The organism is Bradyrhizobium sp. 35 (genome assembly GCF_023073215.1).
GTDB classification, from domain to species: Bacteria; Pseudomonadota; Alphaproteobacteria; order Rhizobiales; family Xanthobacteraceae; genus Bradyrhizobium; species Bradyrhizobium canariense_D.
Window position 1 is genome coordinate 394626 of record NZ_JADPJC010000080.1, and the last position, 109892, is coordinate 504517.

Genomic DNA, 109892 nt, shown 5'->3' on the forward strand with positions numbered 1-109892 from the left:
ACGAAATTGTCGCGCGCGATTGCGAGCGTGAACGATTGCGGCAATGTGACGAGGGCATCGAGGTCGATTGCGGCGCCGTCCGCCGACATGTTTCGCACCGTGCACGTGATGCGGCTGTTTTCAAAGGTGATCTTTCCACCCTTGAAAACACGGTAACGCTGCGCTGCACGCTTCTCGATCATCCGCGTCAATCCATAATGATCTTTGTGAAGTAGTGCATAGAAATTACGTTGAACTAAACTCAATACTGGCGCTACTTGCACAGCGCTTCAGATTTCGTTTACGACGTCGAAGCGGAAGTCACTCCGCGGATTTTTCCCCAAGCCGTTCCTTTGTGGCGCTACGCGCCGATGGAGATATTGATGAAGACCACGTTTTCGCTTCTGTTCGCCGCAGCGCTCTCGCTCTCATCCATGCCCGCCCACGCCGCCAAGCTCGATCTCGCGACCATGAGCTGCAAGCAGTTCCTGGAGAGCGGCGACGACACCATCAAGATGGTGCTGACCTGGATGGACGGCTGGTACAAGGGCGACGAAGAGAACGCGATCATCGAAACCGACGTATTCGTCGAGAACGCCAAGCAGTTCGGCAGCTATTGCGGAAAAAATCCCAACGTCAGCATTGTCACCGCGGCTGACGAAGTGCTCGGCAAGTAATTTCTGCCGCGTGTCGGCACGACGCGCGATCACAACCGCGCTACCCGTCTCGACATGACGCCATTGAGAGCCGCGGTGCGCTTTGCGCTCACGCGGCTTTCTTCTTTCGGATGATGCTCACCCCGGCAGCATCGCGAACGCACTCGACACCATTGCCACCGGCTTGTTGTCGGTGGCCGAGAGCAGCGTGACCCGGCCAAAGCTCATGGTGCGTCCGAGTCGCACCACGCGGGCGTCGGCCAGCACGTCCGACGAGGAGACGGAGCGCATGAAATGCGTGGTCTGGTCGACCGTCGTCATCGGACGATAGCCGCGGTTGGCGGCGAGGTTCGCGATCACCATCGCGGTGTCGGCGAGCGCCATCAGCGCCTGACCGCAGACCACACCACCGTTGCGGCACAGCCGCTCCGAGAACGGCATGCGCAGGAGCGCTGCCGGCTGCCAGTCCGGCGCGTCCGGCGGCGGCAGGTGCTCGATGCGCTCGACCGACAGGTTGAGATCCTGGACCCAGGGCGCAAAGACTTCGCCGAGGATGCGTCGGGCCTCACTGATGCCGAACTCGGCTTCTGGCTGCGATGGCATTGCTGTCGTTCCCTCCTGTATTGCCGGATGTTCGGCATTTCGAGCGGACCGGCGCGGCAAAGTCGCCGGTCTGCCGCGGGTCCCGTCGGCTTGAAAATGCCTGACTTCGCCCGGTATGATGCCATGGAGTGGGTATGGGTGGGTGATGTTGCGTCGGTATGTCCTCGTGTTTTGTCTGGCCGGGCTCGGCCTGTTGCTGAACGGGTGCACCAAGTGCGGCCCGATCTGGGACGACTGGCTCCACGCGCCGAAATCGTGCAGATCGGACCGGCTCTAGCGGGCCGAGCGGCCCCTGCGGTTGTGGCAGGGGTGACAAGGCGCGGGCGACCCGCGCCGCCATGGATGATCAAGGAGTCAATGATGAAGATTTTCCGTATGGCCGCGGTGCTGGCTGTTCTGGCGGGACCGACCGTGCTGGCGGGACCGGCTTATGCGCAAATGCCCAATCTCAATTTGCTGCAGGAGGGGCCTGGCAAGACCCCCGAGGAGAAGGCCGCTGAGGCCGAGCGTGACAGGGCTTACAAGGAAACGCTGAAGAAGATTCCGGACTCCAAGGCGTCCAACGATCCCTGGGGTGGCATGCGCTCCGACCCGCCGAAGCCGTCGGCGGCGCCAAAGGCGTCGGCCGCAACCGGTGCGCCGAAGAAGAAGTCCGGCACGACTGCCAATTGACCTTCCGCCCGAGCGGCGGCAGTTGATGCCTCCGGCCGGGACTCCTCTTTGATCGGCCTGCTTCCTACATTGCGCGGGAGTGTATCGCGTCGAGGAGAGCAGAACATGGCCGATCGTCCGCGGGATCTCGCCGAGCGGATGGCGCGCCGGCGCAAGATGGGCGGCAAGCCCGGCCCGACGGCCGGCGACGGCTATCTGCGCGAGACTTTCACGCTGCCGCGCGCGGCGGCACGGGAGAGGGCACAGGCTTTCTTCGCCCGCTACCCCAAGGCCGGCTATATGAGCGCGGTCGAGACCTGGCGCGAGCTGCCCGGCGGCGACATCGAATTCACGATGCGGCGGCTGCCCAGCGCGGATTAGGGCCGGCCCTATTCGAAGGTTTCGGATGTGATGCGGATCCGGAATACGGGCTCCTTGGCCTCGTCCAGCAGCTCCATATTCCATTCGGAATTTTCCTGGAGCTTGCGGGCGATGCCGGCGGCCATGTCGGCGCAGACGCTTGTCATCTCCTTCCAGGCCAAATCGCGATCGGCAAATTCCGACGCCTGGTCGGCACAGCCGGAATAGCGGCCGTTCCGGATTCGAAAGAAGTAGAGCGGCATGGTTCGCACCGATCGCGCCTGATGGCTCCGTCCCCACGGCCATAATCCCGGCAGTCCAATCCCAAACCGTCGGCAGATCAATTCCGGTCGGCTACGGAATAGCCCCATGGACGCCAGCCCACCGATCTCGGTCCGACGGCTCAGGCCGTGTCGCGTCCGATCGCCTTCAGCTCCCGATCGATGCGCCGCTGCACCCGTCGGATCGCCAAGAGATCGATCTTGGTCTCAGTCTTGCCGGTCTTGATCTGCTCGCCGATCCGGAACTGCCACTGCCAAATGCCGGGAATTGCCGTCTTGGCGACGGTGAACTCGATGCCCCTGTGATTCATGGCCATCTCCCACGATTCACTTCCATCACTGAGAACATGCTGGGCGGCATAATATTCCAAGAAAGCCAAACCTGTCGGTAAGCCCCGGATCGCTCACGGCTATCGCGCAAACGCACGCGCGCCGCCCAGCGGCGGCGCGACCTCATGCCCGTGGTTCTCCGGCCAAGAACAGAGTTCCTGGGATGGGTAAGGGCACCTTCCGGAACGCGGCGGCATGTGCCTTGCTTGGCCCGATGCGGCTAAGCAACATGGACGCGTCATGCCGGGCATTCCCCGCCGCTATTCTCATTTCGTGTTCGGAATCATCCAGTCCGGACTGACCTCGCTGATCGCCGCGGGCATCGCCAGCTTTCCCGCAGGGAACGCGCTGGACTTCCTGGCGCACTGGATGGTGTCGTGGCTGATCGCATGGGCGGCGATGCTGCCGATAGTGCTGCTCGCAGCGCCGGCGATCCGCGCCTTCTCGCTGCGGCTGACGCAGGAGGAGGGCGGTTCGCAAACCGGTCGGCCGGCATGAAAATCGGAATGAAAAAACCCCGCTTGGGAGAACCAAGCGGGGAGAAGGTTATTGGAGGCTGAGGTGCTGGGCTGCAACACCATAGCCGGGCGACCCTAGCCGGTTCAGCTTACGACAGCCTGACAAGGCCCAATGATGGCAGCAAAAGCCGGAGCGCGGGGGCCGCAGACTGGCCCCGCACCGGTCCCAATTTCGACATCCGTTCGCACAACTCAGGACACAACCGCAGGCGAGATTTCGCGGCGACGGTGCTGCCATGGGGGAAAACGTGGCGTGCCGGCAACGGGGTGGCATCATGGACAACGTAGAGCGGTCATTCGCCGCCGCGACGGCGGCTGGCTTCGTCGTGCTGGTAATCGGCATCGGGTTGCTGGTTCTGCTGTAGGCGCTGTTGGGTGCGGGAGATGGCTCCGAGGGTGGAAAGGCCCGTGCGCGCCTTTCAAAAACGCGAAAACAACCCCATGCACAGTAGCGTGCCTACAAATTTCCCCGCCCAGTCAATGGCTTACTGGTAGTATTTAGTACCATATCGGCTCGGATTCGCCTTTCACGGCCATCCGAATCCCGATTCCCGTGCCGATTCCCTGAGATCAACGGGCGGCCGCTCCGGCACCGTCGCCAGCGCGGTCCCAGCGGCCTAATGAACCTTGATCGCGTCCAGCGGCAAACGGAGTTCGGCGGCACGCTCTTCGCGGTCTTTCTTGCGGAACTCGTTTTCCTTACGCTCGAACTTGCTCAGCTCCTCCCGCGCCGCCTCCAGCAGCGGAGTGCGCCGGGCCGTATCGTGATGCGTGTTGTTCGTCATGACTGAAGTCCCCAGAGTTGCGGTCTCGTCCAAGAGGCTATCCAGGAGAAGGCCGCAGACCACGAAAGGTTCGGTGCCGCAGGATGACGGAATTCTGACGGTGTGCGGGTCATCCGTCTTTGATGCGCGTCAGCCAGAGCGTGCAAATTCCCAAAAGAACATATTGCGAACCTAGAACAAATAGGGTACATTGTTTTTATCGCCGCGCCGCCTCGCCAATCGTTTGTCCCTCACGCGAATCCTCGTCATAAGGAGCACGACCCGATGTCCACCACTGCCCTGCGTATCGTCGAAGGATCCTCCATGGACAAGAGTAAAGCTCTCGCCGCCGCGCTCTCCCAGATCGAGCGTCAGTTCGGCAAGGGCTCGGTGATGAAGCTCGGCAAGAACGACCGTTCGATGGATGTCGAGGCGGTCTCTTCGGGCTCGTTGGGGCTCGATATCGCGCTCGGGATCGGCGGCCTGCCGAAGGGGCGCGTCGTGGAGATCTACGGGCCGGAATCCTCGGGCAAGACCACGCTGGCGCTGCACACGGTGGCGGAAGGGCAGAAGAAGGGCGGCATCTGCGCCTTCATCGACGCCGAGCACGCGCTCGACCCGGTCTATGCGCGCAAGCTGGGCGTCAATATCGACGAGCTCCTGATCTCCCAGCCGGACACCGGCGAGCAGGCGCTGGAAATCTGCGACACGCTGGTGCGCTCCGGCGCGGTCGACGTGCTGGTGATCGATTCGGTCGCGGCGCTGGTGCCGAAGGCCGAGCTCGAGGGCGAGATGGGCGATGCGCTGCCGGGTCTGCAGGCGCGTCTGATGAGCCAGGCGCTGCGCAAGCTGACGGCGTCCATCAACAAGTCCAATACCATGGTGATCTTCATCAACCAGATCCGCATGAAGATCGGCGTGATGTACGGCTCGCCGGAGACCACCACCGGCGGCAACGCGCTGAAATTCTATGCTTCCGTCCGCCTCGACATCCGCCGCATCGGCGCGATCAAGGAGCGTGACGAAGTGGTCGGCAACACCACGCGCGTCAAGGTCGTCAAGAACAAGCTGGCGCCGCCGTTCAAGCAGGTCGAGTTCGACATCATGTACGGCGAGGGCGTCTCCAAGATGGGCGAGATCCTCGATCTCGGCGTCAAGGCCGGCATCGTCGAAAAATCCGGCGCATGGTTCTCCTACGACAGCCAGCGTCTTGGCCAGGGCCGCGAGAATTCGAAAGCGTTCCTGAAGGCCAACCCCGACATCACCGCCAAGATCGAGACCTCGATCCGCCAGAACTCCGGCCTGATCGCCGAGCAGATTCTCGCCGGCAGCCCCGAGCGTGACGCCGACGGCGAGGAGCCGGCGGACGAGTAAGCTTCAGCAGTAAAGTTTTTCGCGAGGAGCGGGCGCTGAGGACGTTGAGTTGCCGACGTCTTCGGCGCCTGTTTCGTTTGGCGTGGGGGCACCGGGTGGTGCGATGAAGCGTCTGATCTTGACCAGTTCGTCCGGAGGCCAGCTCGCACGATCCGGGTTGGCGGAGCTTGTCATCTCATCCTCGTTTCACTTTGAGTGGGGACCGCTGCCCTCACCCGAGAAGCTCGCAGCCTATTTCGCGGCGCGTTCGGCGAATCTCGGGCCGGGTGATCATTGGTCCGATTGGGGCATCCGCTGGCCCAAGGGTATCAAGGACCGCAAAGACTTGTCCCTGGCAGACTTCTGCGAGCGATATGACGTGGTTGAACTTTGGTTCGACCCAGCTCCCCGGGATCAATTGCAGCTCGTCTGCCTGCTGGACCACCTCAGCTCCTGCTCCTCGCTGGTGCCAAAGCTTCGACTTCGACTTGTGTCATCCGAGCTGACGACAGCACACGGCGAGGATCTCGCTGCGTCCGAGCCGCACATCCATGTCGTGCCTGTTAGGGCCCAGGAGTTCGAGACTGCCCGGTTGGCGTGGTCGGCCTACCGTGCGATGACCCCTGAGGCGTGCGTCGATCTCCTTCACCAGGATCTCAGTGCATTGCTGATGCTGCGCCCGGCCTTGCTCGATCTCTTGGCAGAACTGCCGTCGCCTTTCACGGGTCTCGGTGCGACCGAGATGCGATTTCTGGAGCTCCTTGCCAGAGGGTTTGCAAACACGAATGCGTTGTTTCACCTGCGCTCGCAACGGCGCACATATGGGTTCGGAGAATTTGAGTTGGGTTCGTTGCTCGAGGGGCTCGCGCTCGGCCCCAAGCCCGTAGTGGCCGGGTTGGGCGACGAACTGCGCACGATCGATCGCGAAAATTTAAGAGCTCGGCACGAGGTCTATCTCCGCAGCCGGTTGTCGTTGACCGAGTTCGGCAGGGCCGTCCTGGCCCATCAGGAAGATTTCAGTCGCCACAATCCGATCGACCGCTGGTGGGGCGGCACGCACCTGACCAATGATCGGCTGTGGCGTTACGGTAATGTTTTGACGAAGCCTTGAGGCCACGGCATGACGCGGCTCATTGTCACGACCGACTCGTCCATCGCCGGCGCTATTCAACAGGCGGGCCTTGCCGACCTCGTGATTGCCATCGAGCGCCGGCTGGTCTGGGGACCGTTGCCAGCCGATGCAGAGCTGGACGCATTCTTTGCGCCGCGTACGACACAGCCCCGCGGGCTTCACTGGCTCGACGATACGCCGTCCTGGCGTCTCGAGGAATCAGGCGTGAAGGATCGAGGACTGATTGAACTGCTCGCGGAATATGACACGGTCGAGTTTTGGCGAGGGCCGGAGCCAAATGCGCAATTGATTCTGCTCTGGCTGCTCGATCATTGGGGCCGCCAACACGATGCAAATCCCGACTTTGTCGTGCGCTCCCTGTTCTTGGGTGTCAGGGATGTCGACCCACCGCGAAGCGAACTCTACCCGCCGGCTGTTGCGATCACACCTCGTCAACTCAAATCGGCCAAGCGTGCATGGCGGGCCTATCGCGCGCCGACCCCGCAAAGTTGGAGGGATCTCTTCAAGACCAATTTGAGCTGGTTGCGACAACTCGCCCCTCACGTGAGGGCTCTGCTCAACGAACTTCCGCGTCCCGCCTCAGGCCTTGGAGCCACGGAAGCGCGGATACTCCAGCTCATCGCGCGAGGCGGCATGCAGCCTTTCGATGTCTTTCCGGGCCATCAGAAGTGCAACGGGCTGGATGTGTATGGTTATTGGGAAGTTGGAGCGCTGCTTGACGGCCTTGCGCGGTGCGAGAGGCCGGCCGTGTCGGGACTGGATCAAGGTCCGTTTTCGCTAGAGATGCACGACGATTCAAGTCAGTTCGATCGGTACGAGCGGTCGCAATTGACGCTGACCGAGTTCGGAAAGGCGGTGTTGGGAGGCGACCAGGATTTTCGCCGGCACAACCGGATTGATCGCTGGTGGGGCGGCACTCACCTGACCAACGAGCGACTCTGGCGGTGGGACCCCGAGACCCGCTCGTTGGTTGCGCCCTAAATGCGTGTTCCGTGCCGGAGGGTGGGTTAGCGAAGTGTAGCCCACCTCTTCCATTTCGCCAGAGACAGAAGTGGTGGGTTACGCCAGCGACTGCGCTTCGCGCAGCCGGTGGCTAACCCACCCTACAAAACGGTTACTCCGCCGCCTCCGCGTAATCGCTCACCGGCGGGCAGGAGCACACCAGGTTGCGGTCGCCATAGACGTTGTCGACGCGCCCGACCGGGCTCCAGTATTTGTCGGTGCGCGAGGTGCCCGCGGGGAAGCAGCCCTCGGCGCGGGTGTAGGCGCGCTTCCAGTCGTCATCCGCGATGTCGTGCACGGTGTGCGGGGCGTGGCGGAGCGGCGACGCCTCGATCTTGAAGCGGCCGGCCTCGACCTCGGCGATTTCCTTCCGGATCGCGATCATGGCATCGCAGAAACGATCGAGCTCCGCCCTGGATTCCGATTCGGTCGGCTCGATCATCAGCGTGCCCGGCACCGGAAAGCTCATGGTGGGCGCGTGGAAGCCGTAATCGATCAGGCGCTTGGCGATGTCGTCGACGGTGACGCCTGAGGTCGTCTTCAACGCGCGGGGATCGACGATGCACTCATGCGCGACGCGGCCTTTCTCGTTCTTGTAGAGCACTGGGAAATGCGCATCGAGCCTTGCAGCCACGTAGTTGGCGTTGAGGATCGCGATCTCGGTGGCGCGCTTGAGGCCTTCGCCGCCCATCATCAGGATGTAGATGTAGGAGATGGTGAGGATCGAAGCCGAGCCGAACGGCGCGGCCGAGACCGGCCCCACAGGCGCTTTCCCATCCGTCGCGGGATGACCGGGCAGGAACGGCTTGAGGTGCGCCTTGACGCCGATCGGGCCCATGCCCGGGCCGCCGCCGCCATGCGGGATGCAGAAGGTCTTGTGCAGGTTGAGATGGCTGACATCGGCGCCGTAATCGCCGGGCCTGCTAAGGCCGACCTGCGCGTTGAGGTTGGCGCCGTCGAGATAGACCTGCCCGCCATGGCCATGCACGATCTCGCAGATCTCGCGGATGTGCTCCTCGAACACGCCATGGGTCGAGGGATAGGTGATCATGACCGCGGCGAGGTCGTTCGAATGCTTCTCGGCCTTGGCGCGGAGATCATTGACGTCGACGTCGCCGTTCTTCTCGCAGGCGACCACCACCACGTCCATGCCGACCATCGCGGCCGAGGCCGGGTTGGTGCCGTGCGCGGAGGAGGGGATCAGGCAGATCTTGCGATGCGTCTCGCCACGCGCCGCGTGATAGCCGCGGATCGCGAGCAGCCCGGCATATTCTCCTTGCGCGCCCGAGTTCGGCTGCAGCGAGATCGCGTCATAGCCGGTGATGTCGCACAGCCATTTTTCCAGCCGCGCGAACAGCGCGTAGTAGCCCTTCGCCTGCTCAGGCGGAGCGAACGGATGCAGGCTGCCGAATTCCGGCCAGGTCAGCGGCATCATCTCGGTGGTCGCGTTCAGCTTCATGGTGCACGAGCCGAGCGGGATCATCGCGCGGTCGAGCGCGAGGTCGCGATCGCTGAGCTTGCGCATGTAGCGCAGCATCTCGGTTTCCGAGCGATGCGCGTGGAACACGGGGTGAGTGAGGAAAGAGGTCGCGCGCTTGAGCGTCTCCGGCAGCGCCTCGCGCGTGGTGGCGTCGATCTCGGCATAGGCAAGCTGGCCGCCGAAGGCGCGCCAGACCGCTTCGACCGTCGCGGGCGTGGTGGTCTCGTCGAGCGCGATGCGCAGAGCGCTCTCACCAATACCGAGATTGATCTTCTCGGCAGAGGCGCGGGCGACGATCTCGGCGCGTTTGCCACCTGCATCCACGCTGAGCGTGTCGAAGAAACTGTCGGACTGCAGCGCAAAGCCGAGCTTGCGCAGGCCGGCAGCCAGCACCGCCGTGCGGCGATGCACATTGCGCGCGATCTGCGAAAGGCCTTCGGGGCCGTGATAGACCGCATACATCGAGGCGATCACGGCGAGCAGCACCTGCGCGGTGCAGATGTTGGAGGTCGCCTTCTCGCGGCGGATGTGCTGCTCGCGGGTCTGCAGCGCGAGGCGATAGGCCGGCATTCCGCGCGAATCCACGGAGAGGCCGACGATGCGGCCGGGCAGCGAACGCTTCAGCGCATCGCGCACCGCCATATAGGCTGCGTGCGGCCCGCCATACCCCATCGGCACGCCAAAACGTTGCGCCGAGCCGATGGCGATGTCCGCGCCGAGCTCGCCGGGCGAGGCGAGCAGTGTCAGCGCCAGCAGATCGGCGGCAATGATCGCGAGTGCGCCCTTGGCCTTCAGGCTGGCGATCGCGGGCCTGAGGTCGCGCACAGCGCCTGACGAGCCCGGGTATTGCAGCAGCGCGCCAAGCACGTCCGTCTTGTCGAGATCGGTGAGGGGGTCGCCGACGACCAGGGTCCAGCCCAGCGGCTCCGCGCGGGTGCGCATCACGGCGAGCGTCTGCGGATGCACGTCCTTGTCGACGAAGAAGGCCTTTGCTTCGACCCGCGAGTGCCGCTCGGCGAGTGCCATCGCTTCGGCGGCCGCGGTGGCTTCGTCGAGCAGCGAGGCGTTGGCGACGTCGAGCCCGGTGAGGTCACAGATCATGGTCTGGAAGTTGAGCAGCGCCTCCAGCCGGCCCTGGCTGATCTCGGGCTGGTAGGGCGTGTAGGCCGTGTACCAGGCCGGGCTCTCCAAGATGTTGCGCTGGATCACCGCGGGCAGGATCGTGCCAGAATAGCCCTGGCCAATCAACGAGGTGAAGACCTGGTTCTGGGCGGCGAGTTCGGCCATATGCGCGATCGCCTCGGTCTCGCTCAAGGGCTTGCCGAGATCGAGTGGAGCAGTCTGCCGGATCGAAGCCGGCAGCGTCTGCGCCATCAGCGCGTCGACGCTGTTTGCGCCGACGGCCTCGAGCATCGCGGTGACGTCGCGCGTGGAGGGGCCGATGTGGCGGCGAACGAAGCTCCTGGTATCGCCGTTGGATTTGCGGTGCGCGGTCATCATGGGTCCTCGCTAGGAGTTGCTGTCATCGCCCGCGAAGGCGGGCGATCCAGTACGCCGCGGCCTCTCGGCTCTAGCCGAAGCGGCTGCGTTTACTCGATGCCCCGCCTTCGCGGGGCATGACAGTGAGTATGGGGAGACGGCTCGGCTCATATCTTCACGCCGTGTGGGCCTTGTACGCCGCTTCATCCATGAGGCCGCCGAGCTCGCTCTTGTCGGCCATCTTGATCTTGAAGAACCACGCATTGCCCTGCGCGTCCGAGTTCACCAGCGCCGGCTCGCTCGCGAGCTCGGGGTTGGTCTCGAGCACCTCACCGCTAACAGGCGCGTAGACGTCCGATGCGGCCTTGACCGATTCCACGACAGCGGCGGCTTCCGCCTTCTTCAGCACGCGGCCGAGCTTGGGCAATTCGACGAACACGACGTCGCCGAGCTGCGATTGCGCGTAGTCGGTGATCCCGACGGTGGCGACATCGCCGTCGATCGCGAGCCATTCGTGGTCGGAGGTGTAGAGCGTCGTGGTCATTTTCTCGGTCCTCAGCGTTTGTAGGTGTTTTTCACGAAGGGCATGGCGGCGATTTGCACGGCCAGCCGTTGGCCGCGCACCTCGGCGAAGAGTTTTGTGTCGATCGCGCTCGATGCGGTGGGCACATAGCCCATCGCGACCGGCGCATTCAGGCTCGGGCCGAAACCGCCCGAGGTGACCTTTCCGATCGGCTCGGCGGAGGTCGCATCCGCAAACAGCAGCGCGCCTTCGCGCACCGGCGCGCGGCCCTCGGTGCGCAGGCCGACGCGGCGGCGGGATGCGCCATGGTCGAAATGGGCGAGAATCTTTGCCGCGCCGGGGAAGCCCCCGCCACGCGCGCCGCCGGTGCGGCGGCTCTTCTGCACCGACCATTCCAGTGCCGCCTCGACCGGCGTGGTCGCGGTGTCGATGTCGTGGCCGTAAAGACAAAGCCCGGCCTCGAGCCGCAGGCTGTCACGGGCGCCGAGCCCGATCGGCATGACGTCGGGATTGTCCAGCAGGGCCTTGGCGAGCCGTTCGGCATCGCCGGCAGGAACCGAAATCTCGAAGCCGTCCTCGCCGGTATAGCCGGAGCGCGAGACGAAGCAGTCGAGGCCGGCAACCTTGTGCGGGCCGGAATCCATGAATTTCATGGCGGGCGCCTCTGCACATAATTTCGCCAGCGCCGATTCCCCCTTCGGCCCCTGCAGCGCGATCAGCGCGCGGTCAGCCAGCTGCTCGATGACGCAATCGTCCGAGAGATTCGCGCGCAGATGCGCCTCGTCCTCGGCCTTGCAGGCGGCGTTGACGACCAGGAAGAGGTGATCGCCGAAACTGGCGACCATCAGATCATCCAGAATCCCGCCCTCGGCATTGGTGAACTGGGCGTAGCGCTGCCGGCCAGGCGCGATCGCCATGATATCCTGCGGCACCAGCCGTTCCAGCGCGCGGGCGGCGTCCTCGACCTTGCCGGATTTCGGCCGGAGCGCGATCTGGCCCATGTGGGAGACGTCGAACAGGCCGGCTGCGTTGCGGGTATGAAGGTGCTCCTTCAGGACTCCGGCCGGATATTGCACGGGCATGTCATAGCCCGCGAACGGCACCATCTTGCCGCCGAGCGAGACATGCAGGTTGTAAAGGGGGGTGCGTTTCAGGGAGTCTTTGTCGTCACGCGCAAGCATCGGGGGGCCCTCGGCGGTTCCCCGGGAACGATTTCCCGTGGACACCAGTCGAAGCCCCATCTGTCGCTGTGCCTGAGAGTATTATCCCGTCGGCGGACGCTGTCCGAACCTACCCTTTAAAAGGTCTTGGCCCGTCGGCGCCTCTTTCCAGATGCTGTCAAAGCCACGCGGTCCTTTTGCCTGAGAGTTTCCGGGGCGGTTGCTCCTTCGGCGCCGGCTACCAGTGCCGGTCTCTCCCGACGTGGCCGTACGATACAGATAGGTAAAGACCACAGGCCGGCCAAGCCTGTCAACGCGGCATCGGCGGCTTTCCAACGGATTACGCGACTGCGGCAACGCCTTGATCTGGCTGCACAGTTTCTGGACAGCGAAGCTGGCCTTGTCTAAAAGCGCATTGGCCCGCAGATATCAGCCCAAACTTGCGGTTTGGATGGCTGGAAGGCGGGTGCAAGCACACCCGATTGGATGAACATGAGCGGCGTCAACGAGATCAGGTCGACCTTTCTGAATTTCTTTGCCGAGAACGGCCACGAGATCGTGTCGTCCTCGCCATTGGTGCCGCGCAACGATCCGACGTTGATGTTCACCAATGCCGGCATGGTGCAGTTCAAGAACGTCTTCACCGGCGTCGAGAAGCGGCCCTATCAGCGCGCCACCACCTCGCAGAAATGCGTGCGCGCCGGCGGCAAGCACAATGACCTCGACAATGTCGGCTACACCGCGCGCCATCTCACCTTCTTCGAGATGCTCGGCAACTTCTCCTTCGGCGACTATTTCAAGGAGCGCGCGATCGAGCTGGCCTGGACGCTGATCACGAAGGAGTTCGGGCTCAAGAAAGACAAGCTGCTCGTCACGGTCTACCACACCGACGACGAGGCGGCCGGGCTGTGGAAGAAGATCGCGGGCTTCTCCGAGGACCGCATCATCCGCATCCCGACCTCGGACAATTTCTGGGCGATGGGCGACACCGGCCCGTGCGGGCCGTGCTCGGAGATCTTCATCGATCGCGGCGAGCACATCTGGGGCGGGCCTCCGGGCTCCCCGGAGGAGGATGGCGATCGCTTCCTCGAATTCTGGAATCTCGTCTTCATGCAGTACGAGCAGGTGACGAAGGAGGAACGCGTGGCGCTGCCGCGTCCCTCGATCGACACCGGCATGGGGCTGGAGCGCATGGCCTGCATCATGCAGGGCGTCGACAGCGTGTTCGAGACCGACCTGTTCCGTCATTTGATCGACGCGACGGCGTCTGCGCTCGGAAGCGGACCGGACGAGAAGACCGTGGCCTCGTTCCGCGTCATCGCCGACCATCTGCGTTCGTCGGCCTTCCTCGTCGCCGACGGCGTGCTGCCCTCGAACGAGGGCCGCGGCTATGTGCTGCGCCGGATCATGCGCCGCGCGATGCGCCATGCGCAGCTGCTCGGTGCGCAAGAACCGCTGATGCATCGCCTGGTCTGGGCGCTGGTGCGCGAGATGGGCCAAGCCTATCCGGATCTGATGCGCGCGGAAAATTTGATCGAGGAAACGCTGCGGCTGGAAGAAACCCGCTTCCGCAAGACGCTGACGCGCGGCCTCGCCATTCTCGACGAGAAGAGCGCGTCCTTGAAGAAGGGCGACATGTTCGACGGCGACGTCGCCTTCACGCTGTACGACACTTACGGCTTCCCGCTCGATTTGACGCAGGACGCGCTGAAGTCGCGCGGCATCAGCGTCGACCAGGCTTCCTTCACCGACGCGATGGAGCGTCAGAAGGCCAAGGCGCGCGAGTCCTGGAAGGGGTCGGGCGAAGCGGCTTCCGAGGCGATCTGGTTCCCGCTGCGTGAGAAGCTGGGCGCAACCGAATTCCTGGGTTACGAGACCGAGAGCGCTGAAGGCGTGGTGACTGCGCTGGTCAAGGACGGCAAGGAAGCCACGAGCCTCAAGGCCGGCGAGACGGGCGCGATCGTGCTGAACCAGACGCCGTTCTACGCGGAGTCCGGCGGCCAGGTCGGCGACACCGGCGTATTGACCGGCGAGGGCGGCATCAAATTCCGCGTCACCGACACCCAGAAGAAGCTCGGTGATTTCTTCGTTCACGTCGGCACATTGGAGAGCGGCGAGCTGAAGCTCGGCACCGCGCTGCAGCTCGAAGTGAATCACGGCAGGCGCTTTTCGATCCGCGCGCATCATTCGGCGACCCATCTCATCCACGAGGCGCTGCGCCAGGTGCTCGGCGACCACATCGCCCAGCGCGGCTCGATGGTCGCGCCGGATCGTTTACGTTTTGACTTCGTGCATCCGAAGCCGATCACGGCGGAAGAGCTCGCGCGCGTCGAGGACATCGCCAACGAGGTGGTGCTGGAGAATGACGAAGTCTCGACCCGCGTCATGGGCGTGGACGAGGCCCGTGAGGCCGGCGCACGCGCCCTGTTCGGCGAGAAATATGGCGACGAGGTTCGCGTCGTCTCGATGGGCCGGACCGCGCGCGAGCGCGGCGCCAACGCACTCGGCTGGTCGGTCGAACTTTGCGGCGGCACGCATGTCAGGCGGACCGGCGACATCGGGCTGATCACGCTGACGGGCGAGAGCGCGGTCGCCTCCGGCGTGCGCCGCATCGAGGCGCTGACCGGCAACTACGCGCGAAAACACGCCAACGACACCATGGCGCTGGCGAAGACCGCGGCCCACGAGCTCCGCACCTCGATCGACGACGTCCCGGCGCGCATTGCCGCTCTGATGGAGGAGCGCAAGAAGCTCGAGCGCGAACTCTCCGACGCCCGCAAGAAGCTGGCGATGGGCGGCGGTGCAGCTTCGAGCAACGGCGCGGCCTCAGGTGTGCGCGAAGTCGGCGACGTCAAGCTGATGGCGCGCGCGGTCGAGGGCATCGAGATGAAGGATCTCAAGAGCCTTGCCGACGACGGCAAGAAGCAGATCGGCTCCGGCGTCGTCGCTATCGTCGGCGTCACCGAGGATGGCAAGGCCGGCGTCGTGGTCGGCGTCACCGCGGACCTCACTTCGCGTTTCAATGCGGTCAATCTGGTGAAGGTCGCCTCCGAAGCGCTCGGCGGCAAGGGCGGCGGCGGGCGGCCCGACATGGCGCAGGCCGGCGGCCCTGATGGCGCGAATGCGGCCGCGGCGCTCACGGCGATCGAAAAAGCCATGGCTGAACAAAAATCGGCCGGCGCGTAGGCAGGTGCGCCCCGTTCCGCGAGGAATTGGGCTTCGCGATCCCAATCTGAGGGATCGCCTCTACGAATTGCTGGAGCATGATCCGCTGGCCTACTCGGTCGGGTCGCGCTTCATCCAGCTGATCATCGGCGTCATCGTGCTCGATGTCGCCGCGATGATCCTTGCCTCGGTGCCGGAGCTGGACGCGCAATTCGGCGCGCTGTTTTCGGCGATCACCATCCTGTCCGTGATCGTGTTCGCGCTGGAATATGCGGCGCGGCTGTGGACGGTGGCGGGCCATACCCAGCGCCCGGCGTCCGCGCTGTCCGACCGGCTCAGCTATGTCTTCTCCGCACTCGGCATCATCGATCTGCTCGCGTTCCTGCCGGCTGCGGTCGTGCTCGCTACGGGCCGGCATGCGACGCTGGCAGCGCTCGGCGTGCTGCCGTTCTTCAAGCTGGTGCGCTACTCGCCGGCGATGCGCTCGCTGCTCGCGGCCGTGCACGCGGAGCGGCGGGCGCTGATCGGCTGCATCGTCATCCTGATCGGCGCGGTGCTGACCTTTGCCTCGCTGCTCTATGCCATCGAGCGCGACGTGCAGCCGGACAAGCTCGGCACCATTCCGCAGGCGATGTGGTGGGCGATCGTGACGCTCGGCACCGTCGGTTACGGCGACGTCGTGCCGGTGACGGCGCTCGGAAAGTTCATCTCCGTCTTCACCATCATCAGTGGATTTGCCATGATCGCGCTGCCGGTCGCGATCATCTCGACGGCCTTTGCGGAAGAGGTGAAGCGGCGGGACTTTGTCGTCACCTGGGGCATGCTGGCGCGGGTGCCGCTGTTCTCGCATCTCAGCGCATCCGAGATCGCCGACATCATGCGGCTGCTGCGGGCGCGCACGATCGAGCAGGGCGAGATCCTGGTGCGGCGGGGCGATGCGGCTTCGTCGATGTATTTCATCACCGCCGGCGAGGTCGAGATCGCGCTGCCGAACCAGCAGGTGCGGCTCGCGGATGGCACCTTCTTCGGCGAGATCGCGCTGCTGCACAAGACAAAACGCAGCGGCACGGTGACGGCGACACGCAAGACCCGGCTGCTGGTGCTCGACGCCCAGGATTTTCACGCCTTGATCGAACGCATGCCGACGCTCGCCGCGCACGTCCACAAGACGGCGAAGGCGCGACTGGAGGGCAGCGGCGACCTTGCAGTAGCGGAGCTGGCGCAGGCGGAGCGCGAAGACACCGACCGCTGAGGGCTCAGCCCTTCTTCAGGAAGACGTAGTCGGCTGAATAGGGCGCGCTCTTGAAGTCGCCGGCCTTGTCGCACGCGCCGTCGAGCTTGCCGCGATGGGTGTTGATGCGCTGAACCGTGGTAACGGGCGTGAGGACGCCGCTGCCGCGGTGGGCGGTCACTTCCAGCTTCAGCCAGGGAATGTCGGCGGCAGTGGTACCCGGCGCATTGCCGGCGGCCTTGGCGGCCACGGCGCTGCCGTCGGCATGCTCCCAGTTCGGTCCGGCATAGTGCCGGCCGATCGTCTTGCCCTCGGCGAGAAGGGTGGCGATCGGTTCACGAAAAGCCCAGGCGAGCTTGCCGTCGGTGCCGGCCTTGCATTCATAGACCTGCGCGCCCTCGGCGTGGACGCTGAGCACGATGCTCTCGCCGGGCGCGGCGATGGCGTCGGGAAGCGGGTCGGCGGCCACAGCCGGTCCAGCGAGCAGCAACAGGCAGGGGACGGCAAGCTTGATCGACATGGTCGCATCTCCGCGCAAAGGTCCAAATAAGCGAACGGGCCGCGTTTGCGACGCGGCCCGTGATGATGTCCGGCCCAGTCGGGCGAAATTGCGGACGGCTTACGCCGCCAGCGCCTTGCCGAGGTTCTCGGCGACCTTGTCGAGGAAGCCGGTTGTCGAGAGCCAGCGCTGGTCGGCGCCGACCAGGAGCGCGAGGTCCTTGGTCATGTAGCCTTCCTCGACAGTGTCGACGCAGACCTTCTCCAGGGTGTTGGCGAACTTGGCGAGCTCGGCATTGTTGTCGAGCTTGGCGCGGTGCGACAGGCCACGGGTCCAGGCGAAGATCGATGCGATCGAGTTGGTCGAGGTCTCCTTGCCCTTCTGATGCTCGCGGTAGTGGCGGGTCACCGTGCCGTGGGCGGCTTCGGCTTCTACCGTCTTGCCGTCGGGGGTGAGGAGAACCGAGGTCATCAGGCCGAGCGAGCCGTAGCCCTGCGCCACCGTGTCGGACTGCACGTCGCCGTCGTAGTTCTTGCAGGCCCAGACATAACCGCCGGACCATTTCAGCGCCGAAGCGACCATGTCATCGATCAGGCGGTGCTCGTAGGTCAAGCCCTTGGCGTCGAACTCCTTCTTGAACTCGCGCTCGTAGATGTCCTGGAAGATGTCCTTGAACCGACCGTCATAGACCTTCATGATCGTGTTCTTGGTCGAGAGATAGACCGGGTAGTTACGCAGCAGGCCGTAATTCAACGATGCGCGGGCGAAGTCGATGATGGAATCGTCGAGATTGTACATCTGCATCGCGACGCCGGCGCCCGGGGTCTTGAACACTTCCTTCTCGATGACGGTGCCGTCCTCGCCGACGAACTTCATCGTCAGCGTACCCTTGCCCGGGAACTTGATGTCGGTGGCGCGATACTGGTCGCCATAGGCGTGGCGGCCGATGATGATCGGCTTGGTCCAGCCGGGAACCAGGCGCGGCACGTTCTTGCAGATGATCGGCTCGCGGAAGATCACGCCGCCGAGGATGTTGCGGATGGTGCCGTTCGGCGACTTCCACATCTGCTTGAGGTTGAACTCCTTCACCCGGGCTTCGTCCGGGGTGATCGTGGCGCACTTGACGCCGACGCCGACCTTCTTGATCGCCTCGGCGGCGTCGATCGTGACCTGATCGTTGGTGTGGTCGCGGTACTCCATTCCCAGGTCGAAATATTGCAGCTCGACATCCAGGAACGGGTTGATCAGCTTGTCCTTGATGTACTGCCAGATGATCCGGGTCATCTCGTCGCCATCGAGTTCGACGACGGGGTTGGACACCTTGATTTTTGCCATGATCGGGGAAGCCTCTTGGGAACGGCGCTTGTGGCGCGCCACGGGAATATCCGCCGCCTCTTAGCACCGGGACGCGGCCGGCGAAAGCCAAGGGATTATGCACTTTTAGCTCATCCAGCCTCCGCAGATGGGGGGCGGGAGCAGCCCTGCCGCGGGGACCGGGCTGAGGTTTCAGGCGAGATTCAAAAGTCGAATCCAACCCGTTATTTCCCTTGAGAATTTCGTCAGGACAGGCAAACGACAGGCGAACGGGCGCCGGCCCAAGACCGAGGTCAGACCAGGTCAGGACCGGCCTTGAATCAATTCATGAAGAGCGCCTGTCCAAGACCTTGAGAACCAGTGTGAAAGCGAAGCGAGATGTCCGGGACTGACAAGAGCAAAGCGGGCCTTTCTCTCGACGGTCCCATCGTGATCCTGGTCGAGCCGCAGCTGGGCGAAAACATCGGCATGGCCGCGCGCGCCATGGGCAATTTCGCGCTGAGCCGATTGCGCATCGTCAACCCTCGCGACGGCTGGCCCAACATCGCCGCCCAGCGCGCCGCCGCCGGGGCCGACTATATTCTGGACAAGGTCGAATTGTTTGACACGGTCGGTGAGGCCGTCGCCGACCTCGACCTGCTGTTCGCCACCACCGCGCGTCCCCACGACCAGGCCAAGCCGGTGGTGGGACCGGAAGCCGCAGCTAGCGAGATTTCCGGGCACGCCGCCGCCGGCGGCAAGGCCGGTATCCTGTTCGGCCGGGAGCGCTGGGGCCTGACCAATGAGGAGGTCGGGCTCGCCAACCGCATCATTACGTTCCCGGTCAATCCGGGCTTTGCCTCGCTCAACCTCGCCCAAGCGGTGCTGCTGGTCGGCTACGAATGGTTCAAGCGGGCGACCTCCGGCGAGCTGCCGCACGCCATGCCGGAGCGCTCCGAGCGCGCCTCGCAGCACCAGATGCAGGCCTTCTTCGACAATCTCATCCGCGAACTCGACCGGGTCGAATTTCTGCGCCCGGCCGAGAAGCGCGACACCATGCTGGTGAACCTGCGCAACATCTTCACCCGGATGGAGCCGACCAAACAGGACATGCACACCCTGCACGGCGTGGTGATGGCGATCGCGGAGGGACGGAAAGGACCGGCCAAGGGCGGCGTGCTCGACGGCGAGCAGGCAACGCGCCTGCGCGCGCTGTTGGCCGAGCACGGGCAGGGTGGCGGCGTGCCCGACAGCGGCTCCACCGTGCGCGGCCTCGCCCGTCTGCTCCGCCGCAACCCAACCGATGCCGAGCGGCTGCTTTGGCAGGCCCTTACACGCGACCGCCGCTTCGCAGGCCAGTTCAAGCGCCAGACTCCTGTGGGGCGGCATATCCCGGACTTCGTCTCGTTCCCGCACCGGATCGCGATCGAACTGGTGAACACGGGCGAGAATGAGACGATCGTCGCGGATCGCGCGTCGCGGCGGGCGTGGCTCGAGGCGCGCGATTATCGCGTGATCGAGATGCGGGCTGCGGACGTGGAGCGGGATCTCGAGGCGGAGCTGGTACGGTTGCAGGGGATGATCGAGCAGAGCGTGTAGATTTCGTCGGGAAGCAGAGCGAATGGTCGCTGTCGCTCACCTTGGCCGATCAGGGCCGGTTCAGCGCTGGAAGACCACCTTGCCGCCGACCAGGGTTAGGTCCACCTTGATGTCCTTGATCTGCTCCTCCGGCACGGCCGCGTAGTCAGCAGAGAGCACCACGATGTCCGCCAGCTTTCCGGGCTCAATGGTCCCTTTGCGCGCTTCATCGAACGTATAACGCGAAGCCGCGCTGCTGTAGAGCCGGAGGGCCTGCTCGCGCGTGATGGTTTCTGCCGAGCCGTAGACGTTTCCGTTGGGGTCCTTCCTGGTGACCATGATGTACATGTTGAGGAAGGGGTTGATCGGGTTGACCGGAAAATCCGTCCCGGCGCCGAGGCTGTTGAGCCCCATTTTTTCGATCAACGTCCTAGTCGGCACGGCGCGGTCGGCGGTTGCTTTCCCGAGAAATCGTTCGACGGTCGCTGCCTTATCCCACATGAAAACGTTCTGGAAATCTATGCGGACTCCCAGTCTTTGCGCACGCTCCATCTGTTCTGGCCGGATCAGGCTGGCGTGGATGAGGACGAAGCGACGGTCGCGGATCGATTTTTCTTTATCCGCTGCCTCGAAGGCATCGAGCACCTGGTCAATACCCAGATCGCCCACCACGTGGACACCGACACGCCAGTCATAACGGTTGCAGACGGAGATGAGTTGCTTCAGCCGTTCGGGAGTCTGCTGCGTGATGCCGTGATAGTTGTCGTGTGAATCGGGATACACGTCACGCATGAGCGCTGTCTTCAGCGTCATGCCGCCGTCGTAAAAGATCTTGATGCCCGCGAACTTGAGCCAATCGTCGCCGAAGCCTGATGAGGCCCCATTGCCTGACATGATCGCTTCCCATGCCGTCACATCGGCTGGGGGCTCCGGTCGAAACATCACGCCGGTGCGCAAAGTGGCTTTCCCGGCTGCGACAAGCTTCTGCAGCGTGCGGACATCGCGCGGCTCTGTTGCGCCTTCGATCACACTGGTGATGCCGAAGCTGTTCAGCACACCTTCGGCGATGGTGAATTGCCGCATTTCGTCGTCTTCTGTCCAGGGTGGTACGGCCTTCTCGACCCGATCGATCGCCGTCTCCACGAGCACGCCGGTCAATTCACCGGCTGCGTCGCGTTCAAACTTTCCACCACTCGGATCCGAGGTGGTCTTGTCGACACCGACCACTTGTAGAGCCATGGTGTTCGCCATCGAGAAATGCCCGACGGTGCGAAGATAGACCGGGTTGTTCGGAGCAACGCTATCGATCTCCTGCCTCGTGAGATAGCGCTTCTCGGCCAATTGCGAGGGCGGGTGCCACGCGCCACCTACAATCCACTCACCCGGCTTCTTCTTGGTGACGAACGATTTGATGGCCTCGAGCGCGTCCGCAACGGTCTTGGCTCGGCCCAGGGTTACGACATAGTCGCCCAGACCAGCGGCCTTGAAGTGAGCGTGTGTATCGATCAATCCGGGGATGACGGTCTTGCCAGACACATCGAGCACGCGGGTCCGGGCGCCTGCAAGCGCCTTGATCGAAGCACTGGTTCCGGTCGCGATGATCTTTCCATCCGCGACGGCGACTGCCTCCGTGACGGTCGATCGGTCGTCTAAGGTCAGAACCTTGCCATTAACGAGGACCAGGTCAGGCGCATTAAGCTCCGGCTGCTGTGCCTCGGCATTTGCGACGCCAGCGATGAACATGCCCGTAGCAAGGATTGCAAATGCCTTTAACTTGCGGACCATCGCGTACTCTCTTGGATCTTTTTTGCTTGGCGACAACTGCAAGAATATCTTTGATTAAACGTGGGTTCAACGCTTCTCGAGGCTTGGCAGCGTCGCACGGTGGCCAAAGTGGAGTGCTCCCGTGGTTAGCTGGAAAGCTGGCCCTCCTGGTACCGGGCACCCATGTCCCCTCTACGAAGGACGTCCGAGCTGCACTTCGCGCTGGACCGCAATCCATGTCGCTCGCGCCACCGCCAGCAATCTCCCGGCTTCATCGTGAAGCGCAGCTTCGGCCGCGCGTTTGCGGCCGTCGCGGCCGATGGGCCAGGCCGTGATGATGCAGCGTTCTCCCGGGCGCGGGCGGGCTTCGATCCGTGCTGACATTCGCCCCAGCAGCAGCGGTGCCTTGTCGAAGCCGCCGCTCTGTGGATCGCAATTGCAGGCAAAACCGGTGGGGCAGTCGAGCGCCGACCAGAGGAATTCCGGCGCGACGAGGCCGTCGTCGGCGGCGAGATTCTGATCCGGCGTCCAGCTCGCCGCGAGAACGGCGTTGTGACCACGGAGCGCGCCGGCAAAAATGCGCAAGCCGTCGCCTTTCGCCCTTGCCGGACCGCACACGAAACATGTCGGCAATGGATGCTCGTGCGGCTTGACCGGCGTCAGCAATTCGGCGGCGCAGGCGTCCTCGAAGCTGGCTGTCTCCAGTCGCGAAAGCTCCACGCTTGCCGGCTGCCCGGTCGCGACGATCTTGTTGCCGTCGCGAAGCTCCCATGTGCCGTCGTCGGTTGCGACCGCATCGAGCGGAGTGTCCAGCGGCGGCGGCGCGCGCAGCGTTATCTCCGCGGCGCCGGGAATGTGGCGGGCGAGCCGGCCGCAGACATAGCCGCCGTTGCCGGAGTTCGGAGGACCGCAAAAGCGTTTGTCGATGATGATCTGTGTCATCGGTTTTGTTCTCTCTTTCCGGCTCACCTTACCTGATCTTGAGGACAATTCGCCCCTGAACCGTTCGGTTGGCCACGGCGCGCATGGCTTCTCCGGCCTCCTCCAAACGAAGGACGCGATCGATGTGCGGACGGATTTTTCCCTCGGCCAGCAATTGCATCAGCGTGGCGTTCATACGCGCGGCATCAGCTGAGAATTTTTCCGCCCAGGCGCCGACGAAGACGCCGAGGATGGAATAGTTCTTGAGCAGCGGCAGGTTCATCGGGAGCTGGGGAATTTCGCCGCTGGTGAAGCCGATCGGCATCAGCCGTCCGCCCCATTTCATCGACCGCGCCATCTGCTCGAAAATCGCGCCGCCGATCGTGTCGAAGCCGATGTCGATGCCTTCTCCTGACGTGATCGACTTGATGCGGTCGCGCAGATCCTCGCTACTATAGTTGACGATTTCGCCAGCCCCATAATTGCGGACGAGGGCACCCTTGTCATCGGAGCCGATACCGGCGACGACGCGCAGGCCCAGGTGGCGGCCAAGGTCGACCGCGGCAAGGCCGACTCCGCCGGCGGCACCGGTGACGAACAGCGTTTCGCCGCGCTGCGCCCTGGCCCGCTCGACCAGCGCATAATAGGCCGTGCCGTAATTGTGCAGGACCGTCGCCGCTGCCTCGAACGCGACGCCTTCCGGCAGAAGCACGCACTTTGAGTCCTTCGCTATCATCCGTTCGGCGTAGCCGCCGGTCCAGGCGCTGCACGCCACGCGGTCACCAGGCGCGAATCCCGTGACCTTGTCGCCGACCGCGACGACGACACCGGATGCTTCCGTGCCGGGCACGAAGGGCGTCGGCGGCCGCATCTGATAGAGACCCGAGACCACCAACTGGTCCATGAAACTGACGGAGGCCGCATGGACGTCGATCAGGATCTCGTCGCCGGAGGGCTTCGGCTCGTCGATTTCACTAAGGCGCAAATCGGCGGGGCCAGTGAATGAGCTGCATAGAATTGCTCTCATCGTGTCGCTCCAACGGATTGTCTGCATTCGGCAGGTTTGCGTAACGGCGTCGCATATCCCGCGACAAGCTTGACGAAATCTGCCTGTCGCGCTGCACCGGTCTTTTCAAACAGGCGCCGGACATGCGTCTTGATCGTCGTATTGGCGACGCCGAGTGCCGCCGCCACTTCGGGAACGCCGCCGAGTTCGACGATCGCGAGCATCACACGCAACTCGGTCGGCGTCAGTTTGAATGCCTTGCCGATCACTTCGGAACGAGACGGTAGCATCAGCGCCGCCCTGCGGACGAACAGCGCGGCGACGGCGCTGTAGGCGACACCCCCACGTCGGCGCGCGCCGGAAGTTAACGGCAGAGCATGGGCGACGTGGCGCTTCCCATCCCGCCCGATCATCGGCAGCGCGATCCCGTCGGCGCCGAGGAACGCGTTTTCCTGCCCGGCGGCGGCGAAAAAATGCTGCAGGGTCCGGTTGACCGTCGGATCGCAAGCCGCGAGGTGCCCGCGGATTTCGTGCAGGATGTCGCGCGCTTCGATCATGTCCTGCCCGGCAGTATTGGCGTGAATGAGACGCGCCTCCGCGTCAACGAGGCAAAGACCGACGTCAAGCCCATCCAGCGTATCGGCAAACGTGGCGGCCTCCGCCGACATCCGGGGAATAGCTGATATTGTATTCATTGCGACGCTCCAGCAGGCCGAGGCGGCTGGCGATCTTCCGTCCGACGACCGAAAAGACGCGGCAGCAGCATGGGAACGCGCCGGCGATAGTCATGGTAGGTCGCGCCGAACTCGGCGATCAGGTCGCGCTCCTCGAACTGAAGCGCGGTCAGGATGTAGGCGGTGTTTGCGAGCGCAAACAGAAGGTGGCCAACAGTCATCTCGGGCGTGGCCCAGAACGCGAGCAGAAAGCCGAGCATGACGGGATGGCGCACGATCTTGTAGAGCAGCGGCGTCCTGAACGATTGACCTGGTATCTCGCTCCCGCGGAACGCGACGAAGGCCTGGCGGAGGCCGAACAGATCGAAATGATCGATCATGTGGGTCGAGGCGAACGCGATGAGCCAGCCCAGCCAATGCACGCCGATCAGCAACCAGGCCACCGTTCCGCTCGCCTCCCAGATCGGCGTCGGGATCGGACGCCACTGCCAGAACAGCAGCAACAAGATCAGGCTGGAGAGCAGCACATAGGTGCTGCGCTGGCAGGCGAGGGGAAGGAATTTGGCCGACCATCGTTTGAAGGCCGGGCGCGCCATGACGCTGTGCTGGATCGCAAACAGGCTCATCAGCAGCAGGTTGACGACGATGGTGAAGCTCAGGTCCGTGGGGTTGCCGACATCGATCGACTTATCGATCGACATATCGATCGACTTGGGCACGACATAATTGCCGACGAAACCGAGCGCATAGAGAAATGAGACCGTGAAGATCACGTAGCTCACGATGGCGTAGAGCAGGATCAGGAGGCGCGAGATCATGTTTTTTCCTATTGTGCCTGATGCAGCCGTGCCGCATTCAGGAGCCTGAATTGCTCGCCCGCGAGCAGGCTCGATCTGCCCCGACTGCTATTGCTGGACCGTCCCCTGTGCGTCCCCCGGGGGCGCCGCAAGGGGAGGGAGGACTTTCATGACGGCTTTCTCGCTGGGGACATTCGGGTTCCCTGAGGTCCACGCCGACGGCCGCCCGATCAAGTTGGCCTTGCGCAAGGGCCTGGCGCTGCTGGTCTATCTCGCGGAGGCCAAGGGCGCTGTGGCCCGCGAAATCGTGGCGACGCTGCTGTGGCCTGAAACTGACCGCGAGACCGGCCTTGCGCGGTTGCGGCGGCTGCTTCACCGAATCGAGCTGACGCTCGGTCAGCAGGTGTTCGAGACCGACCGCACCAGTCTGCGATGGTCTCCGGCAGTCGCGCTGCAGGTCGATGCACATATTTTCGAGAGCGCCTGCGATCGCGGTGACTTTGACGAAGCCTGCCAGACTTATCGGGGAGATTTCCTCGCAGGCTTCTCGCCGGAGGGCTGTCTGGAATTCGACGACTGGGCGTTCTTCCGCCGCGAGGCGCTGCGGGGACGGCTGATGCACGCGCTGGAGCGTCTGGTGCAGGACAAGACCGCTGCCGGAGACTACTTCGCCGCGACCGCGCATGCGACCCGTCTGGCCGAGCTCGATCCTTTGAGCGAGGTCTATGGCCGGCATCTGATCCGCAGCCTGCTGCTGGCGGGCGACCGCAGCGCGGCAGAGCGGCACCATGCGGCACTGACGCGGCGGCTGCGTGACGAGCTTGGTGTTACGCCGGAAGCCGAGACCGCGGCGTTGATGAGTCCTGCGGCGGCACACTCCGTACCAGCGACGCGCTACGTCAAGGGCGCCGGTGTGCATCTGGCGTATCAGACCTATGGCAGCGGTCCGCTCGACATCCTGGTCATGCCCGGCTTCGTGTCGCATGTGGAGCGCGCCTGGGAGCACCCCGCGAGCCGGGCGTTTCTGGCCTCGCTGATGAAGCTTGGGCGGCTGATCGTGTTCGATCGCCGCGGCATCGGGTTGTCCGACCGGGTTGGATCTGCGCCGGGCATTGACGTCACCGCGGAGGATATCGGCACCGTGCTGCGCGCCGCGGATGCGCGCCGCGTCGTGCTGTTCGGCGCATCCGAGTGCGGGCCGGCCTGCATCAAATTCGCCGTCGACGAGCCGCGTCTTGTGGCCGGACTCATCCTGTTCGGTGCATTGGCCAAGGGCTGCTGGTCGCAGGACTATCCGCACGCGTTGCGCGCCAGCCAGTACGACGCCTGGAGCAAGCACCTCATCGCGCAATGGGGAGGTCCGGTGGGGATTGAGACCTTCGCACCCAGCCTTGCCGGCGATCCCCAGGCCCGCGCCTGGTGGGCGGGGCTATTGCGCGCGGCCTCCAGTCCCGGCGGCATCTCGGCCGTGCTCGAGGCGTTTCGCGACGCCGACGTGCGGCAGCTTTTGCCGCAAATTGCCATGCCGACACTGGTGTTGCATCGTCGGGACGACAAGGCCGTACGGATCGCGGCCGGCCGCGATGTGGCGAGCCGGATCAAAGGTGCGCAATTCGTCGAGCTCGACGGCAACGATCACTGGTTCTTCGCGGGCGATCAGAGGCCGGTGCTCGATGCGATCAGGGGATTTACGGAAGCATTTCCGAGGCGATGAGGCGAGGCACGTAAATCCGTAGCCTCGGTCATTGGCACGTTTCGTGCCTGCCAAAGTGGCACAAAAAAGCGTCGCGTCTATCCGCTGCCTCGAGGAAATGAGCCGGCGCGACATAGTCTTAGCCAAGGAGACCCTGACATGAAACGCGAAGACCTCACCGAGAAGCTGCTCGACATCAAGCGCGAGAAGGGCTGGAGCTGGAAATATATCTGCGAGAAGATCGGCGGCTATTCCGAGGTGCTGATAACAGGCGCGATCCTCGGCCAGATGAAACTGACGAAGCCGCAGGCGGCCAACGCCGGCGAACTGTTCGGCCTGTCGAAGGCGGAGACTGCCATGCTGAACGAGGTGCCGATGCGCGGCACCGGCACGCCGATGCCGCCGACCGACCCGCTGATCTACCGCTTCTACGAGATGGTGATGGTCAACGGCCCGGCCTGGAAGGCGCTGATCGAGGAGGAGTTCGGCGACGGCATCATGTCGGCGATCGACTTCGACATGGCGATCGAGCGCGTGGCGAATCCGAAGGGCGACCGCGTCAAGTTCACGATGAGCGGCAAATTCCTGCCGTACAAATATTACGGCGCCAGCGGCAACGTGCCGGAATATGGGTTCAAGGAGGGATAGCTGGTTGGCATTCCGGGGGCGCGTCGCAGACGTGGCCCCGGAATGATGCTTCGCCTTATTTCCCGGCCTTCACCTCGGCCGCCGCCACCGCGATCAGCTCGTTCATCTTGGCCCGAATCGCCTGTTCGGTGATGGCGACGTTCTTGGCGGCGAAGTCGGCCATGACCTTGCGCAGGACGTCGGCGTCACCGGCTTCCTCGAAATCGGCCGCGACCACCTCCTTGGCATAGGCCGTGGCGGCATCGCCGGTAATGCCGAGCTTTTCGGCCGCCCACAGACCGAGCAGCCGGTTGCGGCGGGCTTCCGCCTTGAATTTCTGCTCCTCGTCGAGGGCAAACTTCTTCTCGAAGCCTTCCTCGCGCTTGTCCAACGTGCTCATGCCTTTTCCAATTCCCTGCTGACTGGACCCGGCTGGCCCTCGTTGCGAGAGCCCCGGTGCATGCCTAGATAGGGGGCAGGAATCGGCAAAACAACGAGCCGTTAAGCCGCAGGCAAGGCGGTATAAGTTTGATGCCGGACGGCCGGATCGATTGTGCTGGGACAGCCAATCGGATAGGTTGCCTCAGGCTGGGTTCCCGTTCTGTTTTCCAGGGGTTCCGGGCCGTTCACGGCAGCTCCGCTGTGGGTCGTAGTCTCGTCAACCGGAGCACACCAAATACATGGATTTCAACAAAACACGGTACATCCCCATGAGCCGTCGGCGTCGCATTTATGAAGGCAAGGCAAAGGTTCTTTACGAAGGCCCGGAGCCCGGTACCCTGATCCAGCACTTCAAGGATGACGCCACCGCGTTCAATGCGAAAAAGCATCAGGTGATCGAGGGCAAGGGTGTCCTCAACAACCGGATCTCGGAGTACCTGTTTCAGCACCTCAACGACATCGGGGTGCCGACCCATTTCATCCGCCGCCTCAACATGCGCGAGCAATTGATCCGCGAAGTCGAGATCGTGCCGCTGGAAGTGGTGGTGCGGAACGTTGCCGCCGGCTCGCTGTCGCAGCGCCTCGGCATCGAGGAGGGCACGCAGCTGCCCCGCTCGATCATCGAGTTCTACTACAAGAACGACCAGCTCAACGATCCCATGGTGTCCGAAGAGCACATCACCGCTTTCGGGTGGGCGACACCGCAGGAGATCGACGACATCATGGCACTTGCCATCCGTGTCAACGACTTCCTCACCGGTCTCTTCCTCGGCATCGGCATCCGCCTCGTCGACTTCAAGATGGAGTGCGGCCGGCTGTTCGAGAACGAGATGATGCGGATCATCGTCGCCGACGAGATCTCGCCGGATAGCTGCCGCCTGTGGGACATCAAGTCGAACGAGAAGCTCGACAAGGACCGTTTCCGCAGGGATCTCGGTGGGCTGCTCGAGGCCTATACCGAAGTCGCCAAGCGTCTCGGCATTCTCATGGAGAACGAGCGTCCGGCGGGCTCAGGCCCGGTGCTGGTGAAGAGCTAAGAGGGATCTGACGTGAAGGCACGTGTCACCGTTACGTTGAAAACGGGCATCCTCGATCCGCAGGGTAAGGCGATCGAGGGTGCGTTGAAGTCGCTCGGCGTCGACGGCATCGCCAGCGTTCGCCAAGGCAAGGTGTTCGACATCGAGCTCGCCGGCGCGGACAAGGCCAAGGCGGAGGCGGCGTTGAAGGACGCCGCCGACAAGCTGCTGGCGAACACCGTGATCGAGAATTATCGGGTCGAGCTGATCGGGTGAACGGGATGGCTCACAGCCATCCGACCCGACGAAAACGCCAATACAGCGCGCCGCAAGCCGTCAGCATCACGCCGAGCAGCGTGTAATAGCCGTACTCCCAGTCCAGCTCCGGCATGTGCTTGAAGTTCATGCCGTAGATGCCGGCAAGCGCGGTCGGGATCGCGATGATCGCGAGCCAGGAGGCAAGTTTCTTGGAGACCGCCGTCTCCTGGGCCTGGCCGACCAGCAGGCTTGCTTCGAAGGCGAAGGCCAGCACCTCGCGCATTGAATCGATTCGCTCCTGGATGTTCCTGACGTGGTCGGTGACGTCGCGGAACAGCGGCTGCATCGTCGCGCGCACCATCGCCAGCTCGTCATGCTCAAGCCGGCGGCAGACCTCCACCAGCGGTCCGATTGCAGTCCTGAGCCGCAAGAGGTCGCGGCGCAGCATGTAGAGCCGCTCGATCTGCGCCTTGCTGATCGCCTTGGAGAGCACGTCGTCCTCGATGCTCTCGACCTCTTCGTGAATGCTCTCGAGCACGGGCGAGTAGTTGTCGACGATGAAATCGAGGATGGCGTAGAGGATGTAGTCCTCGCCGCGCGCGAGCGCGCGCGGGCAGCTTTCGCAACGTTCGCGCACCGGCGTGTAGGACGTCGACGCGCCGTGGCGCACCGAGACCAGATAGCCTTCGCCGACGAAGATGTGCGTCTCGCCGAAGGCGATCCGGCCCTCGATCAGTTGCGCGGTTCGCGCCACGATGAACAGGGCCTCGCCATATTGCTCGATCTTCGGTCGCTGATGGGCGTGGTTGGCGTCCTCGATGGCGAGCTCGTGCAGGTCGAACTGCTTCTGCACCGCGCTGAGCAGCGCCATGTCGGGCTCGTGCAGCCCGATCCAGACCACGTGGCCGGGCTTCGCCCGCCAGCTCGAGGCCTCGCTGATGGCGATATTGGCGACGCGCCGGCCGTCGACATAGGCACCGGCAGCGATGACGCCCTCAGTGGACACCGGCTCGGAGAGGGATGCAGGCAGCGAGGGGACATTCATGGCTTTAATCCCGGGCGAATCGATCGGCCGAATGGCGGGCTATGGCCTGTGCACAACGCTCACGGGCAAGGCTAGCACTGGTAAAATCCCCGTCAAATGGATATGTCTGCTCACGATTTGGCAGCCGTGCCAGCCCCATTCAATCTTCGTTCGGAACCTCTGCCATGAAAGCCGCCATCCTCGTCTTTCCCGGAATCAACCGCGAGCGCGACATGGCGCGTGCCTTGAGGCTGATCTCGGGCAGCGAGCCCGCGATGGTGTGGCATGCCGAGACGTCGCTGCCTGATGGCACCGACCTCGTGGTGGTGCCCGGCGGGTTCTCCTATGGCGATTATCTGCGCTGCGGCGCGATTGCGGCGCGGGCGCCGGTGATGGACGCGGTGCGCGACTATGCGGCCAAGGGCGGCCTCGTGCTCGGCGTCTGCAACGGTTTTCAGATCCTCTGCGAGTCCGGCCTCTTGCCTGGCGTCCTGATGCGCAATGCGCGGCTGAAATTCATCTGCCACGACGTGCATCTGCGCGTGGAGCGCTCCGACACGCCATTCACGCGCGGCTACAATGCCGGGCAGGTGATCCGCGTGCCCATCGCGCATGGCGAGGGCAATTATGCGGCGGACGCGGAGACCATCAAGCGGCTCGAAGGCGAGGGTCGCGTCCTTTACCGCTATTGCTCGGCTGACGGCGCGATCGACGATATCAGCAACATCAACGGCGCCGCGCAATCCATCGCCGGCATCGTCAACGACAAGGGCAACGTGCTCGGCATGATGCCGCATCCGGAAAACCACGTCGAAGACATCATGGGCTGCACCGACGGTCGCGGCCTGTTCGCCGGCCTCACCGCGCATCTGGAAAAAGCCGCGTGATTGCGTTCGTGCTGAAGCGGCTGCCGGCCGCTGTCGCCGTCGTTGCGTTCGCGACGGCCGCGTTCGCACAGGATTTCCCCAAGCGTCCCGTCACCATGATCGTGCCGTTCGCGGCCGGCGGCACGTCCGACGTGATCGCGCGCACGGTTGCCGAGCAGATGGGCATCGCGCTCGGCCAGACCATCGTGATCGAGAACGTCGCCGGCGCCGGCGGATCGACCGCACTGGCGCGCGCCTCCCGTGCCGAGCCTGACGGCTACACCATTGCCATCGGCAATGCCGGCACCAACGCTGCGACCTATACGATCTATCCAAAGCTGCCGTTCACGCCGGACTCCTTCGTGCCGATCGCCATGGTGGCGAAGACGTTCGGCATCATCGCCGTGCGCAAGGATTTTCCGGCAAAGGACCTGAAAGAGTTCATCGCCTACGCCAAGGCCAATCCGGGCAAGGTCAATCTCGGCCATGCCGGCGTCGGGTCCTCGAACTACCTGATCTGCAAGAGCTTCGTCACAGCCGCTGGGATCGACGCGACGCTGGTCGGCTATCGCGGCGCCGCCCCCGCGCTCACGGATGCGATCGGCGGCCAGATCGACGGCGTCTGCGATGCGGCAGCCTCCGTCTCGCAGTCGATCAACGAGAAGCTGGCGCGCGGGCTCGTGGTCGGCTCGACAGTGCGGCTCGCGACCCTGCCGGATCTGCCGACGTCGGCCGAAGCCGGCCTGCCCGAATTCGAGGCGCAGGGCTGGAACGGCCTGTTCGCGCCCAAGGGCACTCCGCCGGCGGTCATTGCCAAGTTGAATGCCGCCGCGCGTACGGCCGTGGAAACCGACGCGGTGAAGAAACGGTTCGCCGACCTCTCGACCGTGGCCCCCGATGCCGACGAGCACACGCCCGAGGTGCTGCAGAAGCTCGTGACGCGCGACGTCGAGAAGTATCGCAAGATGCTGGCGGACGACGCCAAGCAATAACGCGAGACTCCTGAGCGTTGGCATCATCGCCACCGAGAACGCTTTACCCCGCAGCAGGAATGCGGGCGACCACCTTGATCTCGAAGTCAAATCCGGCAAGCCAATTCACTCCGACTGCCGTCCAGTTCGGATAGGGTGCCTCCCCGATCTCCGCAGCGCGAATTGCCATCACCTTTTCGATTTGCGTGGCAGGATCGGTATGGAACGTGGTGACGTCGACCACATCGTCCAGCGTGCATCCGGCCGCTGCGAGAACGGCACGCAGATTGGCAAACGCGCGTCGGACCTGGTCCTCAAACACCGGTTCGGGCGAGCCGTCCTCGCGACTTCCAACCTGCCCGGAGACGAAGAGCAGGTCGCCGGACCGGATCGCGGCAGAATAGCGGTGCGCTTCATACAGAGCGTGGCGGCCGGCCGGGAAGATTGCGTCGCGCTTGGGCATGTCTGGATCCTTCATCGATGGAATGGCGGTCGCAGCTGTGGTGGGCAGGGCCTGCCACTGGATTTCCACGAGTTGTTCATATACGTAACGTATGTGGAATATGACTCACATACGGACCGTATGTCAATAGGGTCAGCAAATGGAGTTGGGGAGCATGGCGAAGGGCAAGCGCGCCGAGGCGATGGCGGAAAGTCGGGCCAAGCTCATCCGCGCGGCGCGCAGGGCGTTTGCCACCCAGGGCTATGCAGCCGCGTCGATGGACGAGCTGACTGCTTCCGTCGGACTGACGCGGGGCGCGCTGTATCACAACTTCGAAGACAAGAAGGGGCTGCTCTGGGCCGTCGTTGAGCAGATCGACAGCGAAATGGCGGAACGGCTCCGCACGGCCCGCGAGCAAGCGCCGAGCTTGTGGCAAGGACTGCTTGCAGAGGGGACCGCCTATATCGAGATGGCGCTCGATCCTGAAATTCAGCGCGTCATGCTTCTGGATGGACCGGCCGTGCTCGGTGATCCATCCAAGTGGCCCGGCGAGAATGCCTGTCTTGAGATTACCATGCGAACCATTCGGTCGCTGATCGAACAGGGGATTGTGAAGCCCGTCGATGTCGAAGCGGCGGGACGCTTGCTGAACGGGGCTGCGCTGAGCGCAGCGCTGTGGGTCGCCGCAGCCGACGATCCGCCAGGCGTCCTGACCAAGGCCGTTGACGCCTTCCAAGCGTTGGCGAGCGGATTGTTGCGCAAGCCGCATTGAGCGCCTCGTGCCGAACGGCGGAAGCAGCGGGTCACCGCAGCTTCAACCGCTCCGTCGGCACCGTCATCGCGGCGACGCCCGCCATGACCAGCACCAGTCCCAGCGCCAGGTTCGAGGGCACGCTCTCGCCGAGCAGCAGCACGGAGAGGCCGACGCCGATCGGGATGCGCAAATAGCCTTGCGCGTTCGTCGTCAGCGTGCCGAGCCGTCCCAGGCAGATGTAGAACAGCATCAGCCCCAACGCGCTGGAGACTATGCCCATGACAATGGTGGCTGTGATCGCGGTCGGCGTCGGGTGCAGCGTCCAGGGCTGGTCGACGATCAGCGAAGGCGGCAGCAGCACGAGGCCGCCGAACAGCAGCGAGCCGGCTGCCACCACCATCGGATCGTATTCGGACAGCCGCAGGCCGAAGATCGTGGCGCAGGCGAACGAGATGGTGGCGAGCAGGATGGCGATCTCGGCCACGATCTCGCTGCCGAAGCCGCGCAGCGCATCCAGGCCCACGATGACGATGGTGCCGGCGAGGCCGAGGAGCGCGCCCAAGAGCTTCAACAGCGTTGCCGGCTCGTGACGCGTGATCAGGGAGGTGATCAGGAAGGCGAAGATCGGCGTGGTCGAGGCCAGCACCACCGTGTTCGACGCCGGCACATATTGCTGAGACCAGGTGATGATCAGGAACGGAAAGGTCGAGTTGATCAATTGCTGGGTCGCGAACAACTTGCACGCCTTGGCGTCGGTCGGGATCCTGACGCCGCGCATCCACAGGATCGCGAACAGGAAGGCGGCCGCGATCAGCGAGCGCGCCGAGATGAAGGTCACGGGCGGGATCGTATCCAGCGCGAGCTTCGCCAGCGGATAGGTTGAACTCCAGCAGCAGGCCAGCGCGAACAGCAGCGCATAGTCGCGCCAGTTGCGCGCGCCTGTGGCGGGCATGGACGGCAATTGCGAGACTGTGGCCCGCCCCGTCGGCGATGTGCTCTGCGGCACCTTGATGTTGCTCCCCGGCGCGACAGCGCTGGACACAAGTCTGGGCGAGGGGGCGCCAAAAGGGAAGGCGGCGAGCTATGCGTTTGGCTGCGGTGCCGGCTTCCGCTTCACCCGCTTGATTGTGCCGGAGAAGGTGAAGAGAGGCCGCCCGCCTGATGTCAGCTTGCCGCGCAGGAAGATCAGCGAGCCGCCGGCGCGGGAGACCTCGCCGACGCATTCGATCAGCTCGCCTTCGCGCGCCGCGTCGAGGAAGTCGCAAGCGAAATTGGTGGTCACGGCCGGCCCATCCAGCTCGTGGGTGGCGATCGCGAACAGGCAATAGTCGGCAAACGCCATGAAGCAGCCGCCATGGACGTTTCCGGAGCCGTTGAGGTGCTTCTTCTCGACCCGGAACGCCGAGCGGACGCTGCCGTCGTCCTCGATCTTGTGCCAGAACGGGCCGATATGGCTCTCAAAACTGTCACGAATCCAGGTTCGCCAGCCCTGGAATTCCCCATCGGTGGCGACGTGGAGGTCGGGGCGGCGAGGCGGGGGCGCTTTGGTCAATTCATGCAAGGAAATGGGCCTTCAATTGCGGGTCTTTTGTCCTTAAATCCGATCTGTCCGCGCTGTGCAATTCCTGTTCCCGCAGCCCCCGGCCGCAAAACGTGGGACAGCGGGAAAATGCGCCATAAAGGGCTTTTCCAAGCCCTCCGATGTTCCTAAGAACGGCCAACCGCCGTCGAAAGCCCAAATTCCATGAAGAACGAACCCAAGATCACCCCCGAGCTGATTGCCGCCCACGGGCTCAAGCCCGACGAGTATGAGCGCATTCTCAAGCTGATCGGGCGGGAGCCGACCTTCACCGAGCTCGGCATCTTCTCGGCGATGTGGAACGAGCACTGCTCGTACAAATCCTCGCGCCTCCATCTCAAGGGCTTGCCGACCAAGGCGCCCTGGGTGATCCAGGGCCCGGGCGAGAATGCCGGCGTGATCGACATCGGCGACGGCCAGGCCGTGGTCTTCAAGATGGAGAGCCACAACCACCCGAGCTACATCGAGCCTTACCAGGGCGCGACCACCGGTGTCGGTGGCATCTTGCGCGACGTTTTCACCATGGGCGCGCGGCCGATCGCCTGCCTCAACGCGCTGAGCTTTGGCGCACCGGAGCATGCCAGGACGCGGCATCTCGTCTCCGGTGTCGTCGCTGGCGTCGGCGGCTACGGCAACTCGTTCGGCGTGCCGACGGTCGGCGGCCAGGTCCGTTTCCACACCCGCTATGACGGTAACATTCTCGTCAACGCGATGGCGGTCGGCCTCGCCGATACCGACAAGATCTTCTATGCCGCCGCCTCCGGCGTGAACATGCCGATCGTCTATCTCGGCTCCAAGACCGGCCGCGACGGCATCCACGGCGCCTCGATGGCCTCGGCCGAGTTCGACGACAAGTCCGAAGAGAAGCGTCCGACCGTGCAGGTCGGCGATCCCTTTGCCGAAAAGCTGCTGTTAGAGGCTTGTCTCGAGATCATGGAGAAGGGCTGCGTCATCGCGATCCAGGACATGGGCGCGGCGGGCCTGACCTGTTCGGCGGTGGAGATGGGCGCCAAGGGCGACCTCGGCGTCGATCTCGATCTCGACGCGGTGCCGACGCGCGAGATCGGCATGAGCGCCTACGAGATGATGCTCTCGGAGAGCCAGGAGCGCATGCTCATGGTGCTCAAGCCCGAGAAGGAGAAAGAGGCCGAGGCGATCTTCAAGAAGTGGGGCCTCGATTTCGCCGTGGTCGGCTACACCACGCCGAGCAAGCGCTTCGTGGTCAAGCATGGCGGTGACGTCATGGCCGATTTGCCGATCAAGGAGCTCGGCGACGAGGCGCCGCTCTATGATCGCCCGCATGTCCCCTCCGCCGCGCTGCCGGTCGTGCATGCGCGCGAGGTGGCGGCGCCGATGGGTCTCGGTGCCGCGCTCGAAAAGCTGATCGGCACGCCCGATATGTGCAGCAAGCGCTGGGTCTGGGAGCAGTACGACCACGTCATTCTCGGCAACACCATGCAGCGTCCCGGCGGCGATGCCGCGGTGGTGCGCGTGCAGGACGGCCCGAAGGGCTTGGCGCTGACCGTCGACGTGACGCCGCGCTATTGCGAGGCCGATCCGTTTGAAGGCGGCAAGCAGGCGGTGGCGGAAGCCTGGCGCAACATCACCGCGGTTGGCGGCAAGCCGCTTGCGATCACCGACAATCTCAATTTCGGCAATCCTGAGCGGCCCGAGATCATGGGCCAGTTCGTCGGCTGCCTGAAGGGCATCTCGGAAGCCTGCCGTACGCTCGACTTCCCGGTCGTGTCCGGCAACGTCTCGCTCTACAACGAGACCAACGGCCGCGCGATCTTGCCGACGCCCTCGATCGGCGGCGTCGGCCTGCTCGATGATTTCACCAAGTCCGCGTCGCTCGCCTTCAAGGCCGAAGGCGAGGCGATCCTCTTGATCGGCGAGACCCATGGCTGGCTCGGCCAGTCCGTTTACCTGCGCGACATCTGCGGTCGCGAGGAGGGCGCGCCGCCGCCGGTCGACCTCGCCGCCGAGAGGCGCAACGGCGACTGCGTGCGCGGCATGATCCATGCGGGCACCGCGACCGCCGTGCACGACCTCTCCGACGGTGGCCTGCTGATCGCGCTGGCCGAGATGGCGATGGCGAGCGGCATCGGCGCCAAACTGCTCGCGGCGCCGACCTCGTTGGTGCCTCAGGCCTATTGGTTCGGCGAGGACCAGGCGCGCTATCTCGTCACCGTGCCTGAGACCGAGGCCGGCCGCGTGCTCGCCAAGATGCGCGGCTGCGAGGTGCCCTGCGTGCGGATCGGCACCACCGGCGGCGACGCGATCGCGATCGCGGGCGAGGCGCCTGTAACGATCGAGGCGCTGCGGACCTCGTTCGAGCGCTGGCTGCCAGAGTATATGGGCGGCAAGGCGGCCTGAGGGGCTGAACCGGTAGCCCGGATGAGCGAAGCGACATCCGGGTCTTTGTCGTGAGGTTTCCCGGATATCGCTACGCTCATCCGGGCTACGGGTATCGCGCCTCACAACACGTGCGACGCCCCCGGAATCTTCCGTAAGGCCGCCGTCAGACCCCAGCTCAGGATTACCGTAAGCACGAAGCCGATCGCAGCCTTCACGATCGCCGGCAGGCCGTAGTCGAACAGCGCGTACTGGATCCACAACGCGATCGGGTAGTGCACCAGGAAGATGCCGTAGGCATCCGCTTGCATGCGGTCGAGCAGGTTCGGGCCCGGCGACTTCTGGTGCAGGAAGAACGCGAGAATCGCGAGCAGGATCGAGCCTGAGAACAGCACGAAGAACGTGCCGTAGATCGCCTGATACCAGTGCGGCTGCGGGTCGGGATTACCGAGGATCTCGCGCTTAATGTAGATCATGCCCCACATCAGGCAGTAGGAGATCAGCGTGGCGATCACCCACAGCCAGCGCTGTTTCGGCAACTGGCCGCCGGCGCTGAGGATGCCGCGATCGAAGTTCGCCGCTCCAACGCTGACGCCGATAAAGAAATAGGCGAAGTAGAGCAGGATGCGGCTCGCCTGCACCGAGAACGGCCCGAGCTCGAACCATTTGCTGCCGCCGAAATAGAGCAGCGCCGGCACGTAGGCGATTGCCGTGACGACGACGAGCAGCAGCCAGAATACGACCGGCTGGTCGAATCCGCGCAGCGACACCCGGTTGCCCGGGTCGACCAGATGCGCGGAGACCCGGTAGAGCAGGCTCGCGGTCAGGTCGAATGCCAGCAGCACCCACACGAACCAGATCGGGCCGCTCGGCCACGGGCCAACCGTGATCGTATTCCACCAGAACGCCGTGAAGCTCAGCCCGGGATCGTGCCGCAGCGCGATCGCGTAATAGGCGAGCGGGATGACGGTGAACGCCGCGATCGCGAACGGGAGCCCGAGCCGCAACAGGCGGTCGCGGAGAAAAACTGACGGCGCCTTGCGCGCGATACCCGGCCAGGTGAACAGTCCCGACAGGAAGAAGAACATTGCCATGAAGAAGCTGTCGGTGGCCAGCACGACCACGTCGAAACCGGCCCAGGACGCCGGATCGGTGTGCCCGAAATAGGTGTAGGGAATCACGGCGTGGTGCAGCAGCACCACCAGCGTCAGGAAGGTGCGGGCGCGATCGAGCGACAGATTGCGCGCCTTGGCCCTCGGCGCCGCGTGCGCCTCTGCCCCGATCGTCGCTGAATGTGACATCGTCATCGTGGCCGCCCCGGTCGCGCTTCGGTCCCGCCCGGACTTTGCCGCCGGGAACCGGATTCAGCAAGGGTCGTTTGGGACGCCCGCAGGTCCCTGAGACCGCCAGGAACCAGTTCCCTGCGACGAAGTTAGCGTTCGCCAAAAGGGCTTGAGGACCGCGGCAGGCGGTACAATTTCGGAGCTGGCGATGACGATCCTGAAATGGGCACTGATCTTCTTACTTGTCTCGATCGTAGCCGGCGTGCTCGGCTTCACCGGCATCTCGGCCGCCTCCGCCGACATCGCCCGCTTCCTGTTCTACGTGTTCGTCGCGATCTTCCTGGTGCTGCTGATCCTGGGGCTGACGATATTCAGGGCGTAGCGGGGCGCTGCCCACGCGCACAGTCGTCATGCCCGGGCTTGCCGTCTTCGCTGAAGTTTCGCCGGCCCAACACCTATAGCCCGGCGGAGCCGGGTGCCGGGCATCCACGTTGTTCTGTATCCGCGATTGCCCAAAAACGTGGATGGCCGGGACGAGCCCGGCCATGACGGAAGCAACTACCCCACTTCCTCGATCTTCACCTTGTCCGGATAGAAGGCGAGATGGCCCGAAATCTCGGTCATCGCGGGAAAGGGTGCCTCATAGGTCCAGATCGCGTTGTCCAGTGTCTTGCCGTCCGCCTTGACGCTGTAATAGCTCGCATCCCCCTTGTAGGGGCAGTGGGTGACGCGGTCGGTGCGCTCCAGCAGCGCCATGTTGGCGTCCTGTCGCGGCACATATTGCACCGCCGGATATTTCGCCTCTTTCAGCGTCAGCGCCTTTGTGGTCTCGGCGATCACGATATCGCCGGCCGTGACGCGGACGCGCCGGGGATTTGGGGTGATGGTGATGGGGTGGTCGGGCCCTGGAAGCTTCATGATTTCACGCCTTTTTCGATCACTCTGCCGCGCGCGGCACTTTGTCGTGGCTTTATCCAGATCGGATCACCGATATAGTGCCGGAAGGCGTGACGTAGAAGGCCGTTCACGCTAAGTTTGGCCGCGCCGGAAGGTTGGCTTTGTAGAACCGGACCCCGGCAGCGATTCGACGACAAGACTGATTGCAGCCGAGACAGGAGCACGATTCGAATGCCAATGGACGCCCACGATATCGAGGCGATGATCAAGGCAGCGATCCCCGATGCCGAGGTGACCATCCGTGACCTCGCCGGGGACGGCGATCACTATGCCGCGACCGTGATCTCGGAGACCTTCCGCGGCAAGTCCCGCGTCCAGCAGCACCAGATCGTCTATCAGTCCCTCCGCGGCCAGATGGGCGGCGTGCTGCATGCGCTGGCGCTGCAAACCGGGGTGCCGGGCGCTTGATCTGATCGTGACGGGGTGATGACGATGGCTGCGGACAATCCGCGCGGCGCGATGTTTCGCGTCATCCTGCCAAACCAGCACAGCCGCGTCACTAATGCCGAGCTGTTCTTCGACCTGGTCTTCGTTTTCGCGATCACGCAGGTCTCGCACACACTGCTGCACCATTTCACGCCACTCGGTGCGGTGCACGTCGCGGTGCTGTTTCTCGCGGTATGGTGGGTGTGGGTCTACACCGCCTGGGTCACCAACTGGCTCGATCCCGAGCTGACGCCGGTCCGCATCCTGATCTTCCTGATGATGCTGGGCGGCCTCGTGCTGTCGACGACGATCCCGACCGCCTTCGAGGGGCGGGGTCTGTGGTTTGCGATCGCCTACGCGACGATGCAGGTCGGGCGCACCGCCTTCTGGATGTTTGCAACGCCGCGGCATCGAACTGCGGTCCGGCACAATGCGATCCGCATCCTGACCTGGCTCTCGGTCTCCGCAGTGTTGTGGATCGCGGGCGGCCTCGCCCATGACGAGGCGCGGCTATGGTTCTGGATCGTGGCGCTGACGATCGAATATGTCTCGCCGGCGGTGCGCTTCTGGGTCCCGAAACTGGGCTTCTCGTCGGTCGAGGCCTGGGCGGTCGAGGGCGGCCACATGGCCGAGCGCTGCTCGCTGTTCGTCATCATCGCGCTTGGCGAGGCCGTCGTCGTCAACGGCGCGACGTTCGCCGAGCTTGACTGGACCGCGAACAACATTCTGGCCTTCGTCTCCGCGCTGGTCGGCAGCATCGCGATGTGGTGGGTCTATTTCCACAAGGGCGCCGAGGCCGGCGCCGAGCGCATCTCGAGATCCGCTGAATCCGGCCGGTTGGCGCGGCTCGCCTATACCTATCTGCACATGCCGATCGTCGCCGGCATCATCCTGACCGCGGTCTCCGATGAGCTGGTGCTGAAGCATCCGGTCGGCCATTCCGATATCAGGACCGTCGTCAGCACGATCGGCGGTCCCTTGCTGTTCCTGGTCGGTACCATCCTGTTCAAGCACGCGATCCGCGGCTTCCTCCAGCTGTCGCACGGCATCGGCATCATTCTGCTTGTGGTGCTGTGGTGGTTCGCCGCCGAACTGTCCCCGCTATGGCTGTCGGTCGCCGCGACGGTGATCATGATCATTGTTGCGGTATGGGAGTCGATCTCGCTGGGATCGACGGTGGAAGAGGCTGGGGAGCATTGAGCCGGCGCCATTGGCGCCGGAGCGCTTACTCCGCCACCTCCAGCGCGTGCACCGAGAACATCTTCGCCGCATCCGTCCAGCTCTCGCGCACCCGCCAACCCGCGCCTTGCGCCAGCGTCGCGAAGCGCTCGATGCTGTATTTGTAGCTGTTCTCGGTGTGGATGCTCTCGCCCGCGCGGAACGAAAAGCTGGTGCCGAGCAGGCGCACGGTCTGGCTCTTCTTGCTGATCAGGTGCATCTCGATGCGGTGCCGCTCGCGATTGTAGATCGCGCGATGGGTGAAGGCGGAAAGGTCGAAATTGCCGCCGAGCTCGCGGTTGATCCGCACCAGCACATTGAGATTGAAGCGCGCGGTGACGCCGGCGGCATCGTTATAGGCGTCGTGGAGCAGGCGCTCCTCCTTCTCGAGATCGGCGCCGATGATGATCTGCGCGCCGCGGCCCAGAATGGCGCGTGCGCTCTTCAGGAAGGCCTGCGCTTCATGCGGCTCGAAATTGCCGATGGTCGAGCCTGGGAAGAACCCGACCTTGGGCATGGTCGCCACCGCCTTGGGCAGCTCGAACGGCGTGGTGAAGTCGGCCGCCACCGGGTAGATGCCGAGTGACGGAAAATCCCGCTTCAGTCCGTTTGCCTGCGCCGTCAGGAAGTCGCCGGAGATGTCGACGGGCACATAGGCCGCGAACTTGCAGTGGTTGAGCAGCAGGCGGACCTTTGTGGTCGCGCCTGCGCCGAATTCGACGAGGGCCGCGTGCTCCGGAATGATTTTCGCGATCTCGCTGCCGCGCTCCTTCAGGATCGCTAGCTCCGTGCGCGTCGGGTAATATTCCGGCAGCCGCGTGATGGCCTCGAACAATTCAGATCCGGCCGCATCGTAGAAATATTTCGGCGACAGCTTTTTAGGCTGCTGCGACAGGTCCTCGATGGCCTCGCGGGCAAAGGCGGTGGTCTGTTCGTCGGGAAGATGGGCTTCGGCCAAGGCGCTAGCGTGCACATTCATGATACTCTCCTGAACGCGCTGTCCGGCGCGCATTTGTCGTCGGATGAGAATTTTACTCGTAGTCGGCGAGCCGCAGTCCCGTGAATTGCCAGCGGTGGTGCGGATAAAAGAAGTTGCGATAGGTGATACGGCTGTGCCCCTCCGGAGTTGCAAGCGAAGAGCCGCGCAGCACCAGCTGGTTGACCATGAACTTGCCGTTGTATTCGCCGAGCGCGCCTTCGATCGCGCGATAGCCGGGATAGGGCGAGTAGGACGATCGCGTCCACTGCCAGACGATGCCGAAGGCATCGTTGAGCTGGCCCGAGCGGGCCGCGACCTCCCATTCCATCTCGGTCGGCAGATGTTTTCCGGCCCAGCGCGCAAAGGCGTCAGCCTCGTAATAGCTGACGTGGCAGACGGGCGCGTCGGGATCGACCGGCTTGAGGCCGGCCAGCGTCATCACATGCCATTGGCCGTCGATCTCGCGCCAATGACCGGGGCAGTCCCAGCCCTCGTTGTTCACGGCCGCAAAACCGTCCATCAGCCACAGCGTTGCGGTCCGGTAGCCCCCGTCACGCATGAAGGCGAGCCATTCGCGATTGGTGACGAGATTGCGTGCGAGCTTGACCGGGCCGACGAGGGCGCGGTGCGCCGGCTTCTCGTTGTCGAAATGAAAACTATCATCGACGTGACCGACGGTGTGGATGCCTTCGTTCAGCGTCAGCCAATCCTCGCTGGCCGGCGTCGCGGCCGGGAAGCGCCAGTCCGGATCATAGGCCGGCGGGATCGGGTTCTGCGCGAAGGCGTGCAGGATGTCGGTGAACATCAATTCCTGATGTTGCTGCTCGTGATTGAGGCCGACCTCGACCAGCGGCGCGATCTCGCGAAGCTTGTCCTCGCCGGCGTCGCGGAAGAATTTCACGACGGCAGCGTCGACATGTTTTCGATAAGCGCCGACCTGATCGGCGCTCGGACGGGTGATGTCGCCGCGGTGATTGCGGGAATGGCGCGGACCGGCGCTGACGTAATAGGAATTGAACAGGAAGGCGAAGTCAGGGTGAAAGGGCCGGTAGCCCGCACAGTGCTCGCCGAGCACGAACTGCTCCCAGAACCACGTGGTGTGCGCCCTGTGCCATTTCGTCGGGCTCGCATCCGGCATGGACTGGATCTGCTGGTCCTCCGGCGACAGTGGCGCGGCCCGGCGCTCCGTCTCGTCGCGAACGGCGAGAAACGCGTCTTCCAGCCTCTGGGCAAGGCCGCCCAAATCGACCGACAGTGACGGAGCGGGGGCCGGAGCGGAGGCTTGTTTCGTCACGTTTTTCTCCAGACAGGACAAGAGAACGTTGTTGGTGTGGACGGGTTCCAAAACGCCGGGTTCGTCCTAGATAGGGGCTCCGTGACGGTATGAAAGTCCTCCCTGACGATGATATTCGTGGCATCATGCAATGGGCCGGTGCAGCCGAGAGCGGTCCACAAGAGGCAGCTCGCCGCCATTTTACTTTGGATGCACAACGGTTTGGGCTACATATATACCCAGGTATCGGGTTAGATCGGCGGAGCCAGCCCGAAGCAATTGGAGTGGGCTCCGCCCCATAAGGACACGGATATGAGCATCGAGGAATTCATCGCCAACGAAGTGAAGTCGAACGACGTGGTTCTGTTCATGAAGGGCACACCGCAATTTCCGCAGTGCGGGTTCTCCGGCCAGGTCGTCCAGATCCTCGACCACATCGGCGTCGGCTATAAGGGCCTCAACGTTCTCGAATCCGCCGAACTGCGCAACGGCATCAAGGACTATTCGAACTGGCCGACCATTCCGCAGCTCTATGTGAAGGGCGAGTTCGTCGGCGGCTGCGACATTGTCCGCGAGATGTTCCAAGCCGGTGAATTGCAGCAGCTCTTCTCCGAAAAGGGCGTCGCTGTCGCGGCCTGATACGTGACCCAGCTGACGCGCCGGATCGGCGGCGCGGAGCTCAAGGTCATCGTTGCCGACATCACCACGCTGAGCGTTGACGCCATCGTCAACGCGGCCAACACGTCGCTCCTGGGTGGGGGCGGCGTGGATGGCGCGATCCATCGGGCGGCCGGGCCCGAGCTTCTAGCCGCGTGCCGGAAGCTCGGAGGATGCCCGACCGGCGATGCCAAGATCACGAAGGGCTACCTTCTCCCTGCGCGTCATGTCATCCATGCAGTCGGTCCGGTCTGGCACGGCGGCACTCGCGGTGAGGCAGAGGCGCTGGGCTCCTGTTATCGCCGTGCGCTTGAGCTCTGCGGGGCCAATCAGCTGACCTCCGTGGCGTTCTCCGCGATTTCGACCGGGGTTTACGGCTTTCCAGCCGACCAGGCCGCGAAGATTGCGGTCCATGCGACCATTGAGGCCCTGCCGGCCGCGCCGTTGGTCGTCGACGTCATATTTTGCTGTTTCTCGGAAAAGAGCGCGGCTCTGCACGCGGACGCTTTGGCGCGGTACGGCGGCCCTTGTGCCTGATGACGTGGTCGGTACACTCCGCCGGGCCATGTTCCGGGGAGGGGATATGATTTCACAGTCTGGACTGCGCGCGCTTGTCTGCGCCGCGCTTGTATCGTTAGGTACGATGTCGTTCGCGCGGGCGGAGGGCACCTACGAGATTCCGGCCGGCGCGCATTTCAATCCGGACAAGCTCGCGAGGATCACCGAGTTCTTCAAGAACGAGGTCGCGACCGGCAAGATCGCAGGGGCAAACGTCCTCATCAAGCAACATGGCAAGCCCGTCTACCACGAAGTCTTCGGCGTGCAGGACGCCGTCAGCAAGGCGCCGATCACCGACAAGACGATCTTCCGCCTGTTCTCGATGAGCAAGGCGATCACTTCCGTCGTTGCAGTGAAGTTGATCGAGGAAGGTACGATCAAGCTCGACGATCCCGTCTCGAAATACATTCCCTCCTTCGCCAATGTGAAAGTCGGCGTCGAGAAGAAGGCCGAGGACGGCACCAAGTCGCTCGAGCTCGTGCCGCCCAACCGGCCGATGACGGTGCACGATTTGATGACGCACACCTCCGGCGTCACCTACGGCTTCTATGGCGACAGCCTGGTCCGCAAGGCCTATCGCGACGCCAACATCTATGCCGGCGATTTCGACCTCGCGGAGTTCGCCGAGCGCATCGCAAAACTGCCGCTGCACAACCAGCCGGGCGCGCTGTGGCAATACGGCCATTCCACCGACATCCTGGCGCGGGTCATGGAAGTCGCGGCCGGCAAGCCGCTCATCGAGATCGAACGGGAGAAGCTGCTCGACCCGCTCGGCATGGTCGACACCGGCTTCTTCGTCACCGATCCCGAGAAGCAGAAGCTGCTGGCGCAGCCGGTGCCGAACGACAGCGATTTCCGGGTCGGGCGGATCAACGATCCGACAGTCGTCAAGAAGATCCAGTTCGCCAGCGGCGGTATGGTCACGACCATGGCCGATTATGAGCGCTTTACGCAGATGCTGCTACAGGGCGGCAATCTCGACGGCAAGACGATTCTCAAGCCCGAGACGTTCAAGCTGATGGTGACTGACCAGATCGGCCTCAAGTCGGGCGTCGATCGCGATTATTTTTATTTCCCCGGTGACGGTTTTGGTTTCGGTCTCGGACTTGCGGTGCGCACCGACCCCGGCAACGCAAAACCGCCGCCGCCCGGCGATCTCGGCGAATTGAAATGGGATGGCGCCTCCGGCTGCTATTTCGTGGTCGACCCCAAGCAGGACATGTTCTTCGTGCTGCTGGAGCAGACCCCGACCGAGCGCCAGCGCGTGCAGCGAACATTGAAGCAGCTGGTTTATGAAGCGATGGAGAATTGACATGTTCGGGCGCCGCGCATTGATCGCGGCGCTCGTCCTTCTCGCCGGCGGCATCGTTGCGAAGGCAGGTTCCGAGAGACCTGCGGTCCACACGCTCGCGCCCGCGGGGCTGGCGAAGGTTTCCGACTACATCCGCAACGAGGTGGCCACCGGCAAGATCCCCGGAGCCATCCTGCTGCTTCAGCAGCACGGCAAGCCGGTCTATTATCAGAATTTCGGCGTCCGCGACGTCGCGACCGAGTTATCGATGAGCGCGGACACGATCTTCCGCCTCTATTCGATGTCAAAGCCGGTGACCTCAGTCATGGCGATGATGCTGGTTGAGGAGGGCAAGCTGTCGCTCGACGATCCCGTCTCGAAATACATTCCGGCCTTCGCCGGCATGAAGGTCGGCATCGAGAAGAAGGCCGAGGACGGCAAAGTCGCCCTGGTGCTGGAGCCGCTGGAGCGACCCATCACGATCAAGGATCTGCTGCGCCACACCTCGGGGCTGCCTTACGGCTATTACGGCGGCGGCATGGTGCGCGAGCTCTATGCGAACGCCAATCTCTTCAACAGCGATCTGACCAACGCCGAATTCGCCGCCAAGATCGCCACGCTGCCGCTTGTCGAGCAGCCCGGCACGGTGTGGGATTACGGCTATTCCACCGACGTGCTCGGCCGCGTCGTCGAAATCATTGCGGGAAAGACGCTGCTGCAGTTCGAGAAGGAGCGGCTGCTCGATCCGCTCGGCATGACCGAGACGGCTTTCTTCGTCGCCGATCCCGCCAAATTCCCGCGCATCGCCGAGCCGATGCCGGAGGACCGCAACATCAATCCGACGACGCAGGTCCGCGACATCAGGCGGCCTGCGACCTGGGAATCGGGCGGCGGCGGCATGGTCGGTACGATCGGCGACTACGCCCGCTTCGCCCAGATGCTGCTGAATGGCGGCACCTATGACGGCCGACGCTATCTCAAACCGGAGACCATTGCGCTGATGGCCTCGGATCATATCGGTCCGGAGACGAAGATCGCGCGCGACCAGAACTATTATCCGGGCGGGTCTTCCGGCTTCGGCCTCGGCCTCGCCGTGCGCATCTTGGTGCCTCCTGGAACAACGTGGCCGCTTGGCGAATATCGCTGGGACGGCGTCGGCGGCACGTTCTTCTTCATCGATCCCGAGGACGATCTGTTCGGGATCTTCATGGTGCAGACCCCGACGCAGCGCGGCCGGATTCAACTGGCGCTGAAGACGCTGATCTACCAGGCGATGGGGCGGTGATTACGCTCCGCGCACGATCTCGCGGATATATCCGATCGTCTCCTCGACCTGGCTCGCATTGACGTCGAGATGCGTGCAGGCGCGGATGCGGCCGTCCATCATCGCAAGCGTCACGCCGCGCTGGCGCAGCGCCGCGACCATCTTGTCGCCGGGAACGCCGGTACCATCGGGCTTGAAGAACACCAGGTTGGTTTCGGGCTCCTGCACCTCGATGCCTGCGATCTGCGACAGTCCGCGGGCGAGCGCGCGCGCGTTGGCGTGATCGTCGGCGAGCCGATCGACATGATGGTCGAGCGCGTAGATGCAAGCCGCCGCGCAGATTCCGGCCTGTCGCATCGAGCCGCCGAGGCGCTGCTTCCACTGCCAGACCGCATCGATGAAGGCGCGCGAGCCCGCGAGCACGCCTCCGATCGGCGCGCCCAAGCCCTTCGAAAAGTCGATCCAGGCCGAATCCCACCCCGCGGTCATGTCGCGCGGAGAGATGCCGCTCGCAACTGTGGCATTGAGCAGGCGCGCGCCGTCCATGTGGGTGACGAGGCCATGTTGTTTCGCGATCGCGACGATCTCGTCGAGCGCGGCCTTCTTCCAGACCGTACCGCCGCCGATATTGGCGGTCTGCTCGACGCTGACCACCGTCTGCGGCGGCTGGTAGCGGGTACGCGGATGCAGCGCTCTGCGAAAGGTCTCCGGCGTGAACTGGCCGTCGGGTCCCTTCAGCTGCGTGACCTGAAAGCCGCCGATCGCGGCATGCGCGCCGCCTTCGCGCGCGATGATGTGGGCGCTCTCATGGGCGAGGATCTCGTCGCCGGGGCGGCAATGCACCAGCGTCGCGGTGACGTTGCACATCGTGCCTGACGGCATGTACACCGCGGCTTCCTTGCCGAGCAGCTCGGCCACGCGCTCGCACAGGGCGTTCACGGTCGGATCGTCGCCGACCTGCTCGTCGCCGACCTCCGCCCGCGCCATCGCCTCGCGCATCGCAGGTGTCGGCTTTGTCTGCGTGTCCGAGAGCAGATTGATGCGCACCGGCGGCGCCTTGGGATCGATCGGGGGAGGGGTATAGAGCATGCGACGCCTCCTGAAGGTAAACGGCCACTGAAGTGTGGCTCTTTAAGCAAAAAAGGCCCCGGCGAACCGGGGCCTTTCGATATTCAGATCTTAGCGCGAATAGAATTCGACGACCAGATGCGGCTCCATCTGCACCGGGAACGGCACGTCGGAGAGGTGCGGGATGCGAATGTATTTCGCGGTCATCTTGCCATGGTCGACTTCGAGATAGTCGGGGGTGTCACGCTCGGAGAGCTGGCTGGCTTCGAGGACGTGGGCAAGCTGCTTGGATGATTCCTTGACCTCGATCACATCGCCGAGCTTGACCAGATAGCTCGAGATGTTGACCTTGCGGCCGTTCACCTTGACGTGGCCGTGGTTGATGAACTGGCGCGCGGCGAAGATCGTCGAGACGAACTTGGCGCGGTACACAACCGCGTCGAGACGGCGCTCGAGCAAGCCGATCAGGTTCTCGCCGGTGTCACCCTTGAGGCGGCTGGCCTCGACATAGATGCTGTGGAACTGACGCTCGGAGATGTTGGCGTAATAGCCCTTCAGCTTCTGCTTGGCGCGGAGCTGCACGCCGAAGTCGGAGAGCTTGCCCTTGCGGCGTTGGCCGTGCTGGCCGGGGCCGTATTCGCGGCGGTTCACGGGGCTCTTCGGGCGGCCCCAGATGTTCTGGCCCATACGGCGATCGAGCTTGTACTTCGCCTCACTGCGCTTAGTCATCGCGTCCTCTTCAGGTACTTGGTTTGAGGAAACGCGCCCTCCTGTGTGACGGGCTAGCCCGGCACTGACAGGTCCGATCCCAAAGCTTAAGGGACAGGACCACGGGTCGCGAAACGCTTCGCGGGCCGAAATCGGCCCGCGAGCAAGCGGCTTTTAGGGGGATTTGGGGCTCGCTGTCAATGCGAATGGCCCGGAATCACGTTCCGACTGCCCGGATCGACTTCGACCCGGCCGCACGCAATTCGGCAGCGATTTCAGTGTTCAGGACCTGTTCCAGCCGGGTCAGGACGCGGGCGATCGGGGCGGCGTCGGTGACCCGATGATCCCAGCGGATCACGACATGGATGGTCTGGTCAGGCCCGACCACCCCATAGCTGACGATGAAGGGGCCGGGCGTGATCGGGTGAAGCTCGCCACCGCCATAGGCGGCCACCGAGCTCACTGCGAAGCTGCCGAACCAGTTGCCGCGCTGCCGGCCGAAATTCAGCCCGATCGCCCAAGACAGCCGCCGCAACGGCAGCGGCAGGCGGGTCGCCCGCATGATCTTGCGAAACATGGGAATTTCGTCGATCGGGGCGGTCTTTGCGTGCCGGATCTCGGCGTCGACCGCAGTCAGCGTCATGGCCTCGGGAGCCGCGATTCGCTGCGGGATCACGCATTCCTCGCCGCCCTCGACCCGGGCAATGGCCACCGACGCTACGCTCTTCGGCAGCTCGTAAAGCGACGGCCAGGGCCATTTGGCATAGACGGTACGCAGGACCGGCTCGTCCCTGGCGAGGAGGGCAAAAGCCTTGACGAACATGGCCGCCCAGCCGGCTGGCGCCATCGCGCCCGCGCGGGCCTCCAGCAGGGGGCCAATATCGAGCGAACGGGACAGGGACACGAAGGGCACGCCCATCGAGGCGTGCATGAGGTCGATAATCAGGCGACGCGGCAGCGAAATGGTCTTGGGCGTCCCGCGCATCGCTCTTTGGTTTCCCCTGATTAAAGTTTGTGCAGCGAGCGGGGTTCCCGCTCGCCGCCTGCTCTAGCACGAACCAACCCGCATGGGGCCGGTCGGTTCGCCGCATCAGGGCGCCGGCGAGGCCAGCGGCTTAGTCTTGTCGACGACGTAAACTCCAAGCACTTTCATAGCCTTATCGCCGTGGGCTTTGGCGTCATGCACGACGCCCGCCGGGATCTGGTAGGAATCGCCGGCTTTCAGCGTCTTTTCCGGCTGCCCGTCGATGAGGAGATTGAGTTCACCTTCGAGCACGTAGCCGGTCTCGATGCCCGGATGGGTATGGCGTCCGGCCGCGCCGCCCGCCGGGACCTCCGCGATGGCCGTGATGGTGTTGTAGCCATCCGGAAACTCGACCTTCTGGAGCGGGGTGCGCTTGATGCCGGGCTGCTGGGCGAAGGCCGCAACAGCGAGGCCGGTGAAGGCGAGAGCGAGCAAAGTCTTTTTGAGCATGGTTTTTCCTCCCTGGAACGGCTGAGCCTAGCAGCGCCGCGGTTCCCGGCAAGACTCAATGGCTAGCGCTTGATCCCCTCGAACGCTGCTATGATGCCGCGCTGGAATAGCGACCAGTCGAAGCCGAGCGCGATCGCGCGGTAGCCGCGGTCGACCAGGGCGTTGGCCTGGTCCGCGGTACGGGCCACACCGCCGATCGGCACACCGCTTCTGAGGATGCCGGCCTCGGCCCGCGCCACCAGCTCCAGCAATTCCGGATCGTCCATCTGGCCGCGCTTGTTGATGGAGGTGGCGAGATCGCCGGGGCCGATCACAGCTACATCGATGCCGGGCGTGGCCATGATCTCGTCGATGCGGTTGACGGCGTCGACGTGCTCGATCGTGATCATGCAGATCATCTCGTCGTCGGCGCTGGCCATGTAGTCCGGCATCGACTGGCCCCAGCGGAATGGCGCATGGAACGGACCCCAGAGCCGATCGCCGCGTGGAGGATAGCGCACGCTGCGCACTGCTTTCTCGGCCTCCGCGCTATTGGTGATCATCGGGAAATTGATGCCGAAGGCGCCGATGTCCATCGGTGCCTTCGCAAGCCATGGCTCGTTCGCCGCGATGCGCACCAGCGGCGTGCATGGGGTGCCGGTGGTGGCCGCGATCATCGCATGTGCTTCGGTCAGTCCAATCGGCCCGTGCTCGAGATCGACGATGATCCAGTCGAGAGAGCGCGCCATGATCTGCACGGTCTGCACGCTCGGGATCGTCGCGATCGCGCCGAAGGCAGGACGACCCTCGCGCCAGAGCTGGCGAAGACGGTTGAGCGGCGTGGTCGGGACGGACATGGGAAGAACCTGTAGGAAACGACGACGGCGGACCCTAGCAGCGGGGCGTCGAGGCGCAAGATCAGGCTGGAATGCGGCCGCCGAAGAACGGCGTCAGCATGGCCGAAAGGCCATGCACGCGGTTCGAGGTGAAGATCATTTCGGCGCCGGATTGCGCGATGCCACCGGTGTGCGGGCCGAGCAGATCCGAGACGCGGCGGGCGATCGCGGGCGCCGGATCAATCCAGTCGACCGGCCAGGGGGCGAGCTTTTTCAGCCGGTCGAGCAGCAGCGGGTAATGCGTGCAGGCGAGCACCACGGTGTCGGTGCGTGCGCCTGCGTCCCCGGCATCGCCCACGAAACACGGGGCGAGCTCGGCGAGGATGGCGTCGTCGCTGACGGGAGAGCCGCTGAGCTCGGATTCAGCCAGCGCGGCCAACTCGGGCGAGCCGACCAGTGTCACCTCGCAACCCTGCGCGAAATCGCGGATCAGCGCCTTGGTGTATTCGCGCTTCACCGTGCCCCTGGTGCCGAGCACCGACACGCGCCGGCTCCTCGACTGCGCGCAGGCCGGCTTGATCGCCGGCACCGTGCCGACGAAGGGCAGGGAATAAGCGGCGCGCAGATGCGATAGGACCAGCGTGGACGCCGTGTTGCAGGCGATCACGACGAGGTCAGGATCGTGCATGCCGATCAATTCCCCCATCAGCGGCACCACGCGGGCGATGATCTCGTCCTCGCTGTGGTGGCCATACGGGAAGAAGGCGTCGTCCGCGACGTAGACGTAATGCGCGTCGGACCGCGCAGCCACGACCTCACGCAGGACCGTGAGGCCGCCAAGGCCGGAATCGAACACCAGAATCGTCGGGGAATTGGTCACGTGAACACTCTAGCCCGCCATGGTTACCATTCGGTTTTTGGGGCGGTTTTGCGGCAGGGGCACTTAGGGCTATTTTGGAACGATTCAATTTCGCGACGGCCACATGTTCCCGGTATCAGCTGCCGTACTGCGGTGCGGACAGGGACAGGCCCGCAAAACTCCGGAGCACCGACATGATCAGAAATACCAGTTACGGCTGGGGCAGCATTTCCCGATGGCTGCACTGGAGTCTGGCGCTGACCATCATCGGCATGATCGGCTTCGGGTGGTGGATGAACCATATCCCGGCGCGTCCCGACCGCTTCTTCTACCGCTCGATCCACGCCGATATCGGATATGTGATCCTGCTGCTCACGGTGCTTCGCCTGGTCTGGCGTCTCGTCGACCCGGCGCCCGCCATGCCGGCCGGGACCTCGCGCTGGCAGAAGGTCGCGGCCCATGTCAGCCACGGCGCGCTCTACCTCGCCGTCATCGTCGTCACCCTGCTCGGCTGGGCGCATTCCGGTGCGCACGCCCCTGATTATTCGGACTTCTTCGGCCTGTTTCACGTGCCGCAATTCACGGCTCCCGACCGCGCGGCGGCTGGCGTCTATGAAGACCGCCACATCCTCTTTGCCTATGTGCTGCTCGCCTTGATCGCGATTCACGTGATCGCCGCCCTGTGGCACCATTTCATCCGCCGCGACCGCATCGTGGCGCGGATGGTGACGGACGAGGCGGGGTAGGGCGGACATGGGAGGAAGCATCGCGCCCGCGATTGCTTCGCGGCGCTCGCAATGACGGAGTAAGGTGTGGGGTCACGAACTATCCAATTGCGATCGCAGGAGGCCTCATGCTCACCGTCCATCATCTCGGCAAGTCGCAGTCCGAGCGTATCGTCTGGCTGTGCGAGGAGCTGGGGATTCCCTACGAGTTGAAGCGCTATGCGCGCGATCCCGTCACCATGCTGGCTCCGGCCGAGTACAAGGCGCTGCATCCGGCTGGCACGGCGCCGGTGATCACCGACGGCGAGTTGGTGCTCGCGGAATCCGGCGCCGTCGTCGACTACATCGTTGCAAAATATGGCAACGGCCGACTCGTGCTCGGTCCCACTGATCCCGCCTTCGCGCAGTTTCTGTATTGGGTTCATTTCGCCAATGGCAGCCTGCAACCCGGTATGGGACGGATGATGATCCTGAACCGGCTCGATCTCGCCAAGGACAATCCGACCCTGCTCGCGATGAAGGGGCGTCTCGATCAGGCCTACGATCTTCTCGACGCAAGGCTTCGCGAGGCCGAATATCTTGCGGGCAGCGCCTTCACGACCGCCGACATCATGACAGTTTTCTCGCTGACCACGATGCGCTACTTCCAGCCCTATGACCTCCAGCGCTCTCCGAACGTGGTCAAATATCTCGGCCGCATCAGTGCGCGGGCGGGCTATCGGCGTGCGATGGAGAAGGGCGACCCGGGCATGGCGCTGCTCTTGGACTGAGCGGCGAGGCGATCGCTCACGCGATCCTGTTCGTGGTGGCGGCCCTCTCTGTTGCCAGCTGCTTCTGCAGGCGCTCGATGTTTTGCAGCAGCCGCTGGCTGGTCAGCACCAGGAAGTAATAGCCGAACTGCGGGTCCTGGAAGTAGATCTCGAGCAGCCGGTCGTAGGTGATCGTCAGCACCTGGCCGTCCTCGATGCATTCGACCGTTCCGGTGCGCCGGTTGTCCGGCGTGAGGAAGCCGAGTTCGCCCATGAGCGTTCCGGGCAGGATTTCGATGTTGATCTCCTTGACCAGGAACTTGCCGGTGACGGTGAGGAACATCTCGTTAGCCGGATCGCGCAGCTTGAACAGCGTATCGCCGCGACGATATTTGCGTTCGGTCATGAACGGCTTGAGCCATTCGATCGACATGTCGCCTTCGGCTGCATGGCGCGCCTTCTTGACGAGCTTGAGCATCTGCCGCAGGCGCAAGGCGTTGATCGGTAGCAGCAGGAGATAGAGCAGGAAGGTCGACACGTTGGCGGAGAGCGCGCCGAAGACGGCGAAGAACGCGCAGCCGACCATGTTGGCGACGCGCAGCGGCACCATCGTTCGCATCAGGAGGGTGGCGACGAAGAAGCCGGCGCCGACCGCGGCGAACATATTGGCCAACGTGATGTTCTGGACGAAGATCTCCAGCATCCGATTGAAGATCGAGTCATAGGTGACGTTGTTTGGATCGAGGCCCATCTGGACCAGGATCTTCGCGATCCTGAGGTTATCCGTCGCCGCCTCGAGAATGCGGTCGAGGATCGACGAAATGTCTGTGCTGCCGGACGGCATGGTACTATCCCCGCGTAAGGCCTTCAGTCCCGGTCGGTATTCTCGACACCTATAGCCGAAATCGAACGACGACCGCTTGAATGAAGTTTTGGGCCGCCGTGCCGCAAGAGGCAAATTTTAGCCTGATCGGGCGTTTCGGCAATTGCCTGTTTGGCGGTGCATATGGCCGTGGCGCGCCCGCGATTCGGGGGCCAGTGGGTACGAGCCTCGGCGTGGTCGACCTCGGCGGCCGACCGGGCGAGGGGGACCAGGCGTGGGCGTGGGGCGATCCCCCCGCCTTAGGGCTTGGCGGGCGGCACGACCTCCTGCTCGACCAAGCCGAGGTGCCCCGGCAGTGAACCAGCGCGCAGCAGCATGGCGACGCTGTTTGCTTCCTCCAGGGTGAAATTGCCGGAGATCTGGCCCGAGCCGCCGGTGATGGGCTCGCGGATGATGGGGGCGGAGATCACCTTGCCGTCGAGCACGATGGCGAAGGGCTTTGCGATATTCTCTTCGGTGATGTGGGCAAAGCGCCGCGTGCCGCGGCCGTTGAAGCGGAACGAGGCGATCGGCTCTTTCGTGGCGCTCGCAAACCCCGGGCCCGCATAGCTGATGTCGTCGCCGTCGAGCACGCTGTCCTTGGCGACCAGATAAAGGCTCTTGTCCTTGAAGCCGGGCAGGACTTCCGTGCCTGCCGGTGGCGTGCCGGATTGCGCCTGCTCCGGCGGCACCGAGAGGTCGATCAGGCGGAAGCCGACCTTGACCCTGCGGGCGAAGACCGCGGTGACGCGCTCGGGCTCCATCACACCGGGCAGGAAGATGCGGATGCGGTCGGTCCCATCGGGCTGGACGCTGGCCAGCTGGACGCCGGCCTCCTTCAGACGCTGCTCGATCATGGCGATGGCATCTTCGACGAGTTCGTGCAACCGCGCGGCGGATGCCGCATTGGTCGGCACGAGCCTGACCAGTCCGTCGCCGTCGGTCACGGCGAGTGCATGCGACGGCAATCCTTCCGCGGCCGACGCGAGCTTGCGCGCGAGTTGCTCGCGGCCCTTGACGTCGGCAATCTTCAACTCAACGCCGCCGTCGCGGATCGCAAGACCGGAGAAGGCGATCTTGCCCTCGCGCAGGTTCTTGTAGACGTCGTCGCGCAAATCCGTGACTACGCTCTCGCGCAGGCCATCGGTGTCCACCTTGTAGACGATGCGTGACCCGCCGAGCTTCTCCATCTTGTCGCCGATGAAGGCCGAGATCTTGGCGCGCATCTTGTCGAGCTGGCCGTCCTCGGCGAGTGCCGCGCGGGGGAGGGCGATCACCGATGTCATGATCCCCGCTGTCACGGCGAGCGCGATGAACAGCCGGGTAGCGCAATCCCGCGGGGGCGTAGTCATGATCACCTCAGTCTTGCGCCAGGGCGCTGGCGAGGACGCCGGCATGTGAGTCCTATGCCAGTTCTTGGTCCCCGGATCGGGCGCGCAGGTTCAAAAGCCTCTCACCACAGCCCGATTACGGCGGCCGTTAGGTCATGGACGAACGCCAAATCATCCATCATTCTGCCCGTGCTCGGCCGGCCATCGGTCGAGGCCCCGCCAACCCAAAAGTCAAAAGACAGGGCGCGGGGAAATGCATCTGAGGGAGGACGGAATTCCATGGCGGGCATCCATGCGCTCGATCGGCTCATCGGCAGCGACTATCCCGACCTGGCGACGGACGCAGAGGTTCGAGCCTTCGAGCAGGTCCCTTACGCCGATCGCGTCGCGGCCGAGAGCACTTACGACGCCGTCAGGCTGGGTGCGGTCCGCAACCCCGACGGGCCGGCGATCCAGTTCCTGCAAAATGCCGATCCCGCCGACACGCCGGTCGTGGTCACGTACCGCGACTTCATCGCGCGCGTCACGCAAGCGGCCAACATGTTTCACGCACTCGGCGTGGAGAAGGGCGACGTCGTCAGCTTCATGCTGCCGCTGGTGCCGGACGCCTTTGTAACGCTGTTCGGCGCGGAGGCCGCCGGCATCGCCAATCCCGTCAATCCGCTCCTGGAGCCGCACCAGATCGCTGAGATCCTCGAGGCCGCGAATACGAAGATCCTGGTGGCGCTCGGGCCGATGCCGGGCACCGACATCTGGCAGAAAGTCGAGCAGATCAGGCCGCAACTCAAGCAGCTCAAGGCGATCGTGCAGGTGTTCGGTGCTGGCGATCCGGCGAGAGGAATCTTTGCCTTCAACGACCTCATCAAGCCGCAGCCTTCGGACCGCCTTATCAGCGGACGCAAGATTCTCGGCAGCAACATCGCCGCCTATTTCCACACCGGCGGCACCACCGGCACGCCAAAGCTGGTGCGGCACACGCATGCCAACCAAGTCTATCAGGCCTGGGCGCTCAATCTGCTGCTGAAGTCGAAGCCGGGCGCCAACATGCTGTTCGGCATGCCGCTGTTTCACGTCGGGGGCTCCTTGACGCAGGTGCTGACGACGCTGTCGGCTGGCGGTTCGCTGGTCGTGCTGTCGCCGAGCGGATGGCGCAACCCGAATGCGGTGAAGAACATCTGGCAACTGGTCGAGCGCTTCAAGCCGGAGGCGCTGTCGAGCGTGCCGACGGTACTCGCCGCGACGCTCGCGGTACCGCCTGGCAATGCAGACATCTCCAGCCTGAAATATGCAGCCGGTGGCGGCTCCGCGATCCCGGTCGCGGTGGGGTCTGCGATCCAGGACAAGCTCAAGCTGCCGGTCGTCGAGGTCTACGGCATGACCGAGACCTCGAGCGTGCACACGCTGGCCTATCGGTCGCGGCCGATCCGGCTCGGTTCGGTCGGCCTTCCCATGCCTTACGCGCGGGTCCGCATCGTCCAGCTCGATGCCGAGGGCAAGCTGATCCGCGACTGCGCGCCGGACGAGATTGGCGTCGTCATCATGGCTGGCCCAGGCGTGTTCGGCGGCTATCTCAACGACGAGCACAACAAGGGTGCCTTCGTCGACGAGGTCTGGGTCAATTCCGGCGATCTTGGCCGGCTCGATGCCGACGGCTATCTCTGGATCACCGGCCGCGCCAAGGATCTCGTGATCCGCGGGGGCCACAACATCGATCCGGCGCCGATCGAGGAGATCATGTTCCGGCATGCCGCCGTCGGCTTTGCCGCCGTGGTCGGCCAACCCGACGCCTATGCCGGCGAGCTGCCGGTCGGTTACGTGCAGCTGAAGCCGGGCGCGACCGTCGAGCCGGGCGAGTTGGAGACATGGGTGCGCGAGCGTACGCCGGAGCGCGCAGCTGTCCCGGTGCAGGTCATCCCGATCGATCCGATGCCGGTGACGGGCGTCGGCAAGGTGTTCAAGCCGCAGCTGCGCTGGGACGCAGCCCAGCGCGTGTTCACGAAGGTGCTGACACCGCTCACTGAGCGCGGCATCGACTGCAAGGTCAGGGTCGGTGCTCACGGCAGCCACGGTTCGATCGCGACTGTGACGCTGGCGGGCCTGCCGGCGGATCAGCGCGAGGCGGTTGCGAGCGAGGTGCACGCACTGCTTGCACCGTTCGTGATGCGCCATGAGGTGGTGCAAATGTAGCGGACCCAACAGACGGCTTCGACCGTCGGCCCGAAAGCGGGGCGACGCTTCGCCGCATTATCCATAACGCCGGTAGAGCCTCTTATGTGACAAATATCACATAGGAAGAGTTGGTAATTGAGCGATGGTCCGAATAGTCTCGTGGAATTGCATCCGGGGGGACGCAAGTGATTCCGTTTCGGATATTTGTTTTGTTGATTTTGGCCATTGGCCTCGCCTGCGGACCAGCCCATGCGGACCGGCGGGTGGCGCTTGTCATCGGCAATTCCGCCTACAAGAGCGCGCCCAAGCTCGGCAATCCCGTCAACGATGCCACTCTGGTCGGCGGCATGTTCAAGAAGGCGGGCTTTGATTCCGTCGATGTCAGGCTGGATCTCAGCGCCAGCGAGATGCGGCGCATGTTGCGCGAGTTCGCCGGCAGGACCCGCGATGCCGATATGGCGGTGATCTATTACGCCGGCCACGGCATCGAGCTGGAAGGCACCAACTATCTCATTCCGATCGACGCGACGCTGGAGACGGATGGCGACGTGCTCGACGAGACCATCCCGGTGGAGCGCGCGCTGTTCGCGGTAGAGCCGGCCAAACAGCTGCGCCTGATCATCCTGGATGCCTGCCGCGACAATCCGTTTTCCAAGACCATGAAGCGAACGCTGGCTTCGCGCGCGATCGGACGCGGACTCGCCAAGGTCGAGCCGACCAGCCCCAACACCATGATCGCCTTCGCGGCAAAGGCCGGTTCGACTGCGTCCGACGGCGATTCGAGGAACAGCCCGTTCGCCACCGCGCTGGTCGAGCACTTGCCCAAGCCGGGCCTAGATTTGCGCAAGGCGTTCGGATTCGTGCGCGACGACGTGCTGAGGAGCACCGGGAACAAGCAGGAGCCCTTCGTGTATGGCTCGCTGGGCGGCGATGACGTGCCGTTGGTTTCTGCCAAGCCGGCTGCAACCGGTCCGCAGGCAAATCCGCAGGATTCGATTCGCAGGGATTACGAGCTCGCGCTGCAGCTTGCCACGCGCGACGGTTGGGAAGCCTTCCTGGCGCAATATCCCGAAGGCTTCTATGCCAATCTGGCCAAGGGCCAGATGAACAAGATCGCTGCTGAAGAGACGCGCGCGTCGGCCGAGCAAAAAGCGAACGCGGCCGAGCAGCAGAAGGCAAGGCTCATTGCCGAACGCGCCCAGAAGGCCGAGCAGGACAAGGCGGCCGCGGCTGCCAAGGCCGCCGAAGAGGCCCGGGTCGCGGCGGAGAAGCAGAAGCAGATCGAGCAGGCAAGGGCGGACGCGGCCGAGCACCAGCGCAAACTGGCTGAGGCTGCCGCGGCAAAAGCACAAGCCGAGAAGCAGGCAGCGGAGAAGGCCAGGGCCGAGCTTGCCGCCAAGCAGGCCGCCGAGAAGGCGGAGCAGGCGGTAAAACCGGCGGCCGATCGGCAGATGCCTGAGGTCGAGCAGAAAGTTGCAGCCCTTGCGCCGGCGCCGGCATCCACATTGTCGGTGGCTGATCTGACGAAATCACTCCAGAGCGAACTGCGCCGCGTCGGCTGCCTGTCCGTCACTGCGGACGGCGACTGGAATTCAGCTTCGCAGCGCTCGCTGGCGCTGTTCAACAAATACGCCGGTACTCAGTTCGATGCCAAGCTCGCCAGCGCCGACGCGCTCGATGCCCTGAAAGCCAAGCCGGGACGCGTCTGCCCGCTCATTTGCAATTTCGGCTCCAAGGCCGACGGCGATCAATGCGTGAAGATTACCTGCCGCGCCGGCTATCGCGTCGGTGATGACAACGAGTGCGAAAAGACTCAGGAGAAGAAGCCGGTCGCCACGCGTGAGGATTCGCGGAGGCGGGATACGGACCGGAAGGCAAGCGAATCTTCGCCGTCCAGGCCTGAGGCGAGTGGACAGATTATTTGCAGCTCGACGGGATGTCGCCCGGTGCAAAAGGGATGTCGGCTTGTCAGCGGGACGATCCCCGGCAGGGTTAGTTCGAATACAGCCACAGGCGGCAACTTCGAGGTCTGCAATTAGGGTGTCACAGGCAATCGCCCGTAAAAGGCTCGGCGTTTCATGATCGTCTTGCGATCTCTTTCACTGTTGATTTTCGGTCTTTGGCTGGGGTGCGGATCGGCCCAGGCCGACAAGCGCGTTGCGCTCGTCATTGGCAATTCCGCTTACAAGAACGCACCGCGGCTTGCGAACCCGGTGAATGACGCCGGGCTCGTGGGCAGCATGTTCAGGAACGCGGGTTTCGATACGGTCGAGATCCGGCTGGACCTCAATGCCAGCGAAATGCGGCGATCGCTACGCGAGTTCGCGGCCAGGACGCGCGATGCCGACATGGCAGTCATCTACTATGCAGGCCATGGCATCGAGCTGGACGGCAGCAACTATCTCGTTCCGACCGATGCGATGCTGGAAACTGACGGTGACGTCCTCGACGAGACGGTCGCGCTGGATCGCGCGCTGTACGCGGTCGAACCGGCCAAACAACTCCGTCTCGTCATCCTCGATGCGTGCCGCGACAACCCATTCGCCAAGACGATGAAGCGCACCCTGGCCTCGCGCGCGATTGGTGGCGGACTTGCCAAGGTCGAGCCGACCAGTCCGAACACGATGATCGCCTTTGCGGCCAAGGCGGGATCGACGGCGTCGGATGGCGACTCCCGCAACAGCCCGTTCGCGGTCGCGCTGACCGATCATCTCCCGAAGCCCGGGCTCGACTTGCGCAAGGCATTCGGGTTTGTCCGTGACGACGTCTTGAAGAAGACCGGCAACAAGCAGGAGCCGTATGTCTATGGCTCCCTGGGCGGCAGCGACGTGCCGCTGGTGCCGCTGAGGCCAGTCGCCGCAGCAGGTCCGCAGGCGAACCCGCAGGACAGTGTGCGCAAGGACTACGAGCTGGCGCTTCAGGCCGGCCTGCGCGAAGCCTGGGAAGCATTCCTCCAGACCTATCCGGACGGCTTTTACGCCAACCTCGCTCGTGTGCAGTTGAAGAAGATTGCCGCCGAGGAGGATCGCACGGTGGCGACCGAGAAGGCGCGTCTGGCCGAACAGGAGAAGGCGAGGCTCGCGACCGAACGAGCCCAGAAGGCCGAGCAGGAGAAAGCCGCCGCAGCTGCCAAAGCCGCGGAAGAGGCGAGGATCGCGGCCGAGAAAGCCAAGCAGATCGAGCAGGCCAAGGCGGAGGCGGCCGAACGAGATCGCAAGGCGGCGGAAGCTGCCGCGGCCAAGTCGCTCGCGGAGAAGCGGGCGCTCGAGAAAGCGGCGACGGAGGCCGCAACGAAGCAGGCGGCGGACAAGCAGGCGGCTGATGCCGAAAGCAGGAAGGTCGCCGCGCTGTCGCCGCCGCCAAGCTCCCCGCCGCCCGGCGATCTCGCGAAATCCGTTCAGAGCGAGCTGCGCCGCGTCGGCTGTCTTTCGGCCGCCGCTGACGGCGATTGGAACGCCGCATCGCAACGCTCGCTGACGCTGTTCAACAAATATGCCGGCACCCAACTCGACGCGAAGCTTGCAAGCGTCGACGCGCTCGATGCGCTGAAGGCGAAACCAGGACGCGTCTGTCCGCTCGTATGCAATTTCGGCTTCAAGGCCGACGGCGATCAATGCGCGAAGATCACCTGCCGCGCCGGCTATCACGTCGGCGATGACAATGAATGCGAGAAGGTGCCGGAGAAGAAGCCGGTGGTCACGCGCGAGGATTCGAAGAGGCGCGACCAGGACCGCAAGGAGGCGGAGTCCGCGGCTCCGAAGTCGCAGTCCTCTGGGCAGATGATCTGCAACAACGCCGGCTGCAGACCGGTCGCAAAGGGCTGTCACCTCGGGCCGGTGCCCAATGCGAACGCCAGCGCCAAGATCACCGGCGAGGTCTGCAACTGAGGGCCAGGCAGCGGTGATGTCCGGCCGGACCAGACACGTCTGCGGTTGAGGTGAGGGCAGGCGACACGAGGCTTGCGTGCCCCGCCGCAAGCGAGCATCATTTCCAAAAAAATGGGGAAAACCGATGCTTGAGCTCTCGCGCCGCAGTCACCTTCAGCAATTGTCGGCCGTGCTCGGATCCGCCGCGCTGCCTGGGTGGTCGAGATGCGCTAGGGCTTCGGAGGCAGACATTCCCCCCGAGGGCATCGGCAAGGGCATCAAGCACATCTCCTACAGCGACATCGGCGGACGGCCCGACAGCGTGCAGGTGATGTTCAACCGGCAGCATGTCTATGTCGGACATATGTTCAGCGACGGCGTGACGGTCCTGGACGCATCCGATCCGCGTGCGCTGAAGCCGGTCAATTTCTTCACCGCGGGACAATACACTCGCACCCACCATTTACAGGTGGCGGAAGACCTGCTGCTGCTTGCAAACGGCGCCAACATCGTCGCGATGCAGTCCTACGACAATATGCGCGGCTATTTCGAGAACACGCTGGTCGACAGCATCACCAAGGCCAAGAAATTCCGCTGTGGGCTGTCGATCCACGACATATCGAAACCGAACGAGATGCGCGAAATCGCATTCCTCGAAATGCCCGGCTTCGGCATCAATCGGCTGTGGTGGCCGGGCGGCCGCTATGCCTATGTATCGGCGCATCTCGACGGGTTCACCGACCACATCCTTTGCGTGGTCGATCTCAAGACCATCACCAAGCCGGAGATCGTCGCGAAATGGTGGCTGCCGGGCATGAACCGTGCGGCCGGCGAGCCGGCAACGCCGAAGGGCAAGCGCTTTGCGCTCCATCACATGATCACGGCGGGTGATCGCGGCTATGCTGCCTGGCGCGATGGCGGCTTCACCATTCACGACATCAGCGATCCCGTGAATCCAAAGCTGCTGTCCCACATCAACTGGTCGCCGCCCTTCGCCGGCGGGACGCATACGCCGCTGCCGCTGCCCAAGCGACAGCTCGCAATCGTCGCCGACGAAGCGAACGCGGACAATTGCGCCAAGGGGCTGTTCCATACATTCGTTCTCGACGTGCGCGCGCCGGCAAATCCGGTGCCGATCGCGACCCTGCCCACCCCGCGCGACCGCGATTTCTGCACGAACGGCACCTTCGGTCCGCATAATCTGCACGAGAACCGCCCGGGCTCGTTCCAGAGCGAGGAGACGATCTTCGCAACCTACAACAATGCCGGCGTCAGGGTGTTCGACGTCAGGGACGCCTTCGCACCGAAGGAGATCGCGTATTGGGTGCCGCCGACACCGAAAAAGCTCATCGATCCGCGCCCGAACGTCGCGCTCGCGGCCAAAACCTGCGACGCCTATGTCCGGCCTGACGGGCTGATGTTCGTCTCCGACTGGAACGCCGGCATGCACGTGCTGCAATATCAGGGATGAGCGGTGTTGTAGGGTGGGCAAAGGCGCGAAGCGCCGTGCCCACCATTTGCAGCGGAGAAGTTTGTGGTGGGCACGCTTTCGCTTTGCCCACCCGGCGGACCTGCACTAACCCGCCGGCATCCGCGTCTCCACCAACCGCGCCCAGAACGATGCGCCGTGGCCCAAAATGTTGTCGTTGAAGACGTAGGCCGGGTGGTGGCACTCGTTGCCGTCGCCCATGCCGACCAGGATCATCGCGCCGGGGCGTGCTTCCAGCATGAAGGAAAAATCTTCGGCGCCCATCATGGGAATGAACTTGTCGTTGACGCGCTCGGCACCGACGATGTCGCGGGCGACGTCGGCGGCAAGGCCGGCCTCGCGCGCATGGTTCATCGTCACCGGATACATCCGCGTGTATTTGGTCTCCGCCGAGCCGCCATAGGCGCGCGCGATGCTCTCGGCGACTTCGCCGATGCGGCGCTCGACGAGATCGCGCACTTCAGGGTCGAGCGTGCGCACGGTGCCGCCGAGCTCGGCGACCTCGGGGATGATGTTGAAGGCCGTGCCGGAGTGGAATTGCGTGATCGAGATGACGGCTGATTTGAGCGGGTCGACGTTGCGAGACACGATCGACTGCAGCGCGTTGACGATCTGAGCGCCGATCAGCACGCTGTCGATCGACTTGTGCGGACCCGCGCCGGCATGGCCGCCCTTGCCGTGCACCGTGATCTGGATGTTGTCGGAGGAGGCGAGCATCGCGCCGGGTGTGGTCGCGAAATGGCCTTCGGGCAGGCCCGGCATGTTGTGCATGCCATAGACCTCCTGGATGTTCCAGCGCGTCATCAGCCCGTCCTCGACCATCGCCTTGCCGCCGCCGCCGCCTTCTTCCGCGGGCTGAAAGATCACCACGGCCGTGCCGTCGAAATTGCGCGTCTCGGCGAGGTATTTGGCGGCGCCGAGCAGCATCGCGGTGTGGCCGTCATGGCCGCAAGCGTGCATCTTGCCGGGGACCTTGGAGGCATAGGGTACGCCCGACGTCTCCATGATCGGCAGCGCATCCATGTCGGCGCGCAGGCCAATGGTCTTGCCCGAGGCGGACTTGCGGCCGCGGATCACGCCGACGACGCCGGTGCGGCCGATGCCCGTCACCACCTCGTCGCAGCCGAACTCGCGCAAGCGGTCGGCGACGATGCCGGCGGTGCGGTGGACGTCGTATTGCAGCTCCGGATTCTCGTGGAAGTCATGGCGCCAGGCGGCCATTTCGTCGGAGAGGGCGGCAACGCGGTTGACGATGGGCATGAGGGAGGTCCGCCTTGATTTGTAGCCCGGATGAGCGAAGCGAAATCCGGGATTTTTTGTGGGAAAAGTCCCGGGTGTCGCTGCGCTCACCCGGGCTACGAATGACGCTCAGCTTTCGCCGAACACGCGCTTGAAGATCGTGTCGACGTGCTTGAAGTGATAGCCGAGGTCGAACTGCTCGTCGATTTCGGCGTCGGTGAGATACTTCTTCACGTCAGCGTCCTTCTTCAGGAGCTGGAGGAAGTCGCCCTCGCCGCGCCAGACCGGCATGGCGTTGCGCTGCACGAGCTTGTAGGCGTCCTCGCGGCTTGCGCCCTTCTGCGTCAGCGCCAGCAGAACGCGCTGCGAATGCACGAGGCCGCCGAGGCGGTCGAGGTTCTTCTGCATGTTGGCGGGGTACACCAGCAGCTTGTCGATCAGGCCGGCGAGGCGGACCAGCGCGAAGTCCAGCGTCACGGTCGCGTCGGGGCCCATCATGCGTTCGGCAGAGGAGTGCGAGATATCGCGCTCGTGCCAGAGCACGACGTTCTCCAGCGCCGGGGTCACATAGGCGCGCACCATGCGCGACAGCCCGGTGAGGTTTTCCGAGAGCACCGGATTGCGCTTGTGCGGCATCGCGGACGAACCCTTCTGCCCTTCGGAGAAGAACTCCTCGGCTTCCAGCACTTCGGTGCGCTGCATGTGGCGGATCTCCACCGCGAAACGCTCGACCGAGGAAGCGATCACACCGAGCGTCGAGAAATACATCGCGTGGCGGTCGCGGGGGATGACCTGCGTCGAGATCGGCTCGGGGACGAGGCCCATGGCATTGGCAACATGCTGTTCGACGCGCGGGTCGATCTGGGCAAAAGTGCCGACCGCACCAGAGATGGCGCAGGTGGCGACTTCCTTCCGCGCCGCGATCAGGCGCTCCCTGGCGCGCGAGAATTCCGCATAGGCATAAGCGAGCTTGAGGCCGAAGGTCACGGGTTCGGCATGGATGCCGTGGCTGCGGCCGATGGTCGGCGTCATCTTGTGCTCGAGGGCGCGCTTCTTCAGCGCCGCCAGCACCTTGTCGAGGTCGGCGAGCAGCAGGTCAGCGGCGCGGGTGAGCTGGACGTTGAGGCAGGTGTCGAGCACGTCGGAGGAGGTCATGCCCTGATGCACGAAGCGCGCTTCGGGGCCGACGATCTCGGCGAGGTGGGTGAGGAAGGCGATGACGTCGTGCTTGGTCTCGCGCTCGATCTCGTCGATGCGGGCGACGTCGAAAGTGGCGTCCTTGGCCTTGCCCCAGACCGTTTTGGCGGCCTCCTTGGGAATCGTGCCGAGCTCGGCAAGGGCGTCCGCCGCATGCGCCTCGATCTCGAACCAGATCTTGAACCGGGTCTGCGGCTCCCAGATCGAGGCCATTTCCGGGCGGGTATAGCGGGGGATCATTGGACTGCTCCAGGAAGGTGGGCGGGCGACCCAGAAGGGGCGACCTGCCAAAATGCTTTTTACGCCGTGACTTAGCAGAGCGGGGAGAGCGAAACAAACGGCACCGGCAACGTAGCGGGGGATGATTGGGCTGGGTGGGGGGCATCGGCCGGCCGCGGCGCGCGATGAGCGGCACGTGCCCCGGGGCCGCAGATATTAACTGTCAATCACGGATCATTGACTGACAGATATTGAAATCTGTCAGCGAGACGTGTATATCCGTTCTCGGACGCTCCAATCGGGCGTCTGGCGGCATCCCGGGAGCCCGACGTCCCAAGCAGATGGGGGATTGAGGGTCGCAATTGAACAACAGGGACCGCCAATTGATTGGAGACTTACGACAATGACGACCGAAATCATCAATTTGACCGGGACGATTGGGCACTGGCTCAATTTACTGGTGGCGCGCCAGATCGCGGCGCAGGCTGCAAAACTGCCTCATTAAGGCGAGAGCTTTCCGAAACGACCGGCACGGGCGCTTCGGAAGCAGCTCTGTCACCGGGTAACTGAGCCCTCAACGGGAACATGGTGCTGGCATGAACGAAGCCGTTATCTTGACGCCGGAGCGGATCCTCGAAGTCACCGAGGACGTGCTGCGGCGTTACGGACTGGCCAAAGCCACCGTGGTCGACGTTGCCCGTGCGCTCGATGTGAGCCATGGCAGCGTCTATCGCCATTTCCCGAGCAAGGCTTCGCTGCGCGAAGCGGTTGCCAAACGCTGGCTTGACCGCATCGACGCGCCGCTGCTGGCGATCGCCAAGGAGCAGGGCCCGGCGCCTGACAGGCTCGACCGCTGGCTGCGCACGCTGTTCGCCGCCAAACGTTCGCGTGTGCTCGACGACCCCGAGATGTTCGACACTTATCTGACCCTGGCGCGCGAAGCCTGCGCGGCCGTCAAATGTCACAAGGACACCATGATCGACCAGATCGCGGCAATCCTGTCCGACGGCGTGACGCAGGGCGTGTTCGCCGTCGATGACGTCAAGACCACCGCGCGTGCGATCTTCGATGCCACAGTCCGCTTTCACCATCCGGCCCATGCCGACGAGTGGAAGGATGCCGATCTCTCGGCGCGTGTCGATGCGACGCTGGCGCTGGTATTGCGCGGGCTGAAGGCGTAGGCCGAATACTCCACGCGCTGTTCCAAAGCCGCTCGATCGCCCGCATGGGCGGCGCTTTTATCCGTCGACCTTGTGGGCGAGGGCACCATCGCGAAGCGAACGCGGATGGTGGGACTTTTTCCGCGCACGAAGAGCGGTACCCGCCAATGGCACGACCGGGGGGCTTTCCGGATACGCATTGACTTCAATTTCGACGAGGTCCTTCGCCCGCTTTCGAAGCCTGTAGAATGCAAGCTCCTGTTCGAGCATGGGGCAGTGGAATCGAATGGTTGCTGTGTCTGGCAAGCGGCAGAGTTCATCGATGAGCTCGCCGACAGTGATGAGCGCGGGATAGGTAGCTTCGCGGATAGCCTTACTCATGGCGGAACTCCTTCACTGCGGTACTAACTGGAGTTCGATGGCCTCCGTTCCAATCCGCATCGCAAGGCGGTCGAAATATACCTGGGAGACGCCCGCATGCGGAGGATGGCTCCGTGCGCCTGCCTTCAGGGAGGGGCAAACATCTAGATCTTCGTCAGTCCACAATTGGCTGCCAGCCGCACCAGCTGCGCGTCCGTACGCGCGCCGGTCTTGGTCTTGATCAGATAGTGATAGTTCTGCACCGTCTTGACGCTCAGATTGAGATGCGCAGCGATCTGTTCGGTCGTGGCACCGCCGGCGAACTGGCGCAGGATCTCGATCTCGCGTTCTCCCAATTGATCCAGCGCCGAGCCCGCCGACAGACTGTCCTCGGCCAAGATGTGCGCGATGTCGTCGCTCATGGCGCGCTCGCCGCGGGCAACGCTGCGGATCGCGGACACGACCGCGGACGGCTCGCTACTCTTGGTGACGAAGCCGCTGGCGCCGGCACTGAAGGCTGCCTTCACCAGAACGGCTTCGTTGTGCATGGTAAAGACGAGGATGCGCGCCCGCGGACTGCGCGCGCGGATGTTGCGGATGGCTTCCAGTCCGCTCGCGCCGGGCATCGAGATATCAAGCACGACGACATCAGGATCGCGCGCCTTGAAGGCGCTGTAGGCATCCGCAGCGTTGTCGGCTTCCGCCACGACATGCAGATCACCCTGGCTTTCCAGCACGCGCCGATAGCCTTGCCGCACGATCGGATGGTCGTCGACCAGCAGCACGGAAATGCCTGTTGCCATCTCGTTCATGCCGGCCTCATGCGGCGAGCGGGATGGTGGCGGCGACGCTGAGTCCGCCTCGGGCAGGCAGGATCGAGAATGAGCCGCCGGCCGCTGCGACGCGCTCGCGGATGCCGGTGAGGCCGAAGCCGGCCGACTGCTTGACGCGTGCCGCGTCGCCGCCGCCATCGTCGTCGACACGGATCAGCAATGCATCGTCGTCGCCCGCGCGCCGTTCCACGCTGAGCGAAATCTCGCGTGCCGCGCCGTGGCGCAACGCGTTGGTCAGGCATTCCTGCGCGACGCGATAGGCCGTGATAGCGGCCGGGCCGCTGATGTCGGTGAGGTCGCCCTTGAGATCGAGCTGGATCGTCGGCCGCGCCGAGCTCTGCGAGCGCCAGCTATCCACCAAATTCACGAGGCTCGCCTCCAGTCCGAGCTCGGCGGGCAGGGGATTGCGCAGGCGCTTCAGCGCGTCGCGCAGCGAGGCCATCAGATGATGCGTGGCCTGCGAGATCATCCGCGCGTCCTGCGCGACGTCGTTGTGCTTGTCTCCCTTCGTGCTCGCCGTTTCGATGGTGTTGGCGAAGGCGAGGATGGCCGAGAGATTTTGTCCGAACTCGTCGTGCAGCTCGCGGGCGAGCGCGCGGCGTTCGTCGTCGCGGATCTCGATCAGGCGCCGCGTCAGCGCCGCGCGCTGTTCGGTCGCCTCCTCCAGCCGGCCGCCGAGCTCGCCGACGGCGCTGCCGATCATCGCCAGCTCCATCGAGCGGAAGCGCGGCAGTTTCGTGCGATAATGGCCGCGGGCCATGCGCTGCAAGGCCGTGACGATCGTGCGCGCCGGCGCCAGCGCATGCGCGATCGCGAGCGAGGCCAGCAGCGCGATCGCCGCCGCCATCAAAAGCGCGACGTCGATCACGTTGAGGATGTACTCCCAGGCGAGCGAAATGGCGGCCGTTTCATCCGGCGTCGCGACCACCGTTCCGGCGGTCGCCGCGCGGGGACTGACGGGCCGTATCACTTCGGCATGGCTGCCGAGGAAGGTCGGCACGATCGACGCGAACCAGCGCGGCGGCGTCTTGCCCAGCCCCTCGCTCTGGCCGCAGAGCGGCTTTTCGAATGCGATGGCCGGTTGGAATTCGACGCAGACGCCGGGCGAGATCAGCTTCATCGTCTCCAGCGTGCGCCACTCCGGAACCGGCAGAAGCTGCTCGCGTGTTCTGCTGCTACGCAACAGGAATTCGTGCCAATACAGGGCCTGAAGCGCCTGGGCGACCCGCTGCGCCGAGGCCGCAGTTGCCCGGTCGACGCTGCGATAGGCGTCGAACGTGGCCCAGATCGTCGCCGCCCCAAGGCAGAGCGCGACGATGAGAAACAGACGGGCGACAAGCTGAAGCACAAGGCGCATGCGATCACCCCAAAGTTTGCTAAGGTCAGCCTAACAACGCCGCCGCGCCTTGCCAATTGCGAGGCACGGCAAGATGGCAGCTCGGGCAAATTTCCCAAGCCGGATTGGGCATGGCTCTTTGGACGGGGGGCGGCGGCTTTGATCTAATGGGCGGAATTCACGGCCAGGAGCGGTGCAGCATGAGTTCGATGACGATTGGGCCGATCGCGGGGCCTGCTGCCGACCCATCCGAGCGCAGTGCGCTCCTGTTCTGGATGATCTTCACCGGGCTTTCGATCTTCGCCGTCGTGCTGCTGTGGCGGTTCGGCCTGATCCGCTTGATGCTGACCTCAGATCGGACCTACATTTCCAGCGTGATCGCGCTGCTCTATGTCCTCACCTGCGGTCACTGCTTCCTGCGCACGCGGGCCATTGCCCGCGAGGGCGCGGCGGCAAGGCGCTGCCGCGCGGTGCTTGCGGCCCCCGAGGGCGGCAGGGCGCTCGACGTCGGCGCTGCCGCGCTGCCGCGCGGGCTGGTGCGGGACCACATTGAGAGCCTCGTGACCAAGGCCGCGGCGCAGGACTACCGCCCCGTCGACCAGACGCTATTGCTGCGAACGCTCGCCGACCGGCTGCGCGGCTCCAACGGCTTCGGGGCCTTCGTCTCGGATACGCTGATGAAGCTCGGCCTGCTCGGCACCATCGTCGGCTTCATCATCATGCTGGCGCCGATCGCGGGACTGGATGCCGCCGACAAGGTCGCGATGCGATCCTCGATGGGACTAATGAGCGACGGCATGGCGGTCGCGATGTACACGACGCTGGCGGGCCTCGTCGGTTCGATCCTGGTCCGCATCCAGTATTACATGCTGGATGCCGCGACCCAGAAGGTGTTCTCGGATGCGGTGGTGCTGACCGAGACCTATGTGACGCCGGTGCTGGAACGTAAGGGCGCTGGAATCGCGACATGATGGATGATTTCGGTCTCTATCCGCGCGAGGAGCCGTTCGATCCCTTGGGCGTGATGCTGTTCAAGGCGCTCCAGGTGATCGCTTTCCTGTTCTTCCTCGCGCTGCTCGCGGTCTCGCCGGACGCCAAGGACGGCAAGATCGACTCCAAGGCCGAGTTCATGATCACGCTGGACTGGCCCGACAGCCATCCCGACGATCTCGACCTGTTCGTGCAGGATCCCGTGGGCAATATCGCCTGGTATCGCCACCGCGAGGCCGGCTTCCTCACGCTCGACCGCGACGATCGCGGCGGAGCCAACGACTTCATCATGGTCAACGGCAAAAAGATTGCCTCGCCGATCCGCGAAGAGATCGTCACGGTGCGGGGCATCGTTCCCGGCGAATACACCGTCAATGTCTCACATTTCGTGGCTACGACCGGCGAGCCTGTGACGGCCAATGTGAAGGTGCAAAAACTCAATCCGACGGCGCAGGTGATCTTCGATAACAAGTTCACGGTCGATCACACCGGCGACGAGAAGACCGCGGTGCGGTTCCGACTCGACGCCGAAGGCAAGGTCGTCAATGTGGACCAGCGGCCGAAATCGCTGCTGGAGACCTTTCGCAGCGGCTGGCGCAACGGCGCCGATCTCGACCCGAGCACCGGCGTGAGCAAGAACGCTGTGAGGGTGCGCCGTGACTAGCCTGCCAACGGTCATCCTCACGCTATCGATAGCCTACGCCGTCATCGGTGCGCTGCTGCTGGTCGTTCTGGTCTATGCGCGGCTGCATTGGTCGTTCAAGGCGGTCGCGGTGGTCGTGACCAGTGCGTTCTATGTCGTCAGCTTCACCGAGATGCGCGGGCTGCTCGGCTGGGCCAGCGCCGATCGGCTGCCGGCCTCGTTCAAGCTGCTGAAGGCCCGCATCGTCGAGCCGCATTCGCTGGAGGGCGATCCCGGCTCGATCTATCTCTGGGTCGAGCAGCTCGACGAGGACAATCGGCCGAGTGGCATCCCGCGCGCCTTTCGTGTGCCCTACAATGACAGGCTGGCCGACAAGACCCATGCGGCGGAGAACGAGATCGCGCTGGGACATCCGCAAGGCGGCCGGGCCGCCGATTTCGGCGGCGGCGATGGCAGCCTCATCGACATGGTCCGGGAATATGTGACGCCCAAGACCATCATGGAGACGAGCGGAGGCGATTCCTCGACCGGCGAATTCCTGGCACCACCGGCCGGCGCGCAGGGCGCCGTGTTCACGCCGTTGCCGCCGCCCCGGATGCCGCCGAAGGACGAGCAATAGGCTCTTCACCATCGCGACAGGGCAGTGCTGGCAAACCGCGCGCCGCTGGCGCATGTTCTTGACCTCCCTCAATTTAGCCTTATCGGCTCCCAATAAGGTTCGAGGGTGGAGGGTGCGTGCTTCTCGCTGTCTTCTCGGATATCCACGGCAACCGGCAGGCGTTCGAGGCGTGCCTGAAAGTCGCGCGGGCGCGTGGCGCCGAGCGCTTCATCCTGCTTGGCGACTTCGTCGGCTATGGCGCCGATCCGGAATGGGTGGTGGATACCGCGATGGAGCTGGTTGTCCAAGGCGCCGTCGCCGTGCGCGGCAATCATGACCAGGCGGTGAATTCCTCGGCCGAGACCATGAATGCCGAGGCGCAAATCGCGATCGAATGGACCCGCGGCCGGCTCGACACCGCGCAGCGGCGGTTCCTGGCGGAATTGCCGATGCTGGTGGAGGACGGCGATCGCCTGTTCGTGCATTCGGAAGCCTCCAGCCCCCGAAGCTGGCACTATGTCCGATCGACCGCCGACGCAGCCAAGAGCCTGATCGCGACGCCGGCTCATGTCACGTTCTGCGGCCACATCCACCGCCCGGCGATCTATTCGATGTCGGTGACGGCGAAGATGTCGGGACTCGTGCCCAAGACTGACGTCTCCGTACCGCTGCTGCGCGGCCGGCAATGGCTTGCGGTGCTCGGCTCGGTCGGCCAGCCGCGCGATGGCGATCCATCCGCGGCTTTCGCGCTGTTCGACACGGTCTCGTGCCAGATCACCTATTGCCGCGCGCCCTACGACGTCGAGACGGCCGCGAACCGGATCCGCGAGAACGGCCTGCCGCATTGGCTCGCCGACCGACTGTCGCAGGGGCGTTAGAGGCCGATGCCGAAACCCCTCGTCAAATCGGGCGCAGAGATCGACGGCTACACGATTGGCGAATGCGTCCATGCCGGCGGAATGGCGACGCTGTGGACCGTCACCCGTCCCGGCCTCGACGTGCCGCTGCTGATGAAAATTCCGCGGGTGTCGGAGGGCGAGGACCCCGCGGCGATCGTCTCCTTCGAGATGGAGATGATGATCCTGCCGCGGCTTGCGGGTCCGCACGTGCCCTCCTGTTTCGGCACCGGCGATTTCGCCCACCAGGCCTATGTCGTGATCGAGCGCATCTCCGGGACCACGCTCTACAAGCGGTTGCCCGACCTGCCGCTGCCGTATGACGAGGCGCGGCAGCTCGTCGCCAGGATCGCAACGGGGCTTGCTGATTTGCACCGGCAGAACGTGATCCATCACGACATCAAGCCGAGCAGCATCATGTTCCGCGAGAGCGGCGAGGCGGTGTTGATCGACTATGGCCTGTCGCATCACAACCATCTGCCGGACCTGTTGCAGGAGGAATTCCGCCTGCCTTACGGCACCGCGCCCTATATGGCGCCAGAACGGTTGTCAGGGGTGCGCGACGATCCGCGCAGCGATCTGTTCTCGCTGGGCGTGCTGCTCTATTTCTTCACGACCGGCGAGCGGCCGTTCGGCGAGGGCGAGACACTGCGTGCGATGCGGCGCCGGCTTTGGCGCGATCCGCACCCGCCGCGCGGCTTGCGCGCTGATTATCCGCCCTGGCTCCAGGAGGTGGTGCTGCGGTGCCTCGAGATCGAACCGGTGCGGCGCTATCCGACGGCGTCGCAGCTCGCCTTCGATCTGACCCATCCGGACCAGATCAGGCTCACCACACGCTCGGAGCGGATGAAGCGCGACCCGTTAAGCGTCGCTTGGCGGCGCCGCTTCAACCAGGGCGTCATGCAGCCGCGCGCGAAATCGGATGTCGCAGCCCAGATCGCATCAAGCCCGATCCTCGCGGTCGCGCTCGACACGGTGGAAGGCGCCCCCGAGCTGAACGAAGCGTTGCGCGTCACCACCGAGCGTATTCTCGCCACGCTGCCGTCGGCGCGGCTCGCCTGTCTCAACGTGCTGAGGCTCAACCGCATCGCGATTGACAGGACGCTGGATGAGCAGGGCTCCAACAAGCATATCGACCGGTTGGTGGCGCTCAGACACTGGGCCACGCCGCTCAAGCTCGATGAGAGCCGGCTCTCGGCTCACGTGCTGGAAGCCGTCGATCCCGCGGCGGCCATCCTGGAGTTTTGCGAGGTCAACCACGTCGACCACGTCATCATCGGCGCGCGGCAGGGCTCGTTCAGGCGCACGCTGCTCGGCAGCGTCTCGGCCAAGGTGGCCTCGGAAGCGGCCTGCACCGTCACTGTGGTACGGCCGCCGCGAATGGCTGCGGATGCGGGCGAGGAGGCCGGATAGGGCCGCGCTCTGGATCCTGGAGGCTCAGGCCGCGTGAGCGGTGTGGACGGAGCGCTTGCGACGGATCGGCCAGGAGAATTGCGGGCCGGGCTCGCAGTGATCCGCGCTGCCGCCGAAGAACTGGATGATCTCGCGGCACGGCTCGCAGTTGAACAGGTTACGCGACGCGGATGCCTTGGTCATTTCCTTGAGGCAGTTCGGGCAATGCGGCTTCATGAGCTTGGTCCAGAAAAGAATTCAATGCCGGCGCGGTGACCGGAGCGGGTGATCCAGGTCCATCTCGGGCCCGGTGTCGTCGCGCATCTCGCCTTCGGTGCGTTCGAGCCGACCGAAGAAAAAATCGAGGTCAGGATGTGGGCGCCGCGGGATGCGGCACCGGCGCTTCGGCTGACGTTTCACGAGCGCGATATGCATGGGGTCAGGCCCGATACCAGTCGCGACGAGCGATGCGGGCCGAGCGTACCGAGACCTTCACCGGTCCGGCCGATGGACCAAACACAACAAACGCACAAAAACCAAGCCACAACGCCACGCCAGTCCAGACCAGGGTCGTCGTCATGATGTGCTCCCGCGAAAACAGGCAAGAATCACTTGCGGTGATTTGCGCGAATCAGGGAAGCCCGGAGGAGTACGGATCAAGTTGCAAATTTAGGCATCACGCGCCGCAACACCCGTAGAGGCCGCACGTCTGCGGAGTCGAGCGGGCCCTCAGATCGCCTCGCCGCGTGCACCCGCGGCGGCGTTGCGGATTGCGGCGATGTTGGTCTTATAGGCGTCCTGCGTGCCGCCCCTGAACACGGACGTGCCGGCGACGAAGGCGTTGGCCCCGGCCGCAGCCAGGGGACCTGCGACGTCGGGCCCGACGCCGCCATCGACCTCGATATCGATCGGCCGGCCCGCTGTCATGGCGCGGATGTCGCGGATCTTGCCGATCGCGGAGGGGATGAAGGCCTGGCCGCCGAAGCCGGGATTGACCGACATCACCAGCACGAGGTCGACCAGGTCCAGGACGTATTCGAGGGCACTGATCGGCGTGCCCGGATTGAGCGAAACGCCGGCCTTCTTGCCGAGTGCGCGGATCGCCTGAAGCGAGCGGTGCAGATGGGGACCGGCCTCGGCATGCACGGTGATGTGGTCGCAGCCGGCTTTCGCGAAGGCCTCGAGATAGGGGTCACAGGGCGAGATCATCAGATGCGCGTCGAAGATCTTCTTGGTGTGCGGGCGCATCGCCTTAATGACGTCGGGGCCATACGAGATGTTGGGAACGAAGTGCCCGTCCATGACGTCGAGATGGATCCAGTCGGCTCCAGCGGCGTCCACGGCGCGCACCTCCTCGCCGAGCCTGGAGAAATCCGAGGCCAGGATCGAGGGCGCGATTGCCAGGGGGCGGGGAGCGAAGGCTTGGGTCATGGCGGTTTCCCGTGGCGGCCGTGGAAGATGGACTCGCCTAACATGGGCCTCTCAGCCGGGCAATGCAGGGGCGGCGTGCTTCCTGTGGGCGGAAATTTCTGCCGCGACCGGCATGAATTGCCGGTGTTCCGGGCCGTGCAAAGTGCGGTGAAAGCGGATTTCATTGAGCTTTTTGCGCTGGCACGGCGCTTGCTGACTTCACCTGAACAGAACATTGGCCGCGGCATGCCGCATCGGTTGGAGTTGTGCAATGTTGTTTGCTCTTGGGGCCGTATCGAGCGCACTCGACGCGATCCAGTCGCTGACGAATTCGAAATCGTCCTCGTCGACGCAGAAGACGGGATCCTCGCAAAAGCCCGCGACCAATCCGTTCGCGATCGAGAGCGGCAGCAACAGCACGACCGGCGCGGCCTCGTCGGTCAATGCGGGCAAGACCCCGCAGATCTCGCCGGAGACGATGAACGCGCTGTTCGCTGCGCAGAGCCAATCCTCGGACAGCACCGGCAGCGCCGCCAGCTCGACCTCGTCGAGTTCGACGTCCTCCTCCTCGACGCGCCGCGACGCCGCCTTGAAGGATCTGTTCTCGCAGATCGATGGGGACGGCGACGGCAAGATCACCAAGTCGGAATTCGAGAATGCGCTCGGCGCCGGCGGCACCAATCTCGCGCAGGCCGACGACGTTTTCTCGAAACTGGATTCGAATACCGACGGCAGCGTCAGCCTCGATGAGATGTCGAAGGCGCTGAAGAGCGGCCATCGCGGCCACCATCACGCGCAAGGTGCGGGCGATGCCTCCGGCAGCGGTTCGGATTCCTCCTCGCGATCCAGCGGCGGCTCGACCTCGACCTCGACGACCGGCGCCGACGGTTCGACCACCACCACCGTCACCTATGCCGACGGCTTCAAGATGTCGACGACGGTCCCGGGCGCCCCCAGCTCCCGTAATTCGGCGTACGATCTGTTCGCGCAGTTGATGCAGCGGCAGGGCGGGCAGGTACAAGGCGCCTCAGCGGCTGTCGGTTCATCGATGTCGATGAGCGTGTAACCTTGCTCACGGCTAGCCTGCATATTCGTGCGTGATGTCACGATAGACATACCGATCACGGATTTCGCGGTTGAAGAACGTACCCTTTGAGCGCACATTCTTGAACGCGGCGGCGACCTCGGGCGGAACGTCCGCGTAGACATAGACGCGTCCGCTGACGAAAGTCACCGTCAGCTCGCGCCTATCGGGGGCGTAGCGGAAAAAGCGGATCACGGAAGACGGCATGGTTGTGCACCTTGTCGGCCAGGGTAACGCCGTGTCAGCCGTTTCGTTTCTATCCGAACCGGTCCTTCCACGCCGGCATTGCGCCGGCAAAGGACAGGGCCGTCGCATTGTAGACGCCGCGAGCGATGGCGCGTGCGACCACGTTGGCGGCGATCGTTCCGAGCTCGGTAAGGCCGACCAGCGGCTCGATCGGCTTCTCGCCCGTTGCGGCGGCGAACAGCACGTCGCCGTCGGTCGGGGCATGCACCGGATAGATCGCACGGGCGAACCCGGTATGCGCGATCATCGCAAGCCGCTTGGCCTGGGGTTTGGTCAGCGTGGCATCGGTGACAACGACGCCGATCGTGGTGTTCTCGCGCGCGTTCGCGGCGGGTCCGCCCTTGATGCGCATCGCCAGCATGTCCGGTGTGAACGTGGACGGCAGGCCGCGCCCGCCGAACTCGCCGTTCTCCTCGAAGGGCGCAGCCCAGAACCAAGGCCCTTCGCCAACGGTTGTGCTGCCGACCGCGTTGACGACCATGATCGCGGCGACCTTGATACCATTGGCCAGGACCGCGGAGGCCGACCCCAGTCCACCCTTGAAGGTCGCGGTGGTGGCACCGAGGCCGGCGCCGACGCTGCCCAGTGCGAAATCGTCGCTGGCGGCCAACGCTGCGGCGTAGCCGAGGTCGCGATAGGGCGCGAAGCGTCCCCAGGCCTTGTCGCCGCCGTTGAGCAAGTCGAAAACGATTGCGCCAGGCACGATCGGAATCACCGCCTCGCGAATCCGCAAGCCGCGGCCTTGTTCGGCGAGCCAGGCCTGGATGCCGCCGCCGGCGTCGATTCCAAAGGCGGAGCCGCCGGACAGCGCGATGGCGTCAACGCGATCGACGGTGCTGGCGAGGTCGAGCAACGCGTCTTCGCGCGTGCCGGGTCCGCCGCCGCGAACATCGATGGCCGCAACCGCGGGGGCGTCGAAGATGATCGCGGTCGTGCCAGTGGCGATTTTCGCATCCTCGGCATGGCCGACGCGGACGCCGGCGATATCGGTGAGAAGGTTTTTCAAGGCGGCTCCGCAGGCTGAAAGGCGCTCGCTTCAGCGATATCGCAGGGATGCCGCAGGCTCAACCCGCGAGCGCGGTCCTCAGCATCTTGGCGAGCTCGGACTTACGGTAGGGCTTTGCCAGCAGCAGCACGCCGGAATCGAGCCGCCCGTGATGGACGATGGCGTTCTCGGTGTAGCCCGAGGTGAACAGCGTCTTCAGGTCGGGGCGGCGGCGAGCCGCCTCGTCGGCGAGCTGGCGGCCGTTCATGTTGCCGGGCATGATGACGTCCGTGAATAGCAGGTCGATGTCCTTGTCGGCGTCGATGATGACGAGGGCCTCGGCCGCGTTGGCGGCTTCGAGGGCGGTATAGCCGAGGCTCTTGATCTGGGTCACGACATATTGGCGCACCAGCGCGTCGTCCTCGACGATCAGGATCTTTTCGTGGCCGCCGGTGACCGGCGCGTTCTGCAGCGCCTCGAATTCGGTCTCCTGCACGCCGCTCGAGCGCGGCAGGTAAATCTTCACGCTCGTGCCGTGGCCTTCCTCGCTGTAGATCTTGATGTGTCCGCCGGACTGCTTGACGAAGCCGAACACCATGCTGAGCCCGAGGCCGGTGCCCTTGCCGACCTCCTTCGTGGTGAAGAAGGGATCGAACACCCGGTCCATCAACTCCGGCGGGATTCCGGAGCCGGTGTCGCTGACGGCGATCATGACGTAATTGCCGGCCACCACGTCGGGATTCATGCTGGCATAGCCGTCGTCGAGGAAGATGTTGCGCGTCTCCAGCACCAGCGTTCCGCCGTCGGGCATCGCATCGCGCGCGTTCAGCGCGAGGTTGAGGATCGCGGTGGAAAGCTGACCCGGGTCGATCAGTGCCGGCCACGCATCCTCGGTGAGTTGCGGCATGATGGTGATCTGCTCGCCGAGCGTGGGATGCAGGAGCTTTGCGGCCTCGAGCGTCAATGCGTTGACGTCGATTTCGCGCGGTTGGAGCGGCTGCTTGCGGGCGAACGCGAGCAGATGCTTGGTCAGTTGCGCGCCGCGCTCGGCGGCGTCGTCGATCAGCTTGGTGATGGCGGCGAGCTCGGGACGGTCAGCGACCGCGTCCGCCAAAATTCCGATCGTGCCGGTGATGACGGTCAGCACATTGTTGAAGTCGTGCGCGACACCGCCGGTCAATTGACCAATCGAATCCATCTTCTGGACGTGCCTGAACTGCGCCTCGGCCGCCTGCTTCTCGGTGAGGTCGCGGCCGATGAAGAAATGGCGCTTGACCGGCTCGGACCAGGTGCCCATCCAGTTCAGCGTGACCTCGTGACCGTCGTAGTGGTAGTAGCGCGCCTCGAAGCTGCGCTTGACCGCGCCACGCCGCGCCGCGCGCATCTCGTCGCGCGTCTTCTGGAGGTCATCGGGATGAATGAACTCGGTGGCGCTGTGCCCGATCATGTCTTCCGGATTCAAGCCGAGAATGGTCTTCACGCTCGGGCTGACCTGGATGAAATTGCCAAAACCGTCGGTGACCAGGATCAGGTCCTGTGAGGTCTCGAAGATCCGCTGCCGCTCCTCGACCTCGCGGCGCAGTTTTTCTCGTGCCTGCTTCTCTTCCGTGATGTCGTGGGCGATCTTGGAAGCGCCGATGATCTGTCCGTTGGCTGATTTCAGCGGAGAAACATTGAGGACGACGTCGACCCGCCGGCCGTCTTTTCGGATCCGGACCGTCTCGTGCTGTGCGATCGTTTCGTTGCCGCCGACCCGGTTCAGGATACCCCTGACCTCGGCCTTGCGGTCCTCCGGGACGATGATGTCGATCGGCTGCCCGATGGCCTCCGCGGCGGCATAGCCGAACAGATGTTCGGCGGCCTTGTTCCAGCCCGTGATGACACCGTCGAGCGTCTTCGTGATGATGGCATCATTGGCGGATTCGACGACGGCGCCGTACAGGGCAAGGCGCTTGCCATAATAGTCGCGATCCAATGCCGACTGCTGGCGCAGCCTGCCGACGAGACCCAGCGTATGCGCCTGGAGGCGGACATTTTCGATCAGGAGCACCGCGAGCACGAAGGTCGCCGCGCAGAGGCCGTAGACACGACCGGCGTAGAAGCCGAGATCGAAGCGTGCCACGTTGACGATCGCCGACAGCGCGATGTCGAACAGCCATGCGCACATCACCACCATGAGCCAGACATCGATGACCGAATGCGGACGGCGGAACCACAGCGAGACCAGCGCGGCGAAGCTCAAGGACCAGACAAAGGACACCACGCCGATCATGATCTGCGTGTAGCCGCCATCGCGCAGCAGGACCGGAAGCAGGTCGTGCTGCGCAGTGACGATCCAGGTCAAGACGATCATGATCGTGACGACGCCGACCACGCTGGCGTAGATCGCCTTGCTTGCCGAGCCCGTGATCCGGGCGCCGCCGTCGGCCTCCTTCAGCCAGGCGTAGGCCAGCACGCAGAGCGGAAAGCCGCCGTGCCAGATCATGTAGAGCCAGACCGTGGTCTGCTGGTTGGCCCCCAGCAGCCCGGTCGGCGAAAAAAGTCCGGGGAAGGTGAGGGCATGGACCACGGCCGCGGCGGCTGTGAACAGATAGCCCGTCGCGAGCACGAGCAGCGCGCTGGTCCTGAGCACCGCAAACTGCGACAACAGCAGGACGGCGGTGACAATGTCCGCGACCACAAGGGCGGATTGATAGCTGGCGACGAAGGCTGGCACGGGCAGTAGCGAGATACCCGCGAAGGGCACGGCCACTGCGAACAGGATCGACGAGACGCCCACGATCGCCAATGCTGCGGTGCGGTCCTTCGGGGTAGCCGGCAACGTCGAAAGGAATGTGCTTCGATCGGTCGTCGCAGACACGTGCAGCTCGCGCAGATCGGTTTTGAGCATCTTCGCCAATCTCATTTGGCCCAATCAATTTCTGCCCATGGTAGCGGGTTCTGGGCACGCATCATGACAAAACCCACTGCGACTCAACCGAAGGTTACAGTTTACTTAATTTTGGGGGGAACGCGCACCGGGGATCGGGTAAGATGCGCTTTACTGGATGGTGCAATAATGCTCTCCCGCAGCTGCGGGTTCCAGGTTTGAACCAGGCATTTTGATTTCAGGATCCGGGAGTTGTTCCCTATGCCCCGCGTTCTCATCATCGACGACCAGAAGGACGTCCGTGCGATGGTCGCGATCGTGCTGCGCGTCAACCGTTATGAGGTCGTTGAGGCCGACAGCGGCGCAGCCGGGGTGAAAGCCTTCACCGAGGTCGGCTTCGACGCGGCAATCGTGGACATTTTCCTCGGCGATACCAGTGGCGTCGAGGTCATCACGACCCTGCGCGAGCTTGCACCGAGCCTCCCGGTCGTTGCCGTGTCGGGGATGACGGCGCTGGACTTCATGGAACAATCGCCCCACCTCGCCAGCGTGGTCTGCCTGCAAAAGCCGTTTCGGCCGAACGATCTTCTTCAAGCGCTGAGGAAGGCCCAAGCCGCGGTGGACGGCGCGATACAAGCAGCAGTCTGATCCTAACGCAGGAAGAAACGCCCCGGGCGAGCCGGGGCGCGATGATGATTGGAGGAGGCCTTCAGGCCCCGGCAAGCGTGCTTAGGTGCCGTTGCCGCTGATCGCGGCGTAGCCGCCCTTGGCGTCCCATTTGTAGACGACGTAGTCGAGCTGCTTGATATCGCCCTTGGAGTCATACTCGATCGGCCCGATCACGGTATCCCACTTGCCGGCCTTGATGGCTGCCATGACCTTCTTGGCGTCGGTGGTGCCGGCCTTCTTGGCCGCCTCCGACCAGACCTGCATCGCTGCGTAGGTGTAGAGCGTGTAGCCCTCGGGGTCGATGTTCTTGGCCTTGAAGGCTTCGACGATCTTCTTCGCGGTCGGCTTGTTGCGCGGATCGGGGCCGAAGGTGAACAGCGTGCCTTCGCCGGCCGGGCCGGTGATGGAGGCGTATTCCTTGTCGGCGAGTGCGTCGCCGGCCATCAGCACGGTCTTCAGGCCCTGGTCGCGCATCTGGCGCAGGAGAAGGCCGCTCTCTTGATGGTAGCCCCCGACATAGACGAGATCGATGTTGTCGCGCTTCAGCCGCGAGACGATCGCGTTGAAGTCCTTGTCGCCCTTGTTGTAGGACTCGTACATCTTCTCGGTGACGCCGGCCTTGTTGAGCGCCTTCTTGGTCTCGTCCGCAAGACCCTTGCCGTAGGTGGTCTTGTCGTTGAGGATGGCGATGTTCTTGCCCTTGTAGTTCTTGGCGATGAACTGGGCGGCGACCAGGCCCTGCTGGTCGTCGCGGCCGCAGACGCGCGCCACGTTCCACAGTCCGCTATCGGTGAACTTCGGATTGGTGGAGGCGGGAGTAATCTGGAGCACGTTGCCGTCGGCATAGGCTTCCGACGCGGGGATCGACGAGGACGAGCAATAATGCCCGGCCACGAACGGAATTTTCGCGCCGGCGATCTTCTCGGCGATCGAGCGCGCCTGTTTCGGATCGCAGGCGTCGTCCTCGACGGACAACGCGAGCTTCTTGCCGTTGACGCCGCCGGCGGCGTTGATATCGGCTACGGCCATCTCGGCGCCGTTCTTCATCTGGCGGCCGAAGGCGGACTCGCCGCCGGTCATCGGACCTGCGACTGCGACGGTGACATCCTGCGCGAATGCCGCGCTCGACAGCGCGATCGATGCGCCGAATGCCAGACCGATGAGCTTCAGTGATTTCATGAGATACCTCGAGGGTGGTCGCCTGTGGAAGTTACCGGGCATGCCCGGTTCAAACCGGCGCCATTCTTGAATGAATTCGAGGAGAAGTCACCGGCAAAATACGGGCATTGGCAGAGATATCGCCAAATTCGGCCGCACGGGTTCGCCTTGGGCGGCCTCAGCCGTGCCGGCCGCCTTCCAGGTAGGCGGCGCGAATCTCGGGGCGCTGCAACAACTCGGCACCGGTCCCGGCCAGGGTGATCAGGCCATTGACCATGACATAGCCGCGATGGGCGAGCTTGAGCGCGTGGTTGGCGTTCTGCTCGACGATCAGCACGGTCAGGCCGTCCTGCCGGTTCAGAGTGCGGATCGCATCGAAAATCTGGCGCGCGATCAGCGGCGCCAGACCGAGCGAGGGCTCATCAAGCAGGAGCAGGCGAGGGCGGCTCATCAAAGCGCGGCCGATGGCCAGCATCTGCTGCTCGCCGCCAGACAGGGTTCCCCCGCGCTGGCCGTAGCGTTCCTTCAGCCGCGGAAACAGCGTGAACACGCGTTGTAGCGTCACCTCGCGTTCGGCGTCGGTGCATTCGGTGGCGTCCGCCCCCATCTGGAGATTTTCCGCCACGCTCATGCGCGGGAAGATGCGGCGGCCTTCCGGCGATTGCGCGATGCGCAAATGCGCGATCTCGTGGGTGGGCACTTCGGTGATGTCGCGGCCTTCGTACAGGATCTGGCCGGCGCGGGCGCGGGGCTTGCCGAAGATCGTCATCATCAGCGTCGATTTGCCGGCGCCGTTGGCGCCGATCAGCGCCACGATCTCGCCGGCATTGATCTCGAGGTCAACGCCCTTCAGCGCCTCGATCTTGCCGTAGGCAGCGCGAAGGCCGTGGATCGCGAGCAGGGCAGTGGGCGACGTCACGACCCGCTCTCCATCACGGCCGCCGCCTCTTCCTCATCGGTGCCGAGATAGGCGGCGATCACCTTCGGATTGTCGCGAACCTCGCGCGGGGAGCCTTCAGAGATCTTCACACCGTGGTCCATCACCACGATATGGTCGGAGATCTCCATCACCACGGACATGTCGTGCTCGATCAGCAGGATCGAGGTGCCGAGCTCGTTGCGGATCGACAGCAGCAGCTCGCTCAGGGCGGCGCTCTCGCGCGCATTGAGGCCGGCGGCGGGTTCGTCCAGGCACAAGAGCGCGGGCTCGGTGCACATCGCGCGTGCGATCTCGAGTCGTCGCTGGTCGCCATAGGCAAAATTACCGGCAGCATCGTCGGCGCGATCGAGCAAATTGACGCGCTTGAGCCAGTCGGTGGCGAGATCGATCGCGCGCTTCTCGGCGTCGCGGTAGACGGGCGCGCCAATGAGCCCGAGCAAGGTGAAGCCGGAGGCGCGCATCAGCGCGTTGTGCTGCGCCACCATCAGGTTTTCCAGCGCGGTCATGCCGGGAAACAGGCGGATGTTCTGGAAGGTGCGGGCGACCTTGGCCTGCTTGGCGATGCGGAAATCGTTCAGCCGTTCCAGCGCGATCACCTTGCCGTCGTCATGGCCGAGGCGGATGGCGCCGCCGCTCGGCTTGTAGAAGCCGGTGATGCAGTTGAAGACCGTCGTCTTACCGGCACCGTTGGGTCCGATCAGCGCGGTGATCTTCTTCCGCTCGGCAGCAAACGACAGGTCCTGCACCGCGACGATGCCGCCGAAGCGCATGGTGAGCCGGTCGACCTCGAGAATCTGGTCGCGGCTCATCCGTGCCCCTCCTTGACGAGGTCCGATGAGATCGCGTGGGCCTTGGTCAGGTACACGGTCGGCGCGCGATGGCCGATCAGGCCGCGCGGCCGCCAGATCATGATCAGCACCATGGCCATGCCGAACACCAGCATGCGATAGCTCTCGAGGCTCCGGAACAGTTCGAAACCACCGATCATGGCGAGCGCTGCGAGCGCCACGCCAAGCTGCGAGCCCATGCCGCCGAGCACGACGATGGCGAGCACCAGCGCCGATTCCTGGAAGGTGAAGGATTCCGGGCTGATGAAGCCCTGGCGGGTCGCAAAGAACGCGCCGGCAAAGCCGCCGAACATCGCACCGGTCGCGAATGCCGTGAGCTTCGTCGTGGTGGTGTTGATGCCGAGCGCGCGGCAGGCGACCTCGTCCTCGCGCAGGGCTTCCCAGGCACGGCCGATCGGCAGGCGGCGCAGCCGGATCGTCACCCAGTTGGTGAGCAGCGCGAGCGCCAGGATCAGGTAGAACAGGAAGACGATGCGATGGGTCGGAGAATATTCGATGCCGAGTCTGGCGGCGAGCCCGTTGTCGCTGTTGTCGAGCGGGATGCCGAAGAAAGAGGGGCGGGGAATGCTGGAGACGCCGTTGGGGCCGCCGGTCAGATCCTGCCAATTAATGATGACGAGGCGAATGATCTCGCCGAAGGCGAGCGTCACGATCGCGAGGTAGTCGCCGCGCAGGCGCAGCACGGGGAAACCGAGCAGCACGCCCCAGAATGCGGCGAGGACGCCCGCTAGCGGCAGGCAGATCCAGAATGACCAGCCGAAATTGGTCGCAAGCAGCGCGTAGGAATAGGCGCCGACCGCATAGAAGGCGACATAGCCGAGATCGAGCAGGCCAGCCAGCCCGACTACGACATTCAACCCCCAGCCCAGCATCACATAGGTGAGCACGAGGATGGCGAGATCGAGGATGTAGCGCTGGTCATAGAAGATCACAGGCACCAGCAGGGTGAAGATCAGAAGCGCCGGTGCGAGATAGCGGCCGAGGAACGACATTCCGCTCTGCACCGCCGGCGGCACCAGCTTCTCGGCGCCGGTCGGACCGATCCATTGCTTGAGCAGCTCGAGCACGATCGAGCCGCCGAATACCGCGGCGACGAGGGAGGCGACCTCGCCGAAGCGCGTCCAATAGGTGAGCTGGCCGTCGGAACCGGCTTCGGTGCGGACGCCGACCATCAGCGAGAACAGCACCAGCGCGATCAGTGCGTTGACGCAGGCGGTCTTCAGGAGAGCGGGGATGCCCGATGCGGTTTTGGCCGTATTGATCGAGGGAGCTTTCACGCGCGCGACCGTCAGACTTTTTCGACTTCGGGGCGGCCGAGCAGGCCGGTCGGCATGAAGATCAGCACGACGATCAGGATCGAGAACGCGGCGACATCCTTGTATTCGACCGAGAAATAGGCCGACCAGAACGTCTCGATCAGCCCGATCGCGAGCCCCCCGAGCATGGCGCCGGGCAGCGAGCCGATGCCGCCGAGTACGGCCGCGGTGAACGCCTTGATGCCGGCGACGAAGCCCATGAAGAAATCGACCAGGCCGTAATAGAGCAGGTACATCAGGCCGGCCACTGCGGCGAGCGCAGCGCCGATCACGAAGGTCATGGAGATAGTGCGGTCGACGTTGACGCCGAGCAGCGCCGCCATGGTCTGGTCCTGCTCGCAGGCGCGCATGTCGCGCCCGAGCCGTGTGCGCGACACCAGCCAGGTGAAGATCGCCAGCAGCACGATGGTGGTGATGACCACCACGATCTGGATATTGGAGAGCTGGATGACGAAGCCATCGGCGCTCTCGTGCAGCGTATAGCCGCCGGTGATCACTGGCGGCACTGGCTTCACCCGCGCGCCTTGCGCCACCTGCGAATAGTTGGTCAGCACGAACGACATGCCGATCGCCGACAGCATCGGCGCGAGGCGGAAGGAGTGGCGCAGCGGACGGTAGGCGATGCGCTCGATGGTCCAGCCATACAGGGCGGTGATCGCCATCGAGACCAGGATCACGATCAAAAGGATCACCGGGACCGCAGTCAGGCCCGTCGAGACCAGCAGAAGGAAGGTGATCAGGGCGATGAAGCCGCCGATCATGAAGACATCGCCATGGGCGAAGTTGATCATCCCGACGATGCCGTAGACCATCGTGTAGCCGATCGCGATCAGCCCGTAGATCGAGCCGAGCACGAGACCGTTGATGAGCTGCTGGGCGAAATAATCCATAGGCTGCCGTACCCAAATCTGACGCGGCTCAAAGGGAGCTCTTCGAGAGAGTGCTGGTTTCTTCTCGGGCCCCGGCAGCCCTTAAGCATTCTCGTTTTGTAACAGGAGGGAACTGGCGGCTGCAACCGGCCTCGCCTCCGCATCAAGGCTTTTACAGAGATCATTTGGCGCTCCGGTTCCCCCGCAATGGGCGGAACCGGCTCCGTCAGCGCCATCGGATGCCTGTCGGGAGGCAGTTAAGGTAAACAAAGGGTTTAAATTGCCGCCACAGTCTGATGCGAGTTAGCTCCCGGCAGAGCCTTTCATCGAAGGCGCGGCCAAACGAAGCGGGAAGCGGCATGTTCGGAAACTGGCGGATCGGTTCGGTCAACGGCGCACTTCTGGCGGCCTATTTCATCCCGACCTGGACCCTCGTTGCCTTCAACATCATGGTGGCGCCGGTGCACGGCCTCTATGAGCGGCCGAGCGTCGCAGTCGCTCTTTTCCTCAGCGACCATCTCCAGATGGCGGGGATGGACACGGTGCGCGCCGCCTGGCTGCTGGCGCTGGGGCGCTTAACGGTGGTGGCGTTCTTTGCGATCTACCTTGCGCTGCTCTGCATCCCCCGTATCCGCAAGAACGGCGGCAGCGACGAAGCGCTCGGCATTGCGCTTGCGATCGGCAGCCTGATCTCGTTTGCGAGCATGATCATGGCCTCGAAGGTCGGCGAGATGGCCGCGCTGCGGCTGCACGCCACCGAACTTCTGCTCTTGCTCGGTGCCGCCATCGTGGTGGTGATCGAGCGGCCCGCGGCGGCGCCCAAGATCGTTCAGAAGCCCGTCGAGGCCACCCCGCCGCTAGGTCTTGAGCAGGCCGAGCTCCTGCACAATCGCTGAGGCTTCCTTGACGGCGTGGTTCGCCGCCGGCACGCCGCAATAGATCGCCTGCTGCAGCAGGATTTCCTTGATGTCGTTGGGCGTGAAGCCACCCTCAGCGAGGGCCGCGCGCACATGCAGGCGGAATTCATCCCATTGCCCAAGCGCAACCATGGTGCCGATCACCAGCACCCGCCGCGTGCGCTCGTCGAAATGCGGCCGCGTCCAGATCTCGCCCCAGGCGTAGCGCGTGATCATGTCCTGGAAATCGGTGTTGAATGCATTGCGACCCGCGATCGACTTGTCGACCCAGGCATTGCCCAGCACTTTTCGGCGCACGTTCATACCGGCATCGCGGCGTTTCTGGTCGTCCATGCTGTTTCCTCCTTCGTCATTGCGAGGAGCGAAGCGACGAAGCAATCCAGTCTCTCACGGCAGACGGATTTCTGGTTGCATCGCTGTGCTCCCAACGACGGTTGTGGCTAGCGTTGCGTCAAAAAGCCCACGACCGCGTCGGTGAATGCGTGCGGCTGCTCGACATTGGAAATGTGGGCGGCGTCAATGATGGTCATGCTCGCGCCGGGAATGCTTGAGCGGATCAATTCACCCGCCGAAATCGGCGTCGCCATGTCGTGGCGGCCGGCGATCACCAGTGTCGGGTTCTTGATGTTCGGCAGCAACGCGCGCTGGTCGAGCGTCGACAGCGCTTCGCAGCAGGCGAGATAGCCTTCGAGCGGCGAGGCCAGCAGCATCTCCTTCATCCTGGCGGTGATGTCGGGCGCGCGCTCGCGGAAATCCTGGGTGAGCCAGCCGGCGATAACGGCGTCGGCGACGGCGGCGATGCCGCCCTTCTTCACCGCGTCAATGCGCTCGAGCCATTTGGTCGGCTCGGCGTAGTAGCAGGAGGTGTTGGCGAGGATGAGCTTGCCGAAGCGCTCCGGCGCGTTCGCGCCGAGCCATTGCCCAACCATGCCGCCCATCGACAGGCCGCACCAGTGCACTTTTTCGATATTGAGGTCGTCCAGGATGGCGAGCACGTCGCGGCCGAAGCGCTCCATGGTGTAGGGGCCGGGCGGAACGTTGGACTTGCCGTGGCCGCGGCGGTCGTAGCGGATGACGCGGAATATCTGCGTCAGTGCCTTCATCTGCGGCTCCCACATCTGCAGCGTGCAGCCGAGCGAGTTCGAGAGCATCAGCGTCGGCCCCCCGTCGCGGCCCTCGACGGAGACGTTGATCAGGCAACCGTCGGCATCAATCATGGGCATGCGGGCGTCTCCGTTTTATTTGCGCGCAGGACTGCTTTATTCGCGTTCGAGGCTGTCGAGCAGGCGATCGATCAGGGCTTGGGAAGCGCCTTGATAGGCCATCGGCTCGAGCAACGCCGCAATTTTTTCCGGCGAAAGATGCGCAGTGACATGCGAATCGGCTGCGAGCACCTCGCGCAGATGCTTCTTCTCGGCGACCGCGCGCTTGCTCGCGGCCTCGATCAGATGATGCGCATCGCTCTTGCCGATCGTCTCGGCCAGCGCAAAGGTAACCGCTTCCGCCATGATCAGCCCGTGCGTCGCATCGAGATTGCTGCGCATGCGCGCGGCATCGACATCGAGACCCTCGGCGATGTCGACGATGGCGGCAAGCGCGCCGGAGGTGACCAGCATCAATTGCGGCAGCGTCGGCCATTCCGCGTGCCAGGGACCGGCGCTGCGTTCGTGGTCCTGCACCTGTGCGGCAAAAATCGTCGCTGCGAGCTGAGGCGCCATGGTCGCGCAGCCGAGCGCGCTTGCGGCTGCGACCGGGTTGCGCTTGTGCGGCATGGTCGAGGAGCCGCCGCGGCCTTCCCCGGCGGGCTCGAACGCCTCTGCGACGTCGGTCTGCATCAGCAGCGAGACGTCGCGCGCGATCTTGCCGCAGCTTCCGGCGAGAATCGCGAAGGCTGATGCGGCTTCCGCGATGCGGTCACGGTGGGTGTGCCAGGGGGCTTCTGGCAATGGCAGGTTCAGCTCCTGCGCCAGCCGTTCTGAAACGACGAGCCCCTTGTCGCCAAGTGCCGCAAGCGTGCCGGCCGCGCCGCCGAATTGCAGTGCGAGGCCCTCGCGGCGCAGCCGCCTGAGGCGGCAGCGGGCGCGGGCAAGGCTTGCGGCATATTCGGCGGCCTTCAGTCCGAACGGCATCGGCAGGGCGTGCTGGAGCCAGGTTCGCGCCACCATTGCCGTGTTGCGATGACTGCGCGCAAGTGCGGCAAAGCCCTTGATGGCGCGGCTGAGATCGGCGTCCAATGCATCGATGCCGGCGCGAAGCGTGAGCATGGTCGCGCTGTCGATGACGTCCTGGCTGGTCGCGCCCCAATGCACGTAGCGTGCGGCCTCGGCGTCGGCCTTGCCGACATTGGCGGTTAGAGTCTTGACCAAGGGGATCGCGAGATTGCCGGATCGAGTCGCGGCCTCGGCCAGCGCAGCCATGTCAAAGGTATCGGCCTTGCACGCGGCTTCGATCGGGCCCACCGCGGACGCGGGAATCACACCCGTGGCCGCCTCGGCTCGGGCGAGGGCTGCCTCGAATTCGAGCATATTCTGAAGGGTCGACCGGTCGTCGCAGACCGCGCGCATGGCCACGCTCGACAGCATCGGCGCGAGCAGGGGGGAGAGGGATGTGCTCATATTGTGCGGGACCTAACCACCATGACCCGCCTGTGCCAATCCCAAACCGGCGGCGCAAGCTTTTTGCAGTTGCGAATATGCATTGCACGTGACCGAGGGCCACCCTTTCTTTTGCCGCCTCCGTGCGGTACTTGAGCTGCATTATAGTTGCGCGATCCAAGTTCGGTATCCCGGGAGGCACCCAATGGCCATGACGATGAACGGCGAAGTCCAGCTTGCGGCGCCGCGCGAGGCCGTGTGGGCCAAGCTCAACGATGCCGAGGTGCTGAAGGCCTGCATCCCCGGCTGCGAGGAGCTGGAGAAGACCGACGATGGCGGCTTTCGCGCGACGGCGAAAATGAAGGTCGGTCCGGTGTCGGCGCGCTTCAAGGGCAAGGTCACACTGTCCGATCTCGACCCGCCGAACGGCTACAAGATCTCCGGCGAAGGCGAGGGCGGGGTGGCCGGCTTCGCCAAGGGTGGCGCCGTGGTCAAGCTTGCGGAGAAGGACGGCGGCACGCTTTTGTCCTACGAGGTCGAGGCGCAGATCGGCGGCAAGTTGGCGCAGCTCGGCCAGCGCCTGATCAACGGCGCCGCCAAGAAACTGGCCGACGAATTTTTCGCGAACTTCGCCAAGGCGGTACAGGGCTGAAGGCCAACACCTCAAGCATTGCGCCTTTCGGCATATCGCGTTTTGTCATGGCGCCTTGCATTCCGGGTGATGTTGCCCCGGGGCATAATGGCCCATATGATGGGTTGGAATAAATATAAGAACCGCTTCGACGGGACCCGTCGGGGCGCTGATAGAGAGTGTTTATGGCAAAAATCTCCCTCATCGTGAACGGCAATCCTGTCACGGCCAATGTCGATCCCCGCACCCTGCTGGTGCAGTTCCTGCGCGAGAATCTGCGGCTCACCGGCACCCATGTCGGCTGCGACACCTCGCAGTGCGGCGCTTGCGTCGTGCATCTGGACGGCAAGGCCGTGAAGTCCTGCACCACGCTCGCCGTGATGGCCGACGGCCACGAGGTCAAGACGATCGAGGGCCTGGCCGCCGACGGCGCGCCGCTGCATCCGATGCAGGAGGCCTTCCGCGAACACCATGGCCTGCAGTGCGGCTTCTGCACGCCCGGCATGATCATGACCGCGATCGACATCGTCCATCGCAAGGGCAACGAGCTCGACGACCACACCATCCGCGAGGAGCTGGAAGGCAATCTCTGCCGCTGCACCGGCTACCAGAACATCGTCACCTCGATCTCCGCCGGCGCCAAGGCGATGGCGAAATCCGATCTCGCGTAAACCTCGCGCGCACTCTGCGATCAGGACATTCAGATGTACGATTTCAAATACCATCGCCCCGGGACCGTTCGGCAGGCCGCCAACCTCCTGGTGAAGAACGAAGACGCCAAGGTGATCGCCGGCGGCCACACGCTGATTCCCGTCATGAAGCAGCGCCTCGCCAGCCCGCCGCATCTGGTCGACCTCTCCCACATCGATGGGCTCAACACGATCGAGATGAAGGGCCGCGCGCTCGTGATCGGTGCCACCGCCAGGCATGCCGAGGTCGCAAGCTCCGCCATCGTCGGCGAGGCGATCCCGGCGCTCGCGAACCTGGCCGGCCAGATCGGCGATCCCGCCGTGCGCCACAAGGGCACGATCGGCGGCTCGCTCGCCAACAACGACCCGACAGCGGACTATCCGGCTGCCGTGCTTGCGCTCGGCGCCACCATCGTCACCAACAAGCGCCGCCTCAAGGCGGAGGAGTTTTTCCAGGGCCTGTTCACGACGGCGCTCGAAGCCGACGAGATCATCACCAAGGTGATGTTCCCGCTGCCGAAGAAGGCGGCCTATATCAAGTTCCGCAACCAGGCCTCGCGTTACGCGCTGGTCGGCGTGTTCGTGGCGCGGCGTCCCTCCGACGTGCGGGTCGCGGTCACCGGCGCCGGCTCCGAAGGCGTGTTCCGTGTCACGGCATTCGAGGAAGCCCTGAAGAAGCGCTTCGCCGCGAAGGCGCTTGAGGGCATCGAGGTGCCGGCGGACGGCCTCAACAGCGACATCCATGGCAGCGCCGAATACCGCGCGCACCTCATCGGCGTGCTGACGCGGCGTGCCCTCGACGCCGCCAACGCCAAGGAGTGAGTGATCCTCACGCCTCGGCCCAAACTTGTCCCCGGTGAGGGCGTAGCGAGACTGGCTTTTTCATGACCTCAGCGGCCAATACGTCCGGTGCCAATACTTCAGTTGTATTGCCGGCATCGGTCGATTCGATGCTCGAACTCCTGACGTCGCGCGGCTATCTCGCCGAGCGATCGCTGGCCACGGTGACCTATCTGTCGCTGCGCATGGGCCGGCCGCTGTTTCTGGAAGGCGAAGCCGGCGTCGGCAAGACCGAGATCGCAAAAGTGCTGTCGGCGGCCTTGGGGCGGAAGCTGATCCGTCTACAGTGTTACGAAGGCCTCGACGTTTCCTCGGCGGTCTACGAATGGAATAGCGCCGCGCAGATGATCGCGATCCGGATGGCGGAAGCCGCCGGCGACACCGATCGCGATCAGCTCTCCTCCGATATCTTCGCCGACCGCTACATGATCAAGCGGCCGCTGCTGCAGGCGCTGGAGCCCGACGTTGCGGGACCGCCGGTGCTCTTGATCGACGAGCTCGACCGCGCCGACGAGGCGTTCGAGGCGTATCTGCTCGAAATCCTCAGCGACTTCCAGGTGACGATTCCCGAATTCGGCACCGTGAAGGCGCCGCATCCGCCGATCGTGATCATCACCTCCAACCGCACCCGCGAAATCCACGACGCGCTGAAGCGGCGCTGTCTCTATCACTGGGTCGATTATCCCGATGCCGATCGTGAGCTCGCGATCGTCAAGTCGCGCGTGCCGGGCATCTCCGCGAAACTGTCGCAGCAGGTCGTGCGCTTCGTCCAGGCGCTACGCAATCAGGATTTCTACAAATCGCCGGGCGTTGCCGAGACCATCGACTGGGCCACTGCGCTGTCGGAGCTCGACGCCCGCTCGCTGACCCCGCAAGTGGTCGGCGACACGCTGGGCGCGCTGCTCAAATACCAGGACGACATCACGCGGATGCAGGGCGACACCTTGCAGAAGGTGCTGAAGGACGCGACGAGCGAGTAACTTGTCATTCCGGGGCGCGCGGGAGCGTGAACTCTGGTGCGCAATTGCGCACCTGAGAATCTCGCGCCACAATCTCTGGATTCCGGGTTCGTCGCTTCGCGACGCCCCGGAATGACGGAGCGAGGAAAGACCATGGCCATCAACCACCTTGCGCCTGAGCAGACCGAGCAGTTCGCCGACAACATCGTGGGCTTCGCCCGCGCGCTGCGTTCGGCCGGCATGCCGGTCGGGCCGGGTGCGGTCATCGATGCCATGAGCGCGCTTGAGGTGATCGACATCGGCCACCGCGCCGACGTCTTCACCACGCTGGAGGCGATCTTCGTCAAGCGCCATGAACATGCGCTGATCTTCAAACAGGCCTTCAACCTGTTCTTCCGGGCGTCGGAAGAGTGGAAGCACATGCTGGATTCGGTGCCGTTGCCGGAGCAGGCCAAGAAGAAGCCGCAGGCCGGCTCCCGCCGCGTCCAGGAGGCGATGTCGCAGCCTCGCATGACGGAGACGCCGCAGCACCAGGAGCAGGATTTGCGCCTGTCGGTCTCCGACAAGGAAATCCTTCAGAAGAAGGATTTCGCTCAGATGAGCGCGGCTGAGATCACCGAAGCGCTCCGCGCTGTCGAGCGGATGCGGCTGCCGCAGGCCGAGCTATTGACGCGCCGGCACCGGCCTGATGCGCGCGGGCTTCGTCTCGATTTGCGCCGCACCTTACGCGCGTCCTTGCGCACCGGTGGCGACATCATCGACATCCATCGCCTCGGGCGGATCGAGAAACCGGCGCCGATCGTCGCGCTGCTCGACATCTCGGGTTCGATGAGCGAGTACACCCGCCTGTTCCTGCATTTCCTGCATGCCATAGGGGACGCGCGAAAACGTGTCTCGGTGTTCCTATTCGGCACTCGCCTCACCAACGTGACCCGGGCGCTGCGCCAGCGCGACCCCGACGAGGCGCTGGCGAGCTGCTCGGCCTCGGTCGAGGACTGGGCCGGCGGCACGCGGATCTCGGCCTCCCTGCACAATTTCAACAAATTGTGGGCGCGGCGCGTGCTGAGCCAGGGCGCCATCGTGCTGCTGATCTCCGACGGGCTGGAGCGGGAAGCCGATTCCAAGCTCGCCTTCGAGATGGACCGGCTGCACCGTTCCTGCCGGCGGCTGATCTGGCTCAACCCGCTGCTGCGGTTTGGCGGCTTCGAGGCCAAGGCCCAGGGCATCAAAATGATGCTGCCGCACGTTGACGAATTCCGTCCGGTACATAATTTGAGCTCGATCCAGGAGCTGATCACCACGCTCTCCCGGCCGCTGCCGCCGCATCACCGCAGCTTGATCCGCTCCGCAGCCTGAGAGGTAGCCATGCTCGATCGCGACGAGGATATTCTGAAGGCGGCGGAGGACTGGCAGAAGGCCGGCCGTGGCGTCGCGCTCGCCACCGTGGTCGAGACCTGGGGCTCGGCACCGCGTCCGGCGGGCTCGAGCCTAGTCATCAACGACGAGGGCACGTTCCTGGGGTCCGTCTCCGGCGGCTGCGTCGAGGGCGCCGTGGTCACGGAGGCCATGGATGTGATCCAGAGCGGCAAGCCCAGGATGCTGGAGTTTGGGGTTGCCGACGAGACTGCCTGGAATGTCGGGCTGTCCTGCGGCGGCACCATCCGCGTCTTCGTCGAGAAAGTCGGCTAGCCGTGAAGCTCGAGATCCTGCACGAACTCAATACCGAGCGCGCCGCGCGCCGCGCGGTGATTTTGGTCACCGACACCGAGAGTGGTGAGCAGCGCCTGGTGAAGGCCAAGGATTTTGCCAAGGATCCATTAGGCGCCGAGCTCGACAAGCAGCTTCGCATGGGCAAAAGCGCCAGCGTCGAAGCCGGCGGCAAGAAGCTTTTCCTCAACGTCTATGCGCCGACCGCAAAGCTCGTCATCGTCGGCGCCGTCCATATCAGCCAGGCTCTGGCACCGTTGGCGCGCTCGCTCGGCTACGACGTCACCGTGGTCGATCCGCGCACGGCCTTTGCGAGCCCCGAGCGCTTCCCCGACGTTCCACTGGTCGCGGAATGGCCCGACACGGCGCTGCCGCTGCTCAACGTCGACGCCTACACGGCCTTCGTCGCGGTAACGCACGATCCCAAGATCGACGATCCCGCGCTGCTGCACGCCTTCGAGCGCAACTGCTTCTATATCGGCGCGCTCGGATCGCGGAAGACGCACGCCAAGCGCGGCGACCGGCTGCGGGCGCAAGGCGCCAAGGAGGCTGACATCGCGCGCATCCACGCGCCGATCGGGCTTGCGATCGGCGCGGTCTCGCCGTCCGAGATCGCGGTCTCGATCATGGCCGAGATCACGGCGGTGCTTCGCCTGCCGCCCAAAGAAAAAGAAGAAGCCGCATGAAGTTCGGCCCGGCGAGTCCCAGGGATGCGATCGGCGGGGTGACCGTCCACACCCTGCGCCAGGGACCGCTGGTGCTGAAAAAGGGCACGACGATCGGCCCGGCCGAGGTCGAGGCGCTGGAGCGCGCCGGCATCAAGGACGTTGTGGTGGTGCGGATGGAGGAGGGCGATGTCTCCGAGGACATCGCTGCCGCCAGCATCGCGCTCGCGGTCGGCGGCGAGGGCATCCATGTCGAGCGCGCCTTCACCGGCCGGGCCAATCTGTTCGCCGCGCAGCCAGGCGTGCTGGTGATCGATCGCGCCGCGGTGGACCGCATCAACAATATCGACGAGGCCATTACCTTTGCCACGCTCTCCGCCTACAAGCCGGTGGTCGAGGGCGAGATGGTCGGCACCGTCAAGATCATCCCGTTCGGCGTCAAAGGAAACTTGCGTGATGCCGCGGTGAAGGCCGCGGGTCGCGACGTTCTGAAGATCGCGCCTTACGTCATCAAGCGCGTCGGCGTGGTCTCGACGCTGCTGCCCGGCCTGTCCTCCAAGGTGATCGACAAGACGTTGCGGGTCACCGCCGAGCGGCTGGCGCCAGCCGGAGCCGGCATCATCGCGGAGCGGCGGGTTCCGCATGAGGAGCAGGCGCTGTCGGCTGCGATCAAGGAACTGCTGGGACTTGGCGCCGAGCTCGTGATCGTGTTCGGTGCATCCGCGATCGCCGACCGCCGCGACGTGATCCCTGCGGCCGTGACCGGCATCGGCGGCGAGATCGAGCATTTCGGCATGCCGGTGGATCCCGGCAACCTGCTGCTGATTGCCCGGGCCGGCGCCGTGCCGGTGCTGGGCGCGCCCGGCTGCGCGCGCTCGCCGGTCGAGAACGGCTTTGACTGGGTGCTGATGCGGCTGCTCGCCGGCATCAAGGTGACGCGGTCCGAGCTGATGGGCATGGGTGTTGGCGGCCTCCTGATGGAGATCGTCACGCGCCCGCAGCCGCGCGCAAAACCGGAGATCGAGGGCAACAACCAGGTCGCGGTCATCGTGCTCGCAGCAGGCCGCTCGACCCGGATGGGTGGGCCGAACAAGCTACTGGCCGAGCTCGATGGCAAGAAGCTGGTGCGAATAGCGACCGAGCAGGCGCTGGCCTCCAAGGCGTCCGAGGTGATCGTCGTCACCGGCCATCAGACCGAGCTGATCGAACAAGCCTTGCAGGGCCTGAAGGTGCGTTTTGTCAAAAATCCGGATTTTGCCGGCGGCATCGCAAGCTCGGTCAAGGCGGGCATCGCGGCCGTTCCCGAGGCGTCCGACGGCGCCGTGGTCTGCCTCGGCGACATGCCGCTGATCGACGCCGGCCTGATCGACCGTCTCATCGACGCGTTCGCACCGGACCGCGGCAATCTCATCGTCGTGCCCGTCAGCGAAGGTCGCCGCGGCAACCCTGTGCTGTGGTCGCGCCGCTTCTTCAAGGAGTTGATGACGCTCGACGGCGATGTCGGCGCGCGCCATCTGATCGCCAAGCACACCGAGGCCGTCGCCGAAGTGCCGGTCGACGGCGAGAGCGCCTTCCTCGACATCGACACGCCGCAGGCATTGGAAGCGGCACGGCGGGGATAGCGGTTCGTAGGGTAGGCAAAGGCGCGCAGCGCCGTGCCCACCATCCCTCGACACGGTGGTGTTTGATTGGTAGGCACGCGTCGCTTTGCCACCCTGCGGCACGCCCAGGCCTCAATTCAACGCCCCGTTCACCATCTGGAAACAACCGCCGCTTACAGTCACCTTCACCTGCCTTGGGGGGAGGGGTGTTTTTCCATGGCTTCGAACGTCGTCGCGCGCCGTTGCGCGATGTTTTTCTTTGCGCTGTCCGTCTGCATCGCGGGCGCTCGCCATATCACGGATGCGCATGCCGCCGGTGCATTTGCGGTCGGCAAGTGCGGCGCTTACGGCCAGGCCTTTGATTATGGCGCCGAGCACGAAGCCCGTGCGGCGGCGCAGAAGCAGTGCAAGGGCGATTGCACGACCGTGACGATGAAGCGCGCCTGCGCCGCGATGTCGGTCGATCTTTCCAATCCCTGCGGCGCCTATGGCTATGCCGTCAAGCCGAAGATCTCGACCACGCTCAATGCCGCCACGCGCGAATGCTACAAATACGGCGGCAAGGAATGCGTGATCCGCGCCTGGGCCTGCGACGCCAAGGGTTGATTCCTGTTGCAGTCATTCCGATCGTGCGTAGCATCGAATCCGGAATGACAGTCGGGGAGTTGCATGCAGTTCGATACCAAGATCGCCATCGTGATTCGTACCGATCTTCAAGCCTGGCAGAAGCTCAACGTCGCGGCCTTCCTCACCAGCGGCATCGCCGCGGCCTTTCCGGAATGCATCGGCGAGCCCTATGAGGACGCGTCGGGCACGAAATATCACGCGCTGATCGGTCAGCCGATCCTGATCTATGGCGCCGACGGTCCCGCATTGACGCGCGCGCTCGATCGGGCCCTGACGCGCAACGTCAAGCCGGCGGTCTATACCGAGGACATGTTCAAGACCACTCATGATGCCGCCAACCGCGAGGTGGTGAGGGCAGTGGCGCGCACCGATCTCAATCTCGTCGGTCTCGCGATGCGCGCGGAGCGCAAGGTGATCGACAAGATCGTCGACGGGTTGAAGTTTCATAGTTGACGTGAACGCGCGCGGTCTTGCGCGCGCTTCCACCTGCGATGCCTCACCCCGGCGGCATGCCCGCGAATTTGGGCAGGTCAGGGTCAAGACGATCCCAGTGATGTCCGCGCGCGGCGAAAGTGACCGCCTGCGGCTTGTAGCGGGCGGGCTCGTCGAGGCTTGCGGCGCGGATCGTGAAGACGTCGGGCTGTGCCGCGAAGGTCATGTACACAGGCACGCCGCACTGTGTGCAGAAACCGCGCGTCTTCACGTTGCCGCTGTTGGCGACCATGTCCCAATGCTTTGCCTCGCCCGTCACCGTGACGCCGTCGCGTGCGAATGTCATGTACGAGCCGTGGGCGCTGCCGCTTTCGCGCTGGCAGTCCCGGCACTGGCAGTGATTGCTGAACAGCGGCTCACCGGCAATCGAATAGCGGATCGCGCCGCAGGCGCAGCCGCCGGTATAGGGCTTGGTCATGCGATTACTCCTTACTTGTCTTCGCCGCTGATCTCGTCGAGCTGGCGGACGACCTTCTTCCAGCCGCCGCTCATGCCCGTGTAGGCCGATTCGTTCCTGGGCAAGACGAAGCCCGCATGAACCAGACGGATCCGCGTGCCGTCCTCGACCGGGGTGAGGGACCACGTCACGACGGTGTCGAGCGGCGCGCCGTAGCCAATGTTGCGCTCATCGCCGCCCTTCCAGGCGTAGACGAGGCGGCGGTTCGGCATGACTTCCAGGACCCGGCAATGGATGACACCATCCCATGCGCCGCCCGGCGTGGTCTGGTAGGTGAAAGAGTTGCCTTCGACGGCCTCGAAACCGGTCGGCGGCATCAGCCAGCGCGCGATCAGCTGGGCGCTGGTCAGCGCCTTCCAGATCGTCTCCGGCGCATGAGGGAGCACCTCGTCGATGACGATGTCTTTTGTCTCGGCTTTCAATCCAACAGCACTCACGGGTCGATCTCCTTCAAGAGGTCACGCAGGTTCTGGAAGCGCTCGCGCCAGAACACGCCGTAATGGTCCATCCAGGAGACCAGCGGTTCGAGGCCTTGCGGCGCGGCACGGTAATAGACGTTGCGGCCCTCGGCACGCTCGGCGACGAGGCCGGCCTGCTTGAGGGACTTCAAATGTTGCGAGATCGCGCCTTGCGTCACGCCACTTCCCCGCGTGATTTCAGCGACGCTGATCTCCGTGCTCTCGAACACGCGTTCGAAGACGGCGCGTCGCGTCGGGTCCGCGAGGGCGCGCATGACGGTGGTAACGGGATTTGGGGCGGCTTCGATCATAGGATTAGATTAGCCGTCGCTAATGAATTAGTCAATACTAATTTGTGGACCAGATTGGGTCCGTAGCGCTGTCTTGACTATGACTGACTGGTCAGTCATATCCGATCAATGACCAGGAAACCCGCCAAAGCCGCCACGCCGCCCGCAGCTCGCTCCAACGCGAAGGCCAATTCACGCGCTGGGGAGGATGCGGTGTCCGCGCCGAGCCGTGCCACGCGCGCGGCGGAGCGGCGCGCGGCGATCGTGGATGCCGCGATGGAGGAATTCATCGCGCGGGGCTTTGCCGCGACGCGGCTCGACGACATCGCGAAGCGTGCGGGTGTCGCCAAGGGCACCATCTACCTGCACTTCAAGGACAAGGAATCGATGTTCGAGGAGCTGGTCCGGACGGTGATCGTGCCTGTCGTGACCCGGTTGACGGCATTGCCGCCACCGGCGGGCTCGGTGCGCGATCTGGTCGAGGCGTTTGCGAGCAACTTCCTGAAGGAGGTCATCGGCACCAGGCGCGGCGATCTCGTGCGCCTGATCGTGGCCGAGGGGCCGCGGTTTCCCTCCGTGGCCGACTTCTACTACCGCGAGGTCGTCTCGCGCGGCATCTCCGCCATGCGCGCCCTGATCGAGCTCGGCATCGCCCGCGGCGAGATCCGCCAGAAGAACCTGGCGCATTACCCGCAGATCCTGGTCGCACCCGCGATGATCGCGGTGATCTGGCAGAGCCTGTTTGCGCGGCACGCGCCGCTCGACGCGCAGGACATGCTGCGCGTTCATCTCGATTTGATTTTTGGCGAACGGAGCACGACATGAGGTCGTCGCAAGCAATTTCTGTACTCGCATTGATCGCGGTCCTCGCGACCGGGCTTGCCGGCTGCAAAGACAAGCGTGATCCCGGCTTCCAGGGCTGGGTCGAGGCTGACATGATCTTCGTTAGCCCAGACGAGGCGGGTCGCGTGACGAAGCTCAACGTCCGCGAGGGCGATCAGGTCAAGGTCGGCGATCACCTCTATTCCGTCGACGACGATCTCCAGCTTGCCGATCTCAACCAGAACAAGGCGACGCTGGCGAATGCGCAGCAAACCTACGATCGCGCGGCTTCGCTGAGCAAGACCGGCTCGGGCACGCAGGCCAATCTCGACTCGGCCGTCTCCGCCTTGCGCGTCGCCGAGGCGCGGGTGGCGACCTCGGAGACGCGGATGGCGCGGCGCAAGGGCTTTGCGCCGGTCGCCGGCACCATCCAGCAGATCTATTTTCGCGAGGGCGAGATGGTGGCGGCCCAGCGGCCCGTGCTCTCGATCATGCCGCCCGGCAACATGAAGCTGCGCTTCTTCGTGCCGGAGACCGAGCTGCCGAAGCTTGCGATCGGCGATACGGTGCGGATCGCGTGCGACAATTGCGCCGCCGATCTCACCGCAAAGATCTATTTCATCGCAACCTCGGCCGAATACACGCCGCCTGTCATTTACAGCCTCGAGGAGCGCAACAAGCTCGTCTATCTGATCCAGGCGCGGCCTTCGCGTCCCGACGCCTTGCGCGTCGGACAGCCGATCGACGTCTATCTCAATCCAAAAACTCCGGTGGCGGACAAACGATGAGCGGCAATGGCATCGCGATCGACGTCAAGGGCCTGACCAAGTCGTTCGGCGGCCGGGAGGTCGTGCACGATCTGTCGATGCAGGTGAAACGCGGCTCGATCTACGGCTTCCTCGGGCCGAACGGCTCCGGCAAGACGACGACCATCCGCATCCTCTGCGGCCTGCTCACACCCGACAGCGGCGAGGGCACCTGCCTCGGCTACGACATCCTGAAGGACGCCGAAAAGATCAAGCGCCAGGTCGGCTACATGACCCAGCGGTTCAGCCTGTATCAGGACCTGTCGGTGCGCGAGAATCTCGAATTCGTCGCGCGGCTCTATGGCCTTGCCGACGCCCGCGGCGCCGCGCGCGACATGATCAAGCGGATCGGGCTCTCGGGGCGCGAGGAACAGCTCGCGGGCGAACTCTCCGGCGGCTGGAAGCAGCGGTTGGCGCTAGGTGCCTGCACATTGCCCAGTCCGAAACTGCTGCTGCTCGACGAGCCGACCGCCGGCGTCGATCCCAAAGCGCGGCGCGATTTCTGGAACGAGATTCATGCACTCGCGGCCGACGGTCTCACCGTGCTGGTCTCGACCCACTACATGGACGAGGCCGAGCGCTGTCACGAGATTGCTTATATCGCCTATGGCCATCTGCTCGTGCATGGCACCGTGGACGAGGTGATCGCGAAATCCGCGTTGACGACCTACACCGTGACGGGCGAGGACCTGAACGAGCTCACGGCTGCGCTCACCGGCAAGCCGGGAATCGACATGGTGGCGCCGTTCGGCACGTCGCTGCACGTCTCCGGCCGCGACGTCGCCGCGCTCGAGGCCAGCATCGCGCCGTGGCGCGAAAAAAGCGGACTGCATTGGCACAAATCATCGCCGTCACTGGAAGACGTGTTTATCGAATTGATGAGCCGTTCCAAGGACAATTTCCAATGAGCGCGGTCGATCATCCTGAACCCCAGCACGCGATCCGGGAGCGCTTCGGCTTCTGGAGGCGCTCCTATGCGATGCTGATCAAGGAGTTCATCCAGCTCAAGCGCGACCGCGTGTCATTTGCGATGATCGTGATGCTGCCTGTGATGCAGCTGCTCTTGTTCGGCTATGCCATCAACACCACGCCGCACAATCTGCCGAGCGCGGTGCTGCTTCAGGAGGATTCCGATCTCGCACGCTCGATCCTGAAGGCGCTGGAGAACACCGCCTATTTCCGCTTTCTCTACGAAGTCCACGACGTCGAAGATTTCGACAATCTCCTGAAATCCGGCAAGGTTCTGTTCGGCGTCGAGATCCCGCGCGGCTTCGAGCGGGCAGTGCGGCGCGGCGATAAGCCGGCGCTGCTGGTCGCGGCTGACGCCACCGATCCAGTGGCGGCGAGCGCGGCGATCGGCTCGCTCGGCATGGTCGTGCAGACCGCACTCAAGCACGATCTCTACATCGGAGATCCCCCGGAGATGCCGTTCGAGATCCGCGCGCACGCCCGCTACAACCCCGCCGCCGCGTCGAGCCTCAACATCGTGCCGGGCCTCGTCGGCACCATCCTGACCATGACCATGCTGATCTTCACCGCGCTCTCGGTCACGCGCGAGGTCGAGCGCGGCACGATGGAGAGCCTGCTGTCGATGCCGATCAAGCCGGTCGAGGTGATGTTCGGCAAGATCATTCCCTACGTGCTGGTCGGGTTCGTGCAGGCGTTCCTCATCATTGGCATCGGGGTCGGCCTGTTTGGCGTGCCGGTGCTCGGAAATCTGTTCCTGCTGGCGCTGCTCTCGACGCTCTTCATCACGACCAATCTGGCGATCGGGTACACGATCTCGACGCTGGTGCAAAACCAGCTCCAGGCGATGCAGATGTCGATGATGTTCTTCCTGCCGAGCATCTTGCTGTCCGGATTCATGTTCCCGTTCGCCGGGATGCCGGCCTGGGCGCAATATGTCGGTGAGTGCCTGCCGCTGACGCATTATTTGCGCATCGTCCGCGCCATCATGCTGAAGGGTGCGAGCATGCAAAATTTGCGTTTCGACGCGTTGGCGCTGGCGGTCCTGATGCTGCTCGCCATGACCATCGCCGTGACGCGCTTCCGCCGCACGCTGGATTGAGGCAAGATGCCCCTGGAATCAAGGGGGCGGAATGGTCAGTTTTGCGAGCAGGAAGGCCCGGCAGCATGCCGTGATGTCCGAAGACTTCGAGCGCGAGCTGACGCGCGAGGTGCTGCGCACCGAGCTCGTGCGAGTGAGGGCGCTGATCACGACGGGCTGCGTCATCGTCGTGTTCCTCACCGCGATCTACCTCGTCAATTCCTCCGTGGTGCAGCGGGTCTGGCGGGGCACGGAGGGGCTTGCCGAGGTCTATGGTCTCCTGACCGGCTTCATCCTGTTCGAGGTCTGGGTCCACAGCCAGATCAGGCGAAACCTCAAGCTCGACCGCGATCTGCCGGTGATCCGGCGCTATATCGGCGCGCTGATCGAGACCTCGCTGCCGACCGTCATCCTGATCCTGCAGATCCGCAGCATGGGCGCGAGCCAGGCGCTCGGCTTCGTCGTGCCGCTGATCTATTTCATTTTCGTCATCCTCTCGACCCTGCGGCTTGACTTCTGGCTGTCCACCTTCACCGGCTTCGTCGCTGCGGGTGAGTTGCTCGCTGTGGCGCTGATCTTCGATCCCGCCAGCGGGAGCGGCGAGCCGCAGATCTATTTCCACGCGGTGCGAAGCACCATCATCCTGATCTGCGGCGTGCTTGCAGGCGCGGTCGGTGCGCAGCTCCGCCGCCAGTTCGCCGCAAGCATTGCCGCAGCGACCGCGCGCGACCGGGTGACCAACCTGTTCGGTCAGCACGTTTCGCCGCAGGTGGTGGAGCGGCTGATGGCGGCGGGGACGAGCGCCGCCGGCGACCTCCGCCGCGTCGCCGTGATGTTCGTCGATTTCCGCGGCTTCACCGCCGGCGCGCAGTCGCGCACCCCGCAGGAGGTGGTCGACCGGCTCGACGGCGCCTTCGCCGTCCTGGTCGACATTCTCGACCGCGAGGGGGGCATCGTGAACAAGTTTTTGGGCGACGGCTTTCTGGCCCTGTTCGGCGCGCCGCTGGAGACCTCCGACGCCGCGCACCGCGCGGTCGCCGCGGGCCGCGAGATGCTGACCGCGATGGCGCGCATCAACGCGCAGACGAGCTGGCCGCTCAGAATCGGAATCGGCATCCATTTCGGCGAGGTCGTCGCCGGCAATATCGGCTCGCCCCGGCGCAAGGAATACACGGTGATCGGAGACACCGTGAACTTCGCCTCCCGGCTGGAGGCGCTGAACAAGGAGTTCGGCTCGCAGCTCTTGATCTCGGCGGCGGTCCACGAGGCGCTGGGCGAGGACGGCGACGATGCGGTGTCGCTTGGGGAGGTCGAGGTGCGCGGCTATGAGCAGAAGGTGGCGGTGTTTCAACTGGGGTGAGGGCCGCCGCCTGCGCCTTCACTTGTGAGTCGCGTTTCGTTGAAGCGGCTCGCGTTTCGTTGAAGGCGCGTGATGAAATATCCTTGGTAGCTTTTGGGTCTTGCACGGTGGAAGCCGAAAATCTCAGCTTCCCTTTGTCACCCGGAGAAAGCCAATGACTCGATCGATCCTTGTTGCAGCCGCCCTGATCGCCGCCGCTGTCACCCAAAGCCAGGCCGCATCGGCGCGGGACAGCGTGCGCGCCGCGCCGCAACTCACGTGGCGACCGACTGCGTCAGGGCTCCGGCAGCAGGCGCGTATGCCTCTGCGCCTTACGCACAGCCGCCTTGCCTGCCCAACACGGCGTCCGCGTACTAACTCGCGGCAGAGACGAAGCCGGGCCGGTGAAGTCCGCCAGCCCGGCGTCGCGAACGCTGATGGCGGACTGCGCGGGATCTCGCGCTGGAGGCCGAGTAGATTCGGCGCCGTATCGCAACGGCGCGGCCGGCGAAGATTTTGCGAAGACGGCCTACCCGCTGCTGCGCAACGCGTACGGCCTCGATCGACTGCTCTGGGGCAGCGACTGGCCGCACACGCAGTTCGAGAAGGCGCAAAGCTACGCGAAGAACCGGCGATTTATCGATGGGCTGATCGTCGATCAGAGTGAACGCGCGCAAGTGCTCGCATCGCCACGTTCGCTCTGCCGCTTTTGATCCGTCTTCCGCGATTGCTCCGATTGCACTCTATTTTGGGGCATGACGGGCGATGTCGCCGGCTTGTAGAGTGCCGGCGATGCAGCCGACCGCGGCTGCGCTTGCGTGAAGAGGAAGCGAAGATGCAGCGCCGCTACATCACCGTCGACGTGTTCACCGACCGCGCCTTCGGCGGCAACCAACTCGCCGTGGTGCTGGATGCCGGCGGGCTCTCCACGCAGCAGATGCAGGCGATCGCGACCGAGTTCAACTATTCGGAGACGACCTTCGTACTGCCGCCGCGCGATAAGGCCAACGACGCCGAAGTGCGCATCTTCACGCCGGTGTTGGAGATCGCCTTTGCCGGTCATCCCAATGTCGGCACAGCCTTCGTGCTGGCGTCGCTGGCGAAGGAGCCGAAACCGCGCCTGCTGTTCGAGGAGAAGGCGGGGCTCGTGCCGGTCGAGATCGTGCGGGAGCAGGGCCGGGTGGTCAGAACGGAGCTGACCGCGCCGCAGCCGCTGGCGCGGTATGCGCCACTGTCACCTGCTGAAGCCGCGAGTTGCATCTCGCTCGGCGCGGATGACATCAAGACCGACAACCACGCAGCGCACGTCGTCACCGTCGGAAACGCGTTTCTCGTGATGGAGCTGCATTCGCGCGAGGCGCTGAAGCGGGCCCGGCCGGATGCCGCGGCCTATGGCAAGATATTGCCACGCGATGGCGCCCGCTCGGTGTGGTTTTATACCCGTGACGTGCCCGCAGCGGAGGCGCCATGTGAGCGCCAGGCGCGCATGTTCATGCGCGGCGCCAGCGGCCTCACCGAGGATCCCGCGACCGGCAGCGCAACCGTCGCAGCCGCCGCGCTGTTCGCCGATCTCGATCCCAGGCGCGACGGCGAGTTGAGGCTCACGGTCGGCCAGGGCTTTGACATGGGCCGGCCCAGCATCCTGCAGACGCGCGTGCGCAAGCAGGACGGCAAGATCGTCTCTGCCCATGTCGGCGGCAGCTGCGTGCGGATGATGGAAGGGACGTTGAGGCTTGATGGGGAGGGTTAGCTCTCTATTCCATCGTCATGCCCGGGCTTGTCCCGCCTGCGCGGCCGAAGCCGCTTCGGCGAGGCGAAGGCCCGGGCATCCACGTTCTTCGTGCTGTGTGGCAAGGCGTGGATGGCCGGGACAGGCCCGGCCATGACGGAGAGAGTCGTTCAGGCCTGCCGTCCCGCCAAATTCTTCACCGTTACCCCATCGCGCTCCTCGATGATCTCCGCGATCATCTGGCGGTGGCAATGGGTGTGGTCGCGCTCGTAGCAAAGCAGGCAGACGGGACCGGCTTTCTTCACCAGCGCCGAGAGCTCGTCCATCTGCTCCCTGGCCTCCGGCGTCTTCAGGTGCTTTGAGAAAACCTTCTCCAGTACATCGTATTGCCCGCTGCGGGCGGCGAGGCGGCCTTCCTTGGGCGTGCCGAGCGCTGCCAGATGGACATAGGCGATGCCGCGTTCATCGAGGCCTGCGGCGAGCTGCCTCTTGGAAAAGCCGGGCCGGCGCGATGACGTCACCGCGCGCACGTCGACGACGAGCTTGACGCCGGATTGCTCCAGCTCGTCGAGCACTGCCTTCGGCGGCGTCTGCTCATAGCCGATGGTGAAGAGCTTTTTTGCCTTTGCCATGAGACACCTTTAGCGACACGTCAACTCACCCGCGCGATCAGCTCCATCGCGCCGGCCGGCGCGCGCACCTTGCCCTCGTGGATGACATAGGCGAACACGTCGCGCGGCTCCTTCTTCGGCTTAGCCTTGTCGACCTTCGGCAGGTCGTCGGGTTCGCTTCCCTCGGCCCAGTCCTGAAAGCGCTTGGCCCAGGCATCGAGCTGCTTCGGCGGATAGCAGGTCTTGATCTCGTCATTGCCCTTCTGCAGCCGGGCATAGACGAAATCGCCGGCGACGTCGGCGATCGCCGGATATTTGCCGTGCTCGGCGAACACGACGGGCGTCTCGAATTCGCGGATCAGCGCGACGAAATCCGACGTGCAGAAACTGTCGTGACGGACCTCGACGACGTGGCGCAGCGCGCGTCCCTCGAGCTTGCGCGGCAACAGCTCGAGGAATTTTCCGAAATCGGCGCCGTCGAATTTTTTGGTCGGCGCAAACTGCCACAGCACTGGCCCAAGATGATCGCCGAGTTCCAGCACGCCGGAATCATAGAAACGCTTGATGGAATCCCCGGCCTCGGCCAGCACGCGCCGGTTGGTGGCGAAGCGCGGCCCCTTCACCGAGAACACGAAACCATCAGGCACCTCGCTCGCCCATTTGCGAAAGCTCTCCGGTTTCTGCGAGCCGTAATAAGTCCCGTTGATCTCGATCGAGGTCAGCTTCGAGGCGGCGTAGGACAGCTCCTTGGCTTGCGTGAGCTTCTCCGGATAGAACACCCCGCGCCATGGCTCGAAGGTCCAGCCGCCGATGCCGATGAAGATGTTGCCGGATTTTTTGGACGCGGTTTTTGCTTTGGCCACGGGAGGATCTCGGATGCGGGAGGAGGGCCTCCATCCTAATCAAACCAGTTGTGATTGGCCAGTTGCGACGTCCCGTCTAAGCTCGCGATAGGATCTGCGAAAAAAGGAGAACAAGATGCGGATGCTGATGGTGGGAGCGGCGCTCGTCATGATGACATCTGCTGCCATGATATCTTCAGTTATGGCCGACGATGACGATGCCAAGGGTGCGCAGAAGCTCGCCACGCAGGGCCGCGACGATTATTGGCATTGCCTGGCGCGGGAATATTCGCGCGTCGGCAATCAGGGCCTGTCGGAACAGGATTTTGGCCGCTCCGTCGCCGGAGCCTGTCCGTCGGAGCGACAATACTACCGGGTGGCACTGCTCGATTATCTCACCGCGCAATATCCGGATATTGATGCCGGCGCCCATCTCGCGACCGCGAACAGGGCGGTGGAGGCGGCGCAGAAGGACATCGTGACGGCCTTCGTCAAGCACAAGCCGCCGCAGAAATAGCCCATTGAACCGGTGCGTCCGGCAAGCCCTTCCGGCAGCGCGCTCATCCATGGTATCACTGGGCGCATCTGGAACAGGGATGGGTTTCCATGTCGTCTGAGTCGGTGGGGGGCATTTTGGGCGCGATCGTCGCGGCGATTGTGCTTGCGGTCGCCGTCGTCTTTGGGCCGATCGGCCAGTACGGCAAGCCGCCCAAGCCTGCGAAGGCCGAGCCGGCCGGGGCTGCGGCGCCGGCGGCTCCTGCCGCGCCCGTGCCGCGAGGGCCGGTGATCAAGGAAGTCCCGAACCAATAAGGGCGTGAAAAAGGCCTCTTTCGCCCCTTGTAAAGCGGCGTTGCCGTTCCCATTTAGCTTCTAACGGCGACGTTGAGCGAAAAACTCCGGCGCTGGAACGACCTTGGAATAGCCCAGGCTGCGCCGGATGTACGCGCCGCCCGCCGTTCCGGGGTCGTTGGCATTTTGGGACCCCTTTTTGGGCCGCTCCCCAGAGAAACCCCGGCTTGCTGGCGCAAGTTCTTGGCAGCACAGGACGCGGCGGATATACGCTGCCGTCATGAATCAAGCGATCAGACCGGGCTCCGATAACCCACGGGCGGCTTCGCCGGCGCCCGAATTGTCGGTCGTCGTCCCGACTTTCAACGAACGCGACAATGTCACGGTGCTGTACCGGCGGCTGGAGACAGTGCTGGCCGGCATCGCCTGGGAGGTCGTGTTCGTCGACGATAATTCGCCTGATGGCACCTGGGACGTCGTGCGCGCGCTGGCCCAGCGCGATAGCCGCGTGCGCTGTGTCCGCCGTATCGGCCGCCGCGGCCTGTCGGGGGCCTGCATCGAGGGCATCCTGGCCTCCAGCGCGCCCTATGCGGCCGTGATCGACGCCGACCTCCAGCACGACGAGACGCAACTGCCGAAGATGCTGTCGCTGCTCGCGAGCGGGCAGGCCGAGCTCGTGGTCGGCAGCCGCTACATCGAGGGCTACAAGAGCGAAGGCTTCAACAAGCAGCGCGCCGGCGCCAGCGCGCTGGCAACGGAACTCGCCAGGAAAGCGCTGCGGGTCGAGATCGCCGATCCCATGAGCGGCTTCTTCATGGTTCGCCGCGACCGCTTCGAGCAGCTCGCGCCGAAACTTTCCGTGCACGGCTTCAAGATCCTGCTCGACCTCGTCGCCAGCGCCAACGGCACCTTGCGCGCCATCGAAATTCCCTACACGTTCGGCGAGCGGCAGCACGGCGAAAGCAAGCTCGATTCCATGGTCGCGCTGGATTTTCTCGGCCTGGTGCTGGCGAAGTTCACCAACGATGCTGTCTCGTTACGCTTCCTGCTGTTCGCGATGGTCGGCGGCATCGGCCTCGTGGTGCATCTCACCACCCTGTTCATATCGCTCGAGCTGTTCAAGGAGCCGTTCGCGGAAGCGCAGGCCTCCGGCGCCATCGTCGCAATGACCAGCAATTTCGTCCTCAACAACTTCCTCACCTACCGCGACCAGCGGCTGAAGGGCTTTGCACTGCTGCGCGGCCTGATCGCGTTCTACATCGTGTGCAGCGTCGGCCTGCTCGCCAATGTCGGCGTCGCCTTCTCGGTCTACGACCAGGAGCCGATCTGGTGGCTTGCGGGTGCGGCCGGGGCGCTGATGGGCGTGGTGTGGAACTACGCGATGTCCGGATTGTTCGTCTGGCGCAAGAAATAGCTCACGATGGGCGGGGCTGACGCGCGGATCGTCCGCAATACGGCGCTGGTGACCGTTGCGCTG

General features: G+C 64.2%; 118 protein-coding genes and 1 riboswitch (2 of these 119 cut by a window edge). Of the genes, 61 read left to right on the forward strand and 57 right to left on the reverse strand.

Annotated features, from left to right (window positions below; all coding sequences use genetic code 11):
• On the reverse strand, nucleotides 1-182 hold the 5' portion of the coding sequence (locus tag IVB36_RS18030) for a PilZ domain-containing protein (protein ID WP_018456383.1). 61 nt of this gene lie to the left of the window's left edge; only the first 182 of its 243 coding nucleotides appear in the window; its start codon is at nucleotides 180-182; its stop codon lies beyond the left edge, outside the window.
• Between the two features lie 180 nt (nucleotides 183-362).
• On the opposite strand from IVB36_RS18030, the gene IVB36_RS18035 reads away from it, so the two are divergent.
• Entirely contained in the window at nucleotides 363-656 is a 294-nt protein-coding gene (locus tag IVB36_RS18035) for an HdeA/HdeB family chaperone (RefSeq protein ID WP_247392657.1), read from the forward strand.
• Between the two features lie 117 nt (nucleotides 657-773).
• Here the strand turns inward: IVB36_RS18035 and IVB36_RS18040 are convergent, their stop codons facing one another.
• On the reverse strand, nucleotides 774-1238 hold the full coding sequence (locus IVB36_RS18040; protein WP_247392659.1) for a PaaI family thioesterase: 465 nt from the start codon (nucleotides 1236-1238) through the stop codon (nucleotides 774-776).
• Nucleotides 1239-1598: 360 nt separating this feature from the next.
• On the opposite strand from IVB36_RS18040, the gene IVB36_RS18045 reads away from it, so the two are divergent.
• Both IVB36_RS18045 and IVB36_RS18050 read left to right on the forward strand, forming a co-directional pair.
• Nucleotides 1599-1910: a hypothetical protein gene (locus IVB36_RS18045; RefSeq protein WP_247392661.1), complete on the forward strand. Its 312-nt coding sequence runs from the start codon at nucleotides 1599-1601 to the stop codon at nucleotides 1908-1910.
• 105 nt (nucleotides 1911-2015) lie between these two features.
• Nucleotides 2016-2270 carry a hypothetical protein gene (locus IVB36_RS18050; RefSeq protein ID WP_007612182.1) on the forward strand — a complete coding sequence of 85 codons (255 nt, stop codon included), beginning with the start codon at nucleotides 2016-2018 and terminating at the stop codon, nucleotides 2268-2270.
• 8 nt (nucleotides 2271-2278) lie between these two features.
• On the opposite strand, the gene IVB36_RS18055 is transcribed toward IVB36_RS18050, so the two are convergent.
• Together IVB36_RS18055 and IVB36_RS18060 are read right to left on the reverse strand one after the other, a co-directional pair.
• Nucleotides 2279-2512, reverse strand: a complete 234-nt coding sequence (locus IVB36_RS18055) for a hypothetical protein (protein WP_018456379.1) — start codon at nucleotides 2510-2512, stop codon at nucleotides 2279-2281.
• Nucleotides 2513-2652: 140 nt separating this feature from the next.
• Complete coding sequence (locus IVB36_RS18060; RefSeq protein ID WP_026233158.1) at nucleotides 2653-2841, reverse strand: hypothetical protein; 189 nt, start codon at nucleotides 2839-2841, stop codon at nucleotides 2653-2655.
• 259 nt (nucleotides 2842-3100) lie between these two features.
• Here IVB36_RS18060 and IVB36_RS18065 point away from each other — a divergent pair, with 259 nt between their 5' ends.
• Complete coding sequence (locus IVB36_RS18065; RefSeq protein ID WP_018456377.1) at nucleotides 3101-3358, forward strand: DUF2798 domain-containing protein; 258 nt, start codon at nucleotides 3101-3103, stop codon at nucleotides 3356-3358.
• A gap of 637 nt (nucleotides 3359-3995) precedes the next feature.
• On the opposite strand, the gene IVB36_RS18070 is transcribed toward IVB36_RS18065, so the two are convergent.
• Complete coding sequence (locus tag IVB36_RS18070) at nucleotides 3996-4163, reverse strand: hypothetical protein (protein WP_018456375.1); 168 nt, start codon at nucleotides 4161-4163, stop codon at nucleotides 3996-3998.
• Nucleotides 4164-4427: 264 nt separating this feature from the next.
• On the opposite strand from IVB36_RS18070, the gene recA reads away from it, so the two are divergent.
• From recA to IVB36_RS18085, 3 genes are all read left to right on the forward strand, one after another.
• The gene (recA, locus tag IVB36_RS18075) at nucleotides 4428-5516 is read left to right on the forward strand and encodes a recombinase RecA (protein WP_026233157.1); all 1089 of its coding nucleotides are present in this window, start codon (nucleotides 4428-4430) and stop codon (nucleotides 5514-5516) included.
• Nucleotides 5517-5619: 103 nt separating this feature from the next.
• Nucleotides 5620-6606, forward strand: coding sequence for a hypothetical protein (locus IVB36_RS18080; protein ID WP_018456373.1), 987 nt, complete (start codon nucleotides 5620-5622; stop codon nucleotides 6604-6606).
• A gap of 9 nt (nucleotides 6607-6615) precedes the next feature.
• A complete protein-coding gene (locus tag IVB36_RS18085; RefSeq protein WP_247392662.1) occupies nucleotides 6616-7608 on the forward strand; it encodes a hypothetical protein in 993 nt (330 codons plus the stop codon).
• A 133-nt stretch (nucleotides 7609-7741) separates the two neighbouring features.
• Here the strand turns inward: IVB36_RS18085 and gcvP are convergent, their stop codons facing one another.
• From gcvP to gcvT, 3 genes are all read right to left on the reverse strand, one after another.
• A complete protein-coding gene (gene gcvP, locus IVB36_RS18090; protein WP_247392696.1) occupies nucleotides 7742-10606 on the reverse strand; it encodes an aminomethyl-transferring glycine dehydrogenase in 2865 nt (954 codons plus the stop codon).
• A gap of 157 nt (nucleotides 10607-10763) precedes the next feature.
• Nucleotides 10764-11132 carry a glycine cleavage system protein GcvH gene (gene gcvH / locus IVB36_RS18095; RefSeq protein ID WP_085349374.1) on the reverse strand — a complete coding sequence of 123 codons (369 nt, stop codon included), beginning with the start codon at nucleotides 11130-11132 and terminating at the stop codon, nucleotides 10764-10766.
• A gap of 11 nt (nucleotides 11133-11143) precedes the next feature.
• A complete protein-coding gene (gene gcvT, locus IVB36_RS18100) occupies nucleotides 11144-12292 on the reverse strand; it encodes a glycine cleavage system aminomethyltransferase GcvT (RefSeq protein ID WP_247392664.1) in 1149 nt (382 codons plus the stop codon).
• Between the two features lie 159 nt (nucleotides 12293-12451).
• Nucleotides 12452-12541: riboswitch (glycine riboswitch) on the reverse strand.
• 222 nt (nucleotides 12542-12763) lie between these two features.
• Between gcvT and alaS the strand changes: the two genes are divergently transcribed.
• Nucleotides 12764-15457, forward strand: a complete 2694-nt coding sequence (gene alaS, locus IVB36_RS18105; RefSeq protein ID WP_247377908.1) for an alanine--tRNA ligase — start codon at nucleotides 12764-12766, stop codon at nucleotides 15455-15457.
• A gap of 4 nt (nucleotides 15458-15461) precedes the next feature.
• A complete protein-coding gene (locus tag IVB36_RS18110) occupies nucleotides 15462-16688 on the forward strand; it encodes a cyclic nucleotide-gated ion channel (protein WP_247392666.1) in 1227 nt (408 codons plus the stop codon).
• A 4-nt stretch (nucleotides 16689-16692) separates the two neighbouring features.
• Here IVB36_RS18110 and IVB36_RS18115 read toward each other — a convergent pair whose 3' ends face one another.
• Both IVB36_RS18115 and IVB36_RS18120 read right to left on the reverse strand, forming a co-directional pair.
• Nucleotides 16693-17187, reverse strand: coding sequence for a DUF3455 domain-containing protein (locus tag IVB36_RS18115; RefSeq protein WP_247392667.1), 495 nt, complete (start codon nucleotides 17185-17187; stop codon nucleotides 16693-16695).
• A gap of 99 nt (nucleotides 17188-17286) precedes the next feature.
• Entirely contained in the window at nucleotides 17287-18501 is a 1215-nt protein-coding gene (locus tag IVB36_RS18120; protein WP_018456365.1) for an NADP-dependent isocitrate dehydrogenase, read from the reverse strand.
• 357 nt (nucleotides 18502-18858) lie between these two features.
• Here IVB36_RS18120 and IVB36_RS18125 point away from each other — a divergent pair, with 357 nt between their 5' ends.
• Nucleotides 18859-20058: a TrmJ/YjtD family RNA methyltransferase gene (locus tag IVB36_RS18125; protein ID WP_247297255.1), complete on the forward strand. Its 1200-nt coding sequence runs from the start codon at nucleotides 18859-18861 to the stop codon at nucleotides 20056-20058.
• Between the two features lie 60 nt (nucleotides 20059-20118).
• On the opposite strand, the gene IVB36_RS18130 is transcribed toward IVB36_RS18125, so the two are convergent.
• From IVB36_RS18130 to mddA, 5 genes are all read right to left on the reverse strand, one after another.
• Nucleotides 20119-21822 carry an amidohydrolase gene (locus IVB36_RS18130; RefSeq protein ID WP_247297257.1) on the reverse strand — a complete coding sequence of 568 codons (1704 nt, stop codon included), beginning with the start codon at nucleotides 21820-21822 and terminating at the stop codon, nucleotides 20119-20121.
• 171 nt (nucleotides 21823-21993) lie between these two features.
• Nucleotides 21994-22743 carry a hypothetical protein gene (locus IVB36_RS18135; RefSeq protein WP_247297259.1) on the reverse strand — a complete coding sequence of 250 codons (750 nt, stop codon included), beginning with the start codon at nucleotides 22741-22743 and terminating at the stop codon, nucleotides 21994-21996.
• Nucleotides 22744-22771: 28 nt separating this feature from the next.
• Complete coding sequence (locus IVB36_RS18140; protein ID WP_247361862.1) at nucleotides 22772-23749, reverse strand: NADPH:quinone oxidoreductase family protein; 978 nt, start codon at nucleotides 23747-23749, stop codon at nucleotides 22772-22774.
• On the reverse strand, nucleotides 23746-24396 hold the full coding sequence (locus IVB36_RS18145; RefSeq protein WP_247392668.1) for a helix-turn-helix transcriptional regulator: 651 nt from the start codon (nucleotides 24394-24396) through the stop codon (nucleotides 23746-23748). Before IVB36_RS18145 ends, IVB36_RS18140 begins: the two co-directional genes overlap by 4 nt.
• A 23-nt stretch (nucleotides 24397-24419) precedes the next feature.
• On the reverse strand, nucleotides 24420-25220 hold the full coding sequence (mddA, locus tag IVB36_RS18150; protein ID WP_247392669.1) for a methanethiol S-methyltransferase: 801 nt from the start codon (nucleotides 25218-25220) through the stop codon (nucleotides 24420-24422).
• 148 nt (nucleotides 25221-25368) lie between these two features.
• On the opposite strand from mddA, the gene IVB36_RS18155 reads away from it, so the two are divergent.
• Both IVB36_RS18155 and cynS read left to right on the forward strand, forming a co-directional pair.
• Nucleotides 25369-26913 (forward strand): alpha/beta fold hydrolase, encoded by a 1545-nt coding sequence (locus IVB36_RS18155; protein WP_247361869.1) that lies wholly within the window; start codon nucleotides 25369-25371, stop codon nucleotides 26911-26913.
• 138 nt (nucleotides 26914-27051) lie between these two features.
• Nucleotides 27052-27540: a cyanase gene (gene cynS / locus IVB36_RS18160; protein WP_018455520.1), complete on the forward strand. Its 489-nt coding sequence runs from the start codon at nucleotides 27052-27054 to the stop codon at nucleotides 27538-27540.
• Nucleotides 27541-27595: 55 nt separating this feature from the next.
• Here the strand turns inward: cynS and IVB36_RS18165 are convergent, their stop codons facing one another.
• Nucleotides 27596-27919 carry a DUF1476 domain-containing protein gene (locus IVB36_RS18165; protein ID WP_007602260.1) on the reverse strand — a complete coding sequence of 108 codons (324 nt, stop codon included), beginning with the start codon at nucleotides 27917-27919 and terminating at the stop codon, nucleotides 27596-27598.
• 310 nt (nucleotides 27920-28229) lie between these two features.
• On the opposite strand from IVB36_RS18165, the gene purC reads away from it, so the two are divergent.
• Both purC and purS read left to right on the forward strand, forming a co-directional pair.
• Nucleotides 28230-28997, forward strand: coding sequence for a phosphoribosylaminoimidazolesuccinocarboxamide synthase (gene purC, locus IVB36_RS18170; RefSeq protein WP_008974302.1), 768 nt, complete (start codon nucleotides 28230-28232; stop codon nucleotides 28995-28997).
• Between the two features lie 12 nt (nucleotides 28998-29009).
• Nucleotides 29010-29252, forward strand: coding sequence for a phosphoribosylformylglycinamidine synthase subunit PurS (gene purS, locus IVB36_RS18175; protein WP_247392670.1), 243 nt, complete (start codon nucleotides 29010-29012; stop codon nucleotides 29250-29252).
• Nucleotides 29253-29262: 10 nt separating this feature from the next.
• On the opposite strand, the gene IVB36_RS18180 is transcribed toward purS, so the two are convergent.
• Nucleotides 29263-30279: a magnesium and cobalt transport protein CorA gene (locus IVB36_RS18180; protein ID WP_018455523.1), complete on the reverse strand. Its 1017-nt coding sequence runs from the start codon at nucleotides 30277-30279 to the stop codon at nucleotides 29263-29265.
• Nucleotides 30280-30443: 164 nt separating this feature from the next.
• Here IVB36_RS18180 and purQ point away from each other — a divergent pair, with 164 nt between their 5' ends.
• Together purQ and IVB36_RS18190 are read left to right on the forward strand one after the other, a co-directional pair.
• Entirely contained in the window at nucleotides 30444-31145 is a 702-nt protein-coding gene (purQ, locus tag IVB36_RS18185; protein ID WP_018455524.1) for a phosphoribosylformylglycinamidine synthase subunit PurQ, read from the forward strand.
• Entirely contained in the window at nucleotides 31142-32116 is a 975-nt protein-coding gene (locus tag IVB36_RS18190; RefSeq protein ID WP_247361872.1) for a tripartite tricarboxylate transporter substrate binding protein BugD, read from the forward strand. Before purQ ends, IVB36_RS18190 begins: the two co-directional genes overlap by 4 nt.
• 43 nt (nucleotides 32117-32159) lie before the next feature.
• On the opposite strand, the gene IVB36_RS18195 is transcribed toward IVB36_RS18190, so the two are convergent.
• The gene (locus IVB36_RS18195) at nucleotides 32160-32558 is read right to left on the reverse strand and encodes a RidA family protein (RefSeq protein WP_247392671.1); all 399 of its coding nucleotides are present in this window, start codon (nucleotides 32556-32558) and stop codon (nucleotides 32160-32162) included.
• 154 nt (nucleotides 32559-32712) lie between these two features.
• Here IVB36_RS18195 and IVB36_RS18200 point away from each other — a divergent pair, with 154 nt between their 5' ends.
• On the forward strand, nucleotides 32713-33309 hold the full coding sequence (locus IVB36_RS18200) for a TetR/AcrR family transcriptional regulator (RefSeq protein WP_085349363.1): 597 nt from the start codon (nucleotides 32713-32715) through the stop codon (nucleotides 33307-33309).
• A gap of 31 nt (nucleotides 33310-33340) precedes the next feature.
• Here the strand turns inward: IVB36_RS18200 and IVB36_RS18205 are convergent, their stop codons facing one another.
• Both IVB36_RS18205 and IVB36_RS18210 read right to left on the reverse strand, forming a co-directional pair.
• Entirely contained in the window at nucleotides 33341-34297 is a 957-nt protein-coding gene (locus tag IVB36_RS18205) for a DMT family transporter (RefSeq protein WP_247392672.1), read from the reverse strand.
• Nucleotides 34298-34372: 75 nt separating this feature from the next.
• Nucleotides 34373-34852, reverse strand: coding sequence for a PaaI family thioesterase (locus IVB36_RS18210; RefSeq protein WP_027518848.1), 480 nt, complete (start codon nucleotides 34850-34852; stop codon nucleotides 34373-34375).
• 183 nt (nucleotides 34853-35035) lie between these two features.
• Between IVB36_RS18210 and purL the strand changes: the two genes are divergently transcribed.
• Nucleotides 35036-37246: a phosphoribosylformylglycinamidine synthase subunit PurL gene (gene purL / locus IVB36_RS18215; RefSeq protein ID WP_247392673.1), complete on the forward strand. Its 2211-nt coding sequence runs from the start codon at nucleotides 35036-35038 to the stop codon at nucleotides 37244-37246.
• Nucleotides 37247-37347: 101 nt separating this feature from the next.
• Here purL and IVB36_RS18220 read toward each other — a convergent pair whose 3' ends face one another.
• The gene (locus IVB36_RS18220; protein WP_247392697.1) at nucleotides 37348-38526 is read right to left on the reverse strand and encodes an acyltransferase; all 1179 of its coding nucleotides are present in this window, start codon (nucleotides 38524-38526) and stop codon (nucleotides 37348-37350) included.
• Nucleotides 38527-38716: 190 nt separating this feature from the next.
• Here IVB36_RS18220 and IVB36_RS18225 point away from each other — a divergent pair, with 190 nt between their 5' ends.
• Nucleotides 38717-38890: a DUF1328 domain-containing protein gene (locus IVB36_RS18225; protein ID WP_007602280.1), complete on the forward strand. Its 174-nt coding sequence runs from the start codon at nucleotides 38717-38719 to the stop codon at nucleotides 38888-38890.
• 176 nt (nucleotides 38891-39066) lie between these two features.
• Here IVB36_RS18225 and IVB36_RS18230 read toward each other — a convergent pair whose 3' ends face one another.
• Nucleotides 39067-39426 (reverse strand): DUF427 domain-containing protein, encoded by a 360-nt coding sequence (locus IVB36_RS18230; protein ID WP_027567668.1) that lies wholly within the window; start codon nucleotides 39424-39426, stop codon nucleotides 39067-39069.
• 210 nt (nucleotides 39427-39636) lie between these two features.
• Here IVB36_RS18230 and IVB36_RS18235 point away from each other — a divergent pair, with 210 nt between their 5' ends.
• A complete protein-coding gene (locus tag IVB36_RS18235) occupies nucleotides 39637-39873 on the forward strand; it encodes a BolA family transcriptional regulator (protein ID WP_007602284.1) in 237 nt (78 codons plus the stop codon).
• A gap of 24 nt (nucleotides 39874-39897) precedes the next feature.
• Nucleotides 39898-41091, forward strand: coding sequence for a low temperature requirement protein A (locus tag IVB36_RS18240; RefSeq protein WP_247392698.1), 1194 nt, complete (start codon nucleotides 39898-39900; stop codon nucleotides 41089-41091).
• 25 nt (nucleotides 41092-41116) lie between these two features.
• On the opposite strand, the gene egtD is transcribed toward IVB36_RS18240, so the two are convergent.
• Entirely contained in the window at nucleotides 41117-42088 is a 972-nt protein-coding gene (gene egtD, locus IVB36_RS18245; RefSeq protein WP_247392674.1) for an L-histidine N(alpha)-methyltransferase, read from the reverse strand.
• Between the two features lie 52 nt (nucleotides 42089-42140).
• A complete protein-coding gene (gene egtB, locus IVB36_RS18250) occupies nucleotides 42141-43433 on the reverse strand; it encodes an ergothioneine biosynthesis protein EgtB (protein WP_162496424.1) in 1293 nt (430 codons plus the stop codon).
• Nucleotides 43434-43673: 240 nt separating this feature from the next.
• On the opposite strand from egtB, the gene grxD reads away from it, so the two are divergent.
• Genes grxD through IVB36_RS18270 form a run of 4 tightly spaced genes read left to right on the forward strand, consistent with a single transcriptional unit; the run spans nucleotide 43674 to nucleotide 47152 of the window.
• On the forward strand, nucleotides 43674-44000 hold the full coding sequence (gene grxD / locus IVB36_RS18255) for a Grx4 family monothiol glutaredoxin (RefSeq protein WP_007602294.1): 327 nt from the start codon (nucleotides 43674-43676) through the stop codon (nucleotides 43998-44000).
• A 3-nt stretch (nucleotides 44001-44003) separates the two neighbouring features.
• Nucleotides 44004-44555, forward strand: coding sequence for an O-acetyl-ADP-ribose deacetylase (locus IVB36_RS18260; protein WP_018455537.1), 552 nt, complete (start codon nucleotides 44004-44006; stop codon nucleotides 44553-44555).
• Between the two features lie 46 nt (nucleotides 44556-44601).
• Nucleotides 44602-45888 carry a serine hydrolase domain-containing protein gene (locus tag IVB36_RS18265; protein WP_026232971.1) on the forward strand — a complete coding sequence of 429 codons (1287 nt, stop codon included), beginning with the start codon at nucleotides 44602-44604 and terminating at the stop codon, nucleotides 45886-45888.
• A 1-nt stretch (nucleotide 45889) separates the two neighbouring features.
• Complete coding sequence (locus IVB36_RS18270) at nucleotides 45890-47152, forward strand: serine hydrolase domain-containing protein (RefSeq protein ID WP_247392675.1); 1263 nt, start codon at nucleotides 45890-45892, stop codon at nucleotides 47150-47152.
• On the opposite strand, the gene IVB36_RS18275 is transcribed toward IVB36_RS18270, so the two are convergent.
• The 6 genes from IVB36_RS18275 to murI form a co-directional block, all read right to left on the reverse strand.
• Entirely contained in the window at nucleotides 47153-48220 is a 1068-nt protein-coding gene (locus IVB36_RS18275; protein ID WP_247297275.1) for a threonine aldolase family protein, read from the reverse strand.
• 90 nt (nucleotides 48221-48310) lie between these two features.
• The gene (gene rpsD, locus IVB36_RS18280) at nucleotides 48311-48928 is read right to left on the reverse strand and encodes a 30S ribosomal protein S4 (protein ID WP_007602315.1); all 618 of its coding nucleotides are present in this window, start codon (nucleotides 48926-48928) and stop codon (nucleotides 48311-48313) included.
• Nucleotides 48929-49124: 196 nt separating this feature from the next.
• Nucleotides 49125-49892 (reverse strand): acyltransferase, encoded by a 768-nt coding sequence (locus IVB36_RS18285; RefSeq protein ID WP_247392676.1) that lies wholly within the window; start codon nucleotides 49890-49892, stop codon nucleotides 49125-49127.
• A 105-nt stretch (nucleotides 49893-49997) separates the two neighbouring features.
• Nucleotides 49998-50381: a cupin domain-containing protein gene (locus IVB36_RS18290; protein WP_027518835.1), complete on the reverse strand. Its 384-nt coding sequence runs from the start codon at nucleotides 50379-50381 to the stop codon at nucleotides 49998-50000.
• Between the two features lie 62 nt (nucleotides 50382-50443).
• A complete protein-coding gene (locus IVB36_RS18295; RefSeq protein WP_247297281.1) occupies nucleotides 50444-51217 on the reverse strand; it encodes an aldolase/citrate lyase family protein in 774 nt (257 codons plus the stop codon).
• A gap of 61 nt (nucleotides 51218-51278) precedes the next feature.
• A complete protein-coding gene (gene murI, locus IVB36_RS18300; protein ID WP_247297282.1) occupies nucleotides 51279-52076 on the reverse strand; it encodes a glutamate racemase in 798 nt (265 codons plus the stop codon).
• 173 nt (nucleotides 52077-52249) lie between these two features.
• On the opposite strand from murI, the gene IVB36_RS18305 reads away from it, so the two are divergent.
• On the forward strand, nucleotides 52250-52801 hold the full coding sequence (locus IVB36_RS18305) for a cytochrome b (protein WP_247297283.1): 552 nt from the start codon (nucleotides 52250-52252) through the stop codon (nucleotides 52799-52801).
• Between the two features lie 107 nt (nucleotides 52802-52908).
• Complete coding sequence (locus IVB36_RS18310; protein ID WP_247297284.1) at nucleotides 52909-53550, forward strand: glutathione S-transferase family protein; 642 nt, start codon at nucleotides 52909-52911, stop codon at nucleotides 53548-53550.
• A 16-nt stretch (nucleotides 53551-53566) separates the two neighbouring features.
• Here the strand turns inward: IVB36_RS18310 and IVB36_RS18315 are convergent, their stop codons facing one another.
• Nucleotides 53567-54373, reverse strand: a complete 807-nt coding sequence (locus IVB36_RS18315) for a cyclic nucleotide-binding domain-containing protein (protein WP_018455547.1) — start codon at nucleotides 54371-54373, stop codon at nucleotides 53567-53569.
• 278 nt (nucleotides 54374-54651) lie between these two features.
• A complete protein-coding gene (locus tag IVB36_RS18320; protein ID WP_247297286.1) occupies nucleotides 54652-55743 on the reverse strand; it encodes a preprotein translocase subunit SecD in 1092 nt (363 codons plus the stop codon).
• A 258-nt stretch (nucleotides 55744-56001) separates the two neighbouring features.
• Here IVB36_RS18320 and IVB36_RS18325 point away from each other — a divergent pair, with 258 nt between their 5' ends.
• From IVB36_RS18325 to IVB36_RS18340, 4 genes are all read left to right on the forward strand, one after another.
• A complete protein-coding gene (locus IVB36_RS18325; RefSeq protein WP_247361890.1) occupies nucleotides 56002-57909 on the forward strand; it encodes an acyl-CoA synthetase in 1908 nt (635 codons plus the stop codon).
• A 167-nt stretch (nucleotides 57910-58076) separates the two neighbouring features.
• A complete protein-coding gene (locus IVB36_RS18330; RefSeq protein WP_247361893.1) occupies nucleotides 58077-59930 on the forward strand; it encodes a caspase family protein in 1854 nt (617 codons plus the stop codon).
• A gap of 39 nt (nucleotides 59931-59969) precedes the next feature.
• Nucleotides 59970-61778, forward strand: a complete 1809-nt coding sequence (locus tag IVB36_RS18335) for a caspase family protein (protein ID WP_247297292.1) — start codon at nucleotides 59970-59972, stop codon at nucleotides 61776-61778.
• A 124-nt stretch (nucleotides 61779-61902) separates the two neighbouring features.
• Nucleotides 61903-63228 carry a hypothetical protein gene (locus tag IVB36_RS18340; RefSeq protein WP_085358876.1) on the forward strand — a complete coding sequence of 442 codons (1326 nt, stop codon included), beginning with the start codon at nucleotides 61903-61905 and terminating at the stop codon, nucleotides 63226-63228.
• A gap of 105 nt (nucleotides 63229-63333) precedes the next feature.
• Here IVB36_RS18340 and IVB36_RS18345 read toward each other — a convergent pair whose 3' ends face one another.
• Both IVB36_RS18345 and purB read right to left on the reverse strand, forming a co-directional pair.
• A complete protein-coding gene (locus IVB36_RS18345) occupies nucleotides 63334-64506 on the reverse strand; it encodes a M20 aminoacylase family protein (protein WP_085349348.1) in 1173 nt (390 codons plus the stop codon).
• 108 nt (nucleotides 64507-64614) lie between these two features.
• Complete coding sequence (purB, locus tag IVB36_RS18350) at nucleotides 64615-65922, reverse strand: adenylosuccinate lyase (protein ID WP_247337346.1); 1308 nt, start codon at nucleotides 65920-65922, stop codon at nucleotides 64615-64617.
• Between the two features lie 575 nt (nucleotides 65923-66497).
• Between purB and IVB36_RS18355 the strand changes: the two genes are divergently transcribed.
• On the forward strand, nucleotides 66498-67082 hold the full coding sequence (locus tag IVB36_RS18355) for a TetR family transcriptional regulator (RefSeq protein WP_018455555.1): 585 nt from the start codon (nucleotides 66498-66500) through the stop codon (nucleotides 67080-67082).
• A gap of 57 nt (nucleotides 67083-67139) precedes the next feature.
• Here the strand turns inward: IVB36_RS18355 and IVB36_RS18360 are convergent, their stop codons facing one another.
• The 3 genes from IVB36_RS18360 to IVB36_RS18370 all read right to left on the reverse strand — a co-directional run bounded on the left by IVB36_RS18360 (nucleotide 67140) and on the right by IVB36_RS18370 (nucleotide 69611).
• Nucleotides 67140-67442: a hypothetical protein gene (locus IVB36_RS18360; protein WP_018455556.1), complete on the reverse strand. Its 303-nt coding sequence runs from the start codon at nucleotides 67440-67442 to the stop codon at nucleotides 67140-67142.
• 143 nt (nucleotides 67443-67585) lie between these two features.
• Nucleotides 67586-68233, reverse strand: a complete 648-nt coding sequence (locus IVB36_RS18365) for a response regulator transcription factor (protein WP_085385056.1) — start codon at nucleotides 68231-68233, stop codon at nucleotides 67586-67588.
• Between the two features lie 7 nt (nucleotides 68234-68240).
• Nucleotides 68241-69611 (reverse strand): histidine kinase, encoded by a 1371-nt coding sequence (locus tag IVB36_RS18370; RefSeq protein ID WP_247392677.1) that lies wholly within the window; start codon nucleotides 69609-69611, stop codon nucleotides 68241-68243.
• Between the two features lie 179 nt (nucleotides 69612-69790).
• On the opposite strand from IVB36_RS18370, the gene IVB36_RS18375 reads away from it, so the two are divergent.
• The 5 genes from IVB36_RS18375 to IVB36_RS18395 all read left to right on the forward strand — a co-directional run bounded on the left by IVB36_RS18375 (nucleotide 69791) and on the right by IVB36_RS18395 (nucleotide 74130).
• Nucleotides 69791-70561 carry a MotA/TolQ/ExbB proton channel family protein gene (locus IVB36_RS18375; protein ID WP_085351049.1) on the forward strand — a complete coding sequence of 257 codons (771 nt, stop codon included), beginning with the start codon at nucleotides 69791-69793 and terminating at the stop codon, nucleotides 70559-70561.
• Nucleotides 70558-71244 carry a hypothetical protein gene (locus tag IVB36_RS18380; RefSeq protein ID WP_085351050.1) on the forward strand — a complete coding sequence of 229 codons (687 nt, stop codon included), beginning with the start codon at nucleotides 70558-70560 and terminating at the stop codon, nucleotides 71242-71244. Before IVB36_RS18375 ends, IVB36_RS18380 begins: the two co-directional genes overlap by 4 nt.
• Nucleotides 71237-71842: a hypothetical protein gene (locus tag IVB36_RS18385; protein WP_018455562.1), complete on the forward strand. Its 606-nt coding sequence runs from the start codon at nucleotides 71237-71239 to the stop codon at nucleotides 71840-71842. Before IVB36_RS18380 ends, IVB36_RS18385 begins: the two co-directional genes overlap by 8 nt.
• Nucleotides 71843-71958: 116 nt before the next feature.
• Entirely contained in the window at nucleotides 71959-72699 is a 741-nt protein-coding gene (locus IVB36_RS18390) for a metallophosphoesterase family protein (RefSeq protein WP_085351051.1), read from the forward strand.
• A gap of 6 nt (nucleotides 72700-72705) precedes the next feature.
• Nucleotides 72706-74130 carry a bifunctional serine/threonine-protein kinase/universal stress protein gene (locus IVB36_RS18395; RefSeq protein ID WP_018455564.1) on the forward strand — a complete coding sequence of 475 codons (1425 nt, stop codon included), beginning with the start codon at nucleotides 72706-72708 and terminating at the stop codon, nucleotides 74128-74130.
• Between the two features lie 24 nt (nucleotides 74131-74154).
• Here the strand turns inward: IVB36_RS18395 and IVB36_RS18400 are convergent, their stop codons facing one another.
• The 4 genes from IVB36_RS18400 to rpe all read right to left on the reverse strand — a co-directional run bounded on the left by IVB36_RS18400 (nucleotide 74155) and on the right by rpe (nucleotide 75540).
• The gene (locus IVB36_RS18400; protein ID WP_085351052.1) at nucleotides 74155-74346 is read right to left on the reverse strand and encodes a hypothetical protein; all 192 of its coding nucleotides are present in this window, start codon (nucleotides 74344-74346) and stop codon (nucleotides 74155-74157) included.
• A gap of 21 nt (nucleotides 74347-74367) precedes the next feature.
• Nucleotides 74368-74544, reverse strand: a complete 177-nt coding sequence (locus IVB36_RS18405) for a hypothetical protein (protein WP_247392678.1) — start codon at nucleotides 74542-74544, stop codon at nucleotides 74368-74370.
• 4 nt (nucleotides 74545-74548) lie between these two features.
• Entirely contained in the window at nucleotides 74549-74689 is a 141-nt protein-coding gene (locus IVB36_RS18410) for a hypothetical protein (RefSeq protein WP_162847284.1), read from the reverse strand.
• Between the two features lie 149 nt (nucleotides 74690-74838).
• On the reverse strand, nucleotides 74839-75540 hold the full coding sequence (gene rpe, locus IVB36_RS18415; protein ID WP_018455567.1) for a ribulose-phosphate 3-epimerase: 702 nt from the start codon (nucleotides 75538-75540) through the stop codon (nucleotides 74839-74841).
• Nucleotides 75541-75790: 250 nt separating this feature from the next.
• On the opposite strand from rpe, the gene IVB36_RS18420 reads away from it, so the two are divergent.
• On the forward strand, nucleotides 75791-76585 hold the full coding sequence (locus IVB36_RS18420; RefSeq protein WP_247392679.1) for an EF-hand domain-containing protein: 795 nt from the start codon (nucleotides 75791-75793) through the stop codon (nucleotides 76583-76585).
• Between the two features lie 12 nt (nucleotides 76586-76597).
• On the opposite strand, the gene IVB36_RS18425 is transcribed toward IVB36_RS18420, so the two are convergent.
• From IVB36_RS18425 to IVB36_RS18435, 3 genes are read right to left on the reverse strand one after another with little or no spacing between them, the layout of a single operon-like run.
• Nucleotides 76598-76810, reverse strand: coding sequence for a KTSC domain-containing protein (locus IVB36_RS18425; RefSeq protein WP_085361687.1), 213 nt, complete (start codon nucleotides 76808-76810; stop codon nucleotides 76598-76600).
• A 49-nt stretch (nucleotides 76811-76859) separates the two neighbouring features.
• The gene (locus tag IVB36_RS18430; RefSeq protein ID WP_085361688.1) at nucleotides 76860-77855 is read right to left on the reverse strand and encodes a P1 family peptidase; all 996 of its coding nucleotides are present in this window, start codon (nucleotides 77853-77855) and stop codon (nucleotides 76860-76862) included.
• A gap of 58 nt (nucleotides 77856-77913) precedes the next feature.
• The gene (locus IVB36_RS18435) at nucleotides 77914-80724 is read right to left on the reverse strand and encodes a PAS domain S-box protein (RefSeq protein ID WP_085385070.1); all 2811 of its coding nucleotides are present in this window, start codon (nucleotides 80722-80724) and stop codon (nucleotides 77914-77916) included.
• Between the two features lie 240 nt (nucleotides 80725-80964).
• On the opposite strand from IVB36_RS18435, the gene IVB36_RS18440 reads away from it, so the two are divergent.
• Complete coding sequence (locus tag IVB36_RS18440) at nucleotides 80965-81351, forward strand: response regulator (RefSeq protein ID WP_018455572.1); 387 nt, start codon at nucleotides 80965-80967, stop codon at nucleotides 81349-81351.
• An 81-nt stretch (nucleotides 81352-81432) separates the two neighbouring features.
• On the opposite strand, the gene IVB36_RS18445 is transcribed toward IVB36_RS18440, so the two are convergent.
• The 5 genes from IVB36_RS18445 to IVB36_RS18465 all read right to left on the reverse strand — a co-directional run bounded on the left by IVB36_RS18445 (nucleotide 81433) and on the right by IVB36_RS18465 (nucleotide 86524).
• A complete protein-coding gene (locus IVB36_RS18445; protein WP_018455573.1) occupies nucleotides 81433-82551 on the reverse strand; it encodes a branched-chain amino acid ABC transporter substrate-binding protein in 1119 nt (372 codons plus the stop codon).
• 157 nt (nucleotides 82552-82708) lie between these two features.
• The gene (locus IVB36_RS18450; RefSeq protein ID WP_018455574.1) at nucleotides 82709-83449 is read right to left on the reverse strand and encodes an ABC transporter ATP-binding protein; all 741 of its coding nucleotides are present in this window, start codon (nucleotides 83447-83449) and stop codon (nucleotides 82709-82711) included.
• The gene (locus IVB36_RS18455; protein ID WP_247392680.1) at nucleotides 83446-84279 is read right to left on the reverse strand and encodes an ATP-binding cassette domain-containing protein; all 834 of its coding nucleotides are present in this window, start codon (nucleotides 84277-84279) and stop codon (nucleotides 83446-83448) included. The genes IVB36_RS18450 and IVB36_RS18455 overlap by 4 nt, the downstream gene beginning before the upstream one ends.
• Nucleotides 84276-85595, reverse strand: coding sequence for a high-affinity branched-chain amino acid ABC transporter permease LivM (livM, locus tag IVB36_RS18460; protein ID WP_018455576.1), 1320 nt, complete (start codon nucleotides 85593-85595; stop codon nucleotides 84276-84278). The genes IVB36_RS18455 and livM overlap by 4 nt, the downstream gene beginning before the upstream one ends.
• 11 nt (nucleotides 85596-85606) lie before the next feature.
• Nucleotides 85607-86524 carry a branched-chain amino acid ABC transporter permease gene (locus tag IVB36_RS18465; protein ID WP_018455577.1) on the reverse strand — a complete coding sequence of 306 codons (918 nt, stop codon included), beginning with the start codon at nucleotides 86522-86524 and terminating at the stop codon, nucleotides 85607-85609.
• 338 nt (nucleotides 86525-86862) lie between these two features.
• On the opposite strand from IVB36_RS18465, the gene IVB36_RS18470 reads away from it, so the two are divergent.
• The gene (locus IVB36_RS18470; protein WP_018455578.1) at nucleotides 86863-87399 is read left to right on the forward strand and encodes a hypothetical protein; all 537 of its coding nucleotides are present in this window, start codon (nucleotides 86863-86865) and stop codon (nucleotides 87397-87399) included.
• Here the strand turns inward: IVB36_RS18470 and IVB36_RS18475 are convergent.
• The 3 genes from IVB36_RS18475 to IVB36_RS18485 form a co-directional block, all read right to left on the reverse strand.
• Nucleotides 87361-87753, reverse strand: coding sequence for a carboxymuconolactone decarboxylase family protein (locus IVB36_RS18475; protein WP_085351059.1), 393 nt, complete (start codon nucleotides 87751-87753; stop codon nucleotides 87361-87363). The two genes, IVB36_RS18470 and IVB36_RS18475, sit on opposite strands and share 39 nt — an antisense overlap.
• A gap of 107 nt (nucleotides 87754-87860) precedes the next feature.
• Nucleotides 87861-88643, reverse strand: a complete 783-nt coding sequence (gene pcaD, locus IVB36_RS18480) for a 3-oxoadipate enol-lactonase (RefSeq protein ID WP_018455580.1) — start codon at nucleotides 88641-88643, stop codon at nucleotides 87861-87863.
• 36 nt (nucleotides 88644-88679) lie between these two features.
• Entirely contained in the window at nucleotides 88680-90035 is a 1356-nt protein-coding gene (locus IVB36_RS18485) for a 3-carboxy-cis,cis-muconate cycloisomerase (RefSeq protein WP_026232978.1), read from the reverse strand.
• 184 nt (nucleotides 90036-90219) lie between these two features.
• Here IVB36_RS18485 and IVB36_RS18490 point away from each other — a divergent pair, with 184 nt between their 5' ends.
• From IVB36_RS18490 to IVB36_RS18535, 10 genes are all read left to right on the forward strand, one after another.
• Nucleotides 90220-90666 carry a carbon monoxide dehydrogenase subunit G gene (locus tag IVB36_RS18490; RefSeq protein ID WP_018455582.1) on the forward strand — a complete coding sequence of 149 codons (447 nt, stop codon included), beginning with the start codon at nucleotides 90220-90222 and terminating at the stop codon, nucleotides 90664-90666.
• 164 nt (nucleotides 90667-90830) lie between these two features.
• Nucleotides 90831-91316, forward strand: a complete 486-nt coding sequence (locus IVB36_RS18495; RefSeq protein ID WP_007602418.1) for a (2Fe-2S)-binding protein — start codon at nucleotides 90831-90833, stop codon at nucleotides 91314-91316.
• Between the two features lie 33 nt (nucleotides 91317-91349).
• Nucleotides 91350-92156: a xanthine dehydrogenase family protein subunit M gene (locus IVB36_RS18500; protein ID WP_204511636.1), complete on the forward strand. Its 807-nt coding sequence runs from the start codon at nucleotides 91350-91352 to the stop codon at nucleotides 92154-92156.
• Nucleotides 92157-92218: 62 nt separating this feature from the next.
• Nucleotides 92219-93154, forward strand: a complete 936-nt coding sequence (locus tag IVB36_RS18505) for a MoxR family ATPase (protein WP_026232979.1) — start codon at nucleotides 92219-92221, stop codon at nucleotides 93152-93154.
• 132 nt (nucleotides 93155-93286) lie between these two features.
• Nucleotides 93287-94489, forward strand: coding sequence for a VWA domain-containing protein (locus tag IVB36_RS18510; RefSeq protein WP_085361694.1), 1203 nt, complete (start codon nucleotides 93287-93289; stop codon nucleotides 94487-94489).
• Between the two features lie 9 nt (nucleotides 94490-94498).
• Nucleotides 94499-94822, forward strand: coding sequence for an XdhC family protein (locus IVB36_RS18515; protein ID WP_007602422.1), 324 nt, complete (start codon nucleotides 94499-94501; stop codon nucleotides 94820-94822).
• 2 nt (nucleotides 94823-94824) lie between these two features.
• Nucleotides 94825-95526, forward strand: a complete 702-nt coding sequence (locus IVB36_RS18520; RefSeq protein WP_018455586.1) for an XdhC family protein — start codon at nucleotides 94825-94827, stop codon at nucleotides 95524-95526.
• The gene (locus IVB36_RS18525; RefSeq protein WP_018455587.1) at nucleotides 95523-97127 is read left to right on the forward strand and encodes a molybdopterin-binding/glycosyltransferase family 2 protein; all 1605 of its coding nucleotides are present in this window, start codon (nucleotides 95523-95525) and stop codon (nucleotides 97125-97127) included. Before IVB36_RS18520 ends, IVB36_RS18525 begins: the two co-directional genes overlap by 4 nt.
• 195 nt (nucleotides 97128-97322) lie before the next feature.
• On the forward strand, nucleotides 97323-97712 hold the full coding sequence (locus tag IVB36_RS18530; protein WP_018455588.1) for a DUF4189 domain-containing protein: 390 nt from the start codon (nucleotides 97323-97325) through the stop codon (nucleotides 97710-97712).
• Between the two features lie 63 nt (nucleotides 97713-97775).
• Nucleotides 97776-98186 (forward strand): DUF2000 family protein, encoded by a 411-nt coding sequence (locus IVB36_RS18535; RefSeq protein WP_018455589.1) that lies wholly within the window; start codon nucleotides 97776-97778, stop codon nucleotides 98184-98186.
• A 43-nt stretch (nucleotides 98187-98229) separates the two neighbouring features.
• Here the strand turns inward: IVB36_RS18535 and IVB36_RS18540 are convergent, their stop codons facing one another.
• From IVB36_RS18540 to IVB36_RS18550, 3 genes are read right to left on the reverse strand one after another with little or no spacing between them, the layout of a single operon-like run.
• Nucleotides 98230-98643 carry a GFA family protein gene (locus IVB36_RS18540; RefSeq protein WP_018455590.1) on the reverse strand — a complete coding sequence of 138 codons (414 nt, stop codon included), beginning with the start codon at nucleotides 98641-98643 and terminating at the stop codon, nucleotides 98230-98232.
• An 11-nt stretch (nucleotides 98644-98654) separates the two neighbouring features.
• Nucleotides 98655-99119, reverse strand: coding sequence for an SRPBCC domain-containing protein (locus IVB36_RS18545; protein ID WP_247297309.1), 465 nt, complete (start codon nucleotides 99117-99119; stop codon nucleotides 98655-98657).
• Nucleotides 99116-99451 (reverse strand): metalloregulator ArsR/SmtB family transcription factor, encoded by a 336-nt coding sequence (locus IVB36_RS18550; RefSeq protein ID WP_018455592.1) that lies wholly within the window; start codon nucleotides 99449-99451, stop codon nucleotides 99116-99118. The genes IVB36_RS18545 and IVB36_RS18550 overlap by 4 nt, the downstream gene beginning before the upstream one ends.
• A gap of 108 nt (nucleotides 99452-99559) precedes the next feature.
• Between IVB36_RS18550 and IVB36_RS18555 the strand changes: the two genes are divergently transcribed.
• From IVB36_RS18555 to IVB36_RS18585, 7 genes are all read left to right on the forward strand, one after another.
• Nucleotides 99560-100255, forward strand: a complete 696-nt coding sequence (locus IVB36_RS18555) for a TetR/AcrR family transcriptional regulator (protein ID WP_018455593.1) — start codon at nucleotides 99560-99562, stop codon at nucleotides 100253-100255.
• On the forward strand, nucleotides 100252-101040 hold the full coding sequence (locus tag IVB36_RS18560) for an efflux RND transporter periplasmic adaptor subunit (protein WP_026232982.1): 789 nt from the start codon (nucleotides 100252-100254) through the stop codon (nucleotides 101038-101040). The genes IVB36_RS18555 and IVB36_RS18560 overlap by 4 nt, the downstream gene beginning before the upstream one ends.
• The gene (locus tag IVB36_RS18565) at nucleotides 101037-101966 is read left to right on the forward strand and encodes an ABC transporter ATP-binding protein (RefSeq protein ID WP_018455595.1); all 930 of its coding nucleotides are present in this window, start codon (nucleotides 101037-101039) and stop codon (nucleotides 101964-101966) included. The genes IVB36_RS18560 and IVB36_RS18565 overlap by 4 nt, the downstream gene beginning before the upstream one ends.
• Nucleotides 101963-103126: an ABC transporter permease gene (locus IVB36_RS18570; RefSeq protein WP_018455596.1), complete on the forward strand. Its 1164-nt coding sequence runs from the start codon at nucleotides 101963-101965 to the stop codon at nucleotides 103124-103126. The genes IVB36_RS18565 and IVB36_RS18570 overlap by 4 nt, the downstream gene beginning before the upstream one ends.
• Before the next feature lie 31 nt (nucleotides 103127-103157).
• Nucleotides 103158-104465, forward strand: coding sequence for an adenylate/guanylate cyclase domain-containing protein (locus IVB36_RS18575; RefSeq protein WP_018455597.1), 1308 nt, complete (start codon nucleotides 103158-103160; stop codon nucleotides 104463-104465).
• A gap of 383 nt (nucleotides 104466-104848) precedes the next feature.
• Entirely contained in the window at nucleotides 104849-105157 is a 309-nt protein-coding gene (locus IVB36_RS18580) for an amidohydrolase family protein (RefSeq protein ID WP_240550529.1), read from the forward strand.
• A gap of 122 nt (nucleotides 105158-105279) precedes the next feature.
• Nucleotides 105280-106194: a PhzF family phenazine biosynthesis protein gene (locus IVB36_RS18585; protein WP_026232983.1), complete on the forward strand. Its 915-nt coding sequence runs from the start codon at nucleotides 105280-105282 to the stop codon at nucleotides 106192-106194.
• A gap of 149 nt (nucleotides 106195-106343) precedes the next feature.
• Here the strand turns inward: IVB36_RS18585 and IVB36_RS18590 are convergent, their stop codons facing one another.
• Both IVB36_RS18590 and IVB36_RS18595 read right to left on the reverse strand, forming a co-directional pair.
• Complete coding sequence (locus IVB36_RS18590; protein WP_018455600.1) at nucleotides 106344-106805, reverse strand: DUF488 domain-containing protein; 462 nt, start codon at nucleotides 106803-106805, stop codon at nucleotides 106344-106346.
• Nucleotides 106806-106825: 20 nt separating this feature from the next.
• Nucleotides 106826-107647, reverse strand: a complete 822-nt coding sequence (locus tag IVB36_RS18595) for a DUF72 domain-containing protein (RefSeq protein WP_085385045.1) — start codon at nucleotides 107645-107647, stop codon at nucleotides 106826-106828.
• Between the two features lie 115 nt (nucleotides 107648-107762).
• On the opposite strand from IVB36_RS18595, the gene IVB36_RS18600 reads away from it, so the two are divergent.
• The 4 genes from IVB36_RS18600 to IVB36_RS18615 all read left to right on the forward strand — a co-directional run.
• Entirely contained in the window at nucleotides 107763-108143 is a 381-nt protein-coding gene (locus tag IVB36_RS18600) for a hypothetical protein (RefSeq protein ID WP_026232984.1), read from the forward strand.
• A gap of 89 nt (nucleotides 108144-108232) precedes the next feature.
• Complete coding sequence (locus IVB36_RS18605; protein WP_026232985.1) at nucleotides 108233-108436, forward strand: hypothetical protein; 204 nt, start codon at nucleotides 108233-108235, stop codon at nucleotides 108434-108436.
• A gap of 259 nt (nucleotides 108437-108695) precedes the next feature.
• The gene (locus tag IVB36_RS18610; RefSeq protein ID WP_026232986.1) at nucleotides 108696-109829 is read left to right on the forward strand and encodes a glycosyltransferase family 2 protein; all 1134 of its coding nucleotides are present in this window, start codon (nucleotides 108696-108698) and stop codon (nucleotides 109827-109829) included.
• 6 nt (nucleotides 109830-109835) lie between these two features.
• On the forward strand, nucleotides 109836-109892 hold the beginning of the coding sequence (locus IVB36_RS18615; protein WP_018455605.1) for a glycosyltransferase family 39 protein. It continues 1446 nt past the right edge of the window; 57 of the gene's 1503 nt are visible here — the first part of the coding sequence; the start codon lies at nucleotides 109836-109838; the stop codon falls past the right edge of the window.

Coding starts and splice junctions, on each gene's coding strand:
- IVB36_RS18145 (WP_247392668.1), bottom strand. CDS start 24,396: ATGTCGGCGGAGGCCGCCACGTTTGCCGATACGCTGGATGGGCTTGAC.
- IVB36_RS18465 (WP_018455577.1), bottom strand. CDS start 86,524: ATGGATTATTTCGCCCAGCAGCTCATCAACGGTCTCGTGCTCGGCTCG.
- rpsD (WP_007602315.1), bottom strand. CDS start 48,928: ATGACTAAGCGCAGTGAGGCGAAGTACAAGCTCGATCGCCGTATGGGC.
- IVB36_RS18505 (WP_026232979.1), top strand. CDS start 92,219: ATGACCTCAGCGGCCAATACGTCCGGTGCCAATACTTCAGTTGTATTG.
- IVB36_RS18475 (WP_085351059.1), bottom strand. CDS start 87,753: ATGGACGACCAGAAACGCCGCGATGCCGGTATGAACGTGCGCCGAAAA.
- IVB36_RS18550 (WP_018455592.1), bottom strand. CDS start 99,451: ATGATCGAAGCCGCCCCAAATCCCGTTACCACCGTCATGCGCGCCCTC.
- IVB36_RS18425 (WP_085361687.1), bottom strand. CDS start 76,810: ATGCCGTCTTCCGTGATCCGCTTTTTCCGCTACGCCCCCGATAGGCGC.
- IVB36_RS18125 (WP_247297255.1), top strand. CDS start 18,859: ATGTCCGGGACTGACAAGAGCAAAGCGGGCCTTTCTCTCGACGGTCCC.
- gcvP (WP_247392696.1), bottom strand. CDS start 10,606: ATGACCGCGCACCGCAAATCCAACGGCGATACCAGGAGCTTCGTTCGC.
- IVB36_RS18485 (WP_026232978.1), bottom strand. CDS start 90,035: ATGAGCACATCCCTCTCCCCCCTGCTCGCGCCGATGCTGTCGAGCGTG.
- IVB36_RS18290 (WP_027518835.1), bottom strand. CDS start 50,381: ATGCTCAAAAAGACTTTGCTCGCTCTCGCCTTCACCGGCCTCGCTGTT.
- IVB36_RS18525 (WP_018455587.1), top strand. CDS start 95,523: ATGAAGTTCGGCCCGGCGAGTCCCAGGGATGCGATCGGCGGGGTGACC.
- IVB36_RS18045 (WP_247392661.1), top strand. CDS start 1,599: ATGAAGATTTTCCGTATGGCCGCGGTGCTGGCTGTTCTGGCGGGACCG.
- IVB36_RS18565 (WP_018455595.1), top strand. CDS start 101,037: ATGAGCGGCAATGGCATCGCGATCGACGTCAAGGGCCTGACCAAGTCG.
- IVB36_RS18560 (WP_026232982.1), top strand. CDS start 100,252: ATGAGGTCGTCGCAAGCAATTTCTGTACTCGCATTGATCGCGGTCCTC.
- IVB36_RS18135 (WP_247297259.1), bottom strand. CDS start 22,743: ATGACACAGATCATCATCGACAAACGCTTTTGCGGTCCTCCGAACTCC.
- egtD (WP_247392674.1), bottom strand. CDS start 42,088: ATGAATGTGCACGCTAGCGCCTTGGCCGAAGCCCATCTTCCCGACGAA.
- IVB36_RS18380 (WP_085351050.1), top strand. CDS start 70,558: ATGATGGATGATTTCGGTCTCTATCCGCGCGAGGAGCCGTTCGATCCC.
- IVB36_RS18335 (WP_247297292.1), top strand. CDS start 59,970: ATGATCGTCTTGCGATCTCTTTCACTGTTGATTTTCGGTCTTTGGCTG.
- IVB36_RS18220 (WP_247392697.1), bottom strand. CDS start 38,526: ATGTCACATTCAGCGACGATCGGGGCAGAGGCGCACGCGGCGCCGAGG.
- gcvT (WP_247392664.1), bottom strand. CDS start 12,292: ATGCTTGCGCGTGACGACAAAGACTCCCTGAAACGCACCCCCCTTTAC.
- IVB36_RS18515 (WP_007602422.1), top strand. CDS start 94,499: ATGCTCGATCGCGACGAGGATATTCTGAAGGCGGCGGAGGACTGGCAG.
- IVB36_RS18555 (WP_018455593.1), top strand. CDS start 99,560: ATGACCAGGAAACCCGCCAAAGCCGCCACGCCGCCCGCAGCTCGCTCC.
- IVB36_RS18490 (WP_018455582.1), top strand. CDS start 90,220: ATGGCCATGACGATGAACGGCGAAGTCCAGCTTGCGGCGCCGCGCGAG.
- purQ (WP_018455524.1), top strand. CDS start 30,444: ATGAAAGCCGCCATCCTCGTCTTTCCCGGAATCAACCGCGAGCGCGAC.
- IVB36_RS18085 (WP_247392662.1), top strand. CDS start 6,616: ATGACGCGGCTCATTGTCACGACCGACTCGTCCATCGCCGGCGCTATT.
- IVB36_RS18600 (WP_026232984.1), top strand. CDS start 107,763: ATGCGGATGCTGATGGTGGGAGCGGCGCTCGTCATGATGACATCTGCT.
- IVB36_RS18065 (WP_018456377.1), top strand. CDS start 3,101: ATGCCGGGCATTCCCCGCCGCTATTCTCATTTCGTGTTCGGAATCATC.
- IVB36_RS18325 (WP_247361890.1), top strand. CDS start 56,002: ATGGCGGGCATCCATGCGCTCGATCGGCTCATCGGCAGCGACTATCCC.
- IVB36_RS18130 (WP_247297257.1), bottom strand. CDS start 21,822: ATGGTCCGCAAGTTAAAGGCATTTGCAATCCTTGCTACGGGCATGTTC.
- IVB36_RS18375 (WP_085351049.1), top strand. CDS start 69,791: ATGAGTTCGATGACGATTGGGCCGATCGCGGGGCCTGCTGCCGACCCA.
- IVB36_RS18235 (WP_007602284.1), top strand. CDS start 39,637: ATGCCAATGGACGCCCACGATATCGAGGCGATGATCAAGGCAGCGATC.
- IVB36_RS18360 (WP_018455556.1), bottom strand. CDS start 67,442: ATGAGTAAGGCTATCCGCGAAGCTACCTATCCCGCGCTCATCACTGTC.
- IVB36_RS18200 (WP_085349363.1), top strand. CDS start 32,713: ATGGCGAAGGGCAAGCGCGCCGAGGCGATGGCGGAAAGTCGGGCCAAG.
- cynS (WP_018455520.1), top strand. CDS start 27,052: ATGAAACGCGAAGACCTCACCGAGAAGCTGCTCGACATCAAGCGCGAG.
- IVB36_RS18040 (WP_247392659.1), bottom strand. CDS start 1,238: ATGCCATCGCAGCCAGAAGCCGAGTTCGGCATCAGTGAGGCCCGACGC.
- IVB36_RS18610 (WP_026232986.1), top strand. CDS start 108,696: ATGAATCAAGCGATCAGACCGGGCTCCGATAACCCACGGGCGGCTTCG.
- gcvH (WP_085349374.1), bottom strand. CDS start 11,132: ATGACCACGACGCTCTACACCTCCGACCACGAATGGCTCGCGATCGAC.
- IVB36_RS18035 (WP_247392657.1), top strand. CDS start 363: ATGAAGACCACGTTTTCGCTTCTGTTCGCCGCAGCGCTCTCGCTCTCA.
- IVB36_RS18240 (WP_247392698.1), top strand. CDS start 39,898: ATGGCTGCGGACAATCCGCGCGGCGCGATGTTTCGCGTCATCCTGCCA.
- purC (WP_008974302.1), top strand. CDS start 28,230: ATGAGCCGTCGGCGTCGCATTTATGAAGGCAAGGCAAAGGTTCTTTAC.
- IVB36_RS18320 (WP_247297286.1), bottom strand. CDS start 55,743: ATGACTACGCCCCCGCGGGATTGCGCTACCCGGCTGTTCATCGCGCTC.
- IVB36_RS18225 (WP_007602280.1), top strand. CDS start 38,717: ATGACGATCCTGAAATGGGCACTGATCTTCTTACTTGTCTCGATCGTA.
- IVB36_RS18585 (WP_026232983.1), top strand. CDS start 105,280: ATGCAGCGCCGCTACATCACCGTCGACGTGTTCACCGACCGCGCCTTC.
- pcaD (WP_018455580.1), bottom strand. CDS start 88,643: ATGCCCATGATTGATGCCGACGGTTGCCTGATCAACGTCTCCGTCGAG.
- IVB36_RS18470 (WP_018455578.1), top strand. CDS start 86,863: ATGTTCGGAAACTGGCGGATCGGTTCGGTCAACGGCGCACTTCTGGCG.
- IVB36_RS18055 (WP_018456379.1), bottom strand. CDS start 2,512: ATGCCGCTCTACTTCTTTCGAATCCGGAACGGCCGCTATTCCGGCTGT.
- IVB36_RS18070 (WP_018456375.1), bottom strand. CDS start 4,163: ATGACGAACAACACGCATCACGATACGGCCCGGCGCACTCCGCTGCTG.
- IVB36_RS18495 (WP_007602418.1), top strand. CDS start 90,831: ATGGCAAAAATCTCCCTCATCGTGAACGGCAATCCTGTCACGGCCAAT.
- IVB36_RS18140 (WP_247361862.1), bottom strand. CDS start 23,749: ATGAGAGCAATTCTATGCAGCTCATTCACTGGCCCCGCCGATTTGCGC.
- IVB36_RS18370 (WP_247392677.1), bottom strand. CDS start 69,611: ATGCGCCTTGTGCTTCAGCTTGTCGCCCGTCTGTTTCTCATCGTCGCG.
- IVB36_RS18285 (WP_247392676.1), bottom strand. CDS start 49,892: ATGCGCGGGACGCCCAAGACCATTTCGCTGCCGCGTCGCCTGATTATC.
- IVB36_RS18590 (WP_018455600.1), bottom strand. CDS start 106,805: ATGGCAAAGGCAAAAAAGCTCTTCACCATCGGCTATGAGCAGACGCCG.
- IVB36_RS18270 (WP_247392675.1), top strand. CDS start 45,890: ATGTTCGGGCGCCGCGCATTGATCGCGGCGCTCGTCCTTCTCGCCGGC.
- IVB36_RS18050 (WP_007612182.1), top strand. CDS start 2,016: ATGGCCGATCGTCCGCGGGATCTCGCCGAGCGGATGGCGCGCCGGCGC.
- IVB36_RS18345 (WP_085349348.1), bottom strand. CDS start 64,506: ATGCCCATCGTCAACCGCGTTGCCGCCCTCTCCGACGAAATGGCCGCC.
- IVB36_RS18395 (WP_018455564.1), top strand. CDS start 72,706: ATGCCGAAACCCCTCGTCAAATCGGGCGCAGAGATCGACGGCTACACG.
- IVB36_RS18230 (WP_027567668.1), bottom strand. CDS start 39,426: ATGAAGCTTCCAGGGCCCGACCACCCCATCACCATCACCCCAAATCCC.
- IVB36_RS18540 (WP_018455590.1), bottom strand. CDS start 98,643: ATGACCAAGCCCTATACCGGCGGCTGCGCCTGCGGCGCGATCCGCTAT.
- purL (WP_247392673.1), top strand. CDS start 35,036: ATGAAGAACGAACCCAAGATCACCCCCGAGCTGATTGCCGCCCACGGG.
- IVB36_RS18315 (WP_018455547.1), bottom strand. CDS start 54,373: ATGCCGTCCGGCAGCACAGACATTTCGTCGATCCTCGACCGCATTCTC.
- IVB36_RS18420 (WP_247392679.1), top strand. CDS start 75,791: ATGTTGTTTGCTCTTGGGGCCGTATCGAGCGCACTCGACGCGATCCAG.
- IVB36_RS18275 (WP_247297275.1), bottom strand. CDS start 48,220: ATGCTCTATACCCCTCCCCCGATCGATCCCAAGGCGCCGCCGGTGCGC.
- IVB36_RS18120 (WP_018456365.1), bottom strand. CDS start 18,501: ATGGCAAAAATCAAGGTGTCCAACCCCGTCGTCGAACTCGATGGCGAC.
- IVB36_RS18355 (WP_018455555.1), top strand. CDS start 66,498: ATGAACGAAGCCGTTATCTTGACGCCGGAGCGGATCCTCGAAGTCACC.
- recA (WP_026233157.1), top strand. CDS start 4,428: ATGTCCACCACTGCCCTGCGTATCGTCGAAGGATCCTCCATGGACAAG.
- IVB36_RS18455 (WP_247392680.1), bottom strand. CDS start 84,279: ATGAGCCGCGACCAGATTCTCGAGGTCGACCGGCTCACCATGCGCTTC.
- IVB36_RS18060 (WP_026233158.1), bottom strand. CDS start 2,841: ATGAATCACAGGGGCATCGAGTTCACCGTCGCCAAGACGGCAATTCCC.
- purB (WP_247337346.1), bottom strand. CDS start 65,922: ATGATCCCCCGCTATACCCGCCCGGAAATGGCCTCGATCTGGGAGCCG.
- grxD (WP_007602294.1), top strand. CDS start 43,674: ATGAGCATCGAGGAATTCATCGCCAACGAAGTGAAGTCGAACGACGTG.
- IVB36_RS18435 (WP_085385070.1), bottom strand. CDS start 80,724: ATGCTCAAAACCGATCTGCGCGAGCTGCACGTGTCTGCGACGACCGAT.
- IVB36_RS18310 (WP_247297284.1), top strand. CDS start 52,909: ATGCTCACCGTCCATCATCTCGGCAAGTCGCAGTCCGAGCGTATCGTC.
- rpe (WP_018455567.1), bottom strand. CDS start 75,540: ATGACCCAAGCCTTCGCTCCCCGCCCCCTGGCAATCGCGCCCTCGATC.
- IVB36_RS18365 (WP_085385056.1), bottom strand. CDS start 68,233: ATGAACGAGATGGCAACAGGCATTTCCGTGCTGCTGGTCGACGACCAT.
- alaS (WP_247377908.1), top strand. CDS start 12,764: ATGAGCGGCGTCAACGAGATCAGGTCGACCTTTCTGAATTTCTTTGCC.
- IVB36_RS18440 (WP_018455572.1), top strand. CDS start 80,965: ATGCCCCGCGTTCTCATCATCGACGACCAGAAGGACGTCCGTGCGATG.
- IVB36_RS18535 (WP_018455589.1), top strand. CDS start 97,776: ATGCAGTTCGATACCAAGATCGCCATCGTGATTCGTACCGATCTTCAA.
- IVB36_RS18305 (WP_247297283.1), top strand. CDS start 52,250: ATGATCAGAAATACCAGTTACGGCTGGGGCAGCATTTCCCGATGGCTG.
- IVB36_RS18180 (WP_018455523.1), bottom strand. CDS start 30,279: ATGAATGTCCCCTCGCTGCCTGCATCCCTCTCCGAGCCGGTGTCCACT.
- IVB36_RS18605 (WP_026232985.1), top strand. CDS start 108,233: ATGTCGTCTGAGTCGGTGGGGGGCATTTTGGGCGCGATCGTCGCGGCG.
- IVB36_RS18265 (WP_026232971.1), top strand. CDS start 44,602: ATGATTTCACAGTCTGGACTGCGCGCGCTTGTCTGCGCCGCGCTTGTA.
- IVB36_RS18400 (WP_085351052.1), bottom strand. CDS start 74,346: ATGAAGCCGCATTGCCCGAACTGCCTCAAGGAAATGACCAAGGCATCC.
- IVB36_RS18195 (WP_247392671.1), bottom strand. CDS start 32,558: ATGCCCAAGCGCGACGCAATCTTCCCGGCCGGCCGCCACGCTCTGTAT.
- IVB36_RS18410 (WP_162847284.1), bottom strand. CDS start 74,689: ATGACGACGACCCTGGTCTGGACTGGCGTGGCGTTGTGGCTTGGTTTT.
- IVB36_RS18340 (WP_085358876.1), top strand. CDS start 61,903: ATGCTTGAGCTCTCGCGCCGCAGTCACCTTCAGCAATTGTCGGCCGTG.
- mddA (WP_247392669.1), bottom strand. CDS start 25,220: ATGATCTCGCGCCTCCTGATCCTGCTCTACGCCATCGTGAGCTACGTG.
- IVB36_RS18530 (WP_018455588.1), top strand. CDS start 97,323: ATGGCTTCGAACGTCGTCGCGCGCCGTTGCGCGATGTTTTTCTTTGCG.
- IVB36_RS18165 (WP_007602260.1), bottom strand. CDS start 27,919: ATGAGCACGTTGGACAAGCGCGAGGAAGGCTTCGAGAAGAAGTTTGCC.
- IVB36_RS18405 (WP_247392678.1), bottom strand. CDS start 74,544: ATGCATATCGCGCTCGTGAAACGTCAGCCGAAGCGCCGGTGCCGCATC.
- IVB36_RS18575 (WP_018455597.1), top strand. CDS start 103,158: ATGGTCAGTTTTGCGAGCAGGAAGGCCCGGCAGCATGCCGTGATGTCC.
- IVB36_RS18155 (WP_247361869.1), top strand. CDS start 25,369: ATGACGGCTTTCTCGCTGGGGACATTCGGGTTCCCTGAGGTCCACGCC.
- IVB36_RS18080 (WP_018456373.1), top strand. CDS start 5,620: ATGAAGCGTCTGATCTTGACCAGTTCGTCCGGAGGCCAGCTCGCACGA.
- IVB36_RS18115 (WP_247392667.1), bottom strand. CDS start 17,187: ATGTCGATCAAGCTTGCCGTCCCCTGCCTGTTGCTGCTCGCTGGACCG.
- IVB36_RS18445 (WP_018455573.1), bottom strand. CDS start 82,551: ATGAAATCACTGAAGCTCATCGGTCTGGCATTCGGCGCATCGATCGCG.
- IVB36_RS18570 (WP_018455596.1), top strand. CDS start 101,963: ATGAGCGCGGTCGATCATCCTGAACCCCAGCACGCGATCCGGGAGCGC.
- IVB36_RS18510 (WP_085361694.1), top strand. CDS start 93,287: ATGGCCATCAACCACCTTGCGCCTGAGCAGACCGAGCAGTTCGCCGAC.
- IVB36_RS18500 (WP_204511636.1), top strand. CDS start 91,350: ATGTACGATTTCAAATACCATCGCCCCGGGACCGTTCGGCAGGCCGCC.
- IVB36_RS18295 (WP_247297281.1), bottom strand. CDS start 51,217: ATGTCCGTCCCGACCACGCCGCTCAACCGTCTTCGCCAGCTCTGGCGC.